Source organism: Acidocella aminolytica 101 = DSM 11237 (genome assembly GCF_900129125.1).
GTDB lineage: Bacteria > Pseudomonadota > Alphaproteobacteria > Acetobacterales > Acetobacteraceae > Acidocella > Acidocella aminolytica.
Genome location: NZ_FQVJ01000003.1, coordinates 57033 through 171105, shown reverse-complemented (window position 1 = coordinate 171105; position 114073 = coordinate 57033). Strand labels below are relative to the sequence as shown.

Here is a 114073-nt window from a genome sequence, read left to right as displayed (position 1 = left end):
CTGGTATCGATGCCGGCCTGACGAGCAATGGCAAGGGCTGTCACCGGATGGTCACCAGTGATCATCGCCACGCTGATGCCAGCCTCCCGGCATGCAGAAACAGCTTCCGGAACTCCCGGGCGTAGTGGGTCAACGAGGCCCGCCAAGCCAAGGAAGGTAAAATCAAAATCATGCTGGCTTTCTGGCCAGCCAGGTCCTGTATATAGGCCCTTTGCAACACCGAGCACGCGCAGCCCCTCGCCAGCCATCTTGGCAACCCCGCGCCGTACCATTTCCAACCCTTGTGCATCTAAGTGGCAAAGATCGGCGATCGCTTCCGGCGCACCTTTGGCTGCAATGATATGGGTGCCATCATCAGCGCCGTGCCATGCCTGTGACATCGCCAGCATCTCTGGCTGCAACGGGTAATCATGCGAGAGCACCCAGTCCGCATGCAAATGTTCCGTGTTGGCGAGCCCTTGTTGTCCCAGCCGGTGGACAGCTTGCTCCATGGGGTCGAATGACTCTGGACGGCTGGCCAGAATCGAGAATTCCACCAATTCATGAAAAGCCTCAGGCAGAGCGTCAGCGACTTGGCGTACATCCAGCACCTCTCCGCCCGCTGCCAAGCTGGCCACAGACATGCGGTTCTGCGTGAGCGTGCCGGTCTTGTCCGCGCAAAGCAGGGTCGCCGTGCCCAATGCCTCAATCGCGGCGGCATGACGCACCAGCACATGCTGGTGGGACATGCGCCACGCTCCAAGCACGAGGAAGATGGTAAGAACAAGCGGAAACTCCTGAGGTAACGTGGCCATGGCAAGGGTGATACCGGCCAGCACGGCCTGCAACCATTGCCCATGAAGCACGCCGTAGGCGATTGTTAGTAGCATCGAAGCGCCAATCCCGGCTATCGCAAATAGCCAGACCAGCCGACGCATCTGAACCTGTAGCGGGGGGGCCGCCGCCTCCACGATGCTAAGTGAGTGGCCGATTTTCCCGACTGCCGTCCGCGGCCCTGTAGCAGTGACACTTGCAATGCCACTCCCGGCCGTAATCAAGCAGCCCGCCCAAATAAGCGGCGAAGCTTCGCCGCCAAGTATAGCTTCCGAGTGCGACTGGGCCCGGGCTTGTTTACGGACCGGCACGGACTCGCCTGTCAGCAAAGCTTCATCCACTTGAAGTGAGTTTGCGCGCAACAAAACCGCATCGGCGGGTACGCGCTCACCTTCCATCACTTCAATGACATCGCCTACGACCAAGCTTCGTGCTGGCATACGCGCCTTGGTACCGTCGCGCCAAACCAGCGCCTGCGGGGCGGCCAACTCACGTAATGCCACCAGAGCGGTTTCCGTGCGCGCTTCCTGGACCACGACCATTGCGACGTTGAGGATAGCAAAGCCGAGCAAAATCAGCGCTTCAGCAAGATTGCCAAGCAGCATATAGATGATCCCTGCTGCCAAGAGCAATTGCAGCATCGGCTCCCGCACTGCATCCCAGACAATGCGCGGCAAGTGGCGCTGTTGATCCTGAGGCAATTCGTTCGGACCGTCCTGGTGCAGCCTTGCCTCAGCCTCGGCGGATGTCAGACCATGCATTCTCTTGGGGCCCGAGCTAATAAATGCCCAGGGTATATTAGCTCTAATACCAAGGGTCTGTGGCGTCCGGTCTGTATGAAAAGATAGATGACCGCATGAAAGACTGTCTTGACGGGGCCAATGCTCACGATGAGTGGTCGGACCAGAAGCGTAGCTATATGCTCCAATGTACCCTTGATACCTGTTGGACTGGTGCCCCGCTCCAGTGCCAAAGCGACTCGACCATAAGAGCTGGGCTTTCGCCAATCTAAAGCATACCTCAGAGCCACTTGGCACCACCCAAAGGTAATGAGCATTCGGTGACTGAAATATACAAGCCCATCGCTGGTACCCGCGCGTCTATTATCCCGCGTATGCTCCAAGAGCATTCATCCTAAAACATGATGTATTCACCCAATGACATGTGATGACTACCTGCGCTTTGATTTGACGCAACTTGATTTGTAGCCAAACTGAACGTTTATCTCGCTGGCACACTCCGCGGATCGATGATTTTCATACCACCTGCAACGGCGGACGGACACTGCGCGACTGCAAAGCTTTTAGCTCTTGCAGTATCTGCGTGCTGAAGATCTGGATTTTGTGGCTTATTGACGAAAATCAACGCAGCCGACGATGCAGTATGTTTTCATAAAACTCCTGCTTCAACTTGGTAACTTCGAAGTGGACAAAAATCCTTTGGCCCGGAGGTGGACGGCCTGAGTATGATTTTTAAAATCACAGGTAAAAAACAACGGCTTGGAGAATTACAATGGCAATTCCTAGCAAATCACTCAATATTCTCCCGCGGCGGCACTTTGTGGTTGGAACGGGATGGCTATTCGGGCTGCTAGCGGGTACGGCGATTATGACGAGGGCGGCCAACGCGCAAGACCAGGATCAAGACCGAGACAGGGATCTTGATCAAGACAGGGATAAAGATCAGGACCAAGATCAAGATAGGGACCGAGACCAAGATATGGATCAGAACCGCGACCGGGATAAGACACAAGATCGGAGTAGTGTCGGCCGTAGCACATCGTCTGGAAGCCGTGGATCTGGAAGCGGATCAGGCGCTGGAGGAGGAGCTGGCGGCGGGGGAGGTGGCGGAGGTGGCGGAGGTGGCGGCGGGGGAGGGGGCGGAGGTGGTGGCTAATACGCCCCATAATCGCCATAGGCTCCTGCATGGACGATACCGCTGTATCCGATAAGTTGTCGCGGCTGGTCAATGTAAGCTTCTAACGGGCTATAACCGGCTTCCGTTCTAAAGCGGGTAACAATTCCATTACTCTCATTGACGCTCTAAGGCGTACTGACGGCTACCAGCTAATCTTCGTTAAAGCATCCTCTCCATTTTGGGTGGATCGGTTTTACGCGGCCGCCCAGTTGAAATGTTATCAAAGTTGAGTTGCTACGTCCTAGACGTAGCAACCTATTATGGCTGCTATAACAATGGGAATGAAAATCTCATGCAGATTATTGTCCCTGTCATACTCGCGATAACACACCAAGGCAGAGATTTTCATTTCGGTACGGCGTTCCATGAACAATGCAACCAGATCGACGGCTATAGGGCGGCACCTTGCTAGTTCGCGATTATCGTTGATGTCGTCGGCCGGTGGAATAAGCGACCGCGCTCTGTGACAAGTATGACGGCCAACGTGCCAATGCCGGTATAGGCAAAGCCTTCCGTCAAGGGGATCACGGTACCATCGAAGTTCTGTCCGATCAGGGCCCCGATCACTGCTCCGGCCACAGTCGTGATACAGCCCGCCGCAGCAGCAGCGCTACCCGCCAAATGGCCAACCGGCTCCATCGCGATGGCGTTGAAATTCCCCATCATCAGCCCAAAGCAGAACATCATGCAACTTTGCAGAATAGCAAAGCACCAAATTGTCTCATGTCCGGTATAGGCCACGAGCGCATGGATACAGGCACTGGCGATGAAGCCCAGTAGCGCCGCATGCGAGAGTAGCCGCATGCCGATCCGCTCTACCAAACGCGCATTAACCAATGAGGCTATGGCGATACTTGCGGCCACTCCTGCGAATACGATAGGAAACAGCCTCGGCGCTTTGAACACATCCAAAAACACCTGTTGGGAAGAAACGATAAATCCGAGCAGGCCGCCAAATATGCCGCCGGTGGCCAACGTGTAGCCCAGCCAGAGGCGGCAGGTGAAAATCCGCCCATAGCTCCGCGCTATGTTGCCGACGCTGATGGGCCGTCGGTCTTCAAGGTGCAGCGTCTCCGGCAAACGCAGCGCAACCCAGAGCAGCACCAACAGCCCGAAGCCAGCGAGGCCGACGAAGATCCATCGCCAGGATAAGCCGGCAAGCAGGATCGCCTGGCCGATAGAGGGGGCAAGCACGGGCACGCTTAAGAACACCATGAAAGAGAGAGAGATCACCCGCGCCATAAGGCGGCCGGCATAGCGGTCGCGTACAATCGCCACCGCCACTACGCGCGAGACCGCCGCCGCTACGCCCTGCAGCCCGCGAGCCAGCAGCACTATCTCGAAAGATCCTGCACACGCCACAGCCAGACTGCACAATACATAGCCTGCCATGCCCGCGAGTAGAACCGGCTTGCGCCCGAAACGGTCGATCAGCGGCCCATAGATGATCTGCGCAGCGCCAAAGCCAATCATGTAGATGACGATGATCCGCTGCGCGGTGTTGCCGCTGGTTACCCCCAGCGTCGTGCTGATCTGCTGCAAGGCTGGTAGCATGGTATCGACGCCCATGGCGTTGGTTGCCATCAAAGCAGCCACCAAAGCGACGAATTCGGTGAACCGCATCTCGGAATGCGGGGATCTGGTCTCTGGCATATAGGGAAATTGTCCTTTTCTAAAGAGACGGCTTATTGGCGCGTGCGCCGCCCCGCAACCTTCATTTCCTCATAGTTGCTATGGCTGCTCTAGTCGCCCGACAGGTCTCGTGTGAGTCCTTCACGTATCCAGATACCTAGCAGCCGCAGCGCATACATCCCTGGTCAAACGGCGCAATGACACAACGTGCAGACGGGCAACGGTCCAGTAAAGCTTAACGTCGATCCTCGCCCGCGGTGGGAGCTCGACTAGGCGACCGGCGGCGATATGCTGTTCCGCCAGCCGAAGAGGTTGCAACCCCCAAGCCAATCCGGCCAGACACAAGTCCATGAAGCCATGTGTCGAGGGAACCCAGTGCGTCGGCGCATCGAGATCAATTCCGTATGCTTCGGATGCCCAGCGGGCCTGCAGCCCGTCAAGTCGATCGAACCGCAGATACGGCGCTTTTTTCAGCGTCTCGCCGTTCACCGCATCTCCGAAATACCGTGAAAGGAAATTCGGGCTGGCGCAGGCGGCATAACGCAGCGCCCCCAGCGGGATGGTCCGGCACCCCTGGATCGGATTGGGATCAGCCGTCACGGCAGCCAAAACGTCACCTGAACGAAGCCGATCGGCAGTGCGTGTTTCATCGTCGCGAGTAAGCTCGAGAAGGGTACCAGTCGCCCGACCGAATGCGGCAATGGCTTCAGGGAGCCATGTCGCCAGACTGTCGGCGTTAACGGCAACCCTGAGCGTGGGTAGCGGGGCGGCGTTTTGATCGGAGAGCGCTGGCACAATGTCAGCTTCCAGCAGTTGGACGCGGTCGAAATGCGCACAGAGTCTGCGGCCCAGATCGGTCGGTGTGCAAGGCTGGCCGCGGATTACGAGCATCGTTCCAAGCCGCTCCTCTATGCCCCGCACACGCTGCGAGATGGCCGATGGCGTAATGCGGAGTGCAGCGGCAGCCCGTTCGAAACTGCCCTCCCGGACGACGGCACTGACAGCGGCAAGCGCGGGATAATCCAGCATGAATTAAGTTATGCTTAATCAGCTTTAGAAAAACAAGCTTTTCTAATGTGTCGAGCGCGGCCATTGAGTGTCGCGCATGGCAAACTTTCTTACTTCATTCCTCACTGGCTTCGCGTCATCCGCAGCGCTGATCATTGCGATCGGCGCCCAGAATCTCTTTGTTCTCCGCCAGGGGCTGCGGCGTGAACATGTCCTGCCGATCGTGCTGTTCTGCGGTTGCGCGGATGCTATTCTGATCATCGCCGGCGTTGGCGGGGTCGGTGCATTCGTCGGCGCGGCTCCACGGTTCACCATGCTCCTGACACTGGGAGGATGTGTATTTCTCACTTGGCACGGCGTCACGGCCCTACGCCGACTTTCGGTCGTCAGCAAAGTCGAGATCGGCGCAGGGAATGGGTTAACGCTCCGCAGGGCGATTGCCTCAACAGCGGGCTTCACCTTTCTGAATCCTCACGTCTACCTTGATACGGTCCTGCTTCTCGGTGCAATTGGCTCGGCGCAGCCGGCCGCCTTGCGTCCGGCTTTCACGGCGGGAGCCATTTCGGCCAGCGTCTCCTGGTTTACCGCGCTCGGGTTCGGGGCACGAATCCTCAAGCCTGTGTTTTCCCGGCCTGCCGCATGGCGTGCGCTTGATGCGATCGTCGGCTTGACAATGCTTGCGCTCGCAGGGTCGCTGCTCCTGCGCGTTACCTATCAGGGAGGGTGACAGGCGATGCACCCGGGGGGCGCCATCAACAGTCGCGTTGACAGGCGCGGAGCCAGCCAGACCAAAACCTTCCTAACCACGGTGTAATTGAGTCTGTTTCAGAGTGGATCCCCGTTGGGGATTTGCGAAAGTCCGCCCGGCACTGGCGACCATCTATCGAAATGGTGTGTCCAAGTTTCCATCGCTCCTTCGGTCTAACCCAGCGTCTTCAGGGACAATGGCAGAGCCAATCACCGCTGCAGGATTGGCTCGTTACAGGCTTCCACCGGGCATTGAACCCAGCTAGTCTATTTTCAACTAGGGGCCGTTTTGCGGGTGCCAAGCAAAATCAGGGGTTGGCGTCAGCGCTAAGTTGGACAGGAATTAGAGCACACCATGCATTCTTATGCTCGCAATGCGCTTTTTGGCCTCGTCCTCCTGTCCGGTGGCATGTTCCTTGGCCCATCCGCCGCCGCTCAAAATGCCTCTGCTCCATCTGGCAATATGGAATCCGCGCCGCCATTGTCGGTAACGCCGATTGTGGAGGATATAGATAAAATTCTCCCCGGCCTTGGTGCCGAAGCTCAGCAACTGGCTTTTGGATTTGCCAACAACACTGGCTGGAGCGCGTCACTTCAAGGCGAGGCCGCTGCAGACGACGCGGCAATGCAGGCCGCTCGCAAGGCCCAGGACTGGCAGGGCTTGCGCCAAGCCAGCCAGAGCCGGCTCAATCTTTACGCAAACCGCAGCCCGGAACCATGGCTCGATCTTGCTGAGGCTGACCTCAATGGTGCAGGCCCGGTTACGGAGGCATTGCAGGCCGCTTATCTTGGCCTGAAATATGCCGGCCATAGCAACAACCCCGCGGCGGCAACTTGGCGGGGACTGAATCTCATGCGCCAGGCACTTGGCCAGCAGGGCAATCACGGTGCGGAAATTCGCCTGTTAGACGTCATGGTTTCGGCTTATCCCCAGGAGGCCAGCCTTCGTACCGCGCTGGACCAGGCGATAACGGCGTACGGGTTTGTTGTCAGCAAAGTGGATAGCTACCCGCAATCCTTCCCCGCCCGCGCGTGCATTACCTTCACTGTAAGCTTGCCGCATGGCACGTTGCATCCAGGTGACTATGTCACCACACAGCCCGCCATAAAAGACCTTGCCGTTACGGAAACAAGCGGCCAGCTTTGTCTTTCTGGCCTGACACCAGGGGCAACGACCACGGTTATCCTGCATCCTGGCCTACCAGGGATTGCCGGTACTGCCCTGAAGGAACAACGCAGTATCAAGATTACGCTCGCGAACCGCCCGCCCGCGCTGTTCGCCGATCCAAGCCATTTTATTATCCCCGCCAATAACCCGCCCGCGGTAGGATTTTCTGGCGTCAACATCTCAAAAGTCAAAGTAAAGATCGCGCACGTTTCTGAACGCAGCCTGCTCAATTTCCTGTCGAATCACCCACTACTCAATCCTGGTGCCTTTAATTCTGACCTAAATGGCAATACTGCGCCGATTATTTTCACGGGCAGCGCCACTGTGCCGGGTTTTGAGCGGAACCGCCTGGTGCATGCTATCCTACCGCTTTCAACGGTGATGACAAAACCTGGGCTTTACGCCGTCTCGATCGCGCCGGACGATGGTACCCCCAACGATGATGGCTCGCTGAATCTGCAACAATTAGTCCTGCGCACGAATATTGCGCCAACAAGCTGGTGGGGCAGGAATGGGCTGACTGTACAGCTCCGCAGGTTTACCGATGCATCGGTAATCGCCGGCGCCAAAGTCGCGCTCATCGCCTCGGATAATTCGGTCCTCGATACGGCGGTCACGGATTCGAACGGCTTCGCCCATTTCGCGGCGCCGCTGATGAATGGCGCGCAGGCACAGGCACCCGTAGCACTGCATATCACCGGTCCCGACGGGGATTTCACCCTCGTCGACCTCAATGCCGCCCCGTTCGACCTCACTGATCGCGGTGTTTCCGGCCAAGCCGAACCCCAGCCCGTTGATCCTTATCTCTGGCTTGACCGCGGCATCTACCGGCCCGGCGAAACCGTGAATCTCGGCGCTCTGCTGCGCGATCCGGCCTTGAAACCGCTCGGCATACCGTTACGCCTGATCGTCTATCGTCCCGGCGGCCAAGTCTTCCTAGACCAGGTGACAAAATGGACGGATGATTCATCTTTTGTCACACAGATTCACCTTCCTGCCGGAGCGCAGGCGGGTGACTGGAGCATCTCCCTCCAAGAGGGTGAAAACGGCCCCGTAGTTGCACAGCGCAGTTTCACGGTTGCGGCCTTCGTACCGGCAAAGCTGGCGATCAGTTTTGCGGCAAATGGCCCTCTCGCCCCTGGAAAGATCGATAATTTACCTATATCGGTCCAATTTCTTTACGGCGCGCCTGGGTCAGACCTCACTGGCACGGCAAGCGTACACGTTGGTGCTGATCCGTCGCCGTTTCCCGCCTATCAGGGATACACGTTTGGCCTTCGCCATGAGATCGTCAACGAGCCGATGCTGCAGCCGGACTTGCCCGAAACTGATGCAACCGGCGCGGCCTCGATCCCCATTGATTTGACACAGCTACCTGACACAACCCATGCACTACAGGCGGTGGTCAAGGTTACAATCAACGACCCTTCAGGCCGGGCGGCGACGAAAGAGCAGACACTGAAAATCACGCCGGCGGCGCCGATGATTGGTATCCGCCCAGGATTCAGCGGCGGCGCGGTCAATAGCGGCACCAAGCCGGTTTTCGACATCGCCGCCATCGCGCCAGACGGCAAACCCGTGCCGATGCAGGCGGACCTCTCCTTGGTCCGGCAGGATTATGAATGGGGCGTGATCTGGAATGATTCGGTCGCGAGCTGGCGCTACAACTATGTCAACCACAATGTCCTGAACGAAACAATTACCATTACCCCAGGCAAGCCTTACCACCTGGTCCTGCCTGCGCTGCCGGACGGGCGCTACCGGCTACGGCTGATCCAGCATTCAGGCGGTTACGCCGCGAGTTCAACTATTTTCTATTCCGGCTGGATCACATCGAACCAGCCGGATGTGCCAACCAGGCTGACCGTCACCCGTGACAAGAAATCGTATAACGGCGGCGATGTGGCGCAACTGCATATCAGTGCTCCCTTTTCGGGCAAGGCCGTGCTCGTACTTGCCAATGACCATGTAATCAGCACGCGCGATTTCGACGTTCCCAAAGGCGGCACCAATGTCAAAGTATCGGTTTCCGCCTCCTGGGGAGCCGGCGCGTATGCAATCGTGCAACTCTATCGCCCGGCTACGGCTACCACACCGCCCGACCGTGCAATCGGGCTGGTCTGGCTCGGCCTTAACCCAGGTACGCACGAACTTCCCGTCGCCTTTAACGTAAAGACACTCTACCGGCCCGGCCGCGATGTCACGTTCGAGGTTAAGACCACACCCGGCGCCTATGTTACCCTCGATGCCGTGGACGAGGGAATTTTATCCCTGACCGATTTTCAATCGCCCGATCCGCTCGGCCATTTCTTCGGTAAGCGATTGCTCGGCGTCGATATACGGGATGATTACGGCGCGCTGCTCAGACCGCCGCAGGGGATGCAAGCCGTTTTGCATGTTGGCGGCGGCGGTGATTTCGGCCCAGCTAATCTGCCAATTCCACAAAAAATCGTCTCGCTTTTCGCTGGCCCCGTCCAGGCCGGACCGGATGGTGTGGCACGCTTCGTGATGCATCTGCCCGACTTCAACGGCAAAATTAGGTTGATGGCCGTAGCCTGGAAGGAAGATACGCTGGGCTCTGCCGCGACCGATATCATCTCCCGTCACAAGCTCATCGCGAATTTGCTGCTGCCGCGCTTTCTCTCACCCGGCGATACGGCGAATATCGGTGTGATGCTGCAAGACCTTGATCTACCTTCAGGCCATTTCACCGTCACTGTAGCGGCGAAAGGTGCTATCAGCGGTGGGAAAGTTTTCCCCGTCGACCTTGCTCGTGGCACACGCCAGGTCCTGCACACGCAGATTGCCGCCAATGCCATCGGAACCGGGCATATAAGGCTCGATGTAGCCGGTCCGGATGCCTACTCGCAGCAGCGCCTGCGCAATATTTCGGTGCATCTGGTCCGGCCCGCCGTTACCCAGCTTACCAATACCGAGGTTGCGCCAGGGCAGAAAGCGGCCCTGACTCCCGACCTTAGCCCCTTCGTGCCCGGTTCGGCCAAGTCCGTGATGACACTTGGGAACCATCTTCCTTTTGACCCCGCGGGTTTTCTGCAGGCACTGCAGGAGCGCAATCTGCCGTTCCTGGACGAGAGCGTAAGCCGTGGGCTGCCGCTCACTGCGCTCACTGGCGCGGTTGCCTTGCCAGACCCGCAAGGGCGCTTGGCGCAGGCGGTTGAAAACGTTCTTGACGACCAGCGCTATGATGGCGCCTTTGGACTCTGGTCCTCGCAAGATTCAGCACAGCCCTGGCTGACCGCCTATGCAACGGATTTCCTGCTGCGCGCGCGCAAAGCTGGTGCTGACATCCCAGATCCGCCGCTAAAGGCTGCGCTTTCCTGGCTGCGCCATGAAGTTGATAATGATCCGGAGCCCGGGCAAGCGCAGATTTATGCGGCCTACGTTCTGGCACTGGACGGGCAGGCTCCGGCAGGGGCCATACGCGTCATGGACAAAAATATCGGTGACGTAACGCATCCGCTTGCGCGCGCGCAGTTGGGCGCTGCCCTGGCAATGATTGGCGAACCTGACAGGGCCATGCAGGCTCTCCATGCGGCACTGAACACCCATAACAGGGGCGGTTATTTCTGGTGGCGCGGCCAGGACTGGAATGACGGCTATGGAACACCGCTGCGCGACGCCTGGGCCGTACCCACCATCATCCGCGAGACAGGATTGATGCAGAAAACTTGGTCCTCCCTAGCGGCCAATTTGCCGGGCAGGGGCCTTTCGCCCGATAGACTAAATAGCCAGGAACTCGCAGCGGCGGGGCTTGCCGCGGCAGATTTTGGGGGCAAGCCAGAGACTCTCTCGGTTTCGATCGACGGCAAAGCGGCAACGAGTAGCCACGCCATCGTCCAGGGCATCGGCAAAAGCGTCACGATCACCAATAACGGGAAAACCGCTTTGCCCGTGGTTATAGCGACCACCGGCATCCCGGTGACGCCAGCCAAGGCCGCGTCAAATGGCATGAGCCTGCAAATTGCCTTCTACGCCAAGGACGGTACGCCGCTCGACGTGTCGCGTCTGGACCAGAACACGGTGTTCATCATGGTCATTAGCGGCCGGGCAACCGATAGCACACCGCACCACGCTGTTCTTACCGCTGGGCTGCCCGCCGGCTGGGAACTTGCAGGCAATATTTCCAGCGGCCAGACGCAACTATCCTGGCTACCGGACCTGACTTCGCCCGATGCCACGGCGTCGGCTGATGACCGGTACATGGCGGCCTTCACACTCTACCCGCCCTGTTCCGATCTCAATTGTTCCGATAATGGATATACACAGGAGTTTGTCACCGCCGTCGAACTACGCGCCGTGACACAAGGGCATTTCATCCTGCCGGGCGCTGTGCTGGCCGATCTCAACCATCCTGACGAACGCGGCACAACGGCGGCGAGCGACGTGGCTGTGCTCCCGCCCGGCACGCCCGTTACCCCGCCTGCCCATGCCAGCAATGCGCCTCAAACCAAGGCACCTTAAGGCGGTCGCCTGGCGGGCGCCTCTCATTTTGGCAGCGGGCGCAGTGCTTATCGCTCTGGTGGCGTATCTATTCCCGCCCAGCCTTGCCCGGCTGAAGGACCAAGGGCGGATTATCGATGGGGAAGATGGTACGCCTATTGCTTATTTCCCAGATGCAACGGGAGAGTGGAAATTCGCAACCCCTGCCGCGGCGGTCAATCCGCTGATGCTTCACATGCTTGTCCGCATTGAGGATAAGCGCTTCTGGTATAACCCCGGCGTTGATCCAGTGGCGATCCTACGAGCCACAGCGCAATTTGCGGCTACCGGCCATGTTGTGTCTGGTGCCTCCACGCTCACCATGGAGGTGGTCCGCCTTTTACATCCGGCGCCGCGCACCTTTGAGGTAAAGCTGCGCGAAGCACTACAAGCCATCTCTCTGACTGAACATTACTCCAAGAATCAAATTCTTAGCATGTGGCTCTCCCTGGCGCCGTTTGGCGGCAGTATTACCGGCGTCACAGCAGCCTCGCGCCTTTGGTTTGGTGTTTCGCCACGCAGCCTGGACCCCGCGCAGGTGGCACTGCTGATTGCCCTTTGCCGCCGTCCCGAGGCATTGCGGCCAGATTTGTACCCGCAGGCCGCCCGGCGCGCGCGCAACCGCATCCTTGCGCAGGCCGCGCGAGAAGGCGTAATCAACGCCGCCACTGCCACCCAGGCAGAAGCCGAGCCCGTCCCTCGCCATTGGCAAACTCTGCCGCGCCAGACACCCCAGCTTACGATCGGCCTCGCTACAAACACGCGCACAACGCTGAACCCGGCACTAAACGCTGCGCTCGCACGGCTTGCGGGCAATATCCTCACCACGATGCGGCCAGCCGAGTCCCTTGCCATTCTCATCATCAATGCCAAAACGCGCATGGTTCGTGCCGCCTACCTTGGTGATCCCGGCAACCTCCCACGCGCGGGTTTTATTGATCTCTCCCAGGCAATTCGCTCGCCAGGCTCGGCGCTGAAACCGTTTCTCTACGGCCTTGCTTTTGCAGAGGGTTATGCTGGGCCGCGTACCTTGCTGTATGATCTGCCCCATGATTTTTCGGCCTATGGCCCGGAAGATTTCACGCATAGCTTCATGGGCACGGTAAGCACCGCCACGGCGCTGCGCCGTTCGCTCAATCTTCCCGCTGTAGCCTTGCTGAACCGCTACGGCGCGGCGCGCTTCTGGTCCGCGTTGAACTCTGTCGGTGTGCCGTTGGCATTGCCTCACGGGGCCGAGCCCAGCCTGCCCGTTATACTGGGTGGCGACGGGCTCACCATGCGTCAACTCGGCGCGCTTTATGCTGGGTTGGCAACAGATGGCTGTGTCGAACCACTGCACTTTATCTACGGCCAAAAGCAGGTCTGCGCGCGGCTATTGAGCGCAGACATTGCTGATGAGGTCGCCAATATTCTGACCCGACCGCTGCCTGGTTATTTGGCCAAGGGCATTGCCTGGAAAACCGGAACGAGCGCTGGAAACCGCGATGACTGGGCAATCGGCTTCGACCGGCGTCATGTCGTCATTGTCTGGACTGGCCAGCCAGATGGCGGCGCGCTACCAGGCGCCGCCGCAATCGGCCGCGCGGTACCAATTCTGGCCTCAACTTTCGGGCTTTTAAAGATCTATCCGCGCCAGGTTTTGCCTCCGGCCAAGCCTCTCAGCCTGGTGGCGGTGCAACAAAAGACACCGCTCACCATGGCCTATCCGCCTCCGCATGCAGTCCTCGCGGATATCGGGCCGATTAGGCTTCGCGTCATTGGCGGTGTACGTCCTCTCACGTTTTTAATCGACGGCGTACCGCTAAATTCTGTTCCAGCTTTACGCAGCGCGCACTTCGTGCCTTCTGGACCTGGCTTCTACCATCTGCGCGTCATCGATGCGAATGGTGCATCGGTTACAGAGATGCTTCAGGTCAAGGCGGCCGAGAGTTTGCCATCACAATAGGCATATTCCGGTGGGATAATGCCTGTTTCTTTCATATTCCGAACCATAGCAGTCGGACAGTATTTGGCCATTCAGTTTGACATTCTGGACTGAAGTTCTCGCGGACTGTAGCACGGGGTCGGTTCGACGGAGCATGTCATGAATAGCCTGAATGCCAACGGCACAGATCTGGCCTATGAGAGTTCTGGTGAGGAAACTGACGAGGCAATTCTTCTGATCTCGGGCCTCGGCACACAGATGATTCGCTGGAGGTCTTCATTCTGCGGAATGCTGGCGAAACAGGGCTATCGTGTGATCCGGTTCGATAATCGTGATGCAGGACGTTCAGCGGATTTTTCCCATCTTGGATTGCCGGGTTATTCATCGTTGATGCGTCAGGTCACAGCGGGCAGCCGACCGAACGTACCCTATACGCTAGCCGACATGGCCAATGATGCTATTGGATTGCTCGATGCTCTGTCCATCAGACAAGCCCATATCGTTGGCCGGTCGATGTAAGGTATGATCGCACAAATACTGGCGAGCGAGCATCCAGCGCGCGTTCTCTCGCTCACCTCAATCATGTCTGGCACCGGTAATCCAGCTATGCCGCAAACGGCCCCCGATATCATGGGGCTCATGCTGCGTCCCTCGCCTGATCCGGCCTCAGATGAAGCATGCTATCTGTCGCATGGCATTGCCTTCGCACGGCGCATCGCTGACACTGCTTACCCGTTCGATGAAGAAGACTATCGCACGCTCATCATGAAGGAGATTCGTCGTGGCTATGTTCCTGGTGGCTTCGGGCGGTAGCTCGCTGCGATGGCTGTTGCCGGTGACCGCCGCGCCAGGCTGGCTTCTATTCAGGCGCGATCCTCATCATTCACGGAACAGACGATCCCTGTTCTAACCCCGCATAAAGAAAAGCTTTCTTACCCCATCATGAGGCGGCCCACGTGCCGACCTCGAAGAGAAGTAAGAGCCTCGTGGGGCAGCCTCCGGCCAGTATAGACCCAAGCCAGGGAATGAAGCCGTATGCAGGTATCAATTGGCCTTGACTCAAGCCGTTATAGAGAAGCGGACGTTTGCCTCACGCCACAGTTGCCAGCGTCGACGTAATTCACCCTGGCGCAGGCCGTTGAGTTCATTGAGCATCGTCACTTCGACGATCCGTTCAGTGCGGAAATGTCGGAAGCTTTGACGCAACTCGCACCAAGCGACCAGCAGACGGTAGGTCTCCGTATACCCCAGGATCACCGGCCATACCGTTCTCTCGGTTTCCTCGCCAGTCTCCGACCGATAGCGCAGCCGCAGTTTCAAACTCTTGCGGATCGCTGATCTAAGCATCGAGGTATCGACATTATCCTCCTGTAATCGGATCATCGGTTTTACGCCCACGGTCGGCTCGATGATGAAGGGGCGCATATGCTCGGGAACGACGGCAGCGATCTTTGCAACCACATCGCGGGCCGCGCTGGAAAGAACTTTGTCGGAGCGGCCCGCGACCCATTGAGCGCCAAGCATCACAGCCTCAATCTCATCAGACGTCAGCATAAGGGGCGGCATGTCGTAATCGGAAGCAAGCAGATAACCCAAGCCTGCCTCGCCCTCGATGGGAACCCGCTGGCCTATCAGGTCCGCAACGTCGCGGTAGACCGTGCGCTTCGATATTTCAAGCTCTTCCGCCAGCGCGGCCGCCGTCACCGGTCGGGTCGATCGCCGGAGGATTTGGATGATCTGAAATAAACGGTCGGCCCTACGCATTGCATGCTTACTCCTGCTGCCAGGATGGTGTCAGCAGGCTTATGCGACAAGAGCTTTGGTAGCACCGCGCAAGCATTGCGGCCAATCGAAAGGAAAAAGCCATGAAATTCGCCTCCACGCGCCTGATCGTTGCTGATATAAATGCCATGGTCGGCTTCTATGAGAAGGTAATGGACCGAAAAGCCGACTGGCTCGCGCCAGTATTTGCTGAAATCGTAACTTCGGCGGCAACGCTTGCTTTCGGCAGTGCCGAGACGGTAGCGCTATTCAGGGAGCAAAGCGCCGAACCTGCCGCTAATCGTACTGCTATCATCGAACTCCGGGTTGATAACGTGGAATCCGAATTCGCTCGGCTGAAAGAGGAGGTGGATGTAGTACACGCGCCGAAGATGCTGCCCTGGGGCAACTGTGCCGCGCAATTTCGAGATCCTGAAGGCACGCTTGTAAGTATATATACGCCGGTTACCGAGACCGCGAAGCAGCGATTTGGTTCACGGTAACGAGCCAACGAAAAAACTTTCCGCCTGACGGGCTGGGTTCCAAACCGTCATATGTATTATATCCGTGAACGTCGGCGTCTTGACTCGCCTTGGCGGGCAGTGAGAGGCCATTTTGGATCGATCCTGCCCTCGGCAATGGAAAGAAGCGGCGGTCTTTTGGCGAGCGGGGAGGGGGGATCAGGAGACGGAGTGTGCACGCTCTGCGCTCGCTACCGCCGATAAAGAGGCGTTCAGCAGATAGGATCGGCACATCAGCGTCAACTCGCGACGCAATTCTTTGAGTGCCGGCAGCGAGACGCCGCGTTCGAAGACGATGCGCGTGCTTCCTGCAATTGCAGAGAACAACGTGAATGCCACAGCCTGCACATTTTCAAAGCGAGCGTCGGACGCTGTCGCCAGCATGCTTGCCGCCGCCGCGACGTTCCGCTCGGTTGTTGCCGCCAGAAGTGACCTCGTGTCCAGATCCTCGGCGATCAAATAAAGCGCTTTGGTGACATCAAGCCTTTCGATTTTCGTATCGAGAAACGTTTGGACAAGAAGCTCCCCCATATGGGTCACGCCTTGCCCCCGAGCTGTTAAGCACGCGGCTTCGATAGCGGCTGAGATGTGCGTGAGATGCGACTGCAGCACCGCATAAAGCAGAGCCTGCTTGTGGGGGTAATATTGATACATCGTTCCCACTGAGACGCCGGCCCGCTCAGCGACGCGCGTGGTCGTAAGACGCCGCTCTCCTTCCGACAACAGAACCTGAATGGTTGCTTCAAAAATTGCGTCGAGCGTCACCGCTGCGCGCGTCTGACGCGGTGCTTTCCGAGGCTTTAGCGTATCAGGAGGCGAAAGCGGCAAAAGCGAATCCCTAAACTGAAGAATTCTTCATATCTTAGTGGTCTCCCGAATTTCAAGTCAAAGAAGGATCATTACCATGACATCTACCGTCCTCATCATCGGCGCATCGCGGGGCCTAGGTTTAGCGCTCGCACGGGAATGGTTGCAACGTAACTGGAATGTTATTGCAACAGCGCGCGCGTCAGGGACACACGACTTGCAAAAGCTGGCCGAAACGTCTTCCTGCCGGCTGACTCTTGAGCAACTCGACATGAATGACGTTGATGCGATTGCGGCGCTGAAACGGCGACTGTCGGGCCTTGAGTTGGATCTCCTGTTTGTCAATGCCGCCGTCGCAAACGGGCCTGGCGATCGTGTCGACAAAGTTTCGACTGAGGAGTTCATCCGTATCATGGCAACCAACGCGCTCAGCCCAATGCGCGTCGTTGAAACCTTGGGAACTTTGGTCCGTCCGGGTGGCACTATTGGCGTCATGTCGTCGAGCTTGGGCAGTGTAGCCCTCAATCAGACGGGTGGGTGGGAAGTTTATCGGGCCAGCAAAGCTGCGCTGAACACCCTCATGCGCTCTTATGCGGTTCGACATGCAGAGGGTGGACGTAGCCTTGCGTTAGTTGATCCGGGATGGGTCCGCACCGACATGGGAGGCGACGGCGCGACCCTTGGAATCCAAGAGAGCATTCCGGGCGTTGTTGATGCACTAGCCGCGCGGCACGGACAGCCCGGGCTTCGGTTTTTCAATTACAAGGGGGAGACTGTCCCTTGGTAGAAGCTCCTTGCCAAAGTTTGACAATGTGCAGGCAAATGCGAGTTAAGCGCTGCACTTTGTCTTGAGTTTTTGGCTTTAAAATGGCGCCTTTGAGCGCCATATAACGAGAGAATTCTGATATCCTAACGCTTTGACCAACTGCTCTGGAGCTTAGGCAGGAAGCTTCCCTACGCCGTGGGGTGGGGCGGTTGCCGACGAAGCCGCCGTCACCACTGGAAGCTTACGATCACGGACTCTCCAGAGCACAATTTCCGGTATTGTCCCATCTGGTCATTAATCTCCTACCCCGAAAGTTGCCAATAAGCGCGACACTTTTAAGGGTACCAGCTACCGCGCAGGGCATAAAAGCCCAGAAATCTGGCAGCACCCGCATCGGCTGCGGGGATCGCCACCTCGATAATGCCGGCAATCAGCGCTTACTCACCTAACATCCACCAACAATGGATGGTGATCAGAGGCGCCTCGGGGGAGTACTGTGGCGTACAGGCAGTCAACTCCACGCAAAAAGCATCGGTCCAGCCGCAAGGGCACCATACCGCTCATGCGATGCGTGGCGATACGCGCTCCTACATCTGCGAAGCCGGGCAGGAATGGCGCGCCGATCATATTGCAATCCCCCAATATCGCCGCCCGCTCGGGCATTTGCGCCGCGATTCGGCGGAGCTGACGACGGTTGAGCCATTGGCCATGCGACAAATGCACATTCGCCACCGTGAAGCCCCCGCATTCCAGGAGTTGGCAGACGCGGCGAACGATCAGACCCGGTTGTAAATCCAATCCCCCTGGCTGCGCGGTGAAGTCGTGCGGGCTCCAGGCGGCGAGGCCATGGTGCCGGCCAGGTAGGGCGATGCGTGTATAGTTTCCGCCAAGCTGCGCGGGAAGCGCCGCCATGGTCTCTTCCACTTCCTGCATCAACATGAGATCCGGCCGTGTCTGCGCGATCAATTCGCTCACCTGAACGGCCCCGGCGCCGATCGTATGCCGTAAATTCCAACTGATAATACGGAATTTATCGGCCATGGCTGCGAAGCCCCGAACGCCAGAGCCTTATAGCCCGCAGCAGCAGACCGATGCCTGGCGCAATCGCCGCAATACCAAACAGCCCGGCAAAAACTTGCGGCAACAGCAGCACCGCCAAGCCGAGAAGGATGAGACCAGCCCCGCCGCTCAACAAAACGAGGGCTTCCTCCGGTCCCAATACCCGCCGTTTCGTAAACGAGGCCGCCAGCGTACTGCTCAGGCCAATGGCGCCGGAAAAAAGCCGTCGCGTGTTCTTGCCCGCGCTTCGCCCATGCTGACTGGAGGCAACGGGCCTTCGCAACCCCGAAACGCCGCGCATCAAAACTACCTCAGTTGAATTGGCCATGTCGGATTCGAACATCGCCTCCATTTGGCGGGCCAAAACTTGGCTCTTGATGGTGACGTCCAATTCCCGGTTCGTAATCCAACTGGCCAAGTTTGAATTACTGGAACCGATCCTGGTCCAGCACCCATCAGCCACCGCTGTCTTAGCGTGCACCATCGGGCCGTTCCATTCGAAGACCCGCACGCCCGCCTCTAGCAGGGGACGGTATGCGGATTTGGAAAGAGCGCCGACCAACGGCATATCGCTCGAACCCGGCACCAGGAGCCGTACATCCACCCCCGCTTGGGCTGCGCCCGAAAGTGCCCGTACATACGCCGTGGTGGCGACGAAATAGCCATCGGTGAGCCAGAGCGAGTGCTGGACGATTTCCGCCACCAATTGCTCAAGCCGGTACAGCCCCATGGAATCTGGCCGGCCCGCGATCACGGAAACCTCCAGACCGGGGACGCACTCCTGCCCAGATACCGGCGGTGGAACCCCGGTAGCCAGCCCTCGGCCCTCATGCGCAGCCAACCAGCTATCCTCAAAGGCGGCGTCAATATATCCGACTGCGGGCCCCTTCAACTCGATCGCCGTGTCCCGCCATGGTGGAATTCCCTTCGCTGGGTCACCGACCCAGTCATGACCGATGCACAGGCCACCCGTGAATGCCAAAACCCCATCCACGCAGAGCACCTTACGATGGTCGCGGGAGATCCAACGCAGAGGATGTAGCAATTGCGGTGCATTATAGCAGCGCACCTCAACGCCGCCGTCGCGAAGCTTTTGCCAGAAGGAACTCGAGGTTCGGTTCCGGCAGCCAAGCCAATCATAGAGCAACCTGCAACGTATCCCACGGGCCGCCGCAGCCAACAAAGCTCGCGCAAATTTCTCCCCCGTGCTGTCCTCCTGGAAAATATAATTCTCCAGATTGACAAACTTCTCAGCCCGTTCGATCGCTTCCAGCCAAGCCGCATAGGTTTGAGGGCCGTCCTTTAGTAGCCGGGCGAGATTTCCGGTGGAAGGCCACCCCTCCGCGACCCGGTAAAAGGAGTGGCCAGCGAGCGCTTCCAACATGTCCATCGACATAAGCTAGAGACGAAAAGAAATCTCTGCCAGATGCTAATCCGGTGAATTAAGAGATGGTCGTACCCACTGGCGGAGTTCAATACTCTCGGTGCCCGGAGCAATTGTGGTCGAATGCCACAAAGGTCGACGCTCCCGAGAACTCGGAAAACGTCATACAGGCTGTCTCAAAAACGGCGAGAGTTTGTCGGCTTTGGGAAGTCTCTCTGCTTTCTGCAAGAGGTGCCCAGAAAAACATGCCGAATGGCTGTATGCATGGTTTCAGCGTGGCGTATATTTAGGACTTCTGCCACAATGGGCTGAGTTTGAATAGCATTTTTGGTCAGGTCAAACGTACTTGGGCGCTTGCTTCAGTATGAATGGCCGTGTTTTTATTGAGATGCGGCTCGCCAGAGCAGTACAGGGAGCTTAAAGACCGTGACATCCATTCGCCTGCGTCATAGCCTCGTTGGCTCTGCTCTTTCTTTGGGGATGTTGGCGGCATTGTCAGGGTGCATGGTGGGCCCCAATTTCCAGGCGCCCCGTGCGGCTACACCAAATGCGTATCTCAACGATTCCCCCTCAGCCAGCGTGCCTTATGTTTCCGGTGGCTCCGTGGACCCGCAATGGTGGAACAGTTTCAATGATCCGACGCTGACAAAGCTCGAAACTATGGCTGTCCATCAAAACTTGGACCTGAAAATCGCCACTCAACGCCTGTTGGAGGCTGAGGCCCAGGCCCAGATGGAAGGAGCCAAGCTCTATCCCAACCTCGGCGCCAATGTCGCCTATTCCCGCAACAAAGTAAGCGACAATAGTCCCACCGGCATGTTCGGCGCTGCTTTCCCGGCTGTTACGGAGCCCTACAATCTCTACCAATACGGGCTGCAAACCATGTTCGATCTTGACCTTTGGGGCAAGAACAAGCGGGCGGTCGAGGCCGCCGTAGCCAACGCCAGCGCCTCCGAGGAAGCCCGCCGCGCCGCCCTCCTGAATGTGGAAGCCGAAGTCGCCAGCAACTATATCCAGCTTCGCGGTACGGAAGCCGTACTGGATATCACCCGCAAGAACCTCAAATATGCCAACCAGCTTGTGCAACTGACCATTGAGCGCCAGCAGGCCGGGCTAACCACCCAGCTCGACGTTGCTAATGCCAAGGCCACAGCGGCCGAGATATCCTCGCAAATCCCGACGCTTATCGCCCAGCGCGACGCGCTGATCAACCAGATCGGCCTGCTTCTGGGCCAAACACCGGACGGCCTGCCGCAGGACCTTGTTACCACGGCGCCCGTGCCGCTTACGCCGCCAACGGTTCCGGTTGGGCTACCCTCCTCCCTGCTCACACGGCGGCCAGATGTGCGCGAAGCGTTGGACAAGTTGCACGCCGCAACTGCCGAGATCGGTGTCGCAAAGGCCGCCTTCTTCCCAGACATCACGCTCACAGCCTCCGCCTCGTTGGAGGGGATGCAGCTCAACGCAATGGATAGCTGGAAGTCTATCACCTATGGCTTCGGCCCGACGCTCACGCTGCCCATCTTCGAGGGCGGGGAACTTCGTGGCCAACTCAAGCTGAAAGAAGCTCAGCAAAAGGAAGCCGCTATCAGCTATGCCAAAACGGCCCTCACTGCGTTCACCCAGGTGAACACGGCGCTCGTCAACTACACCCAGGAACATGCCACCCAAGCGGCTCTGCAAACTGACGTCCAACAAAGCAAGATCGCCCTTGGCTTGGCCGAGGACCAGTATAAAGAAGGTCTTGTAGACTACCTCACTGTCCTAAACGCCCAACAAGCTTTTCTGACTGCTCAGCAGAAACAGGCGCTTTCCCTGGAGAATATGGGAACTAAATTGGTGACCTTGTATCAGGCGCTGGGCGGGGGATGGGAAGGGGAGTATCCTGCTGATCCGACAGTTAACAAATCTTGATCAAAAGTTTTGTTTAGCGGTGAGCTTTAGGTTGGACCATTTGCTTGTTAGTTTGACGCCGCCCCAAATATGTTGACCGTAGTAGGCGTTAGCTACGACCCAGTCCGAAATTTTATGGTCCATCCCCGCAGGCCCTTTTTCAATTATGGCTTTAAGCCTTGGTAGAAGATTTTCTGAAAAATGGATCTGCTTTCCATTATGTAAGAACGGATGCCCAAGCAGAGGTTCATATTCATCCGCTCCGAATGGATTGGAACGAGAAAAATAGATTGCGCGGTTAGGGTCAGAGCTACAATTTTGTCCGCCTGGGATAGAATGACATGTCTGGCTTAGTTCAAGTTGGTAAAAAAAGACCTGCGCCGGATGAACCTCACGATCAATAAGCACAATAGCAATTAGTGTATCTCCCAGGTTCACTTTGCATGCTTTCCCAGGCAATATAGAGCCGTCAACAGTTATAGTTGCTGTCTGTATAAGCGACGCTAACCGTGAAAGGGCAATTAAGGGCGTAAAGTGTTGTGCAGAAGGTGCAAAAAACAGATCCCATTCACGAGGCTTTCCTCCTGGATGGGTACAAGGTAGTGTAGCTCCACTTTGACTAATCGTTAAAATGCCATTTTTGATCTGCACATTGGCTTCTTCGGAATGTGAGATAAGACTACCATCTTCCTCCTTTGTAAAAGATGAAAGTCTACTGCCAGGGATGTCCCATTGCGCAATCACCCAAGCTGGAGACGCATTGGTAGCGCCATAATAGCGGGATTGACCAAGAGGTGCGGGTAGCTTCGGCACCTCTGTGATAAACGAGTTGAGCGCAGGGGGGAGTAATTGTTGCGCCTTGGCAGGCAAGCCCATGCCCACCAGAAACAGAGAAATCAGCCAAGAAAAAAGCCGAAACATACGGTTTCTCCACAACTCACATTGGCGAATATCAATTCTATAGTAGCTGAGAGTTCCAGGTTATACCCTCGCGCAATACTTTCGCAGGGTTTCCCGCTGCACTACAATTGTCAGGTATTTTTCCGCTTACTAAAGAGTGTGCACCTACGATTGAGCCATTTCCAATGCGGCTACCCTTCAACACCATCGCATTTAATCCCAGCCACACCCTATGTCCTAAATAAATATCTTGGGCCGGGTTGATTCTTGTTCCCGTTGAAATGTCAACAATTGAATGCATGTCACTGGTTGTAAGCATAACCCCATCAGCGAATAGACAGCCGTTGCCTATGCTGATAGCTGAAGGTTCGTGAAGATACAGATTTCCTTTTCCATTGCACCCAAAATCATCACCAATCTCGACCAATGAATCTTTGGCCTGAAAGATGCCAAGACTCTGGCAATTGATATTAGCTCCAATTTGTAACCGGCAATTATGGCCAAGCCTTGCGTAAATATTCAGGTTTCGTGTGGTGTTGGCAATTCGGACATAGTTTTTCCTGCCACTTAGAATGATTTTCCCGTTGGCCTTTCCTCGCAACTCATCACTGATTTCGATAATGTTTTCGCCTGTAGGATCAGTAATTGTTAACGCCATCAGCAACACCTTCTTTTGTTCGAGCGCCTTAGCTCAAATAGCCGCTTGAAAGCAGAGTTTCCTCAAACTTCTCCAGAGGTATTGAGAAACTTGACGAGTGAATTGTGGAAGCTGGATCGAGGCGCGTTCCGGATATGAATCCATATTCAGCACCATAAAGAGCGCAGAGACGCCTATAACACCAATTAACATATCCCTCCATATGGAACTCTAGTACTTTTGTACCTGGCTCGCAGAAAATAATATTAGTGAGACCAGCACCATGCGCTCCAATAATATGAGAAGCGTTTGAAAATGTTAAGGCTTGGTCACGCAAGCTCATTTCTGAAAGAGTTACGACATCAAAGCCGCAAATTCGAGCAATCGCGACTAAATCATCTTCATTTACTAGCTTTCGGCTATTTGAATCGCGTCGGGAGATGAATATTTTTCGTCTTCTATCTAAATGTAAATTTAGCTTTTCTTTAAGGCCGGACAGGGTCTGCTTGATAATAGGTGGCTGTACAACGCCACGCTGACGCAGAAGGTGGGAGCAAAAGAGAGTATCTATTTTGACTACATCTTTTTCTGCCACTATTGTACAGGATAGATTTCTCTTTTCTTCAAGAAGCATCATTATACTTTCTTCTTGATATTTGGCTTCAAAATCAGGAATTAGAACCGAAACGTTTCCTAGTGTCTGGCGAGACGACATATTCACAATAGGTGTATTTAACCGCGCTAGAGCGAAGATGAACCAATGATAATAATTTCTCTGTATACCGCAGAGTGTAGAGATTGCCTGAGGGTAAGAGCGGCTTGCTCCGCAGGAAAAAGAAATAGTAGCGGCCAGTTCTCTAAATTCTTCGCCCTCAAAGCTAATCTCTGGCATCAAATGTCGTGGAAACTGAAACAACGACTCTCTTATCAAATAGTCTCCTGTAAGGATAACACCATACTTTGACCAAACCGTGCAGTCCTTAATTGCAAACCCTAACGGCGCGACCAATTTCAAGATGCCTGATTGACATTGATCCTGTGGATTGAATTGGTTTTGAAAAACCTCCGGTGACTCGCCGTATGTCGGTTCAGGAATCATGAGTTCGCTTTCTTGAGCAAGCTCTTCCATCTCGATGCCAGGAATCCCTTTTTCGCCCTCCTTAAATTTTTGATGCAGTTCAAGGAAAGACACAATTTTGAATCGCTTTGGTTGGGTTGTCGCGAACCCATTTGGAGTTGAGGTTGGGGCTATAGCCCTGCAGTGATTCCGAGAAGCTTCGGAGGAGGGGGCTAAAAACTCAACAACATTTGCGAAGCCAGGCGCGTAGGGCTCCAGAGTTTCAACTAACCTTTCTAGTTGCGCTAATGCCTTTGCTGTATCAAAAAAATCAATTTCCTTGAGTTGCCAAGGAGCGAATCTCCACCACTGAAGAGCAAGCATAGGCTCAATCTGATTTTGAGGTATTCTGTATTTTTTTATTACGGCCGGATTCCCCGCAACTACAGCATAAGGGGGCACATCTTTTACCACAACAGCATTAGCGGCTACAATTGCGCCGTCTCCAATGGTAATGCCAGGCCGAATGAAAGCCCCGTGGCCGATGTAGACATCATTGCCAATTTTTGTGACTTTAGGCGTTGCCGGACGTTTACCTGAAGGAATTTCGGGCACAAATTCGCTGAACTCTTGTCCACCTAGAAAGCCAGTTCCAACACTGAAGATGTCCGTCCCTTTTCGATAAAAAGCAGGGCTAGTGGAAAGCCAATCCGTCGGATGGTCGTTACGACCAATTTGAACATCTTCGCCAATGGAAGTATAGCGACCGATCTCAACCTGTGAGTAAAAGCCTCTTACTGCATAGCTAAATGCACCGATGCGAATCTGGTCCCGCATGACCATCCATTTGATGCTGCATGGCGGTTCAAAGCTTATATTATCAGGTAAATGAGCGCCTACGGGATGCAAAACCTCGAGCCCTGCGTGCGCCAAGCGGTCGCGTAAGTCTTTGGTCAACTGCACCATATATCAGGCTCACATCTATTGGTTAATCTGGTTGATATTATATATTCTTTGTCCTGCAAAACGATATAGCGTTAAGTTATGAGGACTGGTCGAAGCATCCCAGTTTGCATATAACTGCACCATATCGCGATATAGGCGCGGCTGGAGGATGAGCGCGGATGTTACCAGAGAAGATGAAGTTTGAATATATTGTTCGCGACTTAGATATCGACAAAGCCGCCTTTCTTCGCGAACTTGCCAATACGCAGCCACCATCAAAGAAATATGTCATTCTATTTACTGCCCGATCGGGCAGTACATGGCTAACTGATGTTCTTTCAAAAACAAAAGTTTTGGGTTCACCCGAGGAGTTTATCAACCCGGATTTTGTTCTCGGTGTTGCCCGTTCTCTTAACGCAAAAGAGCCAGCTCCATTTCTCGAGTTACTCAAATGTCGCAAGAGATCTCCAAATGGGGTGTTTGATGGAAGCGCGACATGTCGATATAGAACTTTTAGGCGAAGAAATTTTCTTTAAAATCTTTGGCCCTGGGACTGTCTTTTTTAACTTATGGCGAGAGAATATAGTTGCCCAAGCAGTTTCGCTCTACCGGGCTGTCAATTCTGGACGCTACCATTCAACTGATGCTGCCGTCCCGGGCGTTCCCCCTTATGACGCCGATCAGATTAATAAGTGGCTGGTACACCTTCAGTTGCAGGAGAACGCTAACATTAATATTCTTCGTAAGCGAGGAATCATATTCGACAATTTGCGTTATGAAACCATGGTCAAAAATCGAGAGGCCACATTAGAACTTTTCTTTAGTCGATTGAATATAAACAATAAATCAGAAACCATAAACGCTTTAGTCGCTAATGAACTCCAGAAGGTTGGCGACTATTGGAATGAAGAGACCGAGCAACGCTTTCGAGCAGAAAGAGCTGAAAGCATTGCCAAATTTGAAGCTTCTCGCTTAGTTCGAGAACTCTCTCCAAAAGACATTTCTGTCTAAAAAGGGCCGGCGTTTGATTTCGCCGGCCCTTTTTCTCACCCCATCGCCTTCTTCAAGTTCGCATCGAGCTTATCCAGGAATTCCTGGGTCGTCAGCCAAGGCGCGTTCTTATCGATCAGCAGGGCCAAATCCTTGGTCATGAAGCCGGATTCCACCGTCTCCACGCACACCCGCTCCAGCGTCTCGGCAAAGTCAACCACATCTGGAGTGTTGTCGAACTTGCCGCGATAAATTAGCCCGCGTGTCCAAGCGAAAATGGACGCAATCGGGTTGGTGGAGGTTGGACGGCCCTTCTGGTGTTCGCGGTAATGGCGGGTCACTGTGCCATGCGCTGCTTCGGACTCAACCACAGTGCCATCCGGGTTCAGCAGGACGGAGGTCATCAGCCCCAGCGAACCAAAGCCCTGTGCTACGATGTCGGACTGCACGTCGCCATCATAGTTCTTGCACGCCCACACATAACCGCCGCTCCACTTCAGAGCGCATGCCACCATATCGTCGATTAGCCGGTGCTCATAGGTCAGCCCCGCTTTGTCGAACTGCGCCTTGAACTCCTCATTAAAGATACGCTCGAACGTGTCCTTAAAGAACCCATCGTAGCCCTTCAGGATGGTATTCTTGGTGGAAAGATAGACCGGGTAATTACGGGCCAAGCCGTAATTGAAGCTCGCGCGGGCAAACCCCTCAATGGATTTCAGCGTGTTGAACATGCCCATCGCCACGCCGGGGCCAGTGAAGTCATGCACGTCCATCACAACCGGCTCGCCGCCTTCCGGGGTGAAGGTCAACTGCAGCTTGCCTGGGCCCGGTACCTTATAATCGGTCGCACGGTAAATGTCGCCGTAAGCATGGCGGCCTACCACAATCGGCTGGGTCCAGTGTGGCACCAGGCGGGGGACGTTCTTGCAGATGATCGGCTCGCGGAAGATGGTGCCGTCCACGATGTTACGGATGGTCCCATTCGGGCTGCGCCACATCTTCTTCAGGCCGAACTCTTCCACGCGGGCTTCATCCGGAGTGATGGTAGCGCACTTTACGGCCACGCCATATTGCTTTGTGGCGTTGGCGGCATCGACAGTAACCTGATCATCGGTCGCATCACGGTGCTCGATTCCCAAGTCGAAATACTTCAGATCGATGTCCAGGTAAGGAAGGATCAGCTTATCCTTAATGAAACCCCAGATGATGCGGGTCATTTCGTCCCCGTCCATCTCCACGACTGGGGTTTTTACCTTGATTTTGGCCATTTTTACTCACTCTACTCCATGCGTTGCATATCAAATAGCATCCCCGACGTGCCACACAACCCTGGTTCTTATCCCTGCGCACATGGACTGATCGCCCCCAAGCCGCTAGGAGGGGCTGGAGTGCGAGTTTCTGGAGAATGACTGACATGAGCGGGCGGATTGCCGCGAAAATTGATTGGGCGAGCGACTGGGACCGTGACGCCGCTTTAACCACCGCCAAGTTGCTGCTGGAGATTAAAGCGGTCAATTTCCGGCCCGAGGAGCCCTATACGCTCACTTCTGGCTGGAAATCCCCGGTTTATATCGACTGCCGTAAGATTATCTACTTCCCCCGCGCCCGCGCCAAAATTTGCGACTTGGCGGTGGAGAAAATCAGCCGCCATGTCGGGTACGAGGCCATCCAGGCTGTGGCCGGCGGCGAGACAGCGGGTATTCCCTTCGCCGCCTGGATTGCCGAACGCATGAATGCGCCCATGGCCTATGTCCGCAAGAAGCCCAAAGGCTTTGGCCGTAACGCTCTTATTGAAGGCGATGTGCCGGAAGGGCTGAACACCCTGCTGGTGGAGGACCTCACGACTGATGGCGGATCCAAGATCCAGTTCGCCAAGGCGCTGCGGGAGGCCGGGGCCATCTGCAACCATGCGTTCGTGGTTTTCTTCTACGGCGTGTTCCCCGGCTCTTTCGAGACGCTGCAGGAGATGAATATCTCCCTGCATCATCTCTGTACGTGGTGGGACGTACTGGAAGCCGCCAAGAGCCAGCCTTACTTCTCCGATGCAGCCCTCTCCGGCGTGCGCAAATTCTTGGAGAACCCGATGGCTTGGTCCGCCGCTCATGGCGGCGTTGCTTCCGCGCAAGAGGCACTGGAATACAAGCTGGGTAAAGCCAAAGGCTAACCACTTTATATTGCTGGGGGATGGCGCCATATCGGTGGCATGCCCCAGCCTGATCAGTCACTCCGCTTTCTACCGCTGCAAGGCGGCCCCCGTTGGCTATTGCGTCTAGAAGGCGCGGCGTTGATGCTGGCAGGGATCGCATTTTATGCCCATCTCAGCATGGGCTGGTTGCTGTTCCTGGTTTTGTTTCCGGTGCCTGATCTTTCCATGCTGGGTTACGTGGCTGGGCCACGCGCCGGAGCAGCCATCTATAACTGTTTCCATTCAACCTTACTGCCCTTCGCCTTACTGGCGGCTGGCGCATTGACCGCCAGTTCTCCAACCATAGGGGGGGCGGCCATATGGCTGGCCCATATTGGGTTTGACCGGCTGCTTGGCTACGGGCTGAAATACGCCGCTGGCTTTTCTGAGACCCATCTCGGCCGCATAGGAGGCACGCCATGAACCATCTGCTCATTTTCGGGCTTGGCTATTCCGGCCGGGCTATCGCCAAGGCTGCCGTGGCTGCGGGATGGCAGGTTAGCGCCACCACGCGCGGTCAAATCCACCCCGAGCCCGGCGTGACTTTACTGCCGTTCGCCCATGCCGCACCTGCCATTGCCTCGGCTAGCCATATTCTCTCAACCGCCGCGCCGGACGAAACCGGCGATCCGGTACTCGCCCGTTACCATGCCGCCCTCAAAGCCTCTTCGGCCGTCTGGCTCGGCTATCTTTCCACCACCGGCGTCTATGGCAACGCCAATGGCGGCTGGGTAGATGAGGAAACATCTCCTAACCCTGGCTCCACGCGCACCCAACGCCGCGTCGGCGCGGAGCATGGCTGGGCGGCACTTGGCAAACCACTTGCCATTTTCCGCTTAGCGGGCATTTACGGCCCGGGCCGGTCGATGCTGGATGACCTCAAGGCAGGGCAGGGACGGCATGTGGTTAAGCCGGGCCACTTGTTCGGGCGCATCCACCGGGAAGACATTGCACAAGGCGTACTCGCCGCCATCCGCCAGACGGCCACCGGCATCTTCAACTTTTCAGACGACGAACCCGCGGCTCCCGCGGACGTAGTCCAGGAAGCCGCAAGGTTGCTTGGCATCAAACCGCCCCCACCAATGCCTTACGAACAAGCCATTAAAACCATGTCGCCCATGGCGCTCAGCTTTTGGGCAGAAAATCGAAAGGTTTCTGCGGAAAAAACAAAGTCCCGGCTGGGACTCGCATGGCGCTACCCTACCTACCGTGAGGGCTTAGCCGCCATTCTCAACGAGGAGCGAGCCAACAGTCTGAGTTAACAGTATCAGATCATCCGGAGCTGAAAGCCGATGATCGCCTTCCTTAATATAAATCAGCTGTACATCACCCGCCGCAAGCCGTTCAACCAGTTTCAGGCTGAGTTGCCAGGGTACTGAAGCGTCCTGCATGCCGTGCAGAATCCTCACCGGGCAGGTAACCCCAATCTGGCTCTTCATGACCAGATACCCCGTACTACGGCGGACGAGAGTCAGGGAGAAGGGCAGGGGATCACCATATTCAGACGGCTGATACACAACCCCCGTGCGTTCCAGCGTCTCCGCCTGCTCGGCGGTAAGTTCGCGTTCAAGCAGCGATTCCGTAAAATCCGGAGCCGGGGCGATCAGCACCATGCCCCGCAGCCGCTCGCCCAGCCTGGGGCCAAGCAGCAATGAAATCCATCCGCCCATCGAGGATCCAACCAGCAACACATCCCGCCCAGGTGCAGTCTGATCCAACACATGCTCGGCATCCGCCGCCCAGTCCCCAATACCGTTTTCCGTAAACACTCCGGCGGACTGCCCATGCCCGGCGTAATCAAAGCGCAGCATCGCCCGTTTGTTGGCCCTGCACCATTCCTCCAAGGTTAACGCCTTGGTGCCCTGCATATCTGAAGCATAGCCCGGGCAAAACATCACCACCGGGCCTTCACCTTCTAGAAATTCATAAGCCAGATCGATTCCTGGCAGGCGTGACACATACGGCATAGTCATAATCTCCTAACCCTGGTAGCGCGCAATGCATGATTGACCGGCCGAAAACGATTCTCCAGGTGTTGCCCAAGCTTGATGCCGGGGGCGCTGAGAGGGTCGTGATCGAAATCGCCCAGGCGGTGCATCTTGCAGGGCATCGCTCCCTTATCGCCGCTGAGGATGGCCGCCTCTCATCCCTGGCCACCCGTGGGGGAGCCGAACTGATCAATCTGCCGCTATCAACCAAAAATCCTTACCGAATTTGGCGTAACACAAAAAAACTGAAAGCCATCATCAAGGAGAACCAGGTTGATCTTATCCATGCTCATTCCCGCGCCCCGGCTTGGTCCGCTTTTCGCGCTGCCAAGCGAATGGGCATCCCGTTCGTGACCACCTATCACGGCACCTACGGTGAGAGCACGCGGCTGAAGAAGCGCTATAATCAGGTGATGGCGGCAGGCGAGCGCGTGGTGGCCGTTAGCTATTTCATCTCGGACCTCATCAAATCCCGTTACAAGATTGATCCCGAGAAAATTCGTGTCATTCATAACGGCGTGGATCTGCGTAAATTCGATCCTGCCTCCGTGCGTGGTGACCGGGCCGTCCGTCTGGTCAAGGAATGGCGGATCGAGAACGGTCAACCCGCGATTTTGCTCCCTGGCCGCCTGACCGCCTGGAAAGGCCAGCGCCTGTTCATCCAAGCCCTGGCCAAGATGCGGCATCAGGAGGCCGTGGGCATTCTTATCGGCTCAGATCAGGGGCGGCACAAATACACCCAGGAATTGCTGGCTTTGGCTGAGCAGTTGGGCATCAGCAACCGCCTGCGCCTTGCCGGACATGTTGAAGACATGCCCGCCGCCCTCAAACTGGCTGATATTGTGGTCAACTGCTCCACTGCGCCTGAAGCGTTTGGCCGCACCATCATCGAAGCGCAGGCGATGGCCAAGATCGTCGTCGCCACGGACCATGGCGGCGCGCATGAAACCATCGAGCCCAATGTCAGTGGCTTCCTTATCCCGCCTAACGATGCCGCTGCCCTGGCCGCCACCTTCGATGCGATTCTCGATGGCGACATGGATCTGCGTATTGCCTTCGGCGCCCGCGCGCGGGAGGAAGTCGGCGACCGATTCTCTCTGGCCGTCATGCAAACCCGCTATCTGAACCTTTATGCGGAGTTGCTCGGCTGATGCGCGTGCTGGTCATCCGCCACGGCGCCTTTGGTGATATCGTGATGACCTTCCCGGCTTTCGCCGCCATCCGCGCGTGCCATCATGCCGACGAGATCACCCTACTGACCACAAAACCGTATGCTGGGTTTCTGGGCCAAAGCCCCTGGTTCGACAAAATTGAACTCGACGCCAAGCCGGTTTGGTGGAACCTTCCGGGCCTCCTACGCCTGAAGCGCCAGCTTTCCGGCTTTGACATGGTTTACGACCTGCAAACCTCCGGCCGCTCCACCCGTTATTTCAGCCTCGCAGGTCGCCCACCCTGGTCCGGCATCGCGCGCGGCTGCCAGTTTCCTGACGCCGCCAACCGCGAAACATTGCACAGCCGCGAACGCCTGGAGCAGCAGCTTCGGCGGGCCACCCTGCCTACGCCATTAGCCGTGCCAGATCTTTCGTGGCTCGCGGGGGATATCGCCGGCCTGAACCTTCCCCCGCGTTACGCCGTGCTAGTCCCCGGAGCTGCACCACACCGCCCGGAAAAGCGCTTCCCGGCCGAGAAATTCCGCGAGGTTGCCGCCGCCTTGCATTTACCCGTCGTCGTCGTCGGCACGTCCGGCGAGAAACCCCTGGCGGATACCATTGGCGGCATTGACCTCACCGGTAGAACAGATTTCTTCCAGTTGGCTTCAATCTTTCGGGGCGCGTCCCTGGCCATAGGCAACGATACAGGCCCCATGCATCTAGCCGCTGCAATCGGCGTGCCCTGCATTTCTCTCTTTTCAAGCGCCTCAGACCCCACCCGTTGCGCCCCACGCTACCAGGATGGCGGCTGGCCGACCATTCTTCGCGCGCCGACTCTTCAGGAACTACCGGTTGCGCAAGTACTGGCCCACCTGCCATAACGCCGCCAGTTTTTGTCATTTTAGGAAGACGCTTATGCCTGCCATCACCTTGCCCGACGGTTCCGTTCGTTCCTTCGACGGCCCGGTGACTGGCACCACCATCGCTGCCGCCATCGGCCCCGGTCTGGCCCGTGCCGCACTTGCCATGGAGGTTGATGGCAAGCAGATGGACCTTTCCCGTACAATCTCGTGGGACGCCGCGGTGAAATTCATCACCCGCAAGGACGAAGCCGCCCTGGAGATGATCCGCCATGATGCAGCCCACGTGCTGGCCGAGGCGGTGCAGGAACTTTATCCCGGAACACAGGTCACTATCGGTCCCTCCATCGAAAACGGCTTTTATTACGATTTCTACCGTAACGAGCCCTTCAAGCCCGATGACCTTCCGGCCATCGAGGCAAAGATGCGTGAAATCATTGCCCGTAACGCGGGTTTTGAGCGTGAGGAATGGGACCGTGAGGAGGCTATCAAATTCTTCGATGGGCGTGGAGAGCGCTTCAAAGCTGAGCTGATCCGCGACCTGCCGGAAAGCGAAACTATCACCATCTACCGACAGGGCGAGTGGCTGGACCTGTGCCGCGGCCCGCACATGCGCAGCACGGGTGACATCGGCAACGGCTTCAAGCTGATGAAAACCGCCGGCGCCTATTGGCGCGGCGATGCCAAAAATCCGATGCTCTCCCGCATATACGGCACCGCCTGGCGTGATAATAAAGAGCTGGACGCCTACCTCCACCAGCTTGAGGAAGCCGAACGCCGCGACCATCGTAAGATTGGCAAGGCCATGGATCTCTTCCACATTCAGGAAGAAGCCGTCGGCTCCATTTTCTGGCATCCCAAAGGCTGGAAACTCTACCGGACAGTGGAAGCCTATATCCGTCGCCGCCAGGAGGAAGGCGGCTATGAAGAAGTCCGCACCCCGCAGTTGGTGGATCGGAAGCTGTGGGAAATGTCCGGCCACTGGGACAAATACCGAAAGAATATGTTCATTGCCGAGGTTGAAGAGGAAGCTACCATGCTTGCCCTAAAACCGATGAACTGCCCCTGTCATGTCCAGATATTCAACCAGGGCCTGCGCTCTTATAAAGAACTTCCGATCCGTATGGCCGAGTTCGGCGCCTGCCACCGTTACGAGCCCTCCGGCGCGCTGCACGGCATCATGCGTGTCCGCGCTTTTACCCAGGACGACGCGCACATCTTCTGCACGGAAGACCAGATCGCTGACGAGACCGTACGCTTCGTTGCGTTGCTGGAGAGTGTCTATAAGGATTTCGGGTTCGAGAGCTTCAGCGTGAAATTCTCAGATCGGCCGGAAGTCCGCGCCGGGTCCGACGAGGTCTGGGATCGCGCAGAGGGCGCCCTGAAAGAAGCCTGCGAAAAAGCTGGTGTTACCTATACGCTCAATCCCGGTGAGGGCGCATTCTACGGTCCCAAGCTGGAATTTGTGCTGCGTGACGCCATCGGCCGGGACTGGCAGTGCGGCACCATTCAGGTCGATTTTGTGCTGCCTGAGCGTCTTGACGCGGAATATGTCACCTCCGAAAGTGGCCGTGCTCGCCCAGTAATGCTCCACCGCGCCATTATTGGCAGCTTTGAGCGTTTCCTCGGTATCCTTATCGAGCAATATGCCGGGCGCTTCCCGCTCTGGCTGGCGCCGGTGCAGGCAGTGGTCGCCACCATCGTCTCCGACGCTGACGGCTACGCCAGGGAAGTCACAGAAGCACTCCGCTCGGCTGGCCTCGCCGTGGAACTGGATATCTCGAACCAGAAAATCCAAGCCAAGATCCGCGACCATTCCCTTCATCATGTGCCGAACATTCTCGTGGTCGGCCGCAAGGAGGCTGAGGAACGCAAGGTGGCTCTGCGCCGCCTGGGCGGTGCCGCGCAGGAAATCCTCGCGCTGGAAGAGGCTATTACCCTGTTGAAAGCTGAGGCCACGGCCCCAGATCTTCGCTCATGAGCTTCAAAATCGGCATCATCCCCGTCACTCCCTTCCAGCAGAATTGTACTCTGGTGTGGGATGACGAAACTAAATCCGGTGCGGTGATCGACCCCGGCGGCGACGTCTCCCTTATCAAGGATCAGATTGACAAACTGGGCCTCTCGATCTCCGAAATCTTCCTCACCCATGGCCATATCGACCATGCGGGCGGCGCGGGGGAGCTTTCCGAACAACTGGACGCCCGTATCGTCGGCCCAGGTATTGAGGATAAGTTTCTGCTAGATGATCTCGCAGCTCAGGGGGCTCGCTATGGGCTCAAAGCCCGCGACTGCCATCCCGACCGCTGGCTTCAGCAGGGCGATATCATTACTATGGGCGGCGAGGCTTTTCAAGTTCGCCATTGCCCTGGCCATACGCCTGGCCACATGGTGTTCCTAAGCAAGCCTCTAAATTTCGGGATTGTTGGAGACGTGCTGTTCCGCGGCTCAGTTGGCCGTACGGACCTCGGCGATTATGGAGACCACGAGCAACTCATTGCCTCCATCCAACGCGAGCTTCTGGTACTGCCGGATGAATTCAGCTTCCTGTGCGGCCACGGGACCGGCTCCACCATCGGCGCTGAACGTCAAAGCAACCCGTTTTTGTAAATACTACAAACAAATAAGGACGGGTTATTAATTCCCGTCCTTATTTATCTTAAAACTTTTGAAGCATTATTTATAAATTCGGCTCAACCGTTCACTTTTGGTCTTCTCCCACTCTTGGTATTCTGGGTTATTGGGAGCCGGGTATTTAGCGAATTGAATATCACGAGTAACTTCCAGAAGTTCAGCAAGAGACATTGACTTGCGACGATTGCCAAGCAAAGCAGCTGCCAGTGTCGCGACTTCCTGGGCGCGTATGCTTGCAACCAAGTTCCAGAACTGCCCATTAGCTAGCTTGGTGGTTAATTCCGTTGAGGCACCAGGCGTCGTGTCGCTCATATTAGCTCCTTGCGTAACTGTAAACGAAATGCCACTCGATCATTTATGGCTTCCATTTTAGCATAGCGGCAGTTTGTGGATTTATGATAGAGGCTAAATGCTTTATCAAAACGATTAGAGAATTACATATTTTATAGTAAATATGTAGGACTTTTGATTTTTTTCCATTTAATATTACAAAATCTATAACTACTTAGTTCTGACGCCCTCAGTTAAGTCGATGATGAAGAGCAGTGATTCCGCCCGAATGGCTGGAGTGTTTCAATTCTATGTTGAGGGAATAGTCCAAACCTAAGTGAGAATTTTTTAATAGAAAAGGCTCATTATCTCCCGGCCTAAGAATGTGTTCTCTCCGGTTTACAGCCACACAACTCATGCCTAAGTAACAGCTATCCTGAATAACAGCCAGCCGCATGGGATCTTTCTGAACTGAAAAGCCGTATTGCCATTGCACAATACGGCACACAGTAGTCCGTGTTTTCAGTCCGGGGTCAAAGTCTAAAGGAACGATATATGCACAAATTATTTGAAAACATGGCGGCATTCTGGGGTGCACATCTTTCAAATGTGATCGGCATTATCGTCATTCTTCTAGCGGGCGTCTTTGGCTCAACCCTGGCCAAAACCGGCTTTGGCCTCCTTATGCGCTGGTCCAATAATCACGGGCATAAATTCCGTGCAGCTGTTTTAGGCTGTCTTTTAACACCGGCGGTCTGCCTCATCTGGGGGCTGGTCACTTATTTTATTGTGCTGGCGGTGTCGGCTCCGTTGAAGCTGAGTGAATTGCTAAACATTCTACCAGTCATCCTCAAAATCTTCGTTCTGCTCGTCACGGCTTGGGCCTCATTGCGTGTTGTTGCGGTGAGTGAGCGCGCGTACCCGGCTCATATTTGGCATAAGCACGGCAAAACCCCGGACCCGATGTTAGTGGATGCCATCGCCAAAATCACCCGCATCCTCGTGGTCACAATCATCGGCTTGATGATCCTGCGTATTTTGAATTTCTCCATAGCCAGTCTGCTTGCTTTTGGTGGTGTTGCGGGTATCGCCGTTGGCTTCGCCGCACAGGGCGTTACTGCTAACCTGTTTGGCGCTCTCGTGGTTTATCTCGACCAACCCTTCAAGGTTGGCGAATGGATCGTGCTTCCCACCCAAAACGTATCCGGCACGGTCGAGCATATCGGCTGGCGCACCACCACAGTGCGAGGCTTCGACACACGGCCCTATTACGTCCCCAACCAGATCTTTAATTCATCGGTCGTGCAAACACCGCCCCGGATGCAGGCGCGGCAGATCAACAGCATCATTTCCATCCGCTATGTGGATTTCGACAAACTCGCCCGTATTACCGCGGATTTCCGAGCGCATGTCGATAACCATAAAGAGATCGACCAGTCCCTGGGCGCCATGGTCTATTTCCAACAATATGGTAGTTATGGGCTGCAAATCCTGGTCTGGTGCTTTACCCGCACTGTGGTTTGGCAGGATTCGCTGGCCATTCAGGAGCGGCTCTTAATTGAACTTGGGCAAATCGTACGCCGCCATGGAGCGGAACTCGCCGTGCCCATCTCTCAGGTCGAGCTGACATCCCCAAGTCCCTTCAGCCCTCCTCAGCCACCAGTATGAGGCGTTTGAGATCAGTCGACCTGATCAATATCCACCCAGGAAAGATGCCCGCCTTTTCCAGCGCCGGTATCCATGAATATCGCCTTTCCTCCCTTGCGGCTTTGCCTCACGTAAGGCCGCCCGTCATTAGAGCGTTGGTCATGACCAACATAAACCACCATGCCTGGCGGAATATCCTCCACCCAGCGTAAAAGCCGTTCCGGCTTACCGGCCCCTGTCACCCGCCCGCTGGTCTGGCCATAAAGGGCCCTTGCCCAAAGCGGGTCCGGCCGCCCGGGAGGAAAGGGGCCTGGTGCCTGCTCCAACATCGCGGGATGAAACCCGCCATGTACAAAAAACAGGTTCCCAGCACGCAACCAAACTGGTGCCGCCATAATCGCGTCTTTCGTGGGGCGTCTCATCTCGGCGGGTAAAGTCGCGAATGTTTTTATCGTGGGTTCCCCCCGCACGCGGTCACCGCGCAAGGCCCTTGCCAGTTTGAAATCGTGGTTCCCGAGCAAAAACAAGCCGCGCTTTTCGTCGAGCAGCCGGAACATAATCTCCAGCGCGCCGGGTGTATCTGGCCCGTCATCCACCAGGTCGCCAAGCTGAATCACAAACCTGTCCGTCTCCGCCGCCGCTGCGAAAGCCCGGGAATCTCCATGCACATCCCCCACAATCCGCAATGGCCTGCAAGGAGGGATCATGTGAGCGTTCCCCCACATGGTGAAAAAGCGTTAAACATTACAATTTAAAGATGGTGCAGCTGTAAAAACAGCGCAAGAGGCGTTTACGCCCCTTGCCGAGCCTTTAGCATCTCATAAGCTGACAGCGCCGCCTGCCGGCCATCTGCTGGTAATATCAGAGGCTTAGGATAAGTCCTGCCGAGCCTGACGCCAGCCCCGGCCAAAACCAAGGAAGGCGCATCCCACGGGGCGTGGATATAAGCATCTGGCAGTTTTTCCAGCTCTGGCACAAAGCGGCGCACATAGCCTCCCGCCGGATCGAATTTCTGCCCCTGCAAAACAGGGTTGAAGATGCGGAAATAAGGTGCCGCATCCGCACCACTTCCCGCTACCCATTGCCATGAGGCTCCATTCGCGGCCTCATCCGCTTCACAAAGCGTATCCCAAAACCAGGCTTCCCCCGCCTGCCAGGGAATCAGCAGATGTTTCACTAGATAAGAGGCGCAGATCATCCGCACCCGGTTATGCATCCAGCCAGTTTGCCACAGCTCGCGCATCCCCGCATCTACAATGGGAATTCCCGTCTGCCCGCGCCGCCACGCGGCGAGATGCCCGGCTTTTTCCTTCCAAGGGAAGGCCGCGAATTCCTTGCGGATCGGCTGGGTCCGAATATCCGGGTACTGCCACAGCAAATTGATTGAAAACTCCCGCCAGAGCAGTTCCTTCAAAAAGGTCTGCACGCCCTTGCCATCTCCCGTCGCCTTGGCACGGTGCCAGACATAGCGCGGCGAAATCTCCCCGAAATGCGCATGGGGTGAAAGTTTTGACGTGCCAGGGCGGTCAGGAAAATCCCGCGCCTCGCTGTAACTCTGTATTGGCCCGGCCAGAAACGCATTCAGCCGTGCATGGGCTCCGGCTTCGCCGGGCGTCCACTCAGCGCGCATACCGCCCGCCCAATCCGGCTTCGTGGGCAGTAGCTTCCAATCCGCCAGCACCTCGCTTTCGATCGGCGCGCAGTTAAGGGTTGCGGGAGCGGGCAGGGGGCCTTCCGGCACGCCAGCCTCAAAACAGGCTTTCGAGAACGGGGTATAGACTCCGAACGGCCCACCCACCTTGGTGGTAATGCGCTCAGGTGGAAACAAAGAGGCTGAAAGATGCCGATACAGCCCGCAATCTATCTCTTTCAGCTCCACATCCAGCTTGCGGTCGGTCTCGCGCCAGAACGGCTCATAGCTGCGTGCCGCGTGCACAGCAATCACATCATGCGCCTTCACCAACCCGGAGATTACCTCCACCGGATTACCACGCCGCAAAACTAGTCGCCCACCTCTGGCTTCAATATCCATTGCCAGAGCGGTCAGAGAATAATGCAGCCACCAACGACTGGCCGCGCCAGCGCGTTCATCCAGAATATACAGCAGAATAAGCGGCTCACCGCTCTCCGCCGCCTTATGCAAAGCGGGGTTGTCGGTCAGCCGCAGATCATTCCTAAACCAAACGAGTTGCGCCATGTCTCAGGCGACCTCTGGCAAGCGCCCTAACTGTTCAAGGGCGAAAGAGTAGAGCTGTTCCTGCCCCAGCATGAACACGCGCAGCCCACGCGGAAACAGCCGGAAAATAGCTTGGTCCCGCACATCCAGCCCGCCTGTGAAGGCACCAAAGGCAGGCAAAATTAGGCGGCTTACGGCATCGGAGACAAAGCAGGCGCGTGAGACGCGCTTGGCGCGGGATTCGATGCACGCCTTGGGGTGGTAATGGCCAGAAATCTCAATCTCACGCGGCGCCAAGCGGCTTAGGGCCTGATGCCGGAACACAAACGGGCCTTCCCGATGCTCCGCCACGCATTGCCCGGGCAGATCATGCGGCGCGGCATCATGATTGCCCGCCACCCAGATAAACTGCGCCTCACGCCCCATGGCTTCCAGCCGCGCCCGGTCATCCTTGGCCAGCCGCGCGGGCGCCTTGCTGTCGTGGAAGGAGTCCCCTAGCGCAATGAGCTTTGAAGGCCGATAAAGCCGCACCAGCCGGTTCAGACGTTCCAGCGTCGCGCGCGTGTCATAAGGCGGCAGCAAACTGCCATTCGCCGCGAAGGATGTGGCTTTCTCAAAATGCAGATCCGCAATGATCAGAACCCGTTTAGACGGCCAAAACGCCGCGCCGGAAGGGTCAAGCATGAGCCGTTCATTTCGAAAGTGGATCGGTGCTGCGGTCATGATTGATGAAAAAGCATATTCTGCCCCTTGGGACCATGTTTAAAATTGTGAAGACTTTCATTTTCAGCCGTGGCCTCAGTAACAAGGGCGGCTGTTTCCGCCAATAATTGCTCCTCGGCTTCGCCCGCCACCTGCTCCCGGCCAATTTCCAGCAAAACGGGTACCGCAAGCGGCGAAACGCGGGACAATACCATATGCGTGATCCGCCCCTCCGCCCGGCGCAAAACTGCTGCGATACGGGACAAATCAATCAGCCCATGGGTCGCGTCGGCCCGGGTGGCGCGAATCAACACATGGTCGGGCTGGTGCTTGCGCAGCACATCGTAGATCAGGTCTGAATTTACCGTAACCTGCCGGCGGTTCTTCTCCGCTCCAGGTAACTGGCGCGGAATCAGCCCAGCGATCACCGCCACCTGCCGGAAGGAGCGGCGCAGCAAGGAGCTGGTCTCCATCCATTCCTCCAGATCATCGCCCAGCATATCCTCCTGAAAAAGCTGGTCGATCCTCTCCGGCCGGTAGGCCGACCACGTGGCCAGCACATAATCCGTGGCCACAAAACCGATGGGGGCATATCCCGCCCGTTCCATGCGCTTGGTGAGCAGCAGCCCCAATGTCTGATGCGCATTACGGCCTTCAAAGGCATAAACCACCATGAACCAACGGCCATTGCGGGGAAATGTCTCCACCAGCAACCCGTTCGGCCCCGGCAACCGGCTGCGCCGTTTTTGCAGGGTCAGCCACTCTTGCACCTGTTCAGGAAACGCCCCCCAGCACGAAGGGTCATGCAGCATGGCCCGCACTCGGCTGGCGAGATTAGTAGTCAAAGGCAGCCGCGCCCCAGCATAGGCGGGAACTTTGGGCTCCTTGCCCGGAGCTTCCACCACCTCCGCGACATTCTCCCGCAAGCGCAAGAATTTCAGCACCCGCCCAGCGAAGATAAAACTGTCGCCGGGCACAAGCTGGTTGACGAAATATTCCTCAACTTCACCCAGCCCCACGCCAAAGCCTCCACGCTTGCCCACAAGCCTCAGTTTGATCATCGGCGCCTCGACGATGGTGCCGATATTCATCCTAAAATACTGGGCTACCTTGGCACTGGCCGGGTACACAAAGCCCTCAGAGTCCCGGAACAGCTTTCTGTATCGCTCATAAGCCGCCAGCGCGTAGCCGCCGTCTTCCACGAAGCGCAGTACGTCGTCGAAATCCTGGCGCGGCAGGTCAGCATAACACGCGGTGGAAACAACTTCCCGGTACAGATCATCCGGCAAAAACCGCCCCGAGCAGGCCATGCCCATAATATGCTGGGCCAGCACATCCAACCCGCCTGGACGGGGCGGATCGCCATCCAACGCTTTTTCTCTAACCCCAGCCATGGCGGCTTCACATTCCAGCACTTCAAACCGGTTGGCGGGAACCAGGATGGCGCGGGAGGGTTCATCCAGCCGGTGATTTGCCCGCCCCAGGCGTTGCAGCAACCGGGACACCCCTTTGGGCGCGCCGATCTGTAAAACCTGATCCACCCCGCCCCAATCAATGCCGAGATCAAGCGAGGAGGTGGCAATAACCGCCCGCAACCGCCCTTCAGCCATCGCGGCCTCCACCTTGCGGCGCTGGGCGATGTCGAGGCTACCATGATGAATCGTAATAGGCAGGTTTTGGCTATTATGTTTCCAAATAGCCGCGAAAAGTAGTTCTGCCTGAGCACGCGTGTTCACAAATACGATGCTCATGGCAGCCCCGGCAATTTTTTCCAGCACCAGTTCGGCCGCTTTCAATCCCATATGGCCTGACCAGGGAATCTCCACATCCGGTAAGGCCATGGTGACGTGGGGCGGGGCGCCGTCCTCAGCCTGCACCAGCCGCGCTTTGGGGCCGACAAATTGCCGTATGGCTTCAGGGTGGGCCACCGTGGCGGACAAGCCAACGACACGGGTTGGCGAGAGTCTGCGTAGCCGGGCTATGCAAAGGGAAAGCTGGTCTCCGCGCTTGGTGCCGGCCAAGGCGTGAATCTCATCCACCACCACGCAAGACAGCGAGGCGAAATAATCCGCGCTATTTTCCTGTGACAGCAGGAGAAGAAGCGATTCCGGGGTAGTCAGCAGAATGTTGGGCGGCATCTCCTTCTGCCGGGCGCGCCGGTTGGCCGGAGTGTCACCGCTGCGGGTTTCAACGGAGACGGAAAGCCCCATATCCGCCATCGGAATTTGAAGATTGCGCGCAATATCCGTCCCCAGCGCCTTGAGTGGGCTGACATAGAGTGTGTGGAGTTTATCCGTTGGTTGCCCAGCCAAAGCCACAAGGCTAGGGAGAAACCCCGCCAATGTCTTGCCTGCACCGGTGGGAGCGATGAGGAGTGCATCCCTGCCGGCCTCAGCAGCTTCCAGCATGGCTGCCTGATGGTCGCGCAGGCGCCAGCCTTTTGCCTTGAACCACTGTTCGAATCTCTCTGGCAGCCTAGCCATGATGCACCATATCCTGTTTTCATGATTTGTTCTATACTCCCTCCATGGTCCCGCACCCGGAAAACTGGCTGAACCCGACGCCATCCGGCCTTTATTGCCGGCCCGGCGATTTTTATATTGATCCGGTGCGGGTGGTGCCGCGCGCGGTCATCACGCACGGCCATTCAGACCACGCCAGACCGGGGCATGAGCATGTTCTTGCCACGCCTGAGACGCTAGCCATCATGCGCGCCCGCATGGGGGAAGAACGGGCTGGAAAAATATTGCAGCCTGCCGTTTATCATCAGCCCATAAAAGTTAACGACGTTACTGTAAGACTGGTTCCGGCGGGGCACGTTCTGGGCTCGGCGCAGATTGTGCTCGATTATAAGGGCAGCCGCGCTGTTATCTCCGGTGATTATAAGCGGCAGGCGGACCCGACCTGCGCGCCGTTTGAGCCGGTGCGGTGCGATGTGTTCATCACAGAGGCCACATTCGGTCTGCCTGTGTTCCGGCATCCTGATCCAGCGGAGGAATTGCGGAAGCTACTGCGCTCCCACGCTTTGTTTCCTGAACGGACGCATGTGGTGGGGGCGTATTCATTAGGTAAATCCCAACGGCTGATCGCCTCTTTGCGTCAGCTTGGCTATGACGCGCCGATTTATCTGCATGGGGCGCACGCTAATCTCTGTGCACTTTATCAGTCTCTGGGGATTGATCTGGGAGATTTGCGACCGGCCACGGTGGCGCAAAAGGCGCAGTTGAAAGGAGCGATGGTTTTAGCACCACCATCGGCCATTGGGGAGCGCTGGGGGCGGCGGCTGGAAGATCCGGTGGTGGCGCAAGCCTCGGGCTGGATGCGTATCCGCCAACGCGCCAAAGCCGCAGGCGTGGAGTTACCGCTGATTATCTCCGATCATGCAGATTGGGACGGGTTGCTTGCGACGATCAAAGAGACGCAAGCCTCTGAAGTTTGGGTTACGCACGGGGCGGAGGAGGCGTTGATCCGTGCCTGCGGGCTGCTGCAAATCCGCGCGCGGGCGCTCTCGCTGATCGGCTATGGCGAGGAGGAGGAATGAAAGCCTTTGCCGAGCTGTTGGAAAGGCTGCTGTTCGCGCCGGGACGAAACACCAAGATCGCGCTGCTGAGGGCTTATTTTGCCAGCCGGCCAGACCCGGAGCGCGGCTACGCGCTTGCGGCTATTGCCGGAGCGCTCGATTTTCCGGGCGCCAAGGCGGCCACGCTCAAGGCACTAGCGGCGGCGCGGATGGATGCTGAGTTGTTCGCCCTGTCTTACGATTTTGTCGGGGACCTGGCCGAGACAATCGCGCTGATCTGGCCCGCCCATGGTGATACCCCTCCCGCCTTGCCGGAGGTGATTGAAGGCTTGCGCACCGCTAACCGCGCGGAGATTCCGGCGCTGATTGAAAGCTGGCTGGACCGTTCCGATGCCTCGGCGAGGTTCGCTTTGATCAAGCTGCTTACCGGGGGCTTGCGGGTTGGGGCGAGCCTCAGGCTTGCCAAATTGGCCCTGGCGGAGATGGGGCTGGTGGATGTAAATCAGATAGAGGAGGTTTGGCATGGTCTGAACCCTCCTTACACTTCTTTGTTCAGTTGGCTGGAGGGAAAAAGCGCCCGGCCAGAGCCCGGTGAGGCACCGGTGTTCCGCCCCGTGATGCTGGCCCACCCGATGGAGCCCGGGGATGTGGCGCGGACGGATTGGCGAGCCTTCCGGGCGGAGCAGAAATTTGACGGCATACGGGTGCAGATTGTTGCCACGGCGCAGGAGCGGCGGCTTTATACTCGCAATGCCGAAGATATTTCACATGCGTTCCAGGAAGTCTTGGAACAGCTGACATTTGACGCCGTGCTGGACGGAGAATTGCTAGTGATCCGCGATGGCGTGATCGCGCCGTTCACTGATTTGCAGCAGCGCCTCAACCGCAAGACCGCAAGCGCCAAACTACAACGAGAGTTTCCAGTGGGGATCATGCTTTATGACATGCTGTTTGAGGCGGGCGAGGATATCCGGCCTTTAAGTTTTGATGCGCGACGTACGCGACTGGAAGGTTGGTTTGCAAAAACCAAACCAGAGCGTATGCAGCTTTCGCCCTTGATTCCTTTCAGCTCCATCGACGAGTTGGCTTCATTGCGCGAGGCGGCCCGTACAGTTCAAAGTGAAGGGCTGATGCTCAAACATTGTGAAGCCCCTTATGTTGCCGGGCGACCCAAGGGGATGTGGTGGAAATGGAAGCGGGAGCCGTTAAGTCTTGATGCGGTTTTGATGTACGCGCAGCGCGGCCACGGCAAACGATCTTCCTTTTACTCTGACTACACGTTTGGCGTCTGGACAGCGGATGGTGAATTGGTGCCAGTGGCCAAAGCCTATTCCGGCTATACGGATGAAGAACTGAATTTCATCGATAAATGGATCCGCGCGCACACGATTAATCGCTTTGGCCCGGTCAGAGAGGTTGAAAAAACCCTAGTGTTTGAACTAGGCTTTGATTCAGCGCAGCTTTCCACGCGGCATAAATCTGGTGTGGCCTTGCGGTTTCCACGTGTGTTGCGTTTGCGGACCGACAAGCCCGCCTCTGAAGCCAACCGGCTGGAGGATGTCAGACGACTGATTCCATTAGAATGAGCTTGTGGACGGTTAAAATTCGAAAATGATTCTATAATTTTCACAATTTTTTGAGCGCAAGCCCTATACTAGCCATCTCGGAGAGGAGGAGAAAGTATGACGCAGCGTCATCAGGAAAAGCATTCCCCCGGTTTTGAGTTTTCCGCGATCGCGTTTGATCCGGAGCCCTATGTGCGACAATGGCAGACACGCACCACCAAAATGTTGCAAGCGCAGGAACATATCGCCAAATCTATGTCCGCGGCGATACGCGCACAACTGCGCTACGGGCAGGAGGTGATGGCGGAACGCATGAATATGCTGCGCTGGGATGGGCTGGATGCCACCCACGCAACCGCGCAAATGCAGAAGGAGATGGAACACTTCTCCGCGCTCATCAAGGAGATTTCCAGCGAAATTCGGGGCGGCTTCAACGAGGCCAATGACATCATGAAAACTCTGGGTTCCGCGTCCAAGGCAAAGCACGTTGAGCCAAAAGTTGAGCCAGAACCGGCGCCCGATGCGCAGGCTGAGGCTGATTCCGGGGGCGCGCCAGTAGCAGAACCGCAACACAGCGCACCTAAGGCCGCCGCCGCGCCGGTGCGGCGGGCGGTCCGCAGATCAAAGGTTTAAGCGCTCTTTTTAGCGGTTGTTTTTTTAGCGGTGGCCGTTTTGGCCGCCGCTTTTGCTTTGACCGGCTTCTTGGCCTGCGCTGCTGTCTCTTTCTTGGCTGCGGCTTTCTTGGGCGCGGCCTTCGCTTTGGCGCCTTTCTTGCCGCGCGGAGCTAGGGTTTTGCCCTTTTCAGCCAAAAGCGCGATCGCCTCGTCCAGCGTCACATCGCCCATATCCGTGCCCTTCGCTAGGTTGGCGACGATGTTGCCCCATTGCACATAAGGCCCGAACCGGCCTTTGCGGACCAGCACGTCGGCACTGTCTTTCGGATGCTGGCCGAGCGTCTTGATGGATTCCTGCTTCTTGGCAATAAGATCCATGGCGCGGTTGAAGCCCAGATGCAGCACGTTATCGTCCCGATCCAACGAGGCAAAGAGCGCGCCCATTTTCACATAAGGCCCAAAGCGCCCAATATTGGCTTCGATCTTCTGGCCGGTTTCCGGGTGCAGGCCGATCAGGCGAGGCAAGGAGAGCAAGCCCAGCGCATCCTCGAGCGTGAGGGTGGCGCCGTCCATCCCGCGTGCGAGGGAAGCGCGTTTAGGCTTGGCTTTCTTGTCCTCCGGGTTCGGCTCGCCCTGCTGGACATAGAGACCGTAAGGCCCACGGCGGAGCGTGATATCCTCGCCCGTTTCAGGGTGCTGGCCGAGCACGCGCATACCGTCTTTCAGGGAATCATCCTCTCCCTCGCCGCCATCGACAGCAAGTTTGCGAGTGTACTGGCAGTTTGGGTAGTTCGAGCAGCCAATGAAGCTGCCGAAGCGCCCAAGCTTCAGCCCCAGCCTGCCATCGCCACAGGAGGGGCAGGCCCGCGGGTCTGAGCCATCATCCCGGCTTGGGAAGAAATGCGGGCCGAGATCATGGTCCAGTGCGTCGATGACATCGGAGATTTTAAGCTCCTTGGTCTGGGCCACGGCGGCAGAGAAATCGTCCCAGAAGGCACGTAGAACCTCACGCCAATTGGCGTTGCCTTCGGCGATCTGGTCCAGTTCACCTTCGAGATTGGCAGTGAAGCCAGTATCGACATAGCGGGCGAAGAAGCTGACCAGGAAGGCGGTGACGAGACGGCCGCGATCTTCTGGGATAAACCGACGGGCTTCCAGCTTAACATAATTGCGATCGCGCAGCACAGTGAGGATGGAAGCGTAAGTGGAGGGACGGCCGATGCCGAGTTCCTCCATCTTTTTCACCAGCGATGCCTCGGAATAGCGCGGCGGGGGCTGAGTGAAATGCTGGGTGGCGGTAACATCGCGGGTCTTGGCCGGATCGCCTTTGGCGATGGGCGGCAGGATGCGGCTGTCATCGTCCTGGTCCGACGGATCGTCCTGGTCCTCTTTGTACAGCTTCAGGAAGCCGTCAAAGGCCAGCACGGAACCAGTGGCGCGCAGGGTCTGCCCCTTGCCGTCAGTCAGGTCCACGGCTGTCTGGTCCAACTCCGCCGGGGACATTTGGCAGGCAAGGGCGCGCTTGTAGATTAGCTCGTAGAGCTTTGCCTGCTCGGCATTGAGGATACGGGCGACTTTTTCGGGCTTCAGCGAAATGTCCGTGGGTCGGATGGCCTCGTGGGCTTCCTGCGCATTCTTCGCCTTGCTCTGATAGACCCGCGGAGCGACGGGGAGATATTGGTCCCCGAACTCGGCCTGAATCTGCTTGCGCATGGCGGCAACAGCCTCCTGGGCCAGTTGCACGCCGTCGGTTCGCATATAGGTAATAAGACCGACCGTATCGCCGCCAATCTCAACGCCCTCATAAAGCTGCTGGGCAAGACGCATGGTTTGCTGGGAGGAGAAACCGAGCTTGCGGCTGGCTTCCTGTTGGAGGGTGGACGTGATGAAAGGCGGTGGCGGGGAGCGGCGGGTACGCTTTTTCTCGACGGAAGCAACAGTGAAATCGCCCGCTTCGACAGCCGCCTTGGCAACTATGGCTATCGCCTCGTCGTTCAGATCGAACTGCTCCAGCTTCTTGCCCTGGTAGTGGGTGAGCCGGGCAGGGTAGGGCGCGCCGGTGGGAGTGAGCATGGCGGCTTCCACTGTCCAGTACTCGCGAGCCTTGAACACCTCGATTTCTGCTTCACGCTCGCAGATGAGACGCAGCGCGACGGACTGCACTCGGCCAGCGGATTTGGACCCTGGCAGCTTGCGCCAGAGCACGGGAGAGAGGGTGAATCCCACCAGATAATCCAAAGCGCGGCGGGCGAGATACGCCTCGATCAGAGGGGTATCCAGGTCACGTGGGTGCGCCATGGCGTGCTTCACGGCGTTCTTGGTGATCTCATTAAAAGTCACGCGGCGAACATGGACGCCTTTTAACGCATTACGCTCGGCCAGGGCCGTCTGCACATGCCAGGAGATCGCTTCGCCTTCGCGATCAGGGTCAGTGGCGAGGTAGAGAGTCGAGGCGCCCTTGAGCGCCTTGGCAATCTCGCTGAGCTGTTTGGCGCCGCGGTCATCGGCTTGCCAATCCATGGCGAAATCTTCGTCCGGGCGAACGGAGCCATCCTTAGGCGGCAGATCGCGGACATGGCCGAAGGAGGCCAGAACCTTATATGAATCACCCAAATATTTGTTGATCGTTTTGGCTTTTGAGGGAGATTCGACGACGACGATATCAGTCAACGGGCCGGTCCATTCATGCGTCAAGCCGCGCGCGGCTTAGGGGTCTTCAGGCAGGGCCACCCTGTCCCCGGTCAGGCTTTCCACACGTCCTGCCAGCTCAAGCTCCAGAATAGCCGCCCTTATTACTGTCATCGACAGTTGGCAGCGCTACGCGATCTCGTCAACTCCAACGGGTTCGGCGTTGAGCAATCCGGGGATTTCGCGCCAAAGGCGTGAAAACGCATCGTCGGGCGCTGGTGGGCTCCTCTCAAAGCGACACAGGCTCGTTGAAAGAAAGGAGCGTGGTAGGGAGTGAAGTGGCTGGCGGCTTTGGCGCGGGCTGACTCGTCATCCACCGCGCGCATGGTCGGGAGATAAAGAAACAGGAAGCAGCTACAAGAAAAAGGGGCAGCACTATCCGAGCAAGCCAGGTGCAGAAAGCCGAGCGCTGGATCAGCCATTCAAATTCAAGATGGAGAGGATTTCACCCAATTTGGCGGGCGGCACCACCCAGGCGCCCACCGGCTTGGCGTTCTCGTAGAAGCTGGCGATGACACCGCATGCGGGTGTTTGCCCGGCGAGCGCGTCCTCAGGGGTAGATGGGCCTGTGGCCACCAACGCGCCGATTTCGTCAAACCCTGGCTCATTTACGTTAATGAAACCTGGAGCGGGCTGGCCGGTGCCAATAGTAATCCAGAGCGGACCAGTGGGCCTGTTGCATTGGCCAGCATTAAACATATGGATTCGGTTAGCCTGCAAATGGCTGAGAGCCAAGGCGGGGGCGGCACTCAGCAACCAAGCGGTAAGACAAAGAAAAGTTTTCATGATGCAACCTTTTTGCCGATTCGTGGTTCTTCGCCGCTGAGTAGGCGTTTGATGTTGGGCCGATGCTTCCAATAGACCAAGGCCGAGATGATCAGCACGGCTTCCGCCGCCAGCGGCCCCGCCAGGAACAAGGCGGCGATGGGCGCGACCGCATAGGCCACTAATGCAGAAAGAGAGGAATAGCGCAGCGTGAAGGCCACCAGCAACCAGAGGGCGCAGCAGAGCAGCCCCAGCGGCCAGGCAAAGCCGTAAAACACGCCCAGTCCGGTAGCTACGCCCTTACCGCCCTTGAAGCCGAGCCAAACCGGAAAAAGATGCCCCAGCACCGCCCCAAGCCCGGCTACTAGCACACCATGGTGCAGAAACAGCTTCACCAGCAGCACAGCGACAAAGCCCTTCAAGCCATCCAACAACAAAGTGGCCGCCGCCAGCTTTTTGTTGCCGGTGCGCAGGACGTTGGTGGCACCGATATTGCCGGAGCCGATGGAACGTATATCGCCCAGTCCGGCCATACGGGTGAGCAGCAGCCCGTAAGGCACGCTGCCCATAAGGTAGCCGAAGATAGCTACACCAAGATAAAGACTGATCACCCGTAAACCCTCCGCCCAGCCTTCCAAGTGCCCAGGACCACGCCTTCCAGGGCACGGCCGTCGAAAGGCGTGTTCTGCGCCTTGCCGGGGAGACTTCCCGCCTGAACCTGCCAGGATTTTTCGGGATGGAACAAACACAGATCCGCGGCACGCCCCTTGGCCAGAACACCGGCGTCAATCCCCAGCCAAGCCGCAGGTTTAGCGGTGAGCAGGGCCAGCGCTTGCGCCAGCGGGAGGTCGCCGTTCTGCACCCGTGCCAGCGTGACGCCCAGCAGTGTGGCCAGCCCGGCGCCGCCTGGTTCGGCATCAGCAAAGGTCAGGCGCTTGTCGTCCGCGTCGCGCGGCTGATGGTCGGAGGCGATGGCGTCGATGGTGCCGTCTTTCAGCCCCGCAACCACGGCCTGACGATCAGCCTCCACCCGTAGAGGCGGGGAGAGCTTGGCGTATGTCCGGTAATCGCCGATCGCGGTTTCGTTCAGGTCGAAGTAAGGGGGGGCGGTGTCGCAGGTGATCTTCAGCCCCTTTTCCTTGGCGCGGCGGATCAAGTCTAGCGCTTCGGCGGTTGTAATATGTGCAAAATGCAGTGCCCCGCCTGTGAGTTCAGCCAGACGGATATCCCGCGCCACGCAGATTGCCTCGGCGGCGGCGGGAATAGCGGGCAGGCCCATCCAAGTGGCACGAGGCCCTGCTGTGGCCGCGCCACCACGGGCAAGCTCTGCATCCTCGGGATGCTGGACGATACAGGCACCAAAACCGGACGCATAAGAGAGCGCTAGGCGCATCAGACGAGAGGACGCGATGGGCTTACTGCCATCCGTGAACGCCACGGCGCCCGCTTGTTGAAGCAGGCCGTATTCCGCCAGTTCCTTGCCCGCCAGCCCGCGCGTGGCGGCGGCGTAGGGCAGTAGGGTGATGCTGCCAGTTTCCTCACCGCGGGCACGCAGGAAGTGGACCAGGGCCGGGTCATCGATAACCGGATTCGTCTCCGGCAGCACAGCGATGGTGGTGATGCCGCCTGCCGCAGCAGCCTTGGCCGCGCTGGAAACGCTCTCACGGTATTCATAGCCCGGCTCGCCAATGGCCGCTCGCATATCCACAAGGCCGGGGCACAATATAGCGCCTTCGGCCTCAATAATCTCAGCACCCTCAGGTGCGCCCAAGGAGGGACCAAAATCTGCGATTTTGCCGTCTTGAACCAGCAACTCACCTTCAATAAGGCTCTGAGCTGATCGATCCAAATATTTGATTTTACGGAATAAGATATTCACTGGTTGCTCCGCGCGCAGGTTTCCAGCACCGCCATGCGGACGGCGACCCCCATTTCTACCTGTTCCTTGATGAGGGACCGGGTGGCGTCATCAGCCACCTCACTATCAATCTCAACGCCCCGATTCATCGGCCCAGGATGCATGACCAGCGCATCCGGTTTCGCGCAGGCCAGTTTCTTCCGGTCCAGCCCGTAATAGGTGAAGAATTCACGGGGGGAGGGGACGAGGCCGCCGGTCATACGCTCTTTTTGCAGGCGCAGCATCATAACGATGTCCGCGCCTTTCAGCCCGTCTTCCATGTTGTGAAAGATCTCGACGCCATTCACCGCGATAGCGCCGGGCAGCAGGGTCGGCGGGCCGATTAGGCGGACGAAATTACCCATCATGGTGAGCAGGAGAATGTTGGAGCGCGCGACGCGGGAATGCGCGATATCCCCGCAAATTGCCACGGTCAGGCCAGAAATACGGCCTTTATTGCGGCGGATTGTTAGGGCATCCAGCAAGGCTTGGGTAGGGTGTTCATGCGTGCCATCGCCGGCGTTAATGACAGAGGCACCGACTTTTTGCGCTAGCAGTGCTGGGGCGCCGGAGCTTTTGTGGCGCACCACTAGGAGGTCGCAATTCATCGCGTTCAGCGTGGCGGCAGTGTCCAGCAGGGTTTCCCCCTTGGTGACGGAGGAAGTGGCGACGGACATATTCACTACATCAGCTCCCAACCGTCGCCCGGCCAGCTCAAAGCTCGTGCGGGTACGGGTGCTGTCCTCAAAAAACAAGTTGATGAGGGTGCGCCCGCGCAGAGAGTCGCGCTGGGTTTTGCCAGACCTGTTGAGAAGCGCGTAGCTCTCGGCTAGGTCGAGCAGATTGGTGACAGAGGCCGGATTGAGCCCCTCGATTCCGAGCAAATGTTTCATCGACGCCATGGCGAGCCGCCTTACACCATAATCCGGCGTTTCGGGGAATGATGCAGTTGATTTTTTGCGGCGCAGTTTACAAGATGCACTAAGCAATATCCGGGGGCGAGATGAAAAAACTTTTGGCTTTCAGCATGTTGGTGGGTCTTGGGGGGTGCGCCTCCATGGGGGCACCCCCCAGCCCGCTGCCCCCGGCGACGCCGGTTTTCTTCCAGCCCTTCTCTGCAGCCCTTGATCAGGCCGCGCTGAACGCCATCGCTACCGCCGCAAAGGCAGCAAGTGCTCAGCCGAACGCGCCGGTGGTGGTGGTTGGCGCGGCAGACAGTGTTGGCAGCAAACTAGCCAATAAGTATCTTTCTGAAACGCGCGCCCAAGTTGTGGCAGACCAGCTCGTCGCCGACGGGGTGGCTCAGGACCGACTACATATCCACGCTGAGGGAATGATCTATCCGAAGACGGAGACGCCTGGCACACCGGCACAAGGAGCACGGCGCGTATTGATCCAAATTGGCGGTGAATGAGGCTAAAATCCCGCGCCACCATGGCGTACTGCATTGTGGTAGCGAATATTTGATTAAAATTCTGTCTTGATAGAGGGCGACTTAAGTCGCCTTCTATTGTATCCTGGCCAATCAGCAACCAGTTCGTTGAAATTAAACGATTTTGACAAAAGTCAGGTCATATATCAACAAATCTGGTAAATAAGTGTAACGCGTTATGTTCGCTTATGGCGAGGAGAATATTTGTGGGTTGGCCCCCTGATACTGACGATTTTTTGGACATTTGGCCTCTCGCAGTGGAAGCCAGCGGTACGGGTGTATGGGACCGTAATGTGCAAACAGGGGAGATCCGGTACTCAGCCAGCTGGTTCCGTATGCTTGGCTACGAAAATGTGCCCCAGTCTAACACGATCGAGGTCGCGTATGAGCGGGTTCATCCAGACGATCTCGACTATGTCAAAGCCACGATGCAGGCGCATTTTGATGGCAAAACTCAGGATTATGAGGTTGAGCACAGGCTGCGGTGCAAGAACGGGAAATATATAAGGGTCCTAAGTCGCGGCAGGGTTGTTAGTCGCGACGCTGACGGAAAAGCTCTGCGTATGACCGGAATGACCACGGATATTACCAATACCCACAGCGTCAAGGCGCAGCGGGGCGGTAACCGAGCTTGTATTACCCGGCTTATACGCAAAAACAGCACGACGCCCCGGCGTAAACTCTATGCTGTAGATGAGACTAAGCCCGTTTTGCAACGCCGCGCGAAATCCATGCCCTGCTTTGCCCAGGGCACCGAGATCCTTACACCGCGTGGCCCTGTTGCGGTTGAGAAGCTGAAAGTTGGCGATGCCGTTCTCACGGTTAGGGAGGGCGGGCCGTCTGAACGAAATATCGTATGGATTGGCAAGCGCCGCTTTGGTACCAATACGAACATATTGCCTGAACAGCTCTGCCCAGTTCTGATTCTCGCGGATGCCTTTGGACCGAGCTTGCCAGAGCGCGACCTGCGCCTCTCGCCAGATCATGCCGTGTTCGCCGCTGATCATTTAATTGAAGTACGGCAGTTGATAAATGGCAGAACGGTTTTGCGCGACACAACCTGCCGTTCGGTTACTTATCACCACATCGCCCTTGAGGAGCACGATATTCTGCTGGCGGAAAACCTGCCTGTGGAAAGCTACCTTGAGTGTGGCGGCAAAGCGTCTTTTACAAATGGCAGTACGGTTGAAGAGCCGGTTATATTGCGCCCGGACGCTATTAAAACCATTGACGCCTATGGGTGCGCCCCGCTGGCGGGTCCGGGCTCGCCAGCGTTGCGCAAGACGCAGAAGCTGCTTGAAACCCAAATTCGACGTCAGAGCTATAAACCCGCCGAGTAAATTGACAATGAAGGTGGCTGTCCCGCCTTTATATAAGGACATGCATAATTATATCTCCGCGGACTTGATTGTAGTATCGGACTGGGTGGGCACACTGGCTTTTGCCTTAAGCGGCGCGCTGTTGGGCGTGCGCAAGCAGTTCGACCTGTTTGGTATACTGTTTTTATCCTTTGTTGTGGCGGTCACAGGCGGCGTGATGCGCGATGTGTTGATTGGCGCGCTTCCGCCTGCTGCCGTAACCAATACGCATTATTTCATGCTTTCAGTCGGCGCCGGGCTGCTGACCTTTTTTTGGTATCCCCGGATCGTATCGCTGCAAAAGCAGATTTTGCTGTGCGATATGATCGGCCTTGCCCTGTTCTCTGTTATCGGTACTCAAAAGGCGCTGGAATATGGGATCAATCCGCTAATGGCGGCTATTTTGGGCATGTTGACGGGCATTGGCGGCGGCATGGCCCGCGATGTTCTGGCACGCGAGATACCCTTTGTTCTGCGCGCTGATCTTTACGCCATCGCCGCGCTCGCTGCTGGAGGCATCGTATCCGTTGGCCACGTCATTGGCCTGGAGCCGCAGCTTCCTATGCTGTCAGGGGCGGGGCTTTGTATTTTTCTAAGGCTGATGGCCATTTACCGGGGGTGGCGCGCACCAGTTCCAAGATGGGAAGATAAGTGAGCACCTTTCAAGCCCGCAGCTCATTATGGCTTTGACTCTAAGTGCATGCGCAGATATTAATCGTTTAACCGCACGCAGAATCGGTCGGTTAAACGATTAAACAACTACAATCTGTGGCAGATGATGCCGCGGGAGGAAAAACATGAGACTTTCGATACGTCAGGTTCTGGCGGGCGCCGCTTCGGCGTGCGTGCTCGCATTTGCCGCCGCTGCACCATCCCATGCAGATACCACCAAAGCGCACATCGCCATCGTTGTCCGTGATTTTAACAACCCCTATTGGCGTGCGTTACGCGATGGTGCGGTGGCAGAAGGGCACAAGCTGAATGTGCCGGTGAGCGTGCAGGCCGGATCAAGCGAAACCGACGCTGTTGGCGAGAACGCCAAAATCTCGACCATGGCGAACGAGCCTTTTAACTGCTTCGGCGTTGTGCCCGTGAATGGCACAAACGTGATCACGCCGCTGATTCCGATTTCTAAAAAAGGGATTCCAATTATCAACCTTGATACCGGGTTGGATCAGGATGCCGTTCATGCCGCCGGGCTCAAAATCACCAGCTTCATTGGATCAGATAATTACAATGCCGGCCAGATTGCCGCTGAATATATGCTGGGCCTGCTAAACAACACCGGCAATGTGGCAATTCTGGAGGGAATTCCCGGCGAGCATAACGGCATTTTACGTGAAACGGCCTTCCGCAAGACCACGGCGGGCAAGCTTGATGTCGTGCAGGCCGAAGCCGCCGATTATGAGCGTAACCGCGCTTTGACTGAAACAGAAGATATGCTCCGCGTGCATTCTGACCTTGCCGGCATTTTTGCCGCCAATGACGAGATGGGCCTTGGCGCGGCACAGGCAATTGCCAATGCAGGCAAGGAAGGCAAGATCAAGGTCGTATCGATCGACGGCGTTAAGGAAGCGCTGGAAGCCGTGAAGTCTGGCAAACTTTCAGGAACAGTTTCGCAATATCCTTACGCCGAGGGCGAAATGGCGGTGCAAGCTTGCGTGGCACTCACCGAGGGCAAGCCTGTTCCGGCTCACATTACCTCGCCGATCAAGCTGATTACGCCCAAGAACGCGGATCAAGCGCTTAAATCTTTCCCCCGCCCCTTCTTCAGCTTTAACGATCCGTTTGGCGCGCCGTAATTACGTGAGCATCGTGAAAACAGAAACACTCAAGTCCACCGGGATCGCGCCAAAGCTGCGCGATCCCGGCTTCTGGGGCGACAATGCGGCGGTGATCGGGCTGATCGTCATTGGCGCGATCTTTTCCATGTTGACGCCGTATTTTCTGACCTGGGCGAATATTAGTGACCTACTGGTCTCCGCGTCAATTTTGCTTGTTCTGGCCACGGCCCAGCAATTTGCCATCGTCACAGGCGGTATCGACCTGTCCATCGCCGGGAATTTGCCTTGGGCGGCAGTGGTGTTCGGGCTTGCCTATAATGGCGGGCTTGGCATGGGCGTTTCGATCATCGCGGCGATATTGGCAGGTACACTTGTCGGGGCCGTTAATGGGCTGGTTATTGCCAAGCTCAAGGTGAACGACTTTATCGCCACACTCGGCATGTTGGGCGTCATGAATGGCGTGGCGCTGATTGTCAGCGACGGTCAGTCCTTCAGCGTCAATAGTCATTTTCTGCAAGCGTTGGCATTAGGGTCAATCGGGCCGGTTCGGTACTTTTATCTTATCGCCTTATTAATTGCCGCTGGGGCACATCTTGTCTTTACGCATACTGCGTTCGGCACGCATGTGCTTGCTACGGGCGGTAACAGGGAAGCAGCACGCAATATGGGCATTCCGGTGAGCCGTATGCGGATTGCCGTGTATATTATCGATGGCGCGCTTGTTGGCTTGGCGGCGGTTTTGCTGGTGGCGCGCACCGGCGGGTCTGATCCGTCTTTGCAGACGTCTGAACTTTTGACGTCGATTGCATCCGTTGTTCTGGGCGGCAGCTCACTCTTTGGCGGTCGGGCAGCGGTTGTGGGCACCGTTGCGGGTGCGCTTGTGTTGACGACCCTGCTGAACGGTTTCACGCTTTTGCAGGTTTCAGAATTTTATCAGCCCATCGCGGTCGGTATCGTCGTGATCGCCGCCGCAGTTCTCAGCAGGTTGCAGAGATGACCCCAGTTCTTGATATCCGTGACGTACGGAAAAGCTTTGGCGCTGTTGAGGCATTAAGAGGTGCGGAATTACTTTGCCCGGCTGGAGAGGTAACGGCACTGGTTGGTGACAACGGAGCGGGCAAGTCAACTCTGATCCGCTGTATCACCGGCGTACATGCTCCTGACTCCGGCTCGATTTCTTTTCGTGGCGAGGCCGTTGCTTTTTCCTCGCCGACGGATGCACGGGCGCGGGGTATTGAAACCGTTTATCAGGATCTCGCCTTGATCGAAGATTTGGCGGTTTGGCAGAATATGTACCTCAACCGTGAACTAACCAGAGGATTTGGCCCGTTCCGCTGGTTGGAGAGGCGGCGAATGATTGATGAAACGCAAACGCGACTTGGCAGGTTGCTTGTCAACATGCCTCCAGTACGCGCGAAGGTTCGTCGGCTTTCCGGTGGCCAGAGGCAATCCATTGCTATTGGCCGCGCGGCCAGTTGGGGATCATCTCTGGTTATCATGGACGAGCCAACCGCCGCGCTGGGGCTGCGGGAGCGTGGCGCGGTCGAAACGCTGATCGGCAATCTGCGCGGTGAGGGAATTGCCCAACTCATCATTAGCCACGACCTTGAGCAGGTGATGAGGATATCCGATAGTATCTGGGTTATGCGCGGCGGCCGGACGATCGCAAATTGGCGGACGAAGGACGTTGATCGCACGCGTATCGTCGCCGCAATCGCCGGCGGCACGGTTTAGCCTGCCATGGTGCGGCGCGCCGGTCCCTCTCTACGTGACGTGGCGGAATGTGCCGGCGTCTCCACCGCGACGGTTTCGTTTGTTCTTAACGATACAAAACCCGTTTCGGCGGAAACTCGTGCCCGCGTTGAGCAGGCCATTTCGGAACTAAATTACCGACGGAGCCCTTTGGCGCGTGCTTTGCGTACCGGGCGGCATCATGCAGTTGGCCTTTTGTTACCGGACCTTGCTAACCCGTTCTTCCCCGCCTTGGCTCAGGCGGTAACAGAAGCAGCCTGGCGGTGGGGTCATGCATTGATACTCGCCAGCGCAGGTGACGATGCCAAGGCAGAAGGCGAAGCTATGATGGCTTTGTCTGAGCGGGTTGACGGGATTATCTGGATTCCGGGCTCCAGCAAAACAACAGTCCGGCCCACGGTGCCGATGGTGGTGCTTGACCGACCGAGTTCTCAACTAGCGGCTTTTGACAGCATCAGCGCCGACCATCACGCAGGCGGAGCAGCCGCTGCGGCATTATTGCGCAAGCTGGGCCGTCGCAAGATTGGGTTACTTACCGGCCCTGGGGATTCAGCGAGCGCCTGTAGCCGTCGCGATGGTTTTCTGGCGGAATTAAACGTGGATAACCTGCTGTGGCAGTGCGAAGCGCCTTTTACGCTTGACTTGCCAAAGCGTGCCGCGAAACTGCTTGCGGACCCAGCACTGGACGCTGTTTTTGCGGCCAGTGATGTGATGGCGATTGGCGCTCTCAGGACATTGCGCGAGTTGGGCCGTGATGTTCCTGGTGAGGTCTTGCTTGTTGGCTATGATGATATTCCCTGGGCATCCCTTGTCGAACCACAATTAACCACAATCAGACAGCCCGTTACCGCACTGGGCGAATGCGCCGTAACCACACTGGCCTCGCGGATTGCTGATCCAGAGCGTCCGCCCGCGCATCATCTTCTGCAGGTCAGCCTCGTTGAGCGGGCCTCAACAGCAATCATGGGGAGTACGCGTGATGCTAGTCATCGGTAGCGCGAATATGGATATCGTCGTGCGGGCGCTACGCGCCCCTGCAGCAGGTGAGACCGTGATGGGGCTCGATTATGCGCTTTATCCTGGCGGTAAGGGGGCCAACCAAGCTGTTGCTGCGCGTCGTGCTGGGTCTTACGTACAGTTTTGCGGCTGCTTGGGGCGTGATGCTTATGGTGAAGCGCTGCGCGCTGCCCTGCTTGCCGACCAAGTGGATGTTTGTGCGTTAGGGGTTTCGGAAACGCCTAGCGGTGTGGCGCTGATTACCGTTGAAGATAGTGGTGAAAATCGTATCATCGTTGTGCCGGGAGCAAATTATGCGCTCAAGCCTGAAGGGTTACCGGAAATAGTCAGGCCCGGCACTGTAATGCTTGCGCAATTAGAAGTACCGATTGAGACGGTGCTGAACGGTGCCGCGAAAGTTCGTTCGGCAGGCGGTACCGTGGTGCTGAACGCATCGCCTGTGACGGGACTGAGTACTGCCTCAGGCGCAGCTTTGCTGGCTGCCACCGATGTATTGTTGGTGAATGAAACCGAGGCTGCGATGCTTCTTGACGTAGCGGAACTCCCCGCTCCGGCTGCGGCGGCACAGCGGCTGGCACAAGGGCGCCGGGCGGCGGTTATTACGCTAGGCTCTGATGGTGTTGTCTGGGCTGAGCAAGCAGGTTGCGGCCATATTCCGGCCCATCATGTTGAAGCCGTTGATACCACTGCTTGTGGCGATGCTTTCGCGGGGGGCTTTGCTGCTGCCTTGGAGGCTGGGAAAACTGTCGAGCAGGCCGTGCGTTTTGGCAACGCCGCCGGCGCGCTGACGGCGACGAAGCCCGGTGCCCAGCCATCCTTGCCGCAGCGGGGCGATATTGTTGCTTTTCTTGAACGGTTGAATTGAAGGAGCCCCCGGCATGTTGCACGGCATTGACCCACTACTCACCGCCGACCTGCTGTACGCATTGCGCGCCATGGGTCACGGGGACACCATCACCATTGTCGACGCGAACTTTCCCGGCGCGAGCTGTGCACGGCAGCTTATCAATTTGCCGGGGCTTGAAATTGGAGCTGTTTTCCAGGCTGTACTCAGCGTTCTCCCGGTGGACGATTTTATTCCTGTGCCTCTTTTAACAATGCAAGTTGTCGGGGACCCGGAATCTGTACCGCCCGCAGTCGCGGAGGTGCGGCGTATTGCGCAAGATGCGGGCGTGGAGCCAGAGCGCATAGGTACAGCGGACCGGCATGACTTTTATAGAATGGCGCGCGACAGTTTTTGCATCGTACAAACTGGCGACCGGCGGCTATATGCCAATGTCATTGCAACCAAAGGCGTTATTCGACTTTAAAGTTGGCATTTACCGTTTCCTTAGTACAGATTGGCGGCAGACATTGTGCTTCGAGCCTGGGATGGGTGATTTCTAGCTTTGGGAATAAGGAAAGAAGATGCTGACTGGAAAAGTGACGCTCATCACTGGTGCTACTGCAGGAATAGGTATGGCGACTGCCCGCCTCTTTGCTGAACGCGGTGCAAAACTTTTACTCACCGGGCGTAACGCGGAAGCCGGTGAGGCATTGGCGTATGATCTTGGCGCAAAGTTTTTGCCGACAGACGTTACTGATAAGGACGCCCCTGCCAAGCTGATTGATTGGGCCGAGCAGACGCATGGCCGGTTGGATGTTTTGGTGAATAATGCCGGTATATTATTCCAGGGCGATTCCCAAGCCTGTAGCGATGAACAATGGGACTTGACCTTGGCCGTGAATGTGACAGCCGTCTTCCGTCTCTCCCGTGCTGCGGTGGTCGTTATGGCCCGGCAAGGAGGCGGAACCATTGTCAATGTCGCCTCCGATTGGGGCCTGGTTGCCGCAACGCAGGCCGTGGCCTACGGCACCAGCAAGGGCGCAATTATCCAGCTCACGCGCAGCATGGCGGCCGATCATGCGCGTCAGGGGATCCGCGTAAACGCCGTATGCCCTGGAGATACGGATACAGCCATGCTCCGCCACGAGGCTGCCAGTGAAGCCCGGCTACTTGAAATGGCGGAGGCTATTCCCCTTGGACGCCTTGGCCAACCACGGGACGTGGCGGCAGCGATTGCTTTTCTGGCATCTGATGACGCAAGTTTTATCACCGGTGCCATGCTGCCTGTAGATGGCGGCAACTCGGCCGTGTGACGCGACATGCTTTAACGGTCCTTCAACGCTCCGTTAGATATGCCCGCCATCCGCCATAAGAGGTGATGTCTTCGGCTCCTTCCAAGGCATAGGCTTCGCATAGAAAGCCCGGATGTACTGAACCATCGTCCAATGTAACCCGCCCGATTCCCATAGGGGCTGGCAGGGCGGCAACGAAGCGGCCAAATGCTTCCGGACTCAGGCTCCAGACTTCCACGGCGATCCCGGCACCAGAGAAGCCGGGAGTTTGGGCAAGTCCCGGCTTAAGTGGAGTAGTGGCTAGGGCGTAAAGCTTGTAGTCGTGCGCCGTGACAGCCTGGCGGACGAGGCGTGCCCCCAGACTTATCAGTTCGTAGTTCAGGGCCATACCAGATAGATGCGCGCCTGCGACGACAATGGTGACGCCGTCTACAGGGGCCTCGTAACTGCTTTGCGGCAGAGCGTGAGTAAAACCTGCCCCTGCACCTAAAGCTTTGTGCAGTTTGTCGGCGTAACCAGAGAGCGCGGCCTCTGAAAATGCCGGACCGACGAAACTGACACCAAAAGGCAACCCATCTGACCGGAACCCGGCAGGCAGCGCTATGGCTATCATGTCCAGAAGATTCACGAAGTTGGTGTAGATACCGAGTGTGGAGTTATGTCTCACCGGCTCGGCGAGCATCTCCTCTACTGTGAAAATGGTAGGGGCCGTAGGTAACAGGAGTACATCACATTTGGCAAATTCGGCCCTGGTACGCTGGCGTAGGGCCTGAACCTTGTAAATATCGTCAAATGCATCAGCCGCGGAGAATTTATGTCCGCCTTCAATGATGGCACGGACCACAGGATGTATATCGTCCGGGTGTTTCTGCATGAAGGCTCGGGTGGCGGCTGTGCGTTCAGCAACAAAGGCACCGCCATAAAGCAGCGCCGCGATGTCCAGAAACGGGGTGTAATCAATCTCCACCAACTCCCATCCTAGAGACTGGGCTTGGATAAGAGCTGTTTCATAGAGCGCTGCAGCTTCGCGGTCCCCGGCAAAATCCTTATCCTTCGCGCCCAGCACGCCAAGGCAAGGTGTGTTTGGTAAGGGATGGTTGGATGGCGAACGGGAATAGGCATCCGCTGGATCGTAACCTTCCGCAACGTTGAGTACAGTCATAGAATCCGCCGCACAGTTGGCGAAAATTGAGATACAATCGAGACTTTTGCACGCGGGAACAACCCCGGCAGCGGAGAGCCGGCCAATAGAAGGCTTTAGCCCAATGAGATTGTTGAACGCAGCCGGAACCCTACCAGAACCTGCCGTGTCTGTACCTAGCGAGAAAGCAGCAAGACCAGCGCCTACCGAAACAGCGGACCCAGAGGATGAGCCGCCAGAAACATAAGCCAAGTTGAACACCGAACGCGGCGCGCCATAAGGTGAGCGCGTTCCATTAAGCCCGGTGGCAAACTGGTCCAGATTGGCCTTGCCTAGCAATAGCGCTCCAGCCGCGCGCAGGCGGGCGACGGTGGTGGCATCCTTCTCGGCTATATAGGCAAAAGCTGGGCAGGCAGCAGTGGTGGGAAGGCCGGCTACGTCAATATTATCCTTCACTACATAAGGGATGCCGTAGAGCGGCTTGCCGGAGGGACCCTCCGCTTCAAGGCTAGCTGCTTCGGCTAAGAGACACTCCTCAGGCACGAGAGAAATAAAGACGGCCTTGTCATGATAAGCTGCAATGCGCGCCAATAACATCTTGACAAGTTCAGTGGGGGTCAGTGTGTGATCAGCATAGGCTGCGTGTATTGCGGAGAATTCCAACTGTTCAGGAATCATCAATTCATCTCCATGGTGATGACGCCCAGACGTTGGCCGGCACGAACGCTCTGACCGGGTGCGGCGGCAAGGGTGGTGATACGGCCAGAAACGGTGGCCTGAACACGTACTTCCATCTTCATCGATTCCAAAATCATCACCACATCCCCACGCTGTACCAAGCTGCCAGGCTCAGTGAGAATTTGCCAAATACTTCCCGGCACAGGGGCGGCTATGGCGCGGCTGCCGGAGGGCAGGGGCGTTTCCTTTGCGGCTGGGGCAGTGTAAAGTTCTTCAAAGGTGTTCAACCCTTTGGCGGCCCAGTCCTCACGTTCGGCGGCAAATGCCGCACGCTGAGTCGTTTGAAAAGCGTTAATACCCGCGGCATTCTCAGTGCAGAATGCATGATAGTCACGTAACGAAAAGCTGCTTTCCTCAATATGAAGAGGGTATTTCCCGTGGGGAAAGGCTTCGCGGGCTTCCAGAAGTTCCTGTTCGGAGACTTCAGTGAAACGGATGCGGTCGAAATGCCGTAATAGCCATGGTTTTCCTGACTCAAAGGGAACAGGCTGCCTGTGCGTGTTCCAGACCTGAATGGTACGGCCGAAAAGCTGATAGCCGCCGGGACCTTCCATGCCATAGACGCACATATATGCCCCGCCAATGCCAACGGCATTTTGAGGCGTCCAAGGCCGGGCGGGATTGTATTTAGTGGTTACAAGGCGATGGCGTGGATCATAAGGTGTGGCAACAGGGGCGCCAAGGTAAACGTCCCCTAGCCCGAGAACGACATAAGAGGCGTCGAAGACAATGCGCTTCACATCGTCAGTGCTCTTCAGCCCATTTATACGACGAATAAATTCAATATTGTCCGGGCACCAAGGCGCGTTTGGGCGCGTCGTTTCTTGATATTTCCGCATCGCAAGACGAATCTGACTATCATTCCAGGACAGCGGCAAATAGATCGTACGCGCTTTTACAACCATGTCCTCGGGTGCTGGTAGGCAAGTGACGATCTCCTCGATCGCCTCAATCATCTTAGCTGAGTTTGTCTGAACTGAGTCAAAGTGCACCTGCAGGGTGCGGATACCTGGGGTTAGGTCTACAACACCTCTTAGCTGAGCGGCTTCCAACGCATCACGGAGAGCTTGGGCACGCAAGCGAAGTTCAAAATCCAGCTTCATATCGCCGAATTCGACAAGCAAGTCTTCATCGCCAGCGCGGCGGACGACAACATCCTTATAGTTTGAAACGATGGCGGGAGCTGAGTTGGCGCGGACAAAACGGATCTTGTCGCCTGGCTTCAACTGACCGAGTTTCCAAAGGTCAGTCTTTGTCACAACAGCGGGACAAACAAAGCCACCTAATGACGGGCCGTCTGGACCTAGTAAAATAGGCATATCGCCGGTAAAATCTATGGCGCCAACAGCATAGGCGTTATCGTGAATGTTGGAAGGGTGAAGACCAGCTTCCCCTCCATCCAGCCGCGCCCATTTAGGTTTGGGGCCGATCAAACGGATACCCGTACGGGCGGAGTTGTGGTGAACCTCGTAAATGGAGCCAAATAACGTGGCAATATCTTCGTCCGTGAAAAAGTCGGGTGCGCCGTGAGGGCCGTAGAGAACAGCGAGTTCCCAATCGTGGGTAATGGTAGGCGGCGGGGCGGGCAAAGTATCAGGCACCCGGACAGGCGGGTTAAAGCGCAGTGTATCACCCACACGCAAGGCGCCACCGGTGGCACCTCCAAAACCGCCCAGCGCGAAGGTGGCGGTACTTCCAAGATATTCTGGAGCGCGAAATCCGCCCGAGATGGCAAGATAGGTTCGCTGACCGGGTCCTTCTATCATACCGAGCTCCAACACTTGCCCGGCTTTTACCGCCACCGGTTGGTGGTAAGGAATGGAGATGTCATCCAGCAAGGCTGGCATATGAGCACCGGAAAGGGCGATGAGCGTATCTGCTAAAAAGCGTAAGGTGGGTCCCATGTGCGTGAGTTCCAAGACCGCCGCATCATTTGCATTATCCAGCAAGGCATTGGCATGGGTATGATGGAGGTCGTCCATCGGCCCGCTTGGCGGAATGCCGACCTCCCAGTACCCTAAACGCCCTGGCAGGCTCTGCAAACTTGATTGCGCACCAGGGTCTAGCACTTCCGCCACTAAAGGGATGAATGTAAAGTTTTCTAGGCTGCGGGTCGTCATCTCGCCCGCAACGAATTCAGGCAGCGCCAGAATTTTCTTCAGATAATCGAGGTTGGTCTCAATTCCAAAAATTTGGCTTTGGTTCAGACTTGCTTGTAAATTGCAAATCGCCTCGCTGCGAGAAGCGCCACGGGCAATGAATTTCGCCAGCATCGGATCATAAAAAGCGGATATTTCCGTGCCAGTCTCCACCCATGTATCCACGCGCAGACCAGGCCCCGGCTTGAAAGCTGTGAGGGTACCACTGGATGGTGCGAAGTGATTTCCTGGATTTTCCGCATAAATTCGCACCTCAACGGCCGCGCCTTGCGGCTGAAGCGCGCTTTGTGCAGGAAGGATAAAGCTGCCGGCCGCTTGTTCAATCATCCATCTTACAAGATCGACACCGTAAACTTCCTCGGTTACGCCATGTTCAACCTGCAGGCGAGTATTCACCTCCAGGAAATAGAATTTCTGCGCTTCTGCGTCGTAAATGAACTCGACCGTACCTGCAGATTCATAATTTACCGAAGACGCGAGTGCGATGGCAGCATTTTGCATTGCCTCCAGCGTGGTATCAGGCAGGTTAGGGGCGGGGGTTTCCTCGACCACTTTCTGATTGCGGCGCTGGAGAGAACAGTCTCGTGCGCCAAGGGCAACAACATTGCCTTGGCCATCGCCAAAGATTTGAACCTCCACATGACGGGCAAGAGGAACATATTTTTCAAGAAATAGAGAAGCATTTCCAAAATTATTGGCCGCCAGGCGTGCGATACTATCATACTTGTCAGCCAACTCTACGTCGCTATAGCAGAGCACCATGCCAATGCCGCCACCACCCGCACTACTTTTAAGCATAACGGGATAGGTGATACGGTGAGCCTGCTCCAGGGCTTCCTCGCGAGTAGAGAGCACACCTGTGCCAGGAAGCATGGGAACGCCGGCTTTCTGCGCTAGGGCACGGGCTGTATGCTTCAGTCCAAATCCTTGCAAATGTTCATGACGAGGGCCAATAAATTTAACTCCGGCAGCCGCCAAGCGCTCCGCAAACTCAACGCGTTCGGACAAGAATCCATAACCCGGATGCACGGCGACGGCGCCAGTCTCTCGACAGGCTTTTATAATGGCATCAATGTTCAGATAGCTCTGCGCTGCTGGAGAAGAGCCGATATGCACAGCCTCGTCTGCGGACAAAACAGCGGGTGAGAAGCGGTCGGCGTCTGAATATACGGCAACGGAACCTATGCCCATATCCCGCAATGTACGGCAGACACGATCCAGAATCTCGCCACGATTGGCGATGAGAACTTTACTGAACATGACGACCTTATTCACTGATGATGATTTGAATAGGCGTAGGGGTGAAGCCATTACATGGATTGTTCACCTGCGGACAATTTGAAATCAGCACGAGTACATCCATCTCCGCCTGCAGTTCCACATAGCCTCCCGGTTCGGAAATCCCGTCATCCACCGTTAGTTCACCATTGGGACGGATAGGGACGTTCATGAAAAAATTAACGTTGGAAACAAGGTCACGCTTACTCATGCCATATTTTGATAGTTCCGTAATAAAATTTTCTCGGCAAGAGTGCATGAAGCGTGTTTCATGACCGAAGCGCACGGTATTGCTTTCACAGGAGCAGGCGCCCGCGCAGGTGTCGTGGAAACCACATGTATCTGAAACGATTTTCAACATAGCCCGACCCTCATTAGAGAGTAGGACGGACCCGGTGCTAAGGTCATAACGTCCACCTTGTCCGGCCTGGAAGGCCAGCGTGTCCTGGGCGGAGTAGCGTTCTGTCGAGTCATGCGCGTTATAGAACAGTGCATCCACGGCCTGTTGGCTTTTGAGGTCTATGATGCGAATGGTCTGCCCCTTTTTCAGCACGACAGAATAGGGAGCGCGGGCAGGAACATTCGTATCTGATATAATAGTCATTTGGCAAAATACCCGTCGTTGTTGATAAAACCGCGGGCGGCTTCCTCAGTGAAATGACGGCAAAGGTCCTGAGAATCCGCTTCCGGCATCTGCCAAGCAATGTAGGAGATGTGGCCGGTGGCCTCTTGCGTAGGGCTGAGTGCGTGCGGGGTGTTAGAGAGTACAATCAGTAGATCCATCTCCGCACGCAAATCAACCATTGCGCCTGCTTGCGGGTTGCCACGCCAACGCATAACGCCATTACTATCAACGGCAACAGGAGAAAATAACGAAAGGGCCGGGGCGACATCTCGCCTGGAGAGACCAAATTTAGCGGCGGCGGTGCGCAGATTATCACGCCCATTACGTCCCATTGTTTGCGCGGGTCCGTTGGGACCGACGATGGCATCATGCCCTGCGCCACTATCCGCGACAATCGAGGCCAGCACGCGCCCCATATCAGAAAATAATACGCGGCCAGTTGTAAGGTTTGTGGTCCATTGAAGCTTCATGGTGTCACCGGCGTTAAATCTTTCGGACACTTCTTCTTTGTTCCATATAAAGAATGCTGCACCTGGCGTACCAGAAGTATTGATGATCCGAAGCCCTGTGCCACGGGGCAGGCGGAGATTTGCATACCAGCCGGGGGGAATGGCATCCTCTAAAAAAACTTCTTCTGATTTTATATTAACGAATTTTGTTTCCGAACTGAGGCTGGCGGCACGGACGCGGGCAGCGTCTTGCAGCGCTTCGTAGCGTTCGCGATATTGCGCCGGTGTAAGTTTGTCGAGATCGAGCATCAGATGGCTCCTGTCTTGGTCTTGGTGCGCGGATGCACTGGAATGTCATGGGTAATACGAGCACCCTTGGTAGGATCATCCGCCAGAGGACGCTCAAGAACGATTACACGCGTACCAAGCCGAAAAGCTTCGGAGATGTCATGCGTAACCATTACCACTGTCATCTTCGTCTCTTCCCAGAGACGGTTGGTAAGCACGTGAATATCAGCCCGTGTACCGGGGTCGAGTGCAGAGAAGGGTTCGTCCAACAACAGCACACGTGGCTTGGCGATAAGCGCCTGTGCCAGTGCAAGGCGCTGCTGCATACCGCCGGAGAGCTGTGCTGGATAGAGCGTAGCCGCGCGCAGCAACCCAACGTGATCGAGCATTGTCCGAGCTTCTTCTTTCATGTTGTAGCGTCTGGAACCGAGGATTTTACCCAGGATACGACAGCTTCTTAGCTCTATCGGCAACAACACGTTATCCAGCACCGAAAGGTGCGGGAATACGGAATAACGCTGGAACACTACTCCGCGTTCGCGCGTTGGTTCCTTTGGAAGATTTGTGCCATCAAAAAGAATACTCCCGCGTGTACAAAACACTTCGCTCATCAACATACGCAGTAGCGTCGTCTTGCCACAACCTGATGGCCCAACAATGGAGACAAAGCTTTTTTCAACAATGCTTAGATTCAGATTCTCTAATACGACACGGTCATTATAAATCTGCCAGAGATCTTTGATCTGAATAAGGCTCATTGAGACTTCGCTCCAGCGAACCAAGGAAATGCATAACTCTGAATCAGGCGCAATGCGATATCAAACAAGAACGCGAGCAACGTAATCCAGATTACATAAGGAATAATGATATTCATGGCGAAATATCGACGCACCAAAAAGATCCTGTACCCCAATCCATCCTGTGCAGCGATGGCTTCCGCAGATATCAGATAAAGCCAGGCTGGGCCGAGCGATAGACGTAGGGCATCAATCAAACGCGGCAACATTTGCGGCACAACAATACGCAGTGCTATCTGCCATGAGGAACCTCCAAGCGTTTGGGCTTTGATAATTTGTGCAGCTGGAATTTCTTCCACGCGCAGAATTAGATCGCGCATCATGAAAGGAGCTGTCCCGATAACGATAAGCGTAACCTTCGAAATTTCACCAATGCCAGCGATGATAAATAGAATTGGCAAGACTGCCAACGGCGGCACCATCGAGAACGCCGCAACAAATGGTACCAATAATTTTTTTAGGTATGGAACCATACCTACCGAGATTCCAACAACAAAGGATATCAAAGCAGAGATTGAAAGCCCTTCAATGAGACGCGTGATACTGGCGGCTGTGTCACTCCAGAGAAGAAATTGGCCCGTAGCCATGTCTTGCGTGAACGCCATACGCCTCATGGCAATGGCCATCTGTGACAAGGTTGGCAGCAACTTATCATCAGGATTGGCCTCGTGCCTAGCCGCCGAGGCGGCCAGGTAGGCCGCAAACAACAGCACGAAGGGCAGAATGGCGAGGATTTTCGATCCTCGCTTACCCGGATGCAGGTTAATGAGCCGCATCAGAGTTGATGCGCGGCGGTCATTGCCATATATTCCGCGTTAAACCTGAACTTTACGTTTTTAGTATCACCTAGAACATGGCCACTGGGGAATTCGATGCCAACGACATTCGGGGAGGCAGCACCCTGACCTAACATACCCCAAGCAAACAAGAATTGCCGTACATGGTCCATTGTGGCGATGAGTTGTGATCCCTTGGTAAAATCGGCTGCCTTCTCGGGACTAGAGAAAAGATGTGTGGTTTTAAGCTGGCTTGCGAAGCCTGCGTAATCAGTGCCGGAAAGCTGGCCCATTTCAGCCTGCGCTTTCTTCGCTTCTGGCGTATCAGACAACATAATGCCTAGCGTCTCGTACCAAATACCACACAACGCCTTAGCAAATTCAGGATTTGCGTCCAGCGTTTTGGAGTTGACGATTACTAGATCAAGAATCTCGCCTGGAATCTGCGAAGAGTTGAATACGTTATGAGCTCCCTTGTCAGCATCAATCTGCTCAACAATAGGGTTCCACGTTACAACCGCTGTTACGTCCGGAGTAAGAAATGCTGCTGCCATATCGGCATCAGACGTATTAACGAGCCTAACGTCGCGCTCAGTCATGCCATGCAGCTGAAGCCCTCGATCCAACAAATACTGAGAGACAGAATATTGAACGATATTGATTTTTTGGCCCTTGATATCCTCGAACTTTGTCTTGCCTTTCAAGATGACGGCATCATTGCCATTGGAATAGTCTCCGGTGATGATAGAGGTTGAATCCACTCCACCTACGGCAGGTACAGCCAACGTATCCATGTTGGTGATTGTCAGCGCATCGAACATGCCGGATGTATATTGATTGATGGAGGTGGCGTAATCGCTAACCTGCACCACTTCGATCTCAATGCCGTATTTGTCGGCCCATTTTTTTACAATGCCTTGCTGGGCGGCCCATGGCCAAGGCATCCAGCCAACATAAACGGTCCAGGCCAAAGTGAATTTCTTTTTGGTGGCTGCGCGTGCGGGCAGGGCAGGCGCTATAGTTGCAGCTGCAGCCAGCCCAGCGCCGGATTTAAGAAAAGTCTTACGAGTTAGCATTAATAGTCTCCCATCGTTGAACAACCAGCCTTCAGCGATGCGAGGGATACAAAGAGAGCTGATGCGTATCCCGCGCATCTTGGCTCTCCCGGGCTTTTGTCCCGCCGTGCATCATGCGAATGTCTCCCGCATGACCGCTGCTCTCGGACCAGCCACCGGACAAATGCCCAGCCGGAACCCTAGCAGCCTTTACGATGGATATGCTGAGCAAAAGCTGTGCCAACGGCTTGAGCTATACGGCAACAGTCTTTCGGGGGGAGGTCTAGATCAAAACCAGAAGTGACGCTTCAGAAATTGCTTATTTTTTGCGTGTGTCGGCTAATTTATAAGCAACACCATAATGGCAAAGCTTGCTCAAATAGCCCCTTGAGCTGTTTCAAGACGGTGATAGCGGCGTTGATGATAGACTAGCCCTGATGCGGCCGGGTATAGTTTAATCTCCTGCACGTCGCAGAACATCACTTGATGCGTGCCAACTTCAACGATGTTGGAGATCAGGCAATCCAGCGCGGCGGCGGCATCCTCCAGGACCGGAGCACCGGTTGAAAGGCGCTGCCAAGCTGTCTGGGCGAAGCGTTCCGGCATGCTCAGACCCTGCTGCCCAGCAAAAATACGCGAAAGCTGCTCGCCATCGGCATTGAGAACATTCACGCATAGCGGCCCCGCCTGCCGGAATGCTCCAGCAATTCTGCTGCTCTTATTCATGCACACCAGAATTGTCGCGGGCGTATCGGTCACGCTGCAAACAGCGGAAGCCGTGAACCCCATATCACCCTCGGGGGTTGAAGTAGTTACAATATTTACCGCAGCGCCTAGCCGTGCCATGGCCTCCCGAAAATACTGATTTTCAACAATCATGCTATTATACCTTCCAATGCTTCACCGCATTACAAACGGGTCTGGTAACGGTGCGTCGGAGAGATTGATCCATACAGATTTCGTACGTGTGTAATCGAGAATCGACTCAGTGCCGCCTTCACGGCCAAGCCCACTTTCCTTATACCCGCCAAAGGGAACCAAGGGGGAGATGACCCTGTACGTATTTATCCACACCACCCCGGCCCGCAACTGACGCGAGAGCCGGTGCGCGCGGGCCAAGTCTTTTGTGAATAAGCCGCTCGCCAGACCGAATTTCGAATCATTCGCCAGCCTCAGCCCTTCATCCTCAGTATCAAACGCCATTACGCTCAACACGGGGGCGAAAAACTCCTCGCACAGGCAAGGTGTCTCGGGCTTATGGCAAAGCAGGATCGTTGGTCGCAGATAAAACCCTTCGCCAAAGCCTTCCGGCACCGCGCCGCCCGTGACCAGATCTGCCCCATATTCTAGGCTGGCCTTGATCAGTTCTAAAGCCCGCTTCCGTTGCCGGGCGGTAGCTAGCGGTCCCATCTGCGTATCCGGACTGGAGGGATCGCCGATTACAATTTGTTCGGCCCTTGCTTTCAACTTCTTCAATACCGTCGCAAGCAGCGGTCTTTGTACCAGCAGGCGGGAGCCCGCCACACAACTTTGGCCGCTGGCTGCGAAAATCCCGGCGATTACGGCGCTCACCACATTGTCAACGTCCGCATCGTCAAAGGCCAGCACGGGTGATTTCCCTCCCAGTTCCAGCGTCGTCGCAGCGAGGTTGGCGGCGGAGTTACGCACGATATGCCGCGCCGTCTCCGGCCCGCCAGTGAAGGCTATGCGCGAAACCAGCGGATGCGTGGTCAGCGCCTGCCCGCATTCCGCCCCAGTGCCGGTGATGATGTTTACCACGCCAGGCGGGAACCCGGCCTCATGCACCACGCGGGCGAATTCTAGCAACGGCGCAGCGCCGTCCTCAGCGGCTTTCAACACCACTGTACAGCCCGCCGCCAGTGCAGGGCCCAACTTTACCGCCGCCAGAAAGAGCTGCGAGTTCCACGGCACCATGGCCGCCACCACGCCCACCGGCTCACGACGCAGCGTTACATCCATGTCCGGCTTGTCCACCGGCACGGAAACGCCCATCACCTTGTCCGCCAGCCCGGCGTAAAACCGGAAATATTCCGCGATATAGGCAATCTGGCCGCCGGTCTCACGAATGATCTTGCCCGTATCCCGTGTTTCCAGCGCCGCCAAGCGCGGTGCCGTTGCCGCGAGCAAATCTCCCAGCCGGAATAGCAGCTTTCCGCGTGCCGTGGCAGTCAGCCCAGCCCAAGCGGGATCGTGCAGCGCCGCGTCAGCGGCATGCACGGCCCGGTCCACATCTTGGGCGGAAGCGGCGGGCATCAGCGCCCAAGGCTTACCTGTGGCAGGATCCAGGCTCTCGAAACACGCCCCGGCATCCTCAAATTTTCCGGCGATGTAGTGCTGGAAACGCGTCAACTCAGGCATATTCGTGCACTTCCTGGAAATGCGGCATCACCTCCTTAATGAAGCGCAGCAGAGAGGCTTTCTTGCGCGCGAAGCTCATGCCGCTATCAATCCACATGCTGAACTGGTCATAGCCCAGCGCCTCATAACTCTTGAGCCGCGCCACCACCTCATCTGCAGTGCCAATGACGAGGTTTTTCCGCACTGCCTCCGGTGAAAATTGCGGCATAGCGGCCATTTCCTCTGGCGTCATCCTTTCCATAGCACCTCGCGTTACCGGCCGCTTGTTCAAAAACCAGGCACCGAAATAGCAATAGAAGCGGCTCAGTTCCTCCGCTCCGCGCGCGGCATCGGGCTCATCGGAGGCCACATAAGTATGTTGCAGCAGCATGATCTGCGGGCGCTTCACCTCTGGGTTGGCCTCACAGGCGGCATTGAAGCGCTGCATCAGGCTTTCCACTTCCACATCCCCGCTGGCCAGGGGGGTCACCTGCACATTGCACCCTGTCCGCACTGCGAATTCGTGTGAGTTAGGGTCCCGTGCGGCCACCCACATCGGCGGCCCGCCCGGCTGCACCGGTTGCGGTACGGCGCTGGTTTTTGGAAACTGCCAATATTCGCCCTGATGCTCGTAATCGCCCTGCAGCAGCTTCTGCACCGCAGGCACCAATTCGCGCATCCGCAGGCCCGCTTCCATCGGCGTCAGCCCTGGATGCAGCCGCTCATACTCGTAGCTGTAAGCCCCGCGTGCGATCCCCAACTCCAGTCGGCCGCCGGTGATGACATCCGTCATCGCCGTTTCGCCCGCCAGCTTGATCGGGTGCCAGAACGGCGCGATGACCGAACTGGTGCCAAGCCGGATCTTCGTCGTCTTCGGTGCCAGATATGCGATCTGGATAAACGGGTTCGGCGCAATGGTGAACTCCATGCCATGATGCTCGCCAATCCAGGCGGCTTGCATACCGCCTTCTTCGGCCAGCTTCACCAGGGCCTCCAACTCGTTCAGAAGCTCAGTATGGCTCTGCCCGGCTTCTAGCCGTTCCATATGCACAAACAGCGAGAATTTCATCTGTGTCGCTCCGTCGTAAAGCTATTGCGCGGCTTGCAACAGCGCGGTTTCAGCAAAAAAACGGGTGAGAACTTCATTCACCAACTCAGGCGCGGCCAAGCTCATCATGTGGCGCTGGCCAGAAAGTGCCAATGCCCTGCCTTGCGGCGCAGCCTTGGCCATGCGGCGGGACATTTCAGGAGAGGAATTTTCATCTTCCTCCCCGGTTAGAAACAAGGCCGGCATCGCCAGACGCCCCAGCTGTCCTTCATGTGCGGCATCAGCACGAGCAAACAGTCCATAGGCACGAGCATAGCCAACCGGATTCACTGTGGCGAGCGAGGCCCCCACCCAGGCGGCGGTTTCCAGCAGCACGGGCGGCACTGGCACACCGAACCAGCGGTCGATTGCCGCCTGCCGCCACGCCAAATCCTGCGCGCGGCCCTGCAGCGCCTCCGCCCGGGCCTGCACAGCGGCACGCTGGGACGGTGTGCGGCAATAAACGCCGTTCATGGGTACAACGGCGTTTACGCGGTCGGGAAAGGCCAGAGCGAATTCCAGCGCGATGAGTGCTCCCATGGAATGGCCGACAAGGCTCACGCGCTTCAGCCCCAGCCCGTCGAGCAAAGCCAGAAGCTGCCCGGCATAATCGCCAAGGTCTGGCTTGTCCGGTGGCAAAAGGCTGCTGCCATGACCCAGCGTGTCGTAAGCGATCACGTCCCAATGCGGAGCGAAGGCAGCCATCTGCGGCGCCCAAAACCCGGCATGCATACCCACCCCATGGATGAGCACCAAGGCCGGACCAGACCCGGCACGGCAATAGCCCGTGCCGCCCAACCGGCCGAGACGATAACCCTCAGCCATTCAAATCGCCCAGCTCGGCTAGGTCCTTATACCGGTCACCAATGCGATGATGCGGCCGTCCGCCGATGGATGCGCCCAACGCCACCACAATCTCATCCGGGGCAGGGGCGTCGTCGATGCTGAACTGCACGGTAAGATAATGCGAGCGCATACCCTCGTCATGCTTGTGCATCAGCGGAATCTGAATGGAGGCACCTGGCCCACCGCGTGTGTTGGTGAAGGCAAGATAAGATTTCGCCCCCACCGCCCGGCGGTAATGATTCCCAAAACGCAGCGTATGGATCAGCGCCGAGGCGTGTTCCACTTCGCCAGCACTGCCAACGATGGCCGACTTGCCATAACCTTCCACCGCTTCACCTGAGCCCGCCAGGCGCAGGATTTCAGCGGTCAGGAGTTCTCCCAACTCCGGCGCAATGGCCCGGATCTCTGGCGAGAGGTCCTCTACGAAGCCGCGCCCGACCCAAGGGTTGGTGAGCACCGCGGCGGCGGCAAATAGTTTAAATGGGGCCGGGGCGACACGACCGCCTTCGCTACGGATATCTTCTGTGTAGGTGACGAGCTTGCGCAGGGACAGCGTCATAGCGAACTCCTTGTTGTCTTATGGTATACCATAAGATTGACAAGAACGCCGTGTAAAGAGGAAACTGCATCTGTCTATCGTTTTTGACTCGGCTCATTATAGAATAAGCCAAACGGAAATAGGTCCTGAACCATGCCGGATACTCAACCTGACGCGCTGCTGATCGATCGCCCCGCCAAAACATTACGGCAATTGGCGCTGGAAAAAATGCGCGAAGCAATTCTCACCATGAAATTCCGCCCCGGCGAACGATTGGTGGAGCGGGCTTTATGCGAGCGCCTTGGCGTAAGCCGTTCCGTGGTGCGGGAGGTTTTGCGCCATTTGGAATCCGAAGGATTGGTCGAGACCATTCCGAATCATGGGCCCGCAGTGGCCGCACCCGAGCCCGCGAAAATCGCGCAAATCTATGAGCTGCGCTCCATGCTGGAAGCGCTGGCTGCCCGCCATTGCGCGGCCCGTGCCACGCCGGAAGACCTGAACGCTCTACGCGCGGCCCTAGAAGAAGTGCGCGAAGGCTATGCCAGCGCCGACCCTTTCGCCGTGCTGGCCGCTACCGCAAATTTCTATGAAACCATGTTCCGTGCTGCGGGGAGGCTGGTGGCATGGGAGCTGCTGGTATCTCTGAATGGACGGATCACCCATTTGCGCGCGCGAACCATCTCCACGTCTGGGAGAGATAGGGAAGGGGTCGCGGAAATGCAGGCGATTCTTGATGCGATCGAAGCCCGAGATCCAGATGCTGCGGAAGCTGCGTCGGTTAGGCATCTGCAAAATGCATTGACTTTGGCCCTTAACCAAAGCCAAGCTTAACGTCCTTTTGCGCCGCACAAAAATCAGGCAAGAAGCCATTTTTCGAATACAAAAGCATCGTCGTCTTAGTATTTGACGTCAAATAAGGCAATGTCCGACAATTTTCCTCTTTACAGATGCTTTTAGACGCTCTTATGGTATACCATAAGATAAACTACCGAGGCCGCACCGATGTTTTACGAGATGCGTACCTACAGGCTGAAGACCGGCACGGTTCCGGCCTATCTGAAATTGGTCGAGGAGGAGGGAATTGCCATACAAAGCGCACACCTTGGCGGATTGGCTGGCTATTTTTCAACTGAAATCGGCCCGCAAAACGAGATCGTGCATATCTGGGCCTATCCCAGCCTGGATGAACGCGAGCGCCGCCGTGCCGCCCTCATCCGCGATGAACGCTGGCTGGCGTTCATTCCAAAAATTCAGGCCCTGATCGAGACGATGGAGACAAAGATCCTGCGCCCCGCGCCGTTCTCGCCGTTGCCTGGCAATCCGCTTATCAAGGAGGTCTGAAGATGCGTCGCTTTGGGTTGGGTCTTTGTCTGGCGTTGGGCACCGCTGTTGCGGCCCAGGCGCAGAGCAGCATGGTATTCACAAGCTGGGGCGGCACTACGCAGCAAGCTCAGCAAAAGGATTGGGCCGATCCGTTCTCAAAGGCCACTGGCATCAAAGTGCTGCAGGACGGGCCGACAGATTACGGCAAGTTCAAAGCCATGGTACAAAGTGGCAATGTCTCGTGGGACGTGGTGGATGTAGAGGGCGACTTTGCCCAGGCCGCCGCCAAGGCGGGGCTGCTGGCGCCCATCAACCTGCCTGCATCTGATTCCGCACAGATTGACCCGCGCTTCCTCACCCCCGATGCCGTCGGTTCCTTCTATTATTCCTTCGTCATTGCCTACAATAAAAACAAATTCAAAAGTGATCCGCCGAAGACCATGGCAGATCTGTTCAACGTCAAGAAATTCCCTGGCAAGCGCTGCTTCTATAAATGGTCTTTCGCTGGCGTGCTGGAAGCCGCTCTGCTCGCGGACGGTGTAAAGCCCGACCAGCTTTACCCGTTGGACTTAAACCGCGCCTTCAAGAAGCTTGATACCATCAAGAAAGATATTGTCTGGTGGAGCACCGGCGCGCAATCTCAGCAGCAGCTTGCCTCCGGCCAATGCCCGATTAGCCTGATGTGGAACGGCCGTGTGCAGGCATTGGAGGATTCTGGCGTGCCCGTGGCTATGAGTTGGGACGATAACCTTACCACCGGCGATATGCTGGTAATCCCGAAGGGTGCTCCCAACATAGCGGCGGCTCGGAAATTTATCGCCTACGCCACCAGCGCCGAGGCGCAAGCCAAATTCGCCACTGCAACCGGCTATGCGCCGGTGAATAAGGGCTCCGCCGCGCTAATGGGCAAAAAAGCCCTGGCCGACCTGCCGAGTGCCCATGCCGCCACGCATATCAACCTGAATATGGATTATTGGGCCGCACATCGTGATGAAATCGCCAATCGCTGGTACGCATGGCAGACCAAATGACCCTGACCGGGACGGTACAAACCGTCCCGCCTGAAAAAAGGCGTCGCCGCTCGAGGGGCTTTGCCCCGGCTGTGCCGGTTCTCACATTTCTGCTGCTTTGCTTTACGTTGCCGGTTCTGGCGCTGCTGTTGCGCTCTGTTATGGAGCCGCATCTCGGCCTACAGAATTACGCAGCGCTGCTTGCCACCAGCACTTATGCCAATGTACTGGAAAATACTTTTGTTATTTCCTTCATCGTGACCGCCATCACTACTTTGATAGGACTACCCTTGGCCTGGTTCATCGCCGTGGCACCAAGCAGGGTAGGGCGGTTCATGTTCGGTATCGTCATCCTCTCCATGTGGACTAACCTTCTGGCCCGCACCTATGCCTGGATGGTTCTGCTGCAGGATAATGGGCCGATTAATAACTTTCTGATCTGGACGGGTATTATCCAGAATCCGTTACCGCTCTATGGTAGCATGGCGGGTGTGGTGATCGGCATGGTCTACATCATGCTACCTTTTATGGTTATTTCGCTACGCGGCCCACTGGCCTCGCTGGATCCGTCCATGTTCCAGGCTGCCTCGCTCTGCGGCGCCTCGCGACTGCAAAGCTTCACTCGCATCTTCTTGCCCCTGCTCCTACCTGGCCTCGCGGCAGGCGGGCTGATCATCTTCGTCATGTCACTCGGCTATTACATCACGCCGTCTCTGCTTGGTGGAGCGCAGGATATGATGCTGGCGGAGCTCATCGCCCAGCAGGTACAAACTCTGTTGAATTGGGGCTTGGCGGGGGCTGCGTCCTTTGTGCTGCTGGTGGTGACACTGACGCTCTACGCTGTGCAGGCTCGCTACTTGGCCCCGCACGGCCTGAAGAGGAGCTGAGGGAATGCTGCTAGATTTCTCACAACTTGGTTGGTGGCGCATCGCCCTTTGTGCAGTTGCAGGCGTGGCAGTCGTCTTTCTGCTCGCCCCCTTATGCCTGCTAATCGCTCTATCTTTCGACAGCTCGCAATGGCTCCAGTTTCCACCACCGGGTTGGACTCTGCAGTGGTATCGGGAGGTCTTAGCGGACCCTAACTGGCTGAACTCCTTTCTTACCAGCGTTGAACTCGGAATCGTTGTCACATTAGCTTCCGTCTTTCTCGGCCTGCTCGCAGGCTTTGCGCTTGCACGCGGCAACTTCCCGGGGCGTGAGATGCTGCGAGGCTTCTTCCTTACGCCGATGATCATGCCGTCCATTGTGCTGGGCATCGCGCTTTATGCTACCTTTCTGCGCTTGCATCTGGCGGGTACGTTCCTGGGCTTTGTGCTTGCACATCTTGTTCTGGCGCTGCCATTCTCAATAGTCGCCATCACCAGCGCACTGGAACAAACGGATAAATCCCTGGAAGACGCCGCTATGCTTTGCGGTGCCTCCCTTTGGGAAGCGCGGGTGAGGGTCATTCTTCCCGCCATCCGCCATGGCATTTTCTCTGCTGCCATCTTCTCTTTTCTTACCTCCTGGGACGAGGTGGTTGTGGCGATTTTCATGGCCAGTCCGGGCCTGCAAACTTTGCCGGTGCGTATGCTAGGGGAAGTAAGGCAAAATCTTTCGCCCGACATTGCCGTGGTTTCTTCTTTACTTGTCCTCGGCACCATCCTCCTTATGGGGCTGACAGCACTTTTCAATAAGGATTCAAAGCGATGAGTGGCGCTTATCTTGAACTCCGCAATCTCCGTAAGGAATTCGGTGATTTTGTAGCCATCAATAATATCTCGCTGCGAATTCAAAAAGGCGAGTTCATCACGTTTCTTGGCCCCTCTGGCTCCGGCAAAAGCACCACTCTTTACGCCATTGCGGGCTTTATTGAGCCCAATGCAGGCGATGTTCTGCTGAACGGGCGTTCCCTAGTTCGAGTTTCGCCAAATCACCGCGATATTGGCATGGTCTTTCAGCGCTATACTTTATTCCCGCACCTCACCGTGGCGGAGAATATTGCTTTTCCCCTTCGAGTCCGCCGCCGTCCGAAAGCAGAAATTGAAGCCAAGGTAAAAGAGATGCTGGACCTTGTGCATCTCACCCCAATGCGCGACCGCAAGCCCGCCCAACTCTCCGGAGGCCAGCAGCAACGCGTCGCTCTGGCCCGGGCCTTGGCGTATGATCCACAGATTTTGCTGATGGACGAACCGCTCTCCGCACTCGATAAAAAACTCAGGGAGGACATTCAGGCGGAGATCGAACGTATCCATCTCGAAACCGGCGTCACCATCATCTACGTCACACATGATCAGGAAGAAGCCCTGCGGCTTTCAGACCGCATCGTTCTGTTCAACCATGGCGGCATTGAACAGGTGGGCACAGGCGAAGACCTTTACGACCATCCGGTCAGTACCTTTACCGCCGGGTTCATCGGCAACTCCAATCTCATAGACGTGCATCTACAATCCGGTTTTCCTCATCTACCGGACGGCACCAAGCTGTATAATTATCAACCAAACCGCGAGGGCGCTAAGCGTCTAATGTTGCGGCCCGAGGATTTGTTCCTCGCCAAGGAAGGGATACCCGTTCAGATAACCGGCCGGACATATCTTGGCGATGTCATAGCCTATATGGTCCGCACTGGGTGGGGGCAGGAGTTGTCTGTCCGCACACAAAGGCAAGACAGCAATCTTCAAGCTTATGTCGGCGATACGGTATGCGTCGGCTTTAACCACGAGAAAGCTTATATCATCCCAGAATAAAGCGCTGACGCGCTACCAAACGTCGCCGCAGGCGGGGTGGACGCTCTAAATGAGCGCCAATTCGTCTGTGGCAATAGATGTTTCAGAAGAATTCATGAAAGGGAGGCGCCTCAGGGCGGTACTAATCAGGCAGGCACAAAAAACGCAGAATCTATATTATGGAAAGTAAGATTGTATTTTAGTTTATAATTCGAACATTGGCTTACTAATAAATCGGTGAATTAAATTTTAGAGATTTTTGATTGTAATTCGTTTCCAGATGGAACATACGGTCCAAATACAGATGGTATTTCTTACCAAATCTCCGGACCTACTGGGCTCTTTAGCACATATACGTTGACCGTTCTTGATGGCTCAACAACCGTTCAAACTGTTACGGGCCTTTCATCCAACAATATAATCACAACTTCCAATACATCATCCTCGCTTCTGAGTATTGGTGCTGGAGACTATGCCGTCGTACCAGGGGCAACAGATTATATAACAGTCACCGCGGGCCTCCTTTCTGCAACAACGCTGTATATTGGCGGAACAGCCTTTTTATCTGAATCAGCCTCCCTTGCATCTTCAGTCACGGCAAATGTCCAGGGCGGAACCTTAACGCTCTCATCGGGTTCCCTCGCTAGCGCGCTTTCTGGCTTTACCGTTAATCTTTCCTATGGCGGCGAATTAAGTCTTGGCTCTGGACTTATCTCTCTCCTGAGCAGCACAACAATCAATTTTGGCGCCGGTGGCGGTACATTCGTTGCCAATGCTGGCGGAACCACTCTAGATCTTTCTGGTCTGACCATAAACGGGTTCAGTGCCGCGACCTCGAAGGTTGAGTTTCAGGATCTGCCGTCCGAGGTACAATCCTATGTCATCTCGACGAGCGGCAGTTCACAAACCATTACACTCTACAGTGACACAGCTCATACCAACGCCATCGGTTCTGTCACGATTGCCGGCACAAGTCTAACGGCAGGCACCTACGTAGCAGGAAGCTCCGGCCCCCTGACCATAAATGAAACCAGCAACGGGAGCGGCTATAATATCACGATGGATGTCCAAACAGCCATCGTACCTTGTTTCCTGGCTGGCACGCTCATTGACACGCCGAATGGGCCGGTGGCTATCGAAAATCTGCGGATCGGCGACTTCGTGCTTAACGCGGACGATATTGCCGTCGCCGTGCGCTGGATTGGGCGCAAGACGGTGTCTCCACGCTTTGCAGACCCCTTGCGGACGCTACCGGTACGTATCAAGGCCAACGCGTTGGGAGTCTCTTTGCCGTCCCGCGATCTTCTCATCTCACCAGACCATGCGGTGTTCTTGAACGGTGTTCTGGTCAATGCCGGCGCTCTGGTAAACGGCACCTCCATCACACGGGAAAATATTACGGAAAACTTCGTCTACTATCACGTCGAGGTGGACGATCACGACCTGATCCTTGCCGAGGGCCTCCCGGCGGAAACCTTCATCGACAATATTGACCGTATGGCCTTCGACAACTGGGCCGAGCATGCGGAAATTTTCGGTCAGGTAACGGAGAAGTGTGAAATGGATTATCCCCGTGCGAAGTCCGCCCGCCAGCTTCCCCGAAGCCTGCGGGCCTATCTCAACAATCTGGATAGCTCTTGTGAGCGAAGCGTTGCCTGAAGTAACGGCCTGATTAATTGGCTATGGCCGGGAGGAATCTCGGCCATTTTTTATGGCGCTAATTCCATCCCGTCGTAGCCAGGCTCAATTCCAGGTGGCAACGTGGCCAGTAGCATTTTATAGTCCATGGCTGGCCCCATGTGAGTGAGAATCGTGCGTTGTGGGCGCAACTGGTCAACCCAGCCCTGCACAGTTTCCAGCCCGGCGTGGGTAGGGTGGTCGTTCGCAGGGGTGAAGCAATCTACCACCCAGCTTTTCACCCCCTTCAAGGCCGCCAGAGCGGTTTCATCCAACCGCACGACATCCGTGCAATAGGCAAAATCGCCAATCCGCAACCCCAGCGAGCGGGTAAACCCATGATCCTGGTCAATCGGCAGAATTGTCTGCCCGAACAGCTCAAAGGGTAGGCCCGGTGCAATATCATGCGTTTCCAACGCCGGACGGCCAAAAAAACCGCCATTCCAGGGTTTGAACACATAATCAAAGCGCCGTCGCAGCTCTGCCCAAACATCGGCCGTGGCATAAGCGGGCATTGGCGTGCCGAGAATACGGTTGAGAATCCGAACATCATCCAACCCAGCCACATGGTCGGCATGGGCATGGGTATAGATCACGGCGTCGATCTTTCCGATTCCGCAGTTGGTCAGTTGGTAACGCAAATCCGGCCCGGTATCGACGAGAATGTTCCGCCCGTCATTGGCATGGATCACAATGCTGGGGCGTGAACGCCGGTTTCGCGGCTCGGCCGGGTCAACCCGCCCCCAATCACCGCGCCCATCCACGCCGCCAATCTGTGGTAACCCGGCTGAGCCACCGGTGCCCAGCAAGGTAACTTTCATCGCACCGCTTTCTTGAACAAGGTCCGGAAATTACGGGTGGTCAGCTCGGCCAGAGCATCGCTGGAAAGGCCCCTCACCTCAGCCAGCTTGGCGGCAGTGTGGGCTGTATAGGCGGGCTCATTGCGCTGCCCGCGATGAGGCACAGGAGCCAGATAAGGACTGTCCGTCTCCACCAAAATCCGGTCCTCCGGCACGATGGCCGCCACCTCCCGCACAGTTTCGCCTTTCGGAAACGTCAGGATACCGGAAAACGAAAAATAGCCCCCCATCTCCATCGCGTCCTCAGCTAGCTGGCGGGAGGATGAGAAGCAGTGCAGCAGAAACTCGAAATGCCCCCCTGCCCGCTCCTCACGTAGGATCCGAGCAATATCCGCATCCGCGTCACGTGCATGAATGCAAATCGGCAGCCCAACCAACCGCGCGGCGCGGATATTAGCGCGGAAATTCTGCTCCTGCACGTCCTTCGGCGCGTTGTCGTAGAAATAATCCAGGCCCGATTCACCAATGCCCACCACCTTGGGGTGTTCCGCCAATTTCGCCAGCACCTCTGGCTCCACCACCGGCAGCACATCCGCCGCATGATTGGGGTGGACGCCTACACAGGCCCAGACATTCTCAAACTGCGCAGCAATCGACAGAATTTCCTGGCTTTGCTTCAGCGTGACGCCAATCGTCACCATCTCCTGAACGCCAGCCTCAACAGCGCGGGCAATAATCTCCGCCTGCTCACCGGGCTTGTTGAAATAATCGAGATGACAATGGGAATCGACGAGCATTATGCGGCCTCAACCACGCGAGGGAACAAGCCAGCGGGAGCAGGCAAAGAGGTGCCCTCAACCAAAGGCGCACCCAACACGACCAAAGAGCGTTCCTCGCCCAACGCCAGATAATCCAGCAGCTTACCCATTGTGTCCGGCATGAAAGCCTGCAATACCACCCCCAGCACACGCAACACTTCGCAAAGCGTATAGAGCACGGTGTTCATCCGAGCGGTGTCAGTTTTGCGAAGACTCCAGGGCGCCTGGGCGTCGATATATGTGTCGGCAGCGCGGATCACCCGCCAAGCTTCCTCCAGTGCTTCATGGAATGCGATCTTATGGAGCGCCGCGCGCATTTTCTCCGGCAGAGCGTTGGCCAGGACCATCAGCGCCTCATCGACCTCCTGCAATGTGCCTTTCGGCGGCACGGCGCCACCTGCATTCTTGCCTATGAAAGAGAGCGTGCGCTGGGCCAGATTACCAATGCCATTGGCCAGGTCAGAATTGATCCGCCCCACCAGCGAGCGGCGGGAGAAATCGCCGTCATTACCAAAAGGCACTTCGCGCAGAATGAAATAACGGATCTGATCGAGCCCGAATTCTTGCACTAGCGGCCGGACATCAATGAAATTACCCAGCGACTTGGACATCTTAGCCCCTTCCACTGTCCACCAGCCATGGGAGAAAATCTTCTCCGGCAGCGGCAATCCGGCCCCCATCAAAAACGCGGGCCAATAGACGGAGTGAAAGCGGATAATCTCCTTGCCCACCAAATGCAGGCTGGCGGGCCAATACCCCCAACGCGGCGCGGTTACATCCGGGTAGCCGACGGCGGTGATGTAATTCACCAAGGCGTCCAGCCAGACATACATCACATGCTTCTCATCGCCCGGCACCGGAATGCCCCAGGAGAAGCTGGTGCGGGAGATGGAAAGATCGTTCAGCCCCCCGCGCACGAAAGACAGGATTTCATTGCGTTTGGCGGAAGGGGCGATAAAGCCCGGATTTCGCTCATAATATTCAAGGAGCTTGTCCTGAAAGGCGCTGAGTCTGAAGAAATAGCTGGGTTCAACAACCCACTCCACCGCCGCGCCGGAGGCCACTGCATAGCGCGTGCCATCCGGTTTCAGCGCAGTTTCGGACTCATCATAGAAGGCTTCATCTCGCACCGCGTACCAGCCCTCATAAGCGCCGAGATAGATGAAGCCGTTTTCCTCCAGCTTCTTCCAAATCGCCTGACAAGCTTCCTTGTGATGCGGCGCGGTGGTGCGGATGAACTCATCATTGGAAATGTTCATCGCCTTCGCCATATCCTCGAAATCAGCCGACACACGGTCAGCAAATTCCTGCGGTGCAATGCCGGCGGCACGGGCAGCACTCTCTACCTTCTGCCCATGTTCATCCGTGCCGGTGAGAAAAAACACATCTTCCCCCTCCAGCCGGTGCCAGCGGGCGAGAACGTCAGCGGCGGTGGAAGTGTAGGCGTGGCCGAGATGCGGCGCGCCGTTCACGTAATAGATCGGCGTGGTAATATAAAACTTCTTGCTCATGACCTATGCAACTGTTCCAGCGCCACGAGGATGGCGGCGCGCTTGTCCAAATTTAATCCTAACACTTCGCGCTCCAGTTTTCCAAAATCCTGCCAGAGCGTGACGTTATGGCTGAGATGCATGCCCCCTGCCCCTGCCCGTGCCAGAGCACGGGTGCGGGTGGCTAAGCGCGTCCGCAACAGAGAAAAAAACAGCTCGAACCTGTCCGTTCCGTCCACCGTGCGGGTAACGCTGTCTGCCATGGCTTGGGCCCGGGCGGGCTTTACCGGAGCGTCCAAAGCTTCATCCACCAAAGCGGCCAGCGCCACGCCATCGCCAGCCGCGAGGCTGAGCGCATTGCCAATGCTGCCTTCTGACAGATCTATCAACCGCGCCGTCGCAGGTTGCTCCAACTCCGGCGCATACTCTTGGAGCAAGGTCAGCATAGTCTCACTTGGCAAGGGCGCCATCGGCAAAATCCTGCAACGGCTACGGATGGTTGGCAAAAGCCTCCCCGGCGCCGCGCTAACCAGCAGCAGAATCGCGCGGGGTGGCGGTTCCTCTAGCAATTTCAACAGCGCATTCGCCGCGTTGGGGTTCATATCCTCCGCGCCATCCACTACCACCACGCGCCAGCCGCCTTCGGCCGGGGTCAGGCGCATAAACGCACTGGCCTCTTGAATGGTAGCGATCACGATTTCGCCTTGCAGCTTCTCCGTCTTGGCATTCACACGCCGTTCAACGGTAAAAAAATCAGGATGCGTGCCCGCAGCCACACGCCGGAACACGCCGGAGCTTTCAGGGACGGACAGATCAGCCGTCTGCCCGCCCGCCAACAGCCAGCGCCCAAACCGGTAGGCCAGTGTCGCCTTGCCAATCCCCGGCGGCCCTGCCAGTAGCCAGCCATGATGCAGCCGCCCAGACCGCACGGCATGAATAAGCGAGTTAACCGCCCCTTCGTGCCCACGGAAAAACGGGTTCGCGCGCGGGTCCAGCACCATCAGCGCCCTGCTTTTTCACGCAACGCCAGCCGCAATGCCGCCACCACCTCGCCCGGCGCCGGGCTGGCGTCGATTTTCAAGAAGCGCTCAGGCTCCGCCGCCGCCATGCAGGCAAACCCGGTCTGCACGCGGGCGAAAAAAGCCGCGTCCATTTCCTCATAACGGTCTGTCCCACTGGCACGCGCCAGGATACGTTTTTTTGCTTCATTCTCAGCAAGCTCAAGAAGAAATGTAATATCCGGCTTTAACCTGATCAACCCAATCAAAGCCCGCACATCCGCAAGTGCCACGCCCTGACCGTAAGATTGATAAGCCATGGTGGAATCATAAAACCGGTCGCAAATCACCACGGCGCCGCGCGCCAGCGCAGGTCTGATCGAATGCGCCACATGGTCCGCTCGAGCCGCGAAATGCAGCATGGTCTGGGCCAGTGGGTCTAGCGGGATATCCTGATTCAACAGCAGCGCCCGAATCGCTTCCGCCCCCTTGGTGCCGCCTGGCTCACGGGTCAGCAGTACCTCCTGCCCTTCCTCGCGCAGCTTCGCGGCCAGCCCGGAGGCCGCGGTGGATTTGCCAGCCCCTTCCCCGCCCTCCAGCGTAATGAACACACCCCGCTTTGCCACCATACTACCTTACGACGATCTCAGGTCCCGCGACGCCCCGACGCAGCACCTCTTGCAACGCCTGATCCGCCGCAGCAACGGAGTGGTATGGCCCAGCATCCACGGCCCAGAGCGTACGGTCGCCGCCAAACACAGGCGTTAGCCGGGCCGGAAACCCATAGAGCCGCGCCATCATCCGCGCTGCGTCACCTTCGTTTCCAAACCCCGAAACCCGAACCCAAAGCGGCCCGGGCGCTGGTAGGATCGTTGTCACTTGCCCGGTGAGCCGCGGCGCGCCACTTCGCATACTGGCATTGCTGGCCGGGCCAATCTGCTGCGCCCTGCTGGTTGTGCCACCGCCGGGTGCTGCCAAACTCTGCTCGGTAATCCCCACCACTGGCGCGGCGCTTAATTTCGGCCCGGCCCCCAAAGACGCCTGAAGTGCCGCGCTCGCGGCGCTATCCAGCTTCACCTGCACCTCAACCACACCACCAGTGGGGAAACGCAGCAATCGCGCCACGCGAGGTGTCACGGCAATCACCCGCCCCGGCACGTTCGGCCCGCGCTCATTCACCCGCACCTGCACAGAATAGCCATTCACCAGATTTGTGACGGTCACGATGCTGGGCAACGGCAACACCGGGCTGGCGGCCATCAACCCTTCAGCGTCATAAACTTCGCCATCAGCCGTGTAGGGATTGGAATCATGCCGTATGATGATCCCAAGCCCGGTTGCGTCGTACTGGTTGAATTCACGGGGATAATGCCATTGCCCTCCCGTTTGATAAGGGTTGCCAATGGTATAGGTCACATGCCCGGACGGCGGCTGGCGGTGCGCCACACAGCCGGAGAGCACCGCGCATACCCCTAAAAGTAGCCGGTTGATCATGCCAGAATCATTCGCCCTAACGCGCCGACGGCTAGGGCATAATAGTCGGACGGGTTATAACGGCGGATGACCGAGAAATTCTGGTACACCAAAAAGGCTTGTCCGCCAGGGCCATCCGGCAACAGCAGCGCTGCAGGCATGGAATCCGGCAGCCGCACGGCGCCGGGAAGGCGTTGAACCCCCAGCCGCTCCCAATAGCCGAGAGTCCGCACATGCTTTCGGCCTGTTTCACCCAGATTAACACCATGCGGCACCGCTACGCTCTCGGACGACGGCTCATCAGACCGCCACCCAGCCTTCGCGAGGTAATTGGCCATAGAGGCCAGGGCGTCAGCGTTTGAGTGCCAGATATCCGGAGCGCCATGTCCAGTGAAGCTTACCGCCGTGGAGAGATAAGTGCTGGGCATAAATTGCGGCTGCCCCATGGCCCCGGCATAAGAGCCAAGCAACCGCGAGACCGGCGCATCGCCCTGCGCCACAATCTTCATCGCGTCAATCGCCTCATTCCCGAAATACCGGCTCTGCCTGTCCCAGGAAAGTGTGGCCAGTGCGTCGATGACGTTAAAATCACCTTGATTGGACCCGAAATTCGTCTCCAGCCCCCAAATGCCCAATATAATTTGGCTGGACACGCCATACCGACTAGTCACCGCTGCCAGCAGCGGCTGGGTGGCATGATATGTCTTCTGCCCGGTGCCGATCCGCTCTTGCGTCAGCACGATGCTGGAATATTTCGCCCAGGTCAGGGTGAATTCCGGCTGGTGATGGTCGAGCTTCAGCACTTTCTGATTCGGCGTGAGATGCGCCGTGCTTGCCTCCACGACACGGGCGGGAATCCCCTCGGCCCGAGCCCTGGCTTGGAGTTGCGCCAAAAAGGCCGGGAAGCTTTGCGCCGCCCAACTCGCCTTAGGCAATGCCAGGGCGCCGCCCAGACCCGCCAACATCATACGTCTCAACATAACTTAACCTTGCCACGCCACCCCATGCCCCCGCAACGGGGGGGGGGGGATAGCTGTCATAAACACTTGCCATGGCGAACCCGCGCGGCCTCGGCTATGCTGGCAGCATGGGATTCTGGCGAAACAAGACACTGGCGGAGATGAGCCGGTCGGAGTGGGAGGCGCTCTGTGATGGCTGCGGGCGTTGCTGCCTGCACAAATTGCGCGACGAAGACACGGACGAAATTGAATTCACCAACGTCGCCTGCCGCCTTCTAGATACCGCAACGGCCCGCTGCCGGGACTATGCCAACCGCAAGAGCCTCGTGCCGGATTGCGTGAAGCTGACACCCAAAAAACTGGAAAAAGTCGACTGGCTACCGCCGAGCTGTGCCTACCGACTGGTTCATGAGGGCAAAGATCTGCCGCCCTGGCACCCGCTGCGCAGCGGTCGGGCCGAAAGCGTAATCGAATCAGGCGCCTCCGTCGCGGGGCGCTGTGTGGATGAACGCGAGGCCGGGCCGCTTGAGCATCACATCATGGACTGGCCGGGCAAGCCTCCCCGGCGGCGGCGCGCGTGAGCGGCGCCGCGTTCACCACTGAATTTGTTCCCGTCCAGGGCGCGCTGATTGCTGTGTCCTTCAAACGCTCCACGCGGGCCCGTCGAATTTCATTACGGGTGGATCCAGCGCAAGGGGTGGTTATAACCCTGCCCATGCGCGCCTCCCGCCGGGCAGGGCTCGCTCTGCTGCACGAGCATGAAGCCTGGGTAAGCGAAAAGTTGGACGCCCTGCCCTTGCCCCTAGCTCTCAAACCCGGCGCGATGGTGCCCGTGGTCGGGGTGCCTCACGAGATTGTGCATGTTCAAAACCAACGCGGTGGCGCCTGGATCGAGAGCGGCGCCATCTATGTCACCGGCGAACCGGAATTCCTGGCGCGGCGTGTTTCCGACTGCCTGAAACATCTGGCTCGCCAGCGCCTGACCGCCCGCGCTGCGGAAACCGCCCAGCGCGCCAGCCTGCGTCCCAAAGTTGTACGAATTAAAGACACCCGATCCCGTTGGGGGAGCTGCGCCCCGGACGGGACGCTGGCTTTTTGCTGGCGACTTATCTGCGCCCCAGATTTTGTGCAGGATTACGTCGTGGCGCATGAAGTGGCGCATTTACGGCACATGAATCATGGGCCGAATTTCTGGGCATTAACGGACCTGCTCACCCCGCACAGGCACGCCGCAACCACATGGCTGGCAAACGAGGGCCCCAGCCTGTTGCGCATTCATTAATTCATGCCAATCATATCATATTATATCATGTAGATAGCCGGCCAACCTCAAGTGAAAGACGTTCCATGAAAGCCGTTGCCTTTACCCATTCCCGCCCCATCACAGATCCTGATGCGCTGCAGGATATCGAACTGCCAATGCCGGTTCCCCGCCATCACGACTTGCTGGTCGAGATTAAAGCTGTGTCCGTAAACCCGATCGACACCAAGATCCGTCAAGCCAACGAGCCGCTTGGCGAGCCCCGCGTGTTGGGGTTCGATGCCGCCGGAATCGTGCGCGCCATCGGCCCTGAAGTGCAGAATTTCTCCGTTGGTGACGAGGTTTATTACGCTGGCGTGACGGACCGCCCAGGCACCAATGCCGAATTCCATCTGGTTGACGACCGGATTGTCGGCCACAAACCCAAAACCCTCAATTTTGCTGCTGCCGCCGCGCTGCCGCTCACCGCGCTCACGGCCTGGGAGATGCTGTTCGAGCGTTTCCGTATCCCGCGCGACCAGCCGCATGGCGGCACGCTGCTGGTGGTGGGCGCTGGCGGCGGTGTGGGTTCCATGGCCATTCAACTCGCCGCGCAGTTGACGGACATGACGATCATCGCCACCGCCTCCCGCCCAGAGACCGCGGATTGGTGCCGCTCGCTCGGCGCGCATCACATCGTCAACCATCATCACGATTTTGGTGCGCAAATCCTGCAGGCTGGACTGGCGCCGCCTGACCACATTCTCTGCGTGGCGCATGTGAAACAGCATTTTCACAAGCTAGTGGACCTGCTGGCTCCGGAAGGCGCTGTGGGCATCATCGAATCCAACGCCGGGGAGCTGAATGTCTCGCCGCTGATCCGCAAGAGCGCTACTCTGCACACGGAATATGTGTTCACGCGCGGTATGCTGCATACGGCGAACATGGCCATCCAGCACCGCACGCTAGAGGCCATTGCCCATCTTGTCGATAACGGCACACTGAAAACCACGATGACCGAGAATTTTGGCCTTATCAACGCTGGCAACCTCATGCGCGCCCACGCCGCGCTGGAAAGTGGCGAAACGGTCGGCAAGATCGTTCTGGAAGGCTTCTGAGCACTCTATGGCCGCTGCGTGGGCGGGCCAACCGCCCCGCCGCGGCCATTTCTATTCGATGCTGTTCTTATAACGGTTGATTACTTTTTATCCACTGGCTTTGCCATACCTATTATGCATCTTATAGTTGAGGTTAGACGGACAACCTAACAGGGATGCATGTGAGCACTGAAGCTAAACAGGTCAGCTTAAGCGAAATGCTTCGGCTGAAGGATATGCATGCCCTGAACTTGATCTACACACCCGCTGAGGCGCGTTTTGATCGAATCACGAGATTAACGGCACGGATTTTAAAAGCCCCCATAGCGATGATCAATTTCATCGCGGAAGATCATCAATGGACCAAATCCAGCTTTGGCCTATCTTTCACCTCACTTCCGCGGGGCACCTCTTTCTGCAATCTTGCCCTGTCATTTCATGGCCCCTTTGTGGTACCCGATGCCACGCAGGATGAACGTGTTGCCAATAACGCCATCGTCACCGGCCCACCTTTCGTACGCTTTTATGCGGGTCACGCTATCCATGCCGAGTCCGGCTCGGCGGTGGGCGCCCTATGCATTATGGATACTCTTTCCCGGCAACTTGGCCCCGACGAGCAAGAAACCCTCCAGGATCTTGCGATCATCGCGGAGCGTGAACTAAGTCGCAGCCGTCCCCCCTCGTTCCAAGATGCGCTCATTCAGAGCTGGGAGCCTATCGACCGCCGGAATGCGGTAGATGAAGTGACCAGGATGTGGAACCGTGTCATGATCGAGGAGCTTATCTATCTTGAATGCACTCACGCGACATCTGATTCATCCTTCAGCCTACTTTTTGTGGATATAGACCGTCTTTCCATCGTAAACGAACATTTCGGCATGGAAACCGGAGACCGCGCTCTGTCCGAAATCGCCAGGCAAATCCGCCATTCAATCCGCGAAGATGACGCTTGCGGACGCTATGACGTAAATTGCTTCGCTGTTCTGTTGCAGGCTGGCCTCATCGACTCCAAGCTGGTAGCCGAACGTATTTGCGAAATGGTGGCTTCCCATGGCGTCCCGGGCCTGCCCATGCCGCTTACTGTTAGCGTGGGCGTGGCCTGCGTGAAGGAAACCAAGCCCTCGCCCGCCATTCTAATGACCGCCGCCGCCAAGGCCCTGCGTGAGGCGAAGGTGAAAGGCGGCAATCAAGTCGCGACAGCGCTGCTTTAAGCTTTCTTAAGCCGGTCGTGAAAATTCTTGCGCAGCTTGGCGATTTTCGGAGCGATAATGGCTTGGCAGTAACCAGACCACGGGTTCCGCGCGAAATAATTCTCATGCTCTGCCTCTGCGGGCCAAAAAATGGTGAGCGGTAAGATTTCTGTAACAATCTTACCCCAGATTGGCGTGAATTCGGCAATAGCAGCCTCCGCCGCGGCTTTTTGTTCGGGCATGGCATAAAAAATCGCGGAGCGGTATTGCGTGCCGATGTCATTGCCCTGACGGTTCAGCATAGTGGGGTCATGAATGGTGAAAAACACCCGCAGCAAATCAGCGTAAGAAATCACGGATGGGTCATATTCCACCTTCACCACCTCGGCATGGCCGGTGGCGCCGGAGCAAACCTGTTTATAGCTGGGGTGCTCCACATGCCCGCCTGCATAACCGGACTGGACGCTGACAACCCCTTCAAGCTCGTCATAAGCGGCTTCCAGGCACCAGAAGCACCCACCGGCCAGAATCGCGGACTCGGTCATTTCACCCCTCCCATCTCACACAGCATCGCCCAATGCTCAGGGCCGACCGGCGCGACCGACAGGCGTGAATATTTGAGCAAGCCAAGCTCCTTGAATTTGGGATCAGCCTTGATCGCCGCAAGGGTTACGGGCGTTTTCAAAGATTTCACCGCCTTCATGTCCACGCACACCCAATCGCCGCTTTCCGCCGTCGGGTCAGGATAGGCTTCGCGCGCCACCTCAACAATGCCGACAATCTCCCGCCCGATATTGGAGTGGTAGAAGAAAGCGAGATCGCCCTGCTTCATCTCCTTGAGATGCCGCTTGGCGAGATGGTTGCGCACGCCCGTCCAGGGCTCAACGCCATTTTTAACCTGCTCATCCCAGGAGAATGCGTCAGGTTCGGATTTCACCAGCCAGTAGTTCATGGGGCTGGAATGTAACCAATTTTCACAGTGCTTCAAATTTACTTAGCGAAGACGTAAGAACGCAGCCATGAAGGAAAGTGCGCTTGTCCAGACCAGACCAGCCAAAAATGGCGGGTGGTTTCATTATTTGGCCAATCCTGGCCGGTTCCAACGCGTTGCACGCCCAACCTTGCCGTGGCTGGCCGGATTCGCGCTTTTTTTAACCGTTACCGGAATTGTCTGGGGCTATTGGTTTGCCCCGGCTGACTGGCAGCAGGGCAACGCCTCGCGCATCATGTATGTGCATGTGCCCGCCGCCTGGGTCGCAATGGCGGGGTATGCGGCGCTCGCCATCTGCTCGTTTCTTTCCCTGGTCTGGCGGCACCCGCTGGCGGATATCGCGGCAGAGGAAATCAGTCCCATCGGCGCCGGGTTCACTGCTGTCTGCCTCGTCTCCGGCTCGCTCTGGGGCAAGCCTATGTGGGGGGCTTATTGGGTGTGGGATGCCCGGTTGACCTCCGTGCTGATCCTGTTTTTCCTTTATCTCGGCCATATCGCGCTTATTCGGGCATTTGATAACAAAGCCCATGCCTATCGCGCCGCCGCCATATTGGCGCTGGCCGGGGCGGTGAATTTGCCGATCATCGTATTCTCGGTCCAGTGGTGGAACACGCTGCATCAGGGCAACACCATCTCCTTCACTGGCCCCTCCAAAATTTACATCACCATGCTCTACCCGTTGCTGATCGCATCCGTAGGGTTCTACCTTACCTTCATCACGCTGGTGGTGGCGCGCATGTCCTCGGCGATTTCAGAACGTAAGACCACGGCCCTGCTGCGCGCCGCGGCGGAGCGCGCACAATGACCCCTCCCGTACAACCCATCCAGGTCTGGCCCTTTATCGACGGGGCTTATGCCGCAACCGTGATCTTTCTGGCAGGCGTATCCTTGTTGACGCTGGCCCGCTATCGCCGGGCTCGCGCGCGCCTAGCCCAGGCCGAGCAGCTCTAAGATGCGCACCCCCAAAAAGCGTCGGCTTTACCTAGTTCTGGCCTGTTTAGTCTGCTTGGGTGGGGCCGTGGCGCTGTCGCTCGCGGCGTTTTCATCCTCGCTCACATACTTCCTTTCGCCCCGGCAGGTGGAAGCCAAGGCGCCGCCACTGGGACGGAGCTTCCGGCTTGGCGGCATTGTGGAGGTCGGCACCGTTGCCACCGATGTGTCCAAGGGCGAACCGGTCACGCATTTCGCGGTGACGGATGGCCAGGCGGCCGTGAAGGTTATTTATACCGGCGTGCTGCCTGATCTGTTCCGTGAGGGGCAAGGCGTGGTCGCCATCGGCTCCATGCAGAAGGGCGATGTGTTCCGGGCCAGCGAGGTTCTGGCCAAGCATGGCGCCGATTATATGCCCAAAGATGTTGAGGAAGCGTTGAAAAAGAGTGGCAAATGGAACCCGCGCTTTGGCCCACCGCCCAACGCCGCCAGTTGGGATGATATGAGCGTGAAAGGGAAAGGCGCATGATACCTGAGCTTGGGCATTTCTGCCTGGCCATGGCCGTAGCCTTGGCCTGCGCGCAAGGGGTGGTCGGCATTGCCGGCCCCACACTAAAAGACCCGCGCGCCCTGACCGCGGCGCCTTTGCTGACGCTACTGCATTTCACCGCCATCTCGCTTTCGTTTCTGGCGCTGGTCTGGGCAGGTGTGGTGTCCGACTTCACGGTCGAGAATATCGCGGATTTTTCCTCCGCTCAGACCCCGCTTTTATACCGGATCACCGGCATCTGGGGGAATCATGACGGCTCCATCCTGCTCTGGTGTCTGATCCTCTCACTCTGCGGCGCCGCCGTGGCGGTGGGCGGCAAGCGGCTGCCGGCCTCCTTACGGTCGCGCGTTCTGGGAGTTCTGGGGCTGATTTCCTGCGGCTTCCTGCTGTTCACGCTGGCAGTGTCCGACCCGTTCACTCGCATTTGGCCGCCACCGCTGAATGGCGCGGGCATGAACCCGATCCTGCAGGACCCCGGCCTCGCCTTCCACCCGCCGGTTCTCTACACCGGTTATGTCGGGTTCTCCGTTGCCTTCGCCTTCGCTATCGCGGCGCTGATCGAAGGGCGGATTGATGCCGCCTGGGGACGCTGGGTGCGGCCATGGGCGCTTATCTCCTGGTGCTTCCTGACGGGCGGCATCACGCTGGGGAGCTGGTGGTCTTATTACACGCTAGGCTGGGGTGGGTTCTGGTTCTGGGATCCGGTGGAAAACGCCGCTCTGCTGCCCTGGCTGACCGGCACCGCGCTGTTGCATTGCGCCATTGTGGTGGAAAAGCGTGAAAGCCTGAAAGCTTGGACGGTGCTGCTGGCGATCGCCACCTTCTCGCTCTCGCTCTCCGGCACGTTCCTGGTGCGCTCGGGTATTCTGAACTCCGTGCACAGCTTCGCCGAAGCTCCGAACCAAGGGCTATTCATTCTAGGGCTGTTAGGCATCACCATTTGCGGGTCTTTGCTGTTGTTCGCGGTGCGCGCGCCGATTCTCGCCGGGTCGGGGATTTATGCGCCCATCAGCCGAGAAAGCGCATTGATTCTCAACAATATCTTCCTTTGCGCCATTGCCGCTGTGGTGTTCACGGGCACACTTTACCCGCCTTTTGTGAACCTGCTTTTCGGCATCCAGCTTTCAGTTGGCGCGCCGTTCTTTAACCAGACGGTTCTGCCGCTGACCTCGCCTATTATTCTGGCGATGGGGGTGGGGCCGTTATTGCGATGGAAACGGGCGGATCTCTATCCCGTAATGCAACGTCTATGGCTGGCAGCAGCCATTGCGGCGCTGGTGTTCATCATTCTCACCGCGACCAAGCATATCATCGCCGCTCTTGGGCTAGCGGGCGGCGCCTGGGTCGTGATGGCCGCGTTCACGGACCTCGCGGAGCGGGTACGGCTGTTCCGCGTGCCATTCGGCCAGTCCCTGCAGCGGCTGTTCACGCTGCCGCGCGCCGCCATTGGCGCGGCAATGGGGCATATCGGCTTTGGCGTTTCCGTCATCGGCATCGCAGCCATGACGCTCGCCACGCAGAAAGTGATCGTGCTCAAACCCGGTCAGTCCACTGAGCTGGGTGGGTATACCTGGACGTTGAAGGATATTCACGACGCGCCGGGGCCCAATTACCAGCGTCGTGTGGCGGATGTGGTGCTGAGCGATAACGGCCATGCCTTCCTCACACTGCACCCCTCACGCCGGTTTTTCACCGCGCAGCATGTCATCACCAACGACGCCGCGATCCACACCAACGGCTTTCAGGACCTGTACGCCGTGTTCGCCAGCGAGCAGGATGGCGGGGCGGAATTGCGGCTGAACCGCCACCCCGGCGCGCCGGAAATTTGGTTTGGCGGGCTGATTATGGCGATGGGCGGGTTCTTCTCGCTCTCTGACCGGCGGTTGCGCGTGGGCGCGCCTTTCCGCAAGCGTGTGCCGGGTGGGGCAACGGTCTGATGTCGCCATTACGCCGGCGTTTGCTGTTCGGGGTGCCACTCGCCATGGCCGCAGTGGGCGGGGTTGGATTTTACACCATCCTGCGCCGGATGCAGGACAATGATTACAACCCCCACACGCTGCCCTCACCGCTCATCGGCAAGCACCCTCCGACCTTCGCCTTGCCTGGTGCACCAGGGTTTCAGGGGTTCTCAAACACAGACCTGCTGAGCCCGCCCAAGCCGATGCTCGTGAACTGGTTTGCCTCCTGGTGCGCGCCTTGCCAGGAGGAAGCGCCGATGCTGCACAAGCTGGCGGCCTCCGGCATTACCATCTGGGGCATTGCCTATGAGGACACGCCAGACGCGCTGGCCGCTTATCTGCAAAATTTCGGTAACCCTTACCAACGCCTCGCCACGGACGAATCCGGCCTCACCGCGATCAACTGGGGCGTATATGGCGTCCCGGAGACCTATTTTATCGACAAAACAGGGATTGTGCGGCTGCGCTACCCAGGCGCGTTGACTAAAGAGGTTGTGCAAAACCGGCTCATGCCTTTGTTCAAGCAGTATTCATGAAAATAAAGCGGCTTCTTTTTGCCCTACTGCTGGTGCCGGGACTGGCATTAGCGCAGGCCATGGTACAGCGCGACGGCGTGATTCTGACCCCAGCGCAGGAACACCGCGCTGAGACCATTGGCAGCCAGCTTCGCTGCCTCGTCTGCCAGAATGAAAGTATCGAGGAATCCTCGGCCGGGCTGGCCAAGCAGTTACGCACCATCATCCGGCAGCAGGTGGTGCAAGGCGTGCCGGACAAGCAGATCATGCAGTATATGGTGCATCGCTATGGCATCTTCGTACTGCTGAAACCGCCTGTTTCACCGCTGACCTGGCTGCTTTATGCCTCGCCGTTTCTGGCGCTAATTATAGGTTTTCTGGTTTATTGGCTGGGACGGCGCAACCGCGCCAAGCCCGTTGCGCCCCTGACAGAGGCCGAACAGGCCCGGCTGGATGAATTACTGAAATGATTCTGATTTATATGCTGCTGGTGGCGCTGGCGCTCACCTTACCCTTGCTGCTGGCCTTTCGCCGCCCGCGCAATCTTTCTGAGCGACGTGAAGCCGCCATGGCCCTGCACAGGGCCCAGCTGGCGGAACTGGAGCGTGATCTGGCGGAAGGCCGGATTAGCGAGACCGAACATGAAGGGGCGAAGCTGGAAATTGAGCGCCGCCTGCTCGCCGCCGATTCCATGCCCACCCAAGCTACCGGCGGCAGTGCCAAGCTACTACTCATCGTGACCATGATCGCTTTGCCTGTTGGCGGCTTCGCGCTTTATCTGCCGGGGTCCACGCCGGGCGTGCCCTCTGAGCCGCACGCCCAATGGCAGGCCCAGCAGGCCGCCCAGGACAAGCAGTTGGACAAGCTGATCAGCCTTCTTCGTGCGCATCTGACTGTGACGGACCCAAGCTCGTCCGATGCCAGCGAGGGGCAGGCTTATCTGGCCGAGGCACTGACAGAAAAAGCCGGATCGATCACGCCCGAGGCGCTGAGCCTGTTCAAGCAATCGCTTGCTAACGCGCCGAAGGGCTCCAACTGGCGGGAGCTCGACCAGCAGCGCATCCTGCAGGCGAAAGAGGAAGGACTGAGATAAGCCAAAGGCCCCTTTCCTTCTTTATGGTTTGATCTAGATTATCGGCCATGGAAGACAAAAACGCTCCCGAGACGACGGAAAGCCTCAAGCCCGCCGAGACGCAGCCTCCCAAGCAGCCCAAGGAAATTGGCGGCCCGGCCGGGCCGGAGCCAACCCGTTACGGCGATTGGGAAAAAAACGGCCGTTGTTCTGACTTCTGATGGTCTATCTGCTGCTCGCCATCGCGATTGCCTGTGAGGTGACAGCAACCTCCGCGCTGAAACTTTGTGATGGCTTTACCCGGCCAGTCCCAACGATGGTGGTGCTGGTGGGCTATTGTCTTAGCTTCTTCTGCCTCGCCCAGGTGGTGAAGGTGATGCCACTTGGCTATGCTTATGCTCTTTGGTGCGGGTTTGGCATCGTGCTGATTATCGCGGTTGGTTATTTCTATTACCGGCAAGCGGTGGACTGGCCGGGCCTGCTGGGGATCGGGCTGATTATGGCTGGCGTGCTGATTATTAATCTTTTCTCAAAAATGGCCTCGCATTGAGATTGTAACAACCTGTTCAGGACAAATTTAATTGATGATGACGAGGTCGCGTCCACATCCCCAAGGTAACTTTAAGGGGATCACGAATGAGATCGGGCATTGCCATTATCGGGATTGTTATCATGGCCTTGGTGGTGTTCTTCGCCGTGCCCATGTTGGGCGGCGGCAGCGCCAATGTATGCCAGGCGTTGGAAAAGCATAACGTCAGCCAGACCGCCAAGAATATCACGGGCACCAACTCCGGGCCTGTTCATAACGTGATCAATTCCGTTGGGCAAAGCTTCGCCACCGGAGATACCGAGGCAGCCAAGCAGCATCACGACCACCCGGACACTCCTTCCGCTGTGAGCTGCGCGGCCTCCTACTGGAAATCTCTGTAGCCGCTTAAGCCTCAGCCTCGTTCGCCAGCTTGACGAGGTTGGACAGCAGGTCGCGCGCAAGCGCCATGCGCGCGGCCACGTCCATATCCCGCACCAAGGCGAGCTTCTGGTCAGGCCGCAGTTTAACCAGACCGCCCTTGGTACCGATCCAACGGATCAACCCAACGGGGTTGGAGAAATCGTTCTTGCGGAAGGTGACGACCATGCCTTTCGGCCCGGCATCCAACTTTTCGACATTCGCCTCGCGGCAGGCGCGTTTGAGCGCCACCACGGAGAGCAAATTTTCCACCTCCGGCGGGATAGGACCAAAACGGTCCACCAGTTCCGCAGCCAGCGCCTCGCTCTCAGCATCCGAGGCCAGGGCGCTGATGCGCCGGTAAAGGCCAAGCCGGACCGGCAGATCCGCGACATAGGCTTCGGGGATCAGCACGGGCAGGCCGAGATTGATGTTGGGCGTCCAGTCACGCTCGATCTTCTGGGCCTGCTTGTTCTGCGCGCGCAGATCGTTCACCGCGTCTTCCAGCATCTGCTGATATAGCTCGATGCCGACCTCGCGGATATGGCCGGATTGCTCGTTGCCGAGCAGATTGCCAGCACCGCGCAGGTCAAGATCATGAGAGGCCAGGGTGAAGCCAGCGCCCAGCGTATCCAGCGTCTGCATCACTTCCAGCCGCTTTTCGGAGGCGGCGGAGAGGCGGTGGTGCGGTGGCCAAGTCAGGTACGCATAGCCACGCTGCTTGCCACGCCCCACACGGCCGCGAAGCTGGTAGAGCCCCGCGAGGCCAAACATATCCGCACGGTAAACGATGAGCGTGTTCACGGCGGGCATATCCAGCCCGCTCTCGACGATATTGGTGGCCAGCAGAATATCGTACTTGCCTTCACCAAATTCCGTCATCACCCGCTCAAGCTCCGAAGGGGCGAGACGGCCATGGGCCATCACGGTACGGATCTCCGGTACAATCTCGCGCAGGCGGGCGGCCATGGGGTCCAGGTCTTCAATGCGCGGCACCACGCAGAAGATTTGTCCGCCCCGGAATTTCTCACGGGCGATGGCTTCCTTAATCACCAAGCTGTCAAACGGCATGATGAAGGTGCGCACTGCTAGGCGGTCCACCGGCGGGGTGGTGATGAGAGAGAGGTCGCGCACACCGGTAAGGGCAAGCTGCAGCGTGCGCGGAATGGGCGTGGCGGTGAGAGTAAGCACGTGCACGTCGGCCTTCAGCTCTTTCAGCCGTTCCTTGTGCTTTACGCCGAAATGCTGCTCCTCATCCACAATCAGCAGCCCGAGGTCGGAGAAGGAGATGCCCTGCGCCATCAGCGCATGAGTACCGACGACGATGTTGATGGAGCCGTCCGCGAGGCCCGCCTTCACCTTCGTCGCTTCTTTGGCGGTGACGAGGCGGGAAAGCTGCGCCACCTTGATCGGCAACCCCGCGAAACGGGTGGAAAAAGAGCGGAAATGCTGACGCGCGAGCAACGTGGTGGGCACCACCACAGCCACCTGCGTGCCCGCCATGGCGGCAACAAAGGCGGCGCGCAACGCGACCTCGGTTTTGCCGAAGCCGACATCGCCGCAGATAAGCCGGTCCATCGGGCGGCCGGTGGCGAAATCTTCAAGCACGTCGGCAATGGCCTTCGCCTGATCCTCGGTCTCGGTATAAGGGAAGCGGGCGCAGAATTCAGCGAAGGCGCCATCATCAGCGGCGAGCAGCGGGGCTTCGCGCATCTGGCGCTCAGCGGCCAGGCGGATAAGACCCGCGGCCATGTCCTGAATCCGGTTCTTGGCCTTGGCCTTGCGGGCCTGCCACGAGGCACCGCCCAGCTTGTCCAGTGTGACGCCATCCCCCTCCTGGCCGAAGCGAGAAAGCAGGTCGATATTCTCGACGGGCAGAAATAGTTTATCACCGCCATCATAGATCAGCTTCAGGCAGTCATGCGCGGCGCCGTTGACGGTAACGGTCTCCAACCCCTCATAACGGCCGATGCCGTGGTCCTGATGCACGACGAGATCCCCGGCCTCGATCTCGGTCGCGTCGGCGATGAACTGGTCCGCGCGCTTCTTGCGTTTCGGCGGGCGGGCGATGCGGGAACCGAGCAGATCCTGCTCCGCCACCACGGCCAGACGGTCGGTGACAAACCCACGCTCCAGCGGCAGCACGGCAAGCGCGATGGTTCCGGCGGGCAAGGCACGCGCTTCATCCGCCGAGACAATGGCGCGCGCGGGCGAGATGCCATGCTCCTTGAGCATCAGCGTCAGACGCTCGCGGGAGCCGAAGCTCCAGGCTGCGAGGATGATGGTGCGCCCGGCCTTAGCCCATTTGGCTTTCAGCTCCGCGAACGCCTCGAACGCGGCAATCTGCTGGCCGGTTAGAATCGGCGCCGGACGCCCGCCAATCTCAATACCCTGTGCCGCGCCTTCCGGCTTTGTAAACGGTGAGAAGCTGAAGCTCGGCCCTTTGGCCAGGGCGCTGTCCCAGCCTACCTTGTCCAGATAGAGCATACTGGACGGGATGGGCCGGAAGATCGGCTCGCCCGCGCGGGGGGGCAGACGGCGCTCAGCATAATGGTCGGCAATCAGTTCCAGCCGCGCCTCAATGGCTGCTTCTGCCTGATGGTCCAGGCTGACGGAGGCCCCTGCCACATAATCGAAGATTGTCTCCGTGCTCTCTGTAAAGAGCGGCAGGTAATGCTCCGCGCCGGGATGGCGCCTGCCTTCGGAGATGGAGACATACAGTGCGTCCTCCACCGCCTTGGGGCCGAATAGCTCACGCCAGTTGGTGCGGAAGCGGGCGACGGAGGCACTGTCCAGCGGGAGTTCTGAGGCAGGATGGAAATCCAACCGCAGCAGTGGCTCGCCGGAGCGCTGGGTCTCGGGGTCGAACTGACGGAGACTTTCAATCTCGTCCCCGAACATATCAATCCGCACCGGCGTGCTGGCGCCTGCGGGAAACACATCGAGTATCCCACCGCGCAGCGAGAACTCGCCCGCATCCATCACCATGCCGGTGCGGCGGTAGCCATCGGCCTCCAGAAAGGCGGCGACATCGGTCAGCGACACGCTCTCGCCCTTGGCAAGGCTCAACCCCGCCCCAGCCAGAGCGGAACGCGGGGCAACCTTTTGCAAGGCGGCGTTCACGGTGGTGAGAACAATGCGTTTCTTATCTGGCTCCGCCTGGAGGCGGCTCAAGGCCGAGATTCGCTCCGCCACCAGGGCGCCGTTGGGAGAGACGCGATCGTAAGGTAGGCAGTCCCAGGCCGGGAAGGAGATAACTTCGATCTCCGGCCCGAAAAAGGCTATTTCCTCCGAAAGCGCGGCGAGGCGCGCATCATCCCGCGCGATATGCAGCACCGGACCGTCATGTTCGCCTAAGCGCCGGACCAGCACCAGCGCGTCCACACCCTCCGGCGCGCCGTAAACGGGGATCATTTACCGGCCAGCGCCGCTTCGCGGATGCGCCGCAGCATCGGGCTGTCGGCATAAGCGGGGATGGGCTTGCGGCCAGTCAGCCAGTCCGCCAGCTCAGCATCGGGAAATTCCATCACGGCCTCGATCTCGTCCAGTTCCTGCTCGGACATGCCGGCGATTCGGGCTTTTACGAAGCCGCCAATCATCAGGTCGTTCTCGTAAGTGCCGCGATGATTGGCACGGTAGAGCAGCCGTTTGCGGCGGGTATCCAGGGACGCGTTCTGGTCTTCTGTCATGACAGCTTGCGGTATAAGTTGGGTTTGGCCAAGAGTCAGCCCGTGACGACTGAATTTTTATGGCCCCTGCGTGCGCCGCTCTCCTCCCTGCCCGGCCTTGGCCCCCGGCTTTCGGCGCTGATGGCAAAGCTGGTGGGCGGAGAAAGCGTGCGCGATGTGCTGTTTCATCTGCCGGTGGAGTTTATCGACCGGCGCTTAACACCGAGTCTGGCCGAGGCCCGACCCACGCAGGCGGCCACGCTGCGGGTGGAGGTGGTGCGACACGAGGACCCGGCTCGCAAGGGCCAGCCCTGGCGGGTGGTGGTTACAGACGGCACCGGCTTTGCCGAGGTTGTGTTGTTTCATGCCGCCCGGCTGTCGCAATTTCCGGTGGGGGCGAAGCTGATTATCGCGGGCAAGCTGGATCAGTTTCAGGACCGGCTGGTGATGACGCACCCGGACCAGGTGGCGAATATTGCGCAGGAGAATATGTTTCCATGGATCGAGCCCGTCTGGCCGCTGACGGCCGGGATCACGCCGCGCACCATGCGCAAGGCGGCTTTAGGAGCGTTGGAACGGCTGCCTGATTTTCCTGAATGGCAGGACAAAACCATTTTGGCCAAGCGCGGCTGGCCGGGCTTTGGCACGGCGCTGCACGCACTGCATGCCCCCAAGACGGTGCCGGACCGCAAACCGCGCGAGCGGCTGGCCTATGATGAGCTTCTGGCCCGGCAGATTGCCTTTGCGCTGGTACGCGGACGCAGGCGGCGGCTGGCCGGACGGTCCATGGCCGGAGATAGACGCCTGCAAGCCGTGGCGCTGAGGAAATTCGGGTTTGAACCAACACGCGGGCAGTTGCAGGCGCTGGCCGAAATTGACGCGGACATGGCTGCTCCGCACCGAATGCGCCGACTGCTGCAAGGGGATGTCGGCTCCGGCAAGACGCTGGTGGCGCTGCTGGCCTGTCTGCGCGCGGTGGAGGCCGGCGCGCAGGCCGCGGTGATGGCGCCGACGGAGATTCTGGCCCAGCAGCATTTCGCCACGTTCAAGAAGCTCTCCCCCGTGCCGGTGGCGCTGCTCACCGGCAGCGTGAAGGCGTCGGTGCGGCGGGAAATTCTGGCCGGTGTAAAGGACGGGTCGATCCCCATTCTCATCGGCACCCACGCGATTTTTCAGAAGAGCGTGGAATTTCACGATCTCGGGCTCGCGGTGATTGATGAGCAGCACCGCTTTGGCGTGGATCAGCGCTTGGCGCTGGGGGCAAAGGGTGACACAGCGGATCTGCTGGTGATGACCGCCACCCCCATTCCCCGCACGCTGTTGCTGACCCATTGGGCGGAGATGGATATCTCCCGCATTACAGAAAAGCCGAAAGGCCGCCAGAAAATCACCACCACCATGCATCGCGTGTCCGATTTGCCGAAAGTGGAAGCGGCGATTGCGCGGGCGATTGCGTCGGGCGGACGCGTTTATTGGGTTTGCCCGCTGGTTTCTGAATCCGAGACGCTGGACATCACCGCCACGGAGTTGCGCTTTGCAGAATTGCAGCGCAAATTCGGCGCAGCAGTGACGATGGCGCATGGCAAGATGAACAACATCGCCCGCGATACCGCCCTGCGAGAATTTGCCGAAGGCACCCGGCAGATTCTGGTGGCCACCACCGTAATCGAGGTCGGCGTGGACGTGCCGGAAGCTAATGTGATGGTGATTGAACATGCCGAACGCTTTGGGCTGGCGCAGCTGCACCAGTTGCGCGGGCGGGTGGGGCGTGGCGCGGCAAAAAGCTTTTGCCTGCTGTTGCATGACGACAAAATTGGTGAAACCGCCCGCAAGCGGCTTTCCGTTCTGCGCGACACCGAGGACGGGTTTCTGATTTCCGATGAAGATTTCCGACTGCGCGGCGCGGGGGAATTCTTGGGCACCAAACAATCCGGCCTGCCCGGCTACAGGCTGGCGGATCCGGAGGAGGATGGCGATTTGCTGATCATGGCACGGCAGGATGCGGTGATGACGCTGCAGCGCGACCCAAGGCTGGAAGGCCCGCGCGGGCAGGCTTTAAGGGTTTTGCTCAATTTGTTTGACCAGCGCGATGCGATTGAGACCGTAAATGCCGGGTGAAACGCACAGCCCCCCTGCCCTCACCGCCCCGAAAGTCGGCATCGGCATTGTGCTGATCAAGGATGACCAAGTGCTACTGGTGCGCCGTGGCAAGCCGCCTGGGGCGGGGTTGTGGTCCCTGCCCGGCGGCAAACAGGAATTGGGCGAGACAGCCATCGAAACTGCCCGGCGAGAATTGCGGGAAGAAACCGGGCTGGATTGTGGGCCGCTGGTTCTGGCCGGACATGTGGATTCCATCCACCGCAATTCGGCGGGGCGGATCGAGTTCCATTATACCATCCTGGATTTTGCCGCGCGCTATGTGGGCGGCGAGCCCCGCGCCAATGACGACGTGCTGGAGGTCGCCTGGGCCCGGCCCGATGCATTTGACAGCTACGCGCTGTGGGATGAAGCGCAACGGATTATCGAGGTCGCCTTCCGGCTAGTTTAGAGCAGACGCTCAATGGCGCGCTTCACACGCGTGGAGTCGGGCTTGGTGGCGGCGATGAAAAAATCCTGCAGACGGCCGTCTTTATCAATCAGATATTTATAGAAATTCCAGCGCGGTTTGGCGAGAAACCCCTTTTTCTCCACCACCCAGCGAAAGAACGGATGCGCTGGCGCGCCAATAGCATGCACCTTGGCCATCATCGGAAAAGTGACGCCGTAATTAAGCTGACAGAACTGGCCAATCTCCGCTTCGGTCCCCGGCTCCTGGCCGCCGAAATCATTGCAGGGAACGCCAACGATTTTAAGGCCGCGCGGAGCGTATTCCTCCCATAAACGCTGCAGCCTGGCATATTGCGGGGTGAAGCCGCATTTGCTGGCAGTGTTTACCACCAGCACCGGACTGCCCGCCAGCGCCCTTAGCGGATACGCCGCGCCGTTGAGTGTGCTAAACGAAAAATCATGAGCGCTGGCCATTTTGAGTCCCGGCAATTAAAAACCCCGTCATGTCGAATGAAGCACCGATTCAGGCCCTCATCAATGTGATGGCGGCGCTGCGTGACCCGGAGACCGGCTGCCCTTGGGACAAGGAGCAGGATTTCACGACCATCGCCCCTTATACCATTGAGGAAGCTTATGAGGTGCGGGCCGCCATCGCGGCGGGTGAGCCGGAGCAGTTGAAGGACGAACTGGGCGATTTGCTGTTTCAGGTGGTGTACCATGCCCGCATGGCCGAAGAACATGGCTGGTTCAAATTTGATGACGTGGCAGATGCGATCACCCAGAAAATGATCCGCCGCCATCCGCATGTGTTCGGAAACGAAGCCTCGCGCAGCACTGCGGCGCAAACCGCCGCCTGGGAGGCCCAAAAAGCCGCTGAGCGGGCCAATCTGGCCCAGCACGGCGCTCTGGATGGCGTGGCCGAGGCCCTGCCCGCCCTCAAGCGCGCCCAAAAACTTACTAACCGCGCCGCACGGGTGAAATTCGACTGGCCTAACGCCGAGGCCGTGCTGGACAAGCTGGCGGAGGAAATTGCCGAGCTGAGAGCCGAACTGGCCGAGGCCAAGCCTGACCGCCTTGCCGATGAGTTGGGGGACCTGCTGTTCGTGCTGGTGAATCTGGCCCGCAAGCTGGGGCAGGATGCTGAAACGTGCCTGGAAGGGGCAAATGAGAAATTCATCCGGCGGTTTTCGCGGGTGGAAGCGCTGCTGGCCGAACGCGGCCGCACCCCGAGCGATTCAACGCTGGACGAGATGGAAACATTATGGGCCACGGCCAAACAGGAGGGGCTATGAAAACATTGCTAGAAGGGTATGAGCGGTTCCGCAACAGCTATTGGCAGGAACATAAGGACCGCTATTCCAGCCTGGCACGGGACGGGCAAAGGCCCCCCGCCATGGTTATTGCCTGCGCGGATTCCCGCGTGGCGCCGGAGATGATTTTTGACTGCGCGCCGGGCGAGATTTTCGTGGTGCGTAACGTGAGCGCGCTAGTGCCGCCTTACGCACCAGATGATAAGCAGCACGGCACCTCGGCGGCGCTGGAATTCGCGGTGAATGAGCTGAATGTGCGCTCCATTGTAGTGCTGGGCCATAGCCGCTGCGGCGGGATTCAGGCGCTGATGAAAGGCCCCGGCAGCGGCACCCACGACTTCGTGGATTCCTGGATGGAAATTGCCAAAACCGCGCGACAGCGTGTGTGCGACGCCCCGAACGCCGCAGAAACGGACTTCGCCGCGCAATGCGAAGCCTGCGAGCATGAGGCGGTACGTGTCTCGCTCTCAAACCTGCTCACCTTCCCCTGGATTCAGGAACGGGTGATGGATGGCCGTCTGACGCTGGCCGGGCTGCATTTCAATGTGGAAACCGGGCATTTGCAGATGGTGTGAGGGGACCTAGGTGTTTAGTCCCGGCATTTCATGGAGCGGGTTTAGCTTGAATCTTTCTGGCTCGTTTGTCCAGGTTTTACAGATGAACTCGTAGGGCGTGAGACCTTCGAGGGTTTTGAGGCGTTTGGCGAAATTGTAAGCGGCGACGAAGCTGCTTCGTCGTCATCGACCTCAAGGTCGACGACTTCAAGCCCGAGTACGCTGGCAAGATGAACGAGAGTGTCCGCCCTTCTGTGTACGGTTGATTTGGTCCATGCTTCCTGAGAGGGGCATGAGAAATGACGATTTCGAACGAGTTGCTGGACGAGCTTTTGAAAGGCTGCAAGCGTCCTGAGGATCTGCTGGGCGAAGCCGGGCTGATGAAGGAGCTGAAGATCCGGCTGATGGAGCGGATGCTGGGCGCGGAATTGACGGCGCATCTCGGTTATGAGGTTGGTGCGCAACCGCCGGCTGATCAGCCCAACCGCCGCAATGGCGTGTCGACGAAGCGAGTGAAGGGGGCTGATGGCAAGGTGCCACTGGCCGTCCCCCGCGACCGAGACGGCAGTTTCGAGCCTGAGCTGGTGAAAAAAGGCCAGCCCCCATTGACGGGGTAGATGACAAGATTATCGGGCTTTGCAGCCGGGCTGTCGGTACGCGATATTCAGCCGCATCTGGAGGAGATCTGCGGGCTGCGCGTTTCCCCAGACCTGATCAGCCGGGTCACCGATGCGGTGCTGGACGAGGTCCGCGAGTGGCAGCACCGGGCGCTGGGGCGGATGTATCCGATCGTCATTTTCGATGCTCTGCGCGTGAAGATCCGCGATGCTGACAGCCGGATTGTCAAGAACAAGGCAGTCTACATCGCCCTGGGCGTCACCCGGGAGGGGGATCGCGAGGTTCTCGGCCTCTGGATCGCCGACAACGAGGGGGCTAAATTCTGGCTCTCGGTCATGAATGAGCTACGCAACCGGGGCGTCCAGGACTTCCTCATCGCCGTTGTGGACGGGCTGAAGGGCGCTGCCTCTCAAGGTTCCATCAAGCGCGGCTTGATGGAAAAGAGGCGGAGGTTTTCCAGAAGCCATCACCGCGGCGTTCCCGCAGACCACGGTTCAAACCTGCGTGGTGGGGTCGTTGAAAAACCTCCAGCCTTATGATTCAGTTGGCCCACGAAGTTTGGGAGGGATGCGTGCTGGAGCGCAAGGAGCGGGATCAACTGGAGCTGTTCATTTCAGGATCGCTGCGGCAGCTCATCCCTGATGATCACGTCCTGGCTCGGATAAGGCCAATCGTCTGAAATCAAACGATTACTCTATCTAATATAAAGGCTTTGTAACCACGCCCTTCCCCAAATTCCGTGTGCCTCACCAACAAGCTGCACACAGAATGTTCAAAAAATCATTTTGCCCCGTGATCCGGCGGCGTCCAGTGCTTGCAAAAAATGTAGCCTTGGCTACATTTCAAGGGCACGGCCTTGCTGTGCTTGAGGAGCATTGCCGAAATGGATGCCGAAACACGGGCAGGGTTGAGCCGCCGGACAGAAACTGAAATCCGCGCCGTACTGGCGGGGCGCCGCCGCGGCATTTCCACTTTGCTTCTGTTCGCGGGACCGGCACTAATTGCGTCTATCGCCTATATGGACCCCGGTAATTTCGCCACCAACATCCAGGCCGGGGCGCGCTATAATTACCAGCTATTGTGGGTGGTACTGCTGGCAAACCTGATCGCCATGCTGTTCCAAGCGCTTTCAGCCAAGCTCGGGCTGGCGACGGGGCGTAATCTGGCGGAGATGTGCCGCCTGCATCTCCCACGGCCTTTGGTTTACGGCATGTGGGGCGTGAGCGAAGTAGCGGCGATGGCCACCGATCTCGCAGAGTTTCTGGGTGGCGCCATCGCCCTTGCGCTTCTTTGCCATATCCCGCTGCTGGCCGGTATGGCGGTGACTGGTGTGCTGACTTACCTGATGCTTGTCTTGGGCGGGCGCGGCTTCCGGCCGATGGAATTGATGATCGGCGGGCTGATTCTGGTTATCGCGGTTTGTTATATTTTGGAGTTGTTTATCACGCCTGTGAATTGGGGCGCGGCGGCTGTTGGCACCGTGCTGCCGCGCCTGCCGGATGCCGAGGCGCTGACCATCGCGGTGGGAATTATCGGCGCCACGGTCATGCCCCATGCGCTTTATCTGCACTCCAGCCTCACCCAGCACCGCGTGGTGCCGCATAGCGAAGCGGAGCGCCGGACCTTGCTGCGGTTTTCAAACCGTGAGGTAGTGATTGCGCTCAGCATCGCGGGGTTGGTGAACATGGCGATGGTAATGACCGCCGCCGGCGCCTTCCATGCCGGGCATTCGGACGTGGCGGATATTGAGACCGCTTACCATACGCTCAGCCCGTTGCTTGGCCCTGCCGCGGCGGGCGTGTTTCTGGTGTCGCTGATGGCCTCGGGACTGTCCTCTTCCACCGTGGGCACCATGGCGGGGCAAGCGATTATGCAGGGCTTCGCCGGGTTCAGCATACCGGTGTGGATACGCCGGATGGTCACGATGATCCCGGCCTTTATCGTGGTGGCGCTGGGGGTGAACGCCACACATGCGCTCGTCATGAGCCAGGTTGTGCTGTCCTTCGCGTTGCCTGTGCCGATGGTGGCGCTGGTGGTGTTCACCCGGCGTCGGGATATTATGGGGCCGTTCGCCAACAGCCGGGCGATAAATATTGGCGCCATAAGCGGGGCGGGCGCCATTCTGGCGCTGAATATTGTGTTGCTGATACAGACGCTGGGCTGATATCGGCCTGTTTTGGTTGGCAGAACGCGGCTCTTGGGGTATTAACGTTGTTAACTTTTTTCCAAAATCAGGTTAACAGATGTCAGGCTTTCAATTTGAGCGTCGCCCGCCACGCATTGCCTTGTTGGAAGCAGGGCGGCAAATTCTCGCGGAGGAAGGGCTGGCGGGGCTTTCCCTGCGTGCCGTGACGCGGCGTGTAGGGGTTTCGGCCACCGCGGCGTATCGCCATTTCGCTGATCGTGAACATTTATTGGCCGCCATCGCCACTTCCGGCGTGTGGGATTTGACCACCGCGCTGGAGTCAGCCGACCGCATGGCCGTGGCGCCGCTTGCCGCCCAGGGCGAGGCTTATATACGCTTTGCCACCACCAACCCGGCGCTGTACCGGCTAATTTTTGGGCCAGAGCGGCTGGGACATTATCCTGAGCTGGAGAATGCGCTTGCCGCCGCTTATGGGGTACTGGCGACGCGTGTGGCAAAAACCGTATCTGCGGGTGAAGCGGCGGATAAAAGCCTAGCCTGCTGGTGCCTGCTGCATGGCCTCGCGGACTTGGCGATTGATGGCCGCCTGCCCGCTGATTCGGGGGCCACCGACATTCTGGCGGCACGTTTGACCATGGCCGTAGCCCCTGAACGTTAGCGGTTCTGGGTGATGCCCAGCCCGCGTAGCAATAACGGCATGGTCAGCCCCTGCACCACGACCGAGAAAACCACAACGCCGAATGTGGCGATAAGTACCTGATTACGCATCTCCAACGCCGATGGCAGAGAGAGCGCCAAAGCAAGCCCCAGCGCGCCGCGCAAACCGCCCCACCACAGCACATGCTGGAATTTGGTTGGAATGCTCCAGGGGGAACGGCGGAAGAGCATCGATAGCGGATAAACCGTGAGTGCCCGGCTGATTAGCACCACGATGATGTCAAAGCTCAACGCCTTGTCCCCCAGATCGTGAAACGGAATTTTCGCAACGGTGATGCCAATGAGCAGGAATACGAAGGAGTTTGCGATAAAGGCCAGGAAGTCCCACAGCGCCAGGGTGAATTCCCGCCCTTTATCCGTGACTGAGTGACCGTATTTGCTGACCGGGGCCAAGCCGAGATTGCCCATTAACAGCCCGGCAGTCACGGTGGCCAACACGCCGGAGCAGTTGAAGCGCTCCGCCAGCAGAAAGGAGCCATAAGCCAGGATGGTGGTGACTGTGCTTTCAACCAGATGGTCTGTTGTGCGGCGGATGAGCATGATGGCCAGCCCCGCGCAAACCGCGCCGGTCACAATGCCGCCACCAACGGTGACTGCGAGCAGCCCGGCAATCTGCCCCGTGCCGAGATGCGCCTGACCTGATGCCTGTACCCAGGCCAGAACTAGCGCGAACAGCACCGCCGCCACGCCGTCATTCAGCAGGCTCTCGCTTTCCACCAGCAGCCGCAGGCGGCCATGCACGCCGTTATCCTTGAACATGGCGATTACCGCGACAGGGTCCGTAGCGGCAATGAGAACGCCGAACATCATCGCCGGTTTCAGGGGCCAGCCCAGCAGGAAATGGAAGGCCAGCGTAACGGCGGCGGCGGCCAGTAAGGTGCCTACAATCGCGAGGGTGAGAATCGGCAGCGCGTCTTGCTGCAATTCTTTCCACTGAATGTTGATGGCCGCCTCAAACAGCAAGGGCGGCAAAATCAGCTCGAAAATGACGTTATGGGTTAACACCAGCCCCGGATTGATGGGGCTGAGCGCCAACCCAATGCCGGCTACAACAAGCCCGACCGTATAAGGCAGACGCAGGCGGCGTGCGACGAGCGCGACAGCGATGGCGACGATCATTAAATCGATCATCGAAGTCAGAAATTCATTCATGCCTGATAAATAGCTGGGCAGACCGGGTTAGGACACCCAACCTGATCTGAATCCTTGGAAAATTCTCAATGCTGCATCAGCACCGGCAGGTCGAGCAACTGGAGAATTTCAACCGTGGCCCCGCCGAAGAAAAACTCTCTGAGGCGGCTATGGCTGAAGGCACCCATCACCAACAAATCAGCCCCTACGGCGTGGGCCTCGGTCAACAAGGCCGTGCCGATATGCCGCCCGGCAATGGAGAAACGATGGATCTGCGGGGGCTTACCGGCATCTTGCAGGGTTTGCAGCACGTCATCCGGCGGTGTGCCGGCATGGGCAGCATCTGTGCCGATGAGAATGGTGCTGCGGCGCGCGGCCAGCAGCAAAGTGGGCAGAGCGGCAATGATTTTGCCAACCCGCTCACCGCTGCCTGACCAGGCTATGGCGATGTTCTGGCCAAAACCGTGCGGCATGACGGGGGGAACCAGTAGGACCGGCTTATGTGCATCAAACAACATATGTTCGAGCATGTTGCGGGCTTCAGGGTCGTTGTGCGGGGCGCCCAGAATGACGATGTCCGCCGCTTCACTGGCCTTGGCGGCCAGAGAGGTGGGACTGCCGCGCGTCTCGCGCAAGGGCGGCAGGCCCGCTTTGGCCCAGGCGGCTGCCTCAGCCTGCAAGGTGGCGCTGAGCTGGTTTTGTTCAGCTTCAAAACGCTGGCGGTGCGACGCTGTGTAAACTTCCTCTGTTGGAAGAAAATCCGGGTCGATGTCCGGGCGTGGGTGCAACAGTTCAATTGTCGCCGGACCGGTTTGGGCGGTGAAACATGCCGTGGCTGAAAGCACCGCGCCTGCGGTATGTGGGCTGGTCAGCAGCGCCAGGATGCGGGTCATAACGCGTCTCCTTACGAGGCTTCTTCTTCAACAACGGTCTGGGCGGCGCTTTGGCTAAGATTAGTCGGCGTAGCGCCCAGCTTTTGACCCAGAGTGTAACCGATAGCCACCGCCATAAGACAAAACCCCACGGAGAGGCCGATGTTCAGCAGCGCCCGGCCCAGGGCCCCGCCACGCAGCAGATCCAACGTTTGCAGGCTGAAGGAGGAGAACGTGGTGAACCCCCCGCATACGCCAACCAGAAAAAACAGGCGCAGCGGCTCCGGCACCGGAAAGCGGCCATGGCTGAGCGTCAATGCGCCGACAAAGCCGATGGCGAAAGATCCGATGATGTTGATGATAATGGTGCCGACGGGCAAGTTACGGCTGATGGAAGCGGCCGCGATGGCGAACCAATATCGCCCAACACTGCCGACAGCGCCCCCGAGCGCAACAGCCAAGGTTTGAAGCATGCAACCTATCTCCTTCTCAATACCACGGGGGCCAAGACGCGCGACTCCCGCAGTGCATAACGCCTGCAGGAGTCATCAGCTCCCCGAAGGAGCGGTTTTGGGGGACTCCATCCCCGTCTGCCTGCATTTAGCCAGACCAGGAAAGACTAGCAAGGACCGGATGGCTGACCTGAATCCTTTGCCGCCAGCGCGCCAATGGCGGACCAGTCCAGTTTTTCACCACCATTGGCGATGAGAGTTAGAAAGCGGTCGCGGAACAAGCTGGCCAGCGGCAGGGGTACATTTAATGCCTCGGCGGCGGCGAGGACGAGGCGGATATCTTTCTGCCCCAGCGGGGCGGCAAAGCCGGCCGGTTCGAATTTCTGCTCCAGCAAAATATTGCCGTAGGTTTTGTAAACCGGCGCGCTGAACAAAGTAGAAGTCAACAACTCAAGATACGCAGCTTTGTCCACCCCGCCTTTGCCGACCAGGGCCAGCGCTTCCCCCAGCGCCTCAATTACCGCGACGATAAGGAAATTTCCGCTCAGCTTCACCAGATTGGCGCGGGAGGGAATGTCTCCCATCACAAAGGTACGCTGGCCGATGGTGTCAAACAAAGGTTGGAGGCTGGCGAGATCCTCCCCTGCCCCAGCGGCGGCTATAAACAGCTTGGCGGTAGCAGCGGCATCCGGCCGGCCAAAGACCGGGGCGGAGACAAAACGCTGCCCGGCTGATGCGTGCAGCTTGGTCAACGTCTCCGCGAATTCAATGCTGATAGTGCTGCAAGAAACATGGATGGCGCCCGGCGGCAGATGCTCCAGAATGCCATCCGGCCCGTGCAACAGGGCGTCCAGCGCGGAATCGTGGGCGAGCATGGTGAACACCACCTCCTTACCGGCAACCGCCTGGCCGGGTGTGGCGGCAATCGGCGCGTCCAGTTCCGCAGCTTTTTCGCGTGTGCGGTTATAGAGCGTGACCTCGTGTCCGGCCTTGATCAAATTCGCGGCCATTCCATGGCCCATCTGGCCCAGCCCCAGAAAACCAATCTTCATGATAGCTCCTTTAACCGGGCGCGCCGGTTAGTCGTTGCGGAAATGGATGACGGCGCTGGCGACGCTGTCCGCCAGATGCTCTTTGGTGATGACGCCGATCACGTCCTGCCCGTGGGCGTCTTGCCCGGCGCCCCGGGTGACGACCGCCATAATGGCGCCACGCCGCCACATGCGGCCAATGACGGCGTGAGCGATATCAGTGTCGTGTACGACGACGAAACGCTTGCTGGCAATGTCTGCAAGAGTCAGGGAACGCTCAGCCTCCGCCAGCCCCTTGCGCAGGGCCATGTTGACCCGCAGCACGCCGGTTATCAGCCCGTCCTGGGTAATGACCGCATGGCGCATCCGGCCTGTTTCTTCCTCCGCGCTGATGAGTGCTTCAAACGGGGTGGAGCCAGGCAGGACGCGGATGTCTTCTTCCATGATGTCGGATGCCTGACGGACCAGGAACATATCCGCATGCAGAGCCTTGGGAATGAAATGGCCGCGCTTGACGAGTTTGATGGTGTAAATGCTTTCAGGCGCCAACAGGCGGCGCACGCCCACGGCCACGGCTACGGCGATGATCATGGGCATG

The 114073-nt window shown here is 57.5% G+C and carries 111 protein-coding genes, 2 pseudogenes and 2 riboswitches (2 of these 115 only partly in view); of the genes and pseudogenes, 60 read left to right on the top strand and 53 right to left on the bottom strand.

The window, feature by feature from the left end; genetic code table 11:
• Positions 1–1574: the 5' portion of a cation-translocating P-type ATPase gene (locus BUB54_RS02905; RefSeq protein ID WP_048877940.1), read on the bottom strand. It extends 946 nt beyond the left edge of the window; 1574 of the gene's 2520 nt are visible here — the first part of the coding sequence; the start codon lies at positions 1572–1574; its stop codon lies off the left edge, out of view.
• A gap of 1001 nt (positions 1575–2575) precedes the next feature.
• Here BUB54_RS02905 and BUB54_RS20660 point away from each other — a divergent pair.
• Positions 2576–2764 (top strand): hypothetical protein, encoded by a 189-nt coding sequence (locus BUB54_RS20660; protein WP_175556457.1) that lies wholly within the window; start codon positions 2576–2578, stop codon positions 2762–2764.
• Positions 2765–3138: 374 nt separating this feature from the next.
• On the opposite strand, the gene BUB54_RS02895 is transcribed toward BUB54_RS20660, so the two are convergent.
• Both BUB54_RS02895 and BUB54_RS02890 read right to left on the bottom strand, forming a co-directional pair.
• Positions 3139–4383 (bottom strand): multidrug effflux MFS transporter, encoded by a 1245-nt coding sequence (locus tag BUB54_RS02895; protein WP_241869323.1) that lies wholly within the window; start codon positions 4381–4383, stop codon positions 3139–3141.
• Positions 4384–4503: 120 nt separating this feature from the next.
• Complete coding sequence (locus tag BUB54_RS02890) at positions 4504–5391, bottom strand: LysR family transcriptional regulator ArgP (protein WP_048877937.1); 888 nt, start codon at positions 5389–5391, stop codon at positions 4504–4506.
• Positions 5392–5467: 76 nt separating this feature from the next.
• Between BUB54_RS02890 and BUB54_RS02885 the strand changes: the two genes are divergently transcribed.
• The 5 genes from BUB54_RS02885 (at position 5468) to BUB54_RS02865 (ending at position 14522) form a co-directional block, all read left to right on the top strand.
• Positions 5468–6097: a LysE/ArgO family amino acid transporter gene (locus BUB54_RS02885; RefSeq protein ID WP_048877936.1), complete on the top strand. Its 630-nt coding sequence runs from the start codon at positions 5468–5470 to the stop codon at positions 6095–6097.
• A gap of 375 nt (positions 6098–6472) precedes the next feature.
• Complete coding sequence (locus BUB54_RS02880) at positions 6473–11767, top strand: alpha-2-macroglobulin family protein (RefSeq protein WP_048877935.1); 5295 nt, start codon at positions 6473–6475, stop codon at positions 11765–11767.
• 28 nt (positions 11768–11795) lie between these two features.
• A complete protein-coding gene (locus tag BUB54_RS02875) occupies positions 11796–13730 on the top strand; it encodes a transglycosylase domain-containing protein (RefSeq protein ID WP_158320075.1) in 1935 nt (644 codons plus the stop codon).
• 138 nt (positions 13731–13868) lie between these two features.
• The gene (locus BUB54_RS02870) at positions 13869–14228 is read left to right on the top strand and encodes an alpha/beta fold hydrolase (RefSeq protein ID WP_052948307.1); all 360 of its coding nucleotides are present in this window, start codon (positions 13869–13871) and stop codon (positions 14226–14228) included.
• Positions 14229–14231: 3 nt separating this feature from the next.
• The gene (locus BUB54_RS02865) at positions 14232–14522 is read left to right on the top strand and encodes a hypothetical protein (RefSeq protein ID WP_052948306.1); all 291 of its coding nucleotides are present in this window, start codon (positions 14232–14234) and stop codon (positions 14520–14522) included.
• 246 nt (positions 14523–14768) lie between these two features.
• Here the strand turns inward: BUB54_RS02865 and BUB54_RS02860 are convergent, their stop codons facing one another.
• On the bottom strand, positions 14769–15473 hold the full coding sequence (locus tag BUB54_RS02860; protein WP_048877933.1) for a helix-turn-helix transcriptional regulator: 705 nt from the start codon (positions 15471–15473) through the stop codon (positions 14769–14771).
• Between the two features lie 101 nt (positions 15474–15574).
• Between BUB54_RS02860 and BUB54_RS02855 the strand changes: the two genes are divergently transcribed.
• Positions 15575–15973, top strand: a complete 399-nt coding sequence (locus tag BUB54_RS02855; RefSeq protein ID WP_048877932.1) for a VOC family protein — start codon at positions 15575–15577, stop codon at positions 15971–15973.
• A gap of 177 nt (positions 15974–16150) precedes the next feature.
• Here the strand turns inward: BUB54_RS02855 and BUB54_RS02850 are convergent, their stop codons facing one another.
• Positions 16151–16756 carry a TetR/AcrR family transcriptional regulator gene (locus BUB54_RS02850; RefSeq protein ID WP_199444665.1) on the bottom strand — a complete coding sequence of 202 codons (606 nt, stop codon included), beginning with the start codon at positions 16754–16756 and terminating at the stop codon, positions 16151–16153.
• Positions 16757–16895: 139 nt separating this feature from the next.
• Between BUB54_RS02850 and BUB54_RS02845 the strand changes: the two genes are divergently transcribed.
• Entirely contained in the window at positions 16896–17585 is a 690-nt protein-coding gene (locus BUB54_RS02845) for an SDR family NAD(P)-dependent oxidoreductase (RefSeq protein ID WP_048877930.1), read from the top strand.
• A gap of 420 nt (positions 17586–18005) precedes the next feature.
• Here BUB54_RS02845 and BUB54_RS02840 read toward each other — a convergent pair whose 3' ends face one another.
• The gene (locus BUB54_RS02840; protein ID WP_048877929.1) at positions 18006–18605 is read right to left on the bottom strand and encodes an endonuclease/exonuclease/phosphatase family protein; all 600 of its coding nucleotides are present in this window, start codon (positions 18603–18605) and stop codon (positions 18006–18008) included.
• On the bottom strand, positions 18595–20013 hold the full coding sequence (locus tag BUB54_RS02835) for a phospholipase D-like domain-containing protein (RefSeq protein WP_048877928.1): 1419 nt from the start codon (positions 20011–20013) through the stop codon (positions 18595–18597). The genes BUB54_RS02840 and BUB54_RS02835 overlap by 11 nt, the downstream gene beginning before the upstream one ends.
• 474 nt (positions 20014–20487) lie before the next feature.
• Between BUB54_RS02835 and BUB54_RS02830 the strand changes: the two genes are divergently transcribed.
• The gene (locus BUB54_RS02830; protein ID WP_082075594.1) at positions 20488–21921 is read left to right on the top strand and encodes an efflux transporter outer membrane subunit; all 1434 of its coding nucleotides are present in this window, start codon (positions 20488–20490) and stop codon (positions 21919–21921) included.
• On the opposite strand, the gene BUB54_RS20165 is transcribed toward BUB54_RS02830, so the two are convergent.
• From BUB54_RS20165 to BUB54_RS21750, 3 genes are read right to left on the bottom strand one after another with little or no spacing between them, the layout of a single operon-like run.
• Positions 21922–22821 (bottom strand): hypothetical protein, encoded by a 900-nt coding sequence (locus BUB54_RS20165; RefSeq protein WP_139284763.1) that lies wholly within the window; start codon positions 22819–22821, stop codon positions 21922–21924.
• A 37-nt stretch (positions 22822–22858) separates the two neighbouring features.
• A complete protein-coding gene (locus tag BUB54_RS20160) occupies positions 22859–23458 on the bottom strand; it encodes an acyltransferase (protein ID WP_073211192.1) in 600 nt (199 codons plus the stop codon).
• Between the two features lie 28 nt (positions 23459–23486).
• Positions 23487–25460 (bottom strand): glycosyltransferase 61 family protein, encoded by a 1974-nt coding sequence (locus BUB54_RS21750; RefSeq protein ID WP_052948305.1) that lies wholly within the window; start codon positions 25458–25460, stop codon positions 23487–23489.
• A gap of 173 nt (positions 25461–25633) precedes the next feature.
• Here BUB54_RS21750 and BUB54_RS20155 point away from each other — a divergent pair, with 173 nt between their 5' ends.
• Entirely contained in the window at positions 25634–25975 is a 342-nt protein-coding gene (locus tag BUB54_RS20155; RefSeq protein WP_217652419.1) for a Stf0 family sulfotransferase, read from the top strand.
• The gene (locus tag BUB54_RS02810) at positions 25923–26450 is read left to right on the top strand and encodes a Stf0 family sulfotransferase (protein WP_158320073.1); all 528 of its coding nucleotides are present in this window, start codon (positions 25923–25925) and stop codon (positions 26448–26450) included. Before BUB54_RS20155 ends, BUB54_RS02810 begins: the two co-directional genes overlap by 53 nt.
• A 35-nt stretch (positions 26451–26485) precedes the next feature.
• Here the strand turns inward: BUB54_RS02810 and BUB54_RS02805 are convergent, their stop codons facing one another.
• Positions 26486–27697, bottom strand: a complete 1212-nt coding sequence (locus BUB54_RS02805; RefSeq protein ID WP_048877925.1) for an NADP-dependent isocitrate dehydrogenase — start codon at positions 27695–27697, stop codon at positions 26486–26488.
• 137 nt (positions 27698–27834) lie between these two features.
• On the opposite strand from BUB54_RS02805, the gene BUB54_RS02800 reads away from it, so the two are divergent.
• From BUB54_RS02800 to BUB54_RS02790, 3 genes are read left to right on the top strand one after another with little or no spacing between them, the layout of a single operon-like run.
• Positions 27835–28593, top strand: coding sequence for an orotate phosphoribosyltransferase (locus BUB54_RS02800; protein ID WP_048877924.1), 759 nt, complete (start codon positions 27835–27837; stop codon positions 28591–28593).
• Between the two features lie 39 nt (positions 28594–28632).
• The gene (locus tag BUB54_RS02795; protein WP_048877923.1) at positions 28633–29037 is read left to right on the top strand and encodes a DUF4260 domain-containing protein; all 405 of its coding nucleotides are present in this window, start codon (positions 28633–28635) and stop codon (positions 29035–29037) included.
• Positions 29034–29876 carry an SDR family oxidoreductase gene (locus BUB54_RS02790; protein ID WP_048877922.1) on the top strand — a complete coding sequence of 281 codons (843 nt, stop codon included), beginning with the start codon at positions 29034–29036 and terminating at the stop codon, positions 29874–29876. Before BUB54_RS02795 ends, BUB54_RS02790 begins: the two co-directional genes overlap by 4 nt.
• On the opposite strand, the gene BUB54_RS02785 is transcribed toward BUB54_RS02790, so the two are convergent.
• The gene (locus BUB54_RS02785; protein ID WP_048877921.1) at positions 29832–30581 is read right to left on the bottom strand and encodes an alpha/beta fold hydrolase; all 750 of its coding nucleotides are present in this window, start codon (positions 30579–30581) and stop codon (positions 29832–29834) included. The genes BUB54_RS02790 and BUB54_RS02785 overlap by 45 nt on opposite strands.
• A gap of 35 nt (positions 30582–30616) precedes the next feature.
• Here BUB54_RS02785 and BUB54_RS02780 point away from each other — a divergent pair, with 35 nt between their 5' ends.
• The 4 genes from BUB54_RS02780 to BUB54_RS02765 are packed head-to-tail and all read left to right on the top strand — an operon-like array spanning position 30617 to position 35223.
• Positions 30617–31753 carry a glycosyltransferase family 4 protein gene (locus tag BUB54_RS02780; RefSeq protein ID WP_048877920.1) on the top strand — a complete coding sequence of 379 codons (1137 nt, stop codon included), beginning with the start codon at positions 30617–30619 and terminating at the stop codon, positions 31751–31753.
• Entirely contained in the window at positions 31750–32634 is an 885-nt protein-coding gene (locus BUB54_RS02775) for a glycosyltransferase family 9 protein (protein ID WP_048877919.1), read from the top strand. The genes BUB54_RS02780 and BUB54_RS02775 overlap by 4 nt, the downstream gene beginning before the upstream one ends.
• A 34-nt stretch (positions 32635–32668) precedes the next feature.
• On the top strand, positions 32669–34594 hold the full coding sequence (thrS, locus tag BUB54_RS02770; RefSeq protein ID WP_048877918.1) for a threonine--tRNA ligase: 1926 nt from the start codon (positions 32669–32671) through the stop codon (positions 34592–34594).
• A complete protein-coding gene (locus tag BUB54_RS02765) occupies positions 34591–35223 on the top strand; it encodes an MBL fold metallo-hydrolase (RefSeq protein ID WP_048877917.1) in 633 nt (210 codons plus the stop codon). Before thrS ends, BUB54_RS02765 begins: the two co-directional genes overlap by 4 nt.
• A 66-nt stretch (positions 35224–35289) precedes the next feature.
• Here the strand turns inward: BUB54_RS02765 and BUB54_RS02760 are convergent, their stop codons facing one another.
• On the bottom strand, positions 35290–35559 hold the full coding sequence (locus BUB54_RS02760) for a hypothetical protein (protein ID WP_048877916.1): 270 nt from the start codon (positions 35557–35559) through the stop codon (positions 35290–35292).
• A 513-nt stretch (positions 35560–36072) separates the two neighbouring features.
• Between BUB54_RS02760 and BUB54_RS02755 the strand changes: the two genes are divergently transcribed.
• Positions 36073–37185: a mechanosensitive ion channel family protein gene (locus BUB54_RS02755; RefSeq protein ID WP_048877915.1), complete on the top strand. Its 1113-nt coding sequence runs from the start codon at positions 36073–36075 to the stop codon at positions 37183–37185.
• 11 nt (positions 37186–37196) lie between these two features.
• On the opposite strand, the gene BUB54_RS02750 is transcribed toward BUB54_RS02755, so the two are convergent.
• The 4 genes from BUB54_RS02750 to BUB54_RS02735 all read right to left on the bottom strand — a co-directional run bounded on the left by BUB54_RS02750 (position 37197) and on the right by BUB54_RS02735 (position 42525).
• Positions 37197–37871 carry a metallophosphoesterase gene (locus BUB54_RS02750; protein WP_048877914.1) on the bottom strand — a complete coding sequence of 225 codons (675 nt, stop codon included), beginning with the start codon at positions 37869–37871 and terminating at the stop codon, positions 37197–37199.
• Positions 37872–37954: 83 nt separating this feature from the next.
• Positions 37955–39361, bottom strand: a complete 1407-nt coding sequence (locus BUB54_RS02745) for a cryptochrome/photolyase family protein (RefSeq protein WP_048877913.1) — start codon at positions 39359–39361, stop codon at positions 37955–37957.
• 3 nt (positions 39362–39364) lie between these two features.
• On the bottom strand, positions 39365–40063 hold the full coding sequence (pdeM, locus tag BUB54_RS02740; RefSeq protein WP_048877912.1) for a ligase-associated DNA damage response endonuclease PdeM: 699 nt from the start codon (positions 40061–40063) through the stop codon (positions 39365–39367).
• Positions 40060–42525 carry a ligase-associated DNA damage response DEXH box helicase gene (locus BUB54_RS02735; protein WP_048877911.1) on the bottom strand — a complete coding sequence of 822 codons (2466 nt, stop codon included), beginning with the start codon at positions 42523–42525 and terminating at the stop codon, positions 40060–40062. Before BUB54_RS02735 ends, pdeM begins: the two co-directional genes overlap by 4 nt.
• A gap of 44 nt (positions 42526–42569) precedes the next feature.
• Between BUB54_RS02735 and BUB54_RS02730 the strand changes: the two genes are divergently transcribed.
• From BUB54_RS02730 to BUB54_RS02720, 3 genes are all read left to right on the top strand, one after another.
• On the top strand, positions 42570–43583 hold the full coding sequence (locus BUB54_RS02730) for a ligase-associated DNA damage response exonuclease (RefSeq protein WP_048877910.1): 1014 nt from the start codon (positions 42570–42572) through the stop codon (positions 43581–43583).
• Entirely contained in the window at positions 43580–45148 is a 1569-nt protein-coding gene (locus tag BUB54_RS02725; RefSeq protein ID WP_048877909.1) for a cisplatin damage response ATP-dependent DNA ligase, read from the top strand. Before BUB54_RS02730 ends, BUB54_RS02725 begins: the two co-directional genes overlap by 4 nt.
• A gap of 96 nt (positions 45149–45244) precedes the next feature.
• Positions 45245–45760 (top strand): hypothetical protein, encoded by a 516-nt coding sequence (locus BUB54_RS02720; RefSeq protein WP_048877908.1) that lies wholly within the window; start codon positions 45245–45247, stop codon positions 45758–45760.
• Here BUB54_RS02720 and topA read toward each other — a convergent pair.
• From topA to BUB54_RS02695, 6 genes are all read right to left on the bottom strand, one after another.
• Complete coding sequence (gene topA, locus BUB54_RS02715) at positions 45757–48411, bottom strand: type I DNA topoisomerase (RefSeq protein ID WP_048877965.1); 2655 nt, start codon at positions 48409–48411, stop codon at positions 45757–45759. The two genes, BUB54_RS02720 and topA, sit on opposite strands and share 4 nt — an antisense overlap.
• A gap of 36 nt (positions 48412–48447) precedes the next feature.
• Positions 48448–48549 carry a DprA-like winged helix domain-containing protein gene (locus BUB54_RS21990; protein WP_304505014.1) on the bottom strand — a complete coding sequence of 34 codons (102 nt, stop codon included), beginning with the start codon at positions 48547–48549 and terminating at the stop codon, positions 48448–48450.
• A gap of 294 nt (positions 48550–48843) precedes the next feature.
• On the bottom strand, positions 48844–49215 hold the full coding sequence (locus tag BUB54_RS02710; protein WP_048877907.1) for a hypothetical protein: 372 nt from the start codon (positions 49213–49215) through the stop codon (positions 48844–48846).
• Entirely contained in the window at positions 49212–49805 is a 594-nt protein-coding gene (gene plsY, locus BUB54_RS02705; RefSeq protein ID WP_073211185.1) for a glycerol-3-phosphate 1-O-acyltransferase PlsY, read from the bottom strand. The genes BUB54_RS02710 and plsY overlap by 4 nt, the downstream gene beginning before the upstream one ends.
• Complete coding sequence (locus tag BUB54_RS02700) at positions 49802–51073, bottom strand: dihydroorotase (protein ID WP_048877906.1); 1272 nt, start codon at positions 51071–51073, stop codon at positions 49802–49804. The genes plsY and BUB54_RS02700 overlap by 4 nt, the downstream gene beginning before the upstream one ends.
• On the bottom strand, positions 51070–51993 hold the full coding sequence (locus tag BUB54_RS02695; protein ID WP_048877905.1) for an aspartate carbamoyltransferase catalytic subunit: 924 nt from the start codon (positions 51991–51993) through the stop codon (positions 51070–51072). The genes BUB54_RS02700 and BUB54_RS02695 overlap by 4 nt, the downstream gene beginning before the upstream one ends.
• A 101-nt stretch (positions 51994–52094) precedes the next feature.
• Here BUB54_RS02695 and BUB54_RS02690 point away from each other — a divergent pair, with 101 nt between their 5' ends.
• From BUB54_RS02690 to BUB54_RS02645, 10 genes are all read left to right on the top strand, one after another.
• On the top strand, positions 52095–52505 hold the full coding sequence (locus tag BUB54_RS02690; RefSeq protein ID WP_048877904.1) for an OmpA family protein: 411 nt from the start codon (positions 52095–52097) through the stop codon (positions 52503–52505).
• A 224-nt stretch (positions 52506–52729) separates the two neighbouring features.
• Positions 52730–53863, top strand: coding sequence for a Hint domain-containing protein (locus tag BUB54_RS02685; RefSeq protein ID WP_048877903.1), 1134 nt, complete (start codon positions 52730–52732; stop codon positions 53861–53863).
• A 40-nt stretch (positions 53864–53903) separates the two neighbouring features.
• On the top strand, positions 53904–54536 hold the full coding sequence (locus BUB54_RS02680; protein WP_048877963.1) for a trimeric intracellular cation channel family protein: 633 nt from the start codon (positions 53904–53906) through the stop codon (positions 54534–54536).
• A 142-nt stretch (positions 54537–54678) separates the two neighbouring features.
• A complete protein-coding gene (locus tag BUB54_RS02675) occupies positions 54679–55683 on the top strand; it encodes a sugar ABC transporter substrate-binding protein (RefSeq protein WP_052948304.1) in 1005 nt (334 codons plus the stop codon).
• Positions 55684–55687: 4 nt separating this feature from the next.
• Positions 55688–56662: an ABC transporter permease gene (locus tag BUB54_RS02670; protein WP_241869321.1), complete on the top strand. Its 975-nt coding sequence runs from the start codon at positions 55688–55690 to the stop codon at positions 56660–56662.
• Positions 56659–57399, top strand: a complete 741-nt coding sequence (locus BUB54_RS02665; RefSeq protein WP_048877902.1) for an ATP-binding cassette domain-containing protein — start codon at positions 56659–56661, stop codon at positions 57397–57399. The genes BUB54_RS02670 and BUB54_RS02665 overlap by 4 nt, the downstream gene beginning before the upstream one ends.
• A 6-nt stretch (positions 57400–57405) precedes the next feature.
• Positions 57406–58413 carry a LacI family DNA-binding transcriptional regulator gene (locus BUB54_RS02660; protein WP_048877901.1) on the top strand — a complete coding sequence of 336 codons (1008 nt, stop codon included), beginning with the start codon at positions 57406–57408 and terminating at the stop codon, positions 58411–58413.
• On the top strand, positions 58397–59299 hold the full coding sequence (locus BUB54_RS02655; protein WP_048877900.1) for a ribokinase: 903 nt from the start codon (positions 58397–58399) through the stop codon (positions 59297–59299). Before BUB54_RS02660 ends, BUB54_RS02655 begins: the two co-directional genes overlap by 17 nt.
• Positions 59300–59312: 13 nt before the next feature.
• The gene (locus BUB54_RS02650) at positions 59313–59744 is read left to right on the top strand and encodes an RbsD/FucU family protein (protein ID WP_048877899.1); all 432 of its coding nucleotides are present in this window, start codon (positions 59313–59315) and stop codon (positions 59742–59744) included.
• 97 nt (positions 59745–59841) lie between these two features.
• Entirely contained in the window at positions 59842–60573 is a 732-nt protein-coding gene (locus BUB54_RS02645; protein ID WP_073211178.1) for an SDR family NAD(P)-dependent oxidoreductase, read from the top strand.
• 22 nt (positions 60574–60595) lie between these two features.
• Here the strand turns inward: BUB54_RS02645 and atzF are convergent, their stop codons facing one another.
• From atzF to BUB54_RS02585, 12 genes are all read right to left on the bottom strand, one after another.
• Entirely contained in the window at positions 60596–62371 is a 1776-nt protein-coding gene (gene atzF / locus BUB54_RS02640; protein ID WP_048877898.1) for an allophanate hydrolase, read from the bottom strand.
• Positions 62371–65850, bottom strand: coding sequence for a 5-oxoprolinase/urea amidolyase family protein (locus BUB54_RS02635; RefSeq protein ID WP_048877897.1), 3480 nt, complete (start codon positions 65848–65850; stop codon positions 62371–62373). Before BUB54_RS02635 ends, atzF begins: the two co-directional genes overlap by 1 nt.
• Positions 65851–65857: 7 nt before the next feature.
• Positions 65858–66472 (bottom strand): urea amidolyase associated protein UAAP2, encoded by a 615-nt coding sequence (locus BUB54_RS02630; RefSeq protein WP_048877896.1) that lies wholly within the window; start codon positions 66470–66472, stop codon positions 65858–65860.
• A complete protein-coding gene (locus BUB54_RS02625) occupies positions 66469–67251 on the bottom strand; it encodes an urea amidolyase associated protein UAAP1 (protein WP_048877895.1) in 783 nt (260 codons plus the stop codon). Before BUB54_RS02625 ends, BUB54_RS02630 begins: the two co-directional genes overlap by 4 nt.
• On the bottom strand, positions 67251–67988 hold the full coding sequence (locus BUB54_RS02620) for an ABC transporter ATP-binding protein (RefSeq protein ID WP_048877894.1): 738 nt from the start codon (positions 67986–67988) through the stop codon (positions 67251–67253). The genes BUB54_RS02625 and BUB54_RS02620 overlap by 1 nt, the downstream gene beginning before the upstream one ends.
• Positions 67985–68803, bottom strand: coding sequence for an ABC transporter permease (locus tag BUB54_RS02615; protein WP_048877893.1), 819 nt, complete (start codon positions 68801–68803; stop codon positions 67985–67987). The genes BUB54_RS02620 and BUB54_RS02615 overlap by 4 nt, the downstream gene beginning before the upstream one ends.
• Positions 68803–69957: a putative urea ABC transporter substrate-binding protein gene (locus BUB54_RS02610; protein ID WP_241869320.1), complete on the bottom strand. Its 1155-nt coding sequence runs from the start codon at positions 69955–69957 to the stop codon at positions 68803–68805. Before BUB54_RS02610 ends, BUB54_RS02615 begins: the two co-directional genes overlap by 1 nt.
• Before the next feature lie 5 nt (positions 69958–69962).
• Positions 69963–70073, bottom strand: a riboswitch (guanidine-I (ykkC/yxkD leader).
• Between the two features lie 160 nt (positions 70074–70233).
• On the bottom strand, positions 70234–70737 hold the full coding sequence (locus BUB54_RS02605) for a flavin reductase (RefSeq protein ID WP_048877891.1): 504 nt from the start codon (positions 70735–70737) through the stop codon (positions 70234–70236).
• A 21-nt stretch (positions 70738–70758) separates the two neighbouring features.
• Positions 70759–72237: an aldehyde dehydrogenase gene (locus BUB54_RS02600; protein ID WP_048877890.1), complete on the bottom strand. Its 1479-nt coding sequence runs from the start codon at positions 72235–72237 to the stop codon at positions 70759–70761.
• Positions 72230–73285 (bottom strand): LLM class flavin-dependent oxidoreductase, encoded by a 1056-nt coding sequence (locus tag BUB54_RS02595; RefSeq protein WP_048877889.1) that lies wholly within the window; start codon positions 73283–73285, stop codon positions 72230–72232. Before BUB54_RS02595 ends, BUB54_RS02600 begins: the two co-directional genes overlap by 8 nt.
• A 21-nt stretch (positions 73286–73306) precedes the next feature.
• A complete protein-coding gene (locus BUB54_RS02590) occupies positions 73307–74128 on the bottom strand; it encodes an alpha/beta fold hydrolase (protein ID WP_048877888.1) in 822 nt (273 codons plus the stop codon).
• Positions 74121–74708, bottom strand: a complete 588-nt coding sequence (locus BUB54_RS02585) for an amino acid synthesis family protein (protein ID WP_048877887.1) — start codon at positions 74706–74708, stop codon at positions 74121–74123. The genes BUB54_RS02590 and BUB54_RS02585 overlap by 8 nt, the downstream gene beginning before the upstream one ends.
• A 132-nt stretch (positions 74709–74840) precedes the next feature.
• On the opposite strand from BUB54_RS02585, the gene BUB54_RS02580 reads away from it, so the two are divergent.
• From BUB54_RS02580 to BUB54_RS02550, 7 genes are all read left to right on the top strand, one after another.
• On the top strand, positions 74841–75518 hold the full coding sequence (locus BUB54_RS02580; RefSeq protein ID WP_048877886.1) for a GntR family transcriptional regulator: 678 nt from the start codon (positions 74841–74843) through the stop codon (positions 75516–75518).
• 171 nt (positions 75519–75689) lie between these two features.
• Positions 75690–76028 carry an NIPSNAP family protein gene (locus tag BUB54_RS02575; RefSeq protein ID WP_048877885.1) on the top strand — a complete coding sequence of 113 codons (339 nt, stop codon included), beginning with the start codon at positions 75690–75692 and terminating at the stop codon, positions 76026–76028.
• Positions 76029–76030: 2 nt separating this feature from the next.
• Positions 76031–77041 carry an ABC transporter substrate-binding protein gene (locus tag BUB54_RS02570; RefSeq protein ID WP_048877884.1) on the top strand — a complete coding sequence of 337 codons (1011 nt, stop codon included), beginning with the start codon at positions 76031–76033 and terminating at the stop codon, positions 77039–77041.
• Positions 77038–77907, top strand: coding sequence for an ABC transporter permease (locus BUB54_RS02565; RefSeq protein WP_048877883.1), 870 nt, complete (start codon positions 77038–77040; stop codon positions 77905–77907). Before BUB54_RS02570 ends, BUB54_RS02565 begins: the two co-directional genes overlap by 4 nt.
• A gap of 4 nt (positions 77908–77911) precedes the next feature.
• Positions 77912–78712 carry an ABC transporter permease gene (locus tag BUB54_RS02560; protein WP_048877882.1) on the top strand — a complete coding sequence of 267 codons (801 nt, stop codon included), beginning with the start codon at positions 77912–77914 and terminating at the stop codon, positions 78710–78712.
• Positions 78709–79746, top strand: coding sequence for an ABC transporter ATP-binding protein (locus BUB54_RS02555; protein ID WP_048877881.1), 1038 nt, complete (start codon positions 78709–78711; stop codon positions 79744–79746). The genes BUB54_RS02560 and BUB54_RS02555 overlap by 4 nt, the downstream gene beginning before the upstream one ends.
• A 336-nt stretch (positions 79747–80082) precedes the next feature.
• Positions 80083–81384 carry a Hint domain-containing protein gene (locus BUB54_RS02550; protein WP_052948303.1) on the top strand — a complete coding sequence of 434 codons (1302 nt, stop codon included), beginning with the start codon at positions 80083–80085 and terminating at the stop codon, positions 81382–81384.
• 50 nt (positions 81385–81434) lie between these two features.
• Here BUB54_RS02550 and BUB54_RS02545 read toward each other — a convergent pair whose 3' ends face one another.
• Genes BUB54_RS02545 through BUB54_RS02515 form a run of 7 tightly spaced genes read right to left on the bottom strand, consistent with a single transcriptional unit; the run spans position 81435 to position 87961 of the window.
• A complete protein-coding gene (locus tag BUB54_RS02545) occupies positions 81435–82223 on the bottom strand; it encodes an MBL fold metallo-hydrolase (protein WP_048877880.1) in 789 nt (262 codons plus the stop codon).
• The gene (locus tag BUB54_RS02540) at positions 82220–82999 is read right to left on the bottom strand and encodes a TatD family hydrolase (RefSeq protein WP_048877879.1); all 780 of its coding nucleotides are present in this window, start codon (positions 82997–82999) and stop codon (positions 82220–82222) included. Before BUB54_RS02540 ends, BUB54_RS02545 begins: the two co-directional genes overlap by 4 nt.
• Positions 82999–84531, bottom strand: coding sequence for a methionine--tRNA ligase (gene metG, locus BUB54_RS02535; RefSeq protein WP_048877878.1), 1533 nt, complete (start codon positions 84529–84531; stop codon positions 82999–83001). The genes BUB54_RS02540 and metG overlap by 1 nt, the downstream gene beginning before the upstream one ends.
• Complete coding sequence (locus tag BUB54_RS02530) at positions 84528–85511, bottom strand: DNA polymerase III subunit delta' (RefSeq protein ID WP_175556455.1); 984 nt, start codon at positions 85509–85511, stop codon at positions 84528–84530. Before BUB54_RS02530 ends, metG begins: the two co-directional genes overlap by 4 nt.
• Positions 85511–86137, bottom strand: a complete 627-nt coding sequence (gene tmk, locus BUB54_RS02525) for a dTMP kinase (RefSeq protein WP_048877877.1) — start codon at positions 86135–86137, stop codon at positions 85511–85513. Before tmk ends, BUB54_RS02530 begins: the two co-directional genes overlap by 1 nt.
• A gap of 1 nt (position 86138) precedes the next feature.
• Positions 86139–87002 carry an RlpA-like double-psi beta-barrel domain-containing protein gene (locus tag BUB54_RS02520; protein WP_048877876.1) on the bottom strand — a complete coding sequence of 288 codons (864 nt, stop codon included), beginning with the start codon at positions 87000–87002 and terminating at the stop codon, positions 86139–86141.
• Positions 86999–87961, bottom strand: a complete 963-nt coding sequence (locus tag BUB54_RS02515; RefSeq protein ID WP_048877875.1) for a lytic murein transglycosylase — start codon at positions 87959–87961, stop codon at positions 86999–87001. Before BUB54_RS02515 ends, BUB54_RS02520 begins: the two co-directional genes overlap by 4 nt.
• 107 nt (positions 87962–88068) lie before the next feature.
• On the opposite strand from BUB54_RS02515, the gene BUB54_RS02510 reads away from it, so the two are divergent.
• From BUB54_RS02510 to BUB54_RS02495, 4 genes are all read left to right on the top strand, one after another.
• Entirely contained in the window at positions 88069–88521 is a 453-nt protein-coding gene (locus BUB54_RS02510; RefSeq protein ID WP_175556459.1) for a YcgN family cysteine cluster protein, read from the top strand.
• Positions 88518–89222: a M48 family metallopeptidase gene (locus BUB54_RS02505; protein WP_048877176.1), complete on the top strand. Its 705-nt coding sequence runs from the start codon at positions 88518–88520 to the stop codon at positions 89220–89222. Before BUB54_RS02510 ends, BUB54_RS02505 begins: the two co-directional genes overlap by 4 nt.
• A gap of 65 nt (positions 89223–89287) precedes the next feature.
• Positions 89288–90298, top strand: coding sequence for a zinc-binding alcohol dehydrogenase family protein (locus tag BUB54_RS02500; RefSeq protein ID WP_048877175.1), 1011 nt, complete (start codon positions 89288–89290; stop codon positions 90296–90298).
• 161 nt (positions 90299–90459) lie between these two features.
• Positions 90460–91488 carry a sensor domain-containing diguanylate cyclase gene (locus BUB54_RS02495; RefSeq protein WP_158320054.1) on the top strand — a complete coding sequence of 343 codons (1029 nt, stop codon included), beginning with the start codon at positions 90460–90462 and terminating at the stop codon, positions 91486–91488.
• On the opposite strand, the gene msrA is transcribed toward BUB54_RS02495, so the two are convergent.
• Positions 91485–92012 carry a peptide-methionine (S)-S-oxide reductase MsrA gene (gene msrA, locus BUB54_RS02490; protein ID WP_048877173.1) on the bottom strand — a complete coding sequence of 176 codons (528 nt, stop codon included), beginning with the start codon at positions 92010–92012 and terminating at the stop codon, positions 91485–91487. The two genes, BUB54_RS02495 and msrA, sit on opposite strands and share 4 nt — an antisense overlap.
• A complete protein-coding gene (locus tag BUB54_RS02485) occupies positions 92009–92419 on the bottom strand; it encodes an EVE domain-containing protein (RefSeq protein WP_048877172.1) in 411 nt (136 codons plus the stop codon). Before BUB54_RS02485 ends, msrA begins: the two co-directional genes overlap by 4 nt.
• A gap of 67 nt (positions 92420–92486) precedes the next feature.
• On the opposite strand from BUB54_RS02485, the gene ccmC reads away from it, so the two are divergent.
• From ccmC to BUB54_RS02435, 10 genes are all read left to right on the top strand, one after another.
• Positions 92487–93263 (top strand): heme ABC transporter permease CcmC, encoded by a 777-nt coding sequence (ccmC, locus tag BUB54_RS02480; RefSeq protein ID WP_048877171.1) that lies wholly within the window; start codon positions 92487–92489, stop codon positions 93261–93263.
• Positions 93260–93409 (top strand): heme exporter protein CcmD, encoded by a 150-nt coding sequence (ccmD, locus tag BUB54_RS02475; protein ID WP_082075540.1) that lies wholly within the window; start codon positions 93260–93262, stop codon positions 93407–93409. The genes ccmC and ccmD overlap by 4 nt, the downstream gene beginning before the upstream one ends.
• Before the next feature lies 1 nt (position 93410).
• The gene (gene ccmE, locus BUB54_RS02470) at positions 93411–93917 is read left to right on the top strand and encodes a cytochrome c maturation protein CcmE (protein ID WP_048877170.1); all 507 of its coding nucleotides are present in this window, start codon (positions 93411–93413) and stop codon (positions 93915–93917) included.
• Positions 93914–95875 carry a heme lyase CcmF/NrfE family subunit gene (locus BUB54_RS02465; protein WP_048877169.1) on the top strand — a complete coding sequence of 654 codons (1962 nt, stop codon included), beginning with the start codon at positions 93914–93916 and terminating at the stop codon, positions 95873–95875. The genes ccmE and BUB54_RS02465 overlap by 4 nt, the downstream gene beginning before the upstream one ends.
• Positions 95875–96432, top strand: coding sequence for a DsbE family thiol:disulfide interchange protein (locus BUB54_RS02460; RefSeq protein ID WP_048877168.1), 558 nt, complete (start codon positions 95875–95877; stop codon positions 96430–96432). The genes BUB54_RS02465 and BUB54_RS02460 overlap by 1 nt, the downstream gene beginning before the upstream one ends.
• Positions 96429–96881 (top strand): cytochrome c-type biogenesis protein, encoded by a 453-nt coding sequence (locus tag BUB54_RS02455; RefSeq protein WP_073211175.1) that lies wholly within the window; start codon positions 96429–96431, stop codon positions 96879–96881. Before BUB54_RS02460 ends, BUB54_RS02455 begins: the two co-directional genes overlap by 4 nt.
• On the top strand, positions 96878–97504 hold the full coding sequence (gene ccmI / locus BUB54_RS02450) for a c-type cytochrome biogenesis protein CcmI (RefSeq protein ID WP_048877167.1): 627 nt from the start codon (positions 96878–96880) through the stop codon (positions 97502–97504). Before BUB54_RS02455 ends, ccmI begins: the two co-directional genes overlap by 4 nt.
• Positions 97505–97551: 47 nt before the next feature.
• Positions 97552–97704: a DUF1674 domain-containing protein gene (locus BUB54_RS02445; protein ID WP_073211173.1), complete on the top strand. Its 153-nt coding sequence runs from the start codon at positions 97552–97554 to the stop codon at positions 97702–97704.
• The gene (locus BUB54_RS02440) at positions 97704–98033 is read left to right on the top strand and encodes a DMT family transporter (protein WP_048877166.1); all 330 of its coding nucleotides are present in this window, start codon (positions 97704–97706) and stop codon (positions 98031–98033) included. The genes BUB54_RS02445 and BUB54_RS02440 overlap by 1 nt, the downstream gene beginning before the upstream one ends.
• An 86-nt stretch (positions 98034–98119) precedes the next feature.
• Positions 98120–98413, top strand: coding sequence for a hypothetical protein (locus BUB54_RS02435; protein ID WP_048877165.1), 294 nt, complete (start codon positions 98120–98122; stop codon positions 98411–98413).
• Positions 98414–98417: 4 nt separating this feature from the next.
• Here BUB54_RS02435 and mfd read toward each other — a convergent pair whose 3' ends face one another.
• Both mfd and BUB54_RS02425 read right to left on the bottom strand, forming a co-directional pair.
• Entirely contained in the window at positions 98418–101843 is a 3426-nt protein-coding gene (gene mfd, locus BUB54_RS02430) for a transcription-repair coupling factor (RefSeq protein WP_048877164.1), read from the bottom strand.
• Positions 101840–102118, bottom strand: a complete 279-nt coding sequence (locus tag BUB54_RS02425) for an FAD assembly factor SdhE (protein ID WP_048877163.1) — start codon at positions 102116–102118, stop codon at positions 101840–101842. The genes mfd and BUB54_RS02425 overlap by 4 nt, the downstream gene beginning before the upstream one ends.
• On the opposite strand from BUB54_RS02425, the gene recG reads away from it, so the two are divergent.
• Both recG and BUB54_RS02415 read left to right on the top strand, forming a co-directional pair.
• Positions 102053–104215, top strand: coding sequence for an ATP-dependent DNA helicase RecG (gene recG, locus BUB54_RS02420; protein WP_082075539.1), 2163 nt, complete (start codon positions 102053–102055; stop codon positions 104213–104215). The genes BUB54_RS02425 and recG overlap by 66 nt on opposite strands.
• A complete protein-coding gene (locus BUB54_RS02415) occupies positions 104205–104645 on the top strand; it encodes an NUDIX hydrolase (RefSeq protein ID WP_048877161.1) in 441 nt (146 codons plus the stop codon). Before recG ends, BUB54_RS02415 begins: the two co-directional genes overlap by 11 nt.
• Here BUB54_RS02415 and BUB54_RS02410 read toward each other — a convergent pair.
• Positions 104642–105118 (bottom strand): glutathione peroxidase, encoded by a 477-nt coding sequence (locus BUB54_RS02410; RefSeq protein ID WP_048877160.1) that lies wholly within the window; start codon positions 105116–105118, stop codon positions 104642–104644. The two genes, BUB54_RS02415 and BUB54_RS02410, sit on opposite strands and share 4 nt — an antisense overlap.
• A 29-nt stretch (positions 105119–105147) precedes the next feature.
• Between BUB54_RS02410 and mazG the strand changes: the two genes are divergently transcribed.
• Positions 105148–105936, top strand: a complete 789-nt coding sequence (gene mazG, locus BUB54_RS02405; protein ID WP_048877159.1) for a nucleoside triphosphate pyrophosphohydrolase — start codon at positions 105148–105150, stop codon at positions 105934–105936.
• Positions 105933–106529 (top strand): carbonic anhydrase, encoded by a 597-nt coding sequence (locus tag BUB54_RS02400; RefSeq protein WP_048877158.1) that lies wholly within the window; start codon positions 105933–105935, stop codon positions 106527–106529. Before mazG ends, BUB54_RS02400 begins: the two co-directional genes overlap by 4 nt.
• A gap of 6 nt (positions 106530–106535) precedes the next feature.
• Here the strand turns inward: BUB54_RS02400 and BUB54_RS20150 are convergent.
• Positions 106536–106682, bottom strand: a pseudogene (locus BUB54_RS20150) (IS481 family transposase); the annotation flags it as partial.
• Between the two features lie 125 nt (positions 106683–106807).
• On the opposite strand from BUB54_RS20150, the pseudogene BUB54_RS02385 reads away from it, so the two are divergent.
• The 3 genes and pseudogenes from BUB54_RS02385 (at position 106808) to BUB54_RS02375 (ending at position 109930) form a co-directional block, all read left to right on the top strand.
• Positions 106808–107665: pseudogene (locus tag BUB54_RS02385) on the top strand (IS256 family transposase).
• A 344-nt stretch (positions 107666–108009) separates the two neighbouring features.
• Positions 108010–109290, top strand: a complete 1281-nt coding sequence (locus BUB54_RS02380) for an Nramp family divalent metal transporter (protein WP_048877155.1) — start codon at positions 108010–108012, stop codon at positions 109288–109290.
• A 79-nt stretch (positions 109291–109369) separates the two neighbouring features.
• Entirely contained in the window at positions 109370–109930 is a 561-nt protein-coding gene (locus BUB54_RS02375) for a TetR/AcrR family transcriptional regulator (protein WP_052948259.1), read from the top strand.
• Here BUB54_RS02375 and BUB54_RS02370 read toward each other — a convergent pair.
• The 5 genes from BUB54_RS02370 to BUB54_RS02350 all read right to left on the bottom strand — a co-directional run.
• The gene (locus tag BUB54_RS02370) at positions 109927–111141 is read right to left on the bottom strand and encodes a cation:proton antiporter (protein ID WP_048877154.1); all 1215 of its coding nucleotides are present in this window, start codon (positions 111139–111141) and stop codon (positions 109927–109929) included. The two genes, BUB54_RS02375 and BUB54_RS02370, sit on opposite strands and share 4 nt — an antisense overlap.
• Positions 111142–111206: 65 nt before the next feature.
• Positions 111207–112013, bottom strand: a complete 807-nt coding sequence (locus tag BUB54_RS02365) for a universal stress protein (RefSeq protein WP_048877153.1) — start codon at positions 112011–112013, stop codon at positions 111207–111209.
• 11 nt (positions 112014–112024) lie between these two features.
• On the bottom strand, positions 112025–112465 hold the full coding sequence (gene crcB / locus BUB54_RS02360; RefSeq protein ID WP_048877152.1) for a fluoride efflux transporter CrcB: 441 nt from the start codon (positions 112463–112465) through the stop codon (positions 112025–112027).
• A 59-nt stretch (positions 112466–112524) separates the two neighbouring features.
• A riboswitch (Fluoride riboswitch) is annotated at positions 112525–112589 on the bottom strand.
• A 22-nt stretch (positions 112590–112611) separates the two neighbouring features.
• A complete protein-coding gene (locus tag BUB54_RS02355; protein WP_048877151.1) occupies positions 112612–113496 on the bottom strand; it encodes an NAD(P)-dependent oxidoreductase in 885 nt (294 codons plus the stop codon).
• Between the two features lie 27 nt (positions 113497–113523).
• Positions 113524–114073 carry the end of a chloride channel protein gene (locus BUB54_RS02350; RefSeq protein WP_048877150.1) on the bottom strand. The gene runs 1286 nt beyond the window's last position, so only the last 550 of its 1836 coding nucleotides appear in the window; its start codon lies beyond the right edge, outside the window — the gene reads right to left on this strand; it ends in the stop codon at positions 113524–113526.

Bases quoted from the DNA above. Each gene is read 5' to 3' on its own strand.
- thrS (WP_048877918.1), top strand. From the start codon at position 32,669: ATGCCTGCCATCACCTTGCCCGACGGTTCCGTTCGTTCCTTCGACGGC.
- BUB54_RS02690 (WP_048877904.1), top strand. From the start codon at position 52,095: ATGAAAAAACTTTTGGCTTTCAGCATGTTGGTGGGTCTTGGGGGGTGC.
- BUB54_RS02860 (WP_048877933.1), bottom strand. From the start codon at position 15,473: ATGCGTAGGGCCGACCGTTTATTTCAGATCATCCAAATCCTCCGGCGA.
- BUB54_RS02485 (WP_048877172.1), bottom strand. From the start codon at position 92,419: ATGAACTACTGGCTGGTGAAATCCGAACCTGACGCATTCTCCTGGGAT.
- BUB54_RS02810 (WP_158320073.1), top strand. From the start codon at position 25,923: ATGGAAGCGCGACATGTCGATATAGAACTTTTAGGCGAAGAAATTTTC.
- BUB54_RS02870 (WP_052948307.1), top strand. From the start codon at position 13,869: ATGAATAGCCTGAATGCCAACGGCACAGATCTGGCCTATGAGAGTTCT.
- BUB54_RS02570 (WP_048877884.1), top strand. From the start codon at position 76,031: ATGCGTCGCTTTGGGTTGGGTCTTTGTCTGGCGTTGGGCACCGCTGTT.
- ccmI (WP_048877167.1), top strand. From the start codon at position 96,878: ATGATTCTGATTTATATGCTGCTGGTGGCGCTGGCGCTCACCTTACCC.
- BUB54_RS02575 (WP_048877885.1), top strand. From the start codon at position 75,690: ATGTTTTACGAGATGCGTACCTACAGGCTGAAGACCGGCACGGTTCCG.
- BUB54_RS02680 (WP_048877963.1), top strand. From the start codon at position 53,904: ATGCATAATTATATCTCCGCGGACTTGATTGTAGTATCGGACTGGGTG.
- BUB54_RS02865 (WP_052948306.1), top strand. From the start codon at position 14,232: ATGATCGCACAAATACTGGCGAGCGAGCATCCAGCGCGCGTTCTCTCG.
- BUB54_RS02745 (WP_048877913.1), bottom strand. From the start codon at position 39,361: ATGGCGCAACTCGTTTGGTTTAGGAATGATCTGCGGCTGACCGACAAC.
- BUB54_RS02445 (WP_073211173.1), top strand. From the start codon at position 97,552: ATGGAAGACAAAAACGCTCCCGAGACGACGGAAAGCCTCAAGCCCGCC.
- BUB54_RS02755 (WP_048877915.1), top strand. From the start codon at position 36,073: ATGCACAAATTATTTGAAAACATGGCGGCATTCTGGGGTGCACATCTT.
- BUB54_RS02650 (WP_048877899.1), top strand. From the start codon at position 59,313: ATGTTGCACGGCATTGACCCACTACTCACCGCCGACCTGCTGTACGCA.
- BUB54_RS02380 (WP_048877155.1), top strand. From the start codon at position 108,010: ATGGATGCCGAAACACGGGCAGGGTTGAGCCGCCGGACAGAAACTGAA.
- BUB54_RS02605 (WP_048877891.1), bottom strand. From the start codon at position 70,737: ATGATTGTTGAAAATCAGTATTTTCGGGAGGCCATGGCACGGCTAGGC.
- BUB54_RS02545 (WP_048877880.1), bottom strand. From the start codon at position 82,223: ATGAAAGTTACCTTGCTGGGCACCGGTGGCTCAGCCGGGTTACCACAG.
- BUB54_RS02885 (WP_048877936.1), top strand. From the start codon at position 5,468: ATGGCAAACTTTCTTACTTCATTCCTCACTGGCTTCGCGTCATCCGCA.
- BUB54_RS02375 (WP_052948259.1), top strand. From the start codon at position 109,370: ATGTCAGGCTTTCAATTTGAGCGTCGCCCGCCACGCATTGCCTTGTTG.
- BUB54_RS02590 (WP_048877888.1), bottom strand. From the start codon at position 74,128: ATGGCTGAGGGTTATCGTCTCGGCCGGTTGGGCGGCACGGGCTATTGC.
- BUB54_RS02610 (WP_241869320.1), bottom strand. From the start codon at position 69,957: ATGCGCGGGATACGCATCAGCTCTCTTTGTATCCCTCGCATCGCTGAA.
- BUB54_RS21750 (WP_052948305.1), bottom strand. From the start codon at position 25,460: ATGGTGCAGTTGACCAAAGACTTACGCGACCGCTTGGCGCACGCAGGG.
- BUB54_RS02845 (WP_048877930.1), top strand. From the start codon at position 16,896: ATGACATCTACCGTCCTCATCATCGGCGCATCGCGGGGCCTAGGTTTA.
- BUB54_RS02440 (WP_048877166.1), top strand. From the start codon at position 97,704: ATGGTCTATCTGCTGCTCGCCATCGCGATTGCCTGTGAGGTGACAGCA.
- BUB54_RS02510 (WP_175556459.1), top strand. From the start codon at position 88,069: ATGGGATTCTGGCGAAACAAGACACTGGCGGAGATGAGCCGGTCGGAG.
- BUB54_RS02840 (WP_048877929.1), bottom strand. From the start codon at position 18,605: ATGGCCGATAAATTCCGTATTATCAGTTGGAATTTACGGCATACGATC.
- metG (WP_048877878.1), bottom strand. From the start codon at position 84,531: ATGAGCAAGAAGTTTTATATTACCACGCCGATCTATTACGTGAACGGC.
- BUB54_RS02615 (WP_048877893.1), bottom strand. From the start codon at position 68,803: ATGCGGCTCATTAACCTGCATCCGGGTAAGCGAGGATCGAAAATCCTC.
- BUB54_RS02560 (WP_048877882.1), top strand. From the start codon at position 77,912: ATGCTGCTAGATTTCTCACAACTTGGTTGGTGGCGCATCGCCCTTTGT.
- BUB54_RS02710 (WP_048877907.1), bottom strand. From the start codon at position 49,215: ATGAAAACTTTTCTTTGTCTTACCGCTTGGTTGCTGAGTGCCGCCCCC.
- ccmC (WP_048877171.1), top strand. From the start codon at position 92,487: ATGAAGGAAAGTGCGCTTGTCCAGACCAGACCAGCCAAAAATGGCGGG.
- BUB54_RS02400 (WP_048877158.1), top strand. From the start codon at position 105,933: ATGAAAACATTGCTAGAAGGGTATGAGCGGTTCCGCAACAGCTATTGG.
- BUB54_RS02625 (WP_048877895.1), bottom strand. From the start codon at position 67,251: ATGCTCGATCTCGACAAACTTACACCGGCGCAATATCGCGAACGCTAC.
- BUB54_RS02455 (WP_073211175.1), top strand. From the start codon at position 96,429: ATGAAAATAAAGCGGCTTCTTTTTGCCCTACTGCTGGTGCCGGGACTG.
- BUB54_RS02365 (WP_048877153.1), bottom strand. From the start codon at position 112,013: ATGACCCGCATCCTGGCGCTGCTGACCAGCCCACATACCGCAGGCGCG.
- BUB54_RS02695 (WP_048877905.1), bottom strand. From the start codon at position 51,993: ATGGCGTCGATGAAACATTTGCTCGGAATCGAGGGGCTCAATCCGGCC.
- BUB54_RS02660 (WP_048877901.1), top strand. From the start codon at position 57,406: ATGGTGCGGCGCGCCGGTCCCTCTCTACGTGACGTGGCGGAATGTGCC.
- BUB54_RS02465 (WP_048877169.1), top strand. From the start codon at position 93,914: ATGATACCTGAGCTTGGGCATTTCTGCCTGGCCATGGCCGTAGCCTTG.
- BUB54_RS02620 (WP_048877894.1), bottom strand. From the start codon at position 67,988: ATGAGCCTTATTCAGATCAAAGATCTCTGGCAGATTTATAATGACCGT.
- BUB54_RS02355 (WP_048877151.1), bottom strand. From the start codon at position 113,496: ATGAAGATTGGTTTTCTGGGGCTGGGCCAGATGGGCCATGGAATGGCC.
- BUB54_RS02580 (WP_048877886.1), top strand. From the start codon at position 74,841: ATGCCGGATACTCAACCTGACGCGCTGCTGATCGATCGCCCCGCCAAA.
- BUB54_RS02645 (WP_073211178.1), top strand. From the start codon at position 59,842: ATGCTGACTGGAAAAGTGACGCTCATCACTGGTGCTACTGCAGGAATA.
- BUB54_RS02635 (WP_048877897.1), bottom strand. From the start codon at position 65,850: ATGTTCAGTAAAGTTCTCATCGCCAATCGTGGCGAGATTCTGGATCGT.
- BUB54_RS02750 (WP_048877914.1), bottom strand. From the start codon at position 37,871: ATGATCCCTCCTTGCAGGCCATTGCGGATTGTGGGGGATGTGCATGGA.
- BUB54_RS02460 (WP_048877168.1), top strand. From the start codon at position 95,875: ATGTCGCCATTACGCCGGCGTTTGCTGTTCGGGGTGCCACTCGCCATG.
- BUB54_RS02805 (WP_048877925.1), bottom strand. From the start codon at position 27,697: ATGGCCAAAATCAAGGTAAAAACCCCAGTCGTGGAGATGGACGGGGAC.
- tmk (WP_048877877.1), bottom strand. From the start codon at position 86,137: ATGGTGGCAAAGCGGGGTGTGTTCATTACGCTGGAGGGCGGGGAAGGG.
- BUB54_RS02540 (WP_048877879.1), bottom strand. From the start codon at position 82,999: ATGCTCGTCGATTCCCATTGTCATCTCGATTATTTCAACAAGCCCGGT.
- BUB54_RS02515 (WP_048877875.1), bottom strand. From the start codon at position 87,961: ATGTTGAGACGTATGATGTTGGCGGGTCTGGGCGGCGCCCTGGCATTG.
- BUB54_RS02890 (WP_048877937.1), bottom strand. From the start codon at position 5,391: ATGCTGGATTATCCCGCGCTTGCCGCTGTCAGTGCCGTCGTCCGGGAG.
- BUB54_RS02415 (WP_048877161.1), top strand. From the start codon at position 104,205: ATGCCGGGTGAAACGCACAGCCCCCCTGCCCTCACCGCCCCGAAAGTC.
- BUB54_RS02790 (WP_048877922.1), top strand. From the start codon at position 29,034: ATGAACCATCTGCTCATTTTCGGGCTTGGCTATTCCGGCCGGGCTATC.
- BUB54_RS02760 (WP_048877916.1), bottom strand. From the start codon at position 35,559: ATGAGCGACACGACGCCTGGTGCCTCAACGGAATTAACCACCAAGCTA.
- BUB54_RS02830 (WP_082075594.1), top strand. From the start codon at position 20,488: ATGTTGGCGGCATTGTCAGGGTGCATGGTGGGCCCCAATTTCCAGGCG.
- BUB54_RS02835 (WP_048877928.1), bottom strand. From the start codon at position 20,013: ATGGACATGTTGGAAGCGCTCGCTGGCCACTCCTTTTACCGGGTCGCG.
- msrA (WP_048877173.1), bottom strand. From the start codon at position 92,012: ATGACCGAGTCCGCGATTCTGGCCGGTGGGTGCTTCTGGTGCCTGGAA.
- BUB54_RS02795 (WP_048877923.1), top strand. From the start codon at position 28,633: ATGCCCCAGCCTGATCAGTCACTCCGCTTTCTACCGCTGCAAGGCGGC.
- BUB54_RS02410 (WP_048877160.1), bottom strand. From the start codon at position 105,118: ATGGCCAGCGCTCATGATTTTTCGTTTAGCACACTCAACGGCGCGGCG.
- recG (WP_082075539.1), top strand. From the start codon at position 102,053: ATGATTGGCACGGTAGAGCAGCCGTTTGCGGCGGGTATCCAGGGACGC.
- BUB54_RS20160 (WP_073211192.1), bottom strand. From the start codon at position 23,458: ATGGCGTTAACAATTACTGATCCTACAGGCGAAAACATTATCGAAATC.
- crcB (WP_048877152.1), bottom strand. From the start codon at position 112,465: ATGCTTCAAACCTTGGCTGTTGCGCTCGGGGGCGCTGTCGGCAGTGTT.
- mfd (WP_048877164.1), bottom strand. From the start codon at position 101,843: ATGATCCCCGTTTACGGCGCGCCGGAGGGTGTGGACGCGCTGGTGCTG.
- BUB54_RS02435 (WP_048877165.1), top strand. From the start codon at position 98,120: ATGAGATCGGGCATTGCCATTATCGGGATTGTTATCATGGCCTTGGTG.
- BUB54_RS02720 (WP_048877908.1), top strand. From the start codon at position 45,245: ATGACGCAGCGTCATCAGGAAAAGCATTCCCCCGGTTTTGAGTTTTCC.
- BUB54_RS02585 (WP_048877887.1), bottom strand. From the start codon at position 74,708: ATGACGCTGTCCCTGCGCAAGCTCGTCACCTACACAGAAGATATCCGT.
- BUB54_RS02780 (WP_048877920.1), top strand. From the start codon at position 30,617: ATGATTGACCGGCCGAAAACGATTCTCCAGGTGTTGCCCAAGCTTGAT.
- BUB54_RS02895 (WP_241869323.1), bottom strand. From the start codon at position 4,383: ATGCCAGAGACCAGATCCCCGCATTCCGAGATGCGGTTCACCGAATTC.
- BUB54_RS02730 (WP_048877910.1), top strand. From the start codon at position 42,570: ATGGTCCCGCACCCGGAAAACTGGCTGAACCCGACGCCATCCGGCCTT.
- BUB54_RS02370 (WP_048877154.1), bottom strand. From the start codon at position 111,141: ATGAATGAATTTCTGACTTCGATGATCGATTTAATGATCGTCGCCATC.
- BUB54_RS02735 (WP_048877911.1), bottom strand. From the start codon at position 42,525: ATGGCTAGGCTGCCAGAGAGATTCGAACAGTGGTTCAAGGCAAAAGGC.
- BUB54_RS02520 (WP_048877876.1), bottom strand. From the start codon at position 87,002: ATGATCAACCGGCTACTTTTAGGGGTATGCGCGGTGCTCTCCGGCTGT.
- BUB54_RS02565 (WP_048877883.1), top strand. From the start codon at position 77,038: ATGACCCTGACCGGGACGGTACAAACCGTCCCGCCTGAAAAAAGGCGT.
- BUB54_RS02595 (WP_048877889.1), bottom strand. From the start codon at position 73,285: ATGAAATTCTCGCTGTTTGTGCATATGGAACGGCTAGAAGCCGGGCAG.
- pdeM (WP_048877912.1), bottom strand. From the start codon at position 40,063: ATGACCGCAGCACCGATCCACTTTCGAAATGAACGGCTCATGCTTGAC.
- BUB54_RS02855 (WP_048877932.1), top strand. From the start codon at position 15,575: ATGAAATTCGCCTCCACGCGCCTGATCGTTGCTGATATAAATGCCATG.
- ccmE (WP_048877170.1), top strand. From the start codon at position 93,411: ATGCGCACCCCCAAAAAGCGTCGGCTTTACCTAGTTCTGGCCTGTTTA.
- BUB54_RS02765 (WP_048877917.1), top strand. From the start codon at position 34,591: ATGAGCTTCAAAATCGGCATCATCCCCGTCACTCCCTTCCAGCAGAAT.
- BUB54_RS02655 (WP_048877900.1), top strand. From the start codon at position 58,397: ATGCTAGTCATCGGTAGCGCGAATATGGATATCGTCGTGCGGGCGCTA.
- BUB54_RS20165 (WP_139284763.1), bottom strand. From the start codon at position 22,821: ATGTTTCGGCTTTTTTCTTGGCTGATTTCTCTGTTTCTGGTGGGCATG.
- BUB54_RS02785 (WP_048877921.1), bottom strand. From the start codon at position 30,581: ATGCCGTATGTGTCACGCCTGCCAGGAATCGATCTGGCTTATGAATTT.
- ccmD (WP_082075540.1), top strand. From the start codon at position 93,260: ATGACCCCTCCCGTACAACCCATCCAGGTCTGGCCCTTTATCGACGGG.
- BUB54_RS02880 (WP_048877935.1), top strand. From the start codon at position 6,473: ATGCATTCTTATGCTCGCAATGCGCTTTTTGGCCTCGTCCTCCTGTCC.
- atzF (WP_048877898.1), bottom strand. From the start codon at position 62,371: ATGATTCCTGAACAGTTGGAATTCTCCGCAATACACGCAGCCTATGCT.
- BUB54_RS02425 (WP_048877163.1), bottom strand. From the start codon at position 102,118: ATGACAGAAGACCAGAACGCGTCCCTGGATACCCGCCGCAAACGGCTG.
- BUB54_RS02600 (WP_048877890.1), bottom strand. From the start codon at position 72,237: ATGCCTGAGTTGACGCGTTTCCAGCACTACATCGCCGGAAAATTTGAG.
- BUB54_RS02800 (WP_048877924.1), top strand. From the start codon at position 27,835: ATGACTGACATGAGCGGGCGGATTGCCGCGAAAATTGATTGGGCGAGC.
- mazG (WP_048877159.1), top strand. From the start codon at position 105,148: ATGTCGAATGAAGCACCGATTCAGGCCCTCATCAATGTGATGGCGGCG.
- BUB54_RS02630 (WP_048877896.1), bottom strand. From the start codon at position 66,472: ATGACTATTATATCAGATACGAATGTTCCTGCCCGCGCTCCCTATTCT.
- BUB54_RS02555 (WP_048877881.1), top strand. From the start codon at position 78,709: ATGAGTGGCGCTTATCTTGAACTCCGCAATCTCCGTAAGGAATTCGGT.
- BUB54_RS02675 (WP_052948304.1), top strand. From the start codon at position 54,679: ATGAGACTTTCGATACGTCAGGTTCTGGCGGGCGCCGCTTCGGCGTGC.
- BUB54_RS20155 (WP_217652419.1), top strand. From the start codon at position 25,634: ATGAAGTTTGAATATATTGTTCGCGACTTAGATATCGACAAAGCCGCC.
- BUB54_RS02725 (WP_048877909.1), top strand. From the start codon at position 43,580: ATGAAAGCCTTTGCCGAGCTGTTGGAAAGGCTGCTGTTCGCGCCGGGA.
- BUB54_RS02530 (WP_175556455.1), bottom strand. From the start codon at position 85,511: ATGGTGCTGGACCCGCGCGCGAACCCGTTTTTCCGTGGGCACGAAGGG.
- BUB54_RS02500 (WP_048877175.1), top strand. From the start codon at position 89,288: ATGAAAGCCGTTGCCTTTACCCATTCCCGCCCCATCACAGATCCTGAT.
- BUB54_RS02665 (WP_048877902.1), top strand. From the start codon at position 56,659: ATGACCCCAGTTCTTGATATCCGTGACGTACGGAAAAGCTTTGGCGCT.